Origin of the sequence: Archangium sp., assembly GCF_036277355.1 — a bacterium.
Taxonomy (GTDB): domain Bacteria; phylum Myxococcota; class Myxococcia; order Myxococcales; family Myxococcaceae; genus Archangium.
The window spans coordinates 1-92410 of sequence record NZ_DASUNC010000171.1 but is presented as its reverse complement, the minus strand read 5'-3'; the positions used below and the strand labels follow the sequence as shown (position 1 = coordinate 92410).

The following is a 92410-nucleotide window of genomic DNA, read 5'->3' as shown; positions in this document are numbered from 1 at the left end:
CGCTCCGTTTCGCTGCTTCGCCTCGCCGCTTCTTCCTGGCGAGGGGCGCGGAATCTACTTCGCTTCCGCATCTCGTGTCAACTCGCTTCGTCGACTCTTTCTTCCACCTCACTGCGGCTTTCGCCGCTTCGAGGAGAGGCGCCTTCTACCACCGCCGCGTTGGGAGTCAACTTCGCTCGCCGACTTCGTATTTCGACTTTCACTGCTTCCGGCCGGTGCTTCCGTCGCCAGTGCGACGTCGCCTTTCCGTCCGAGGGGCGCGGCTTCTACCACCGCCGCGTTGGGAGTCAACCCCGTACTTCCGACTCCCTATTCCTTCTTTCAACCCGAGTGACGTGGAACCTCCCGCCGCTCACCCCTTCTGCTCGGGAGCGTGCGGCGCCGTTGCGCCAGCCCGTCGTGCGAAGGGAACCGATACCTAACGCTTTGTTGCCTTCCCGTCAAACCTTCTTCGTGAGGATTGATCCCGAGGAGCAGCTCAGCGTCGGGGTTCATTGGGGATAACCCTCCAGAACAGGTCCCCTCTTCCCACGAAAAAGATTTTCGCGGCCTCAATCTTCGATGTCACTGGTGGGCCCAGCGGCCTCAGCCTTTCGGTGAACACGCTCGAACAACAGGTCCATCCGCGTGCGCCTTCAGCCGGTGAACAGCGGTACGCACCGCAACCCAGCCCCAGCGGTCCCCAGCAAGGCCCGCATCGGTTCAGCGACCCTCCTGATGCCCCAGAGGAACTCCGCCGCGGCGAGGGAGAAGAATCGGCCACATCCCGCCCACGCGGGTCTTCTCCCTCCCCGATCGCACCTTCACCGCCCTCGCCAACCTCAGCTCGGGCGCTCCCTCTCGCCATTGCCCGAACTACCGCTCCGCCTACCAGGACAGCAGGGGGGCGAGCTCGCAGCCGTTCCGGCCCTCTATTCCTTCTTGAGGACCACGTAGCCCGCCGCGGGGATGTTCACCTTCGTGTTCCCGCCCCTCAACGTCGCCCCGTAGTTGCCGAAGTTGCTTCCCCCGTACGCCGCAGCGTCGCTGTTCAGCACTTCCTTCCAGTTCCCCGGCGGCAACGGCATCGTGTAGCCCTCCAGGTTCTCCCGGTTCAGGCTGCCCACCACCAGGTACTCCTCCCCTCCCGCCTTCCTCGTGAAGGCCAGCACCGAGTCCTCGTTGTGCGTGTACACCCGGTTCACCTCCGCATCCGCGCGGAACGCCGGGCTCGAGTGTCTCAGCGCAATCGCATCCTGGTAGAACCGGAAGCTCTGCCGACGCGTGATGTCCAGCATCGCCTCCGTCCGCTGCTCCGCCGGCATCGCCGCCAGGCTCTCGAAGACCTTCCGGTCCTCCGCCGACAGCCCCCGGTACTCCCCATCCTTCGCCCGAGCCTCCGGCGGCAGAGCGAACAACCGCTCGTACGACGCCTTCCTCGCATCGTCGAACGTCACCTTGTCCCAGCTCCAGTCCTTCCCCAGTGACTCCCAGCTCCAGTCACTGTCCCACGTGGACGGGTTGCCCCACCGGAAGTCGTTCTGCGCTCCGAACTCGTCGCCCTGGAAGAACATCGGAATGCCCGGCCCCGCCAGCCCCAGCCCCGCCGCGAACCGCGCCGCGCTCCTCGACCACTGCTCCGGGAAACTCCGTCGGCTTGTCCCCCTCCGCCGTGTTCATCGTCCGCTGCGCGTTCCCCACCTCGTCATGGTTCGAGATGATCGTCAGCGCCTTCTTCCACCCGTCCAGCCCCCGCGGGCCCGTCAGCATGGACATGAACGCGTCCACGTCCGTCTTCAACCCCCGCGCCGCCGCCTGGATCAGCCCCGGCTTGCTGTTGTCGTTCACCAGCCGGTGCTGGAACTCCGTGTACCACTGCGCGTCGAAGCCCCCTCCCGTCCCGTCCTTCTGCGCCGGCTTCGTGATGCTCGGGTCGTAGTCGAACTGCTCCGCCACCGTCCACACGTCCGGGTTGAAGAAGTGCACCTGCCGGTTGATCTCCCGCAGCATCTCCCACCCGTCCTTGCCTCCCACTCCCTTGATGGGCTCCGTGAAGTCGAAGCGCAGCCCGTCGAAGTGCAGCTCCTCCACCTGCGCCACCGCGTGGTCCACGAAGAACTGCTTCACCTTCGGGTTCGAATACGCCGGCACCGCGCCCCACGGTGTGTCCCGCTGCTCGAACTTCCCCGGCTCCTTCGACCAGTTGAAGAACGGGTTGTCCGGCCCTCCCAACCCCCACATCCCGTTATGGTCCCCGTGCACGTGGTTGTAGACCACGTCCGAGATGACGTTCATCCCTCGCGCGTGCGCCTCGTCGATGAAGCGCTTCAGCGCCTCCGTCCCGCTCACCCACTTCCCGTCCGCGTCCTCGAAGCCGAACGAGCTCTCCACCGCCAGGCTGTTCACCCCCAGGTAGCCCCAGTTCCGGTTCCCCTCCACCTCGTTCACCGGCAACAGCTCCAGCGTGTTCACCCCCAGCTTCTTGAAGTAGTCCAGCCTCGCCGTCAGGTCCTCCAGCGTCGAGCGATCCGCGTTCTTCGCCTCGCCCAGGAAGCTCCCCACGTGCAGCTGGTACACCACCCACTTGCTCGGGTCCTTCTCCCGCGGCGCGGCGTCGTGCTTCCACGTGTAGCTCGCTGGATCCGTGATGACCGAGCCCCGGAACGTCACCCCGCTCGCCTCCGTGATGACGTTGCTCCAGGGGTCGTTGTTCGGTGACTTCAGGCGCTCACCCGCGCTCAGCTTCCCGTCCCCGTTCCCGTCATCCCTCAGCCGCAGGTTGCCCTTCGCGTCCTTCTCGTAGACCTGGAACTCGTACTGCAACCCCGCCAGCTCCTTCGGGTCGTTCACCAGCGCGGTCCACGCCCCATCCTGATTCGTCATCCGGATGCGCCCGTCCGCCTCCACGTTCTTCGACCACAGGTCGTTGAGCTTCCCGTCGTGCAGCTTGTCCACCAGCGTGGCGTCGATCGTCCCCAACCGCGCCAACAGCTCGTCCCGGCTCAGCTGCCGCCCACTCGCGTCCTTCAACACCAGGTACGCACTGTGCGCGTCCTCCTCGTCATCCACGTCGAAGCGCATCAGCTCGACGCTGTCCCCCGCGTAGCGGTTCACCTCCTTGCCCGTCTTCGCGTCCAGGTACATCCGCGACAGGCCCCGCTGCTCGCCCATCATCTCCCGCGCGTACGGGTCCGGCCGGTCGCTCGTCACCCCCTCCGAGTCCACCACCTCGTAGACGTACGACTTGCCCACCACGTCCTTCCAGCCCCCCTTCACCTTCGCCGACCAGTTGCCATCCTCACCGCGCTCCATCGGGAAGCGCCGCACCCGCCCCTCCGCGTCCGTCACCTTCAGCTGCACGCTCTTCGCGTTCCCCGCCCAGAACTTGAACGTCGCGTCCTCTCCCGACTTCCTCGAGCCCATCTCGTGGTACGTCGTCGGCGCGTACGTGGTCGTGGCCTTCTTCACGTCCAGCTTCAGGTTGCCTTCGCCCATCACCGCCCAGACGCCCTTGCCCGTCGGGCCATCCGCCTGCACGCCCCACTCCCAGTCGTGCGGCTGGCCATCGTCCAGCACCTCCACCGTCGCCGCCCACTTCCCATCCCCCAACGGCTTCATCGGAAGGGTCCGCTCGTTCCACTGCGCGCTGTAACGGCCCGTCGCGTCCCAGCTCCCCTTCACCTGCAGATTCGTGAGCTCGGCGTGCGGCCCCGCGTCGTACACCAGCGTCACCGAGCGCTTCACCGGCGCCCCCACCGCCAACGCGTTCGCCCCCACCACCCCCGCGGCCCTCGTGCCGAGCACGTTCAGCGCCGCCCCAGCACTCGTGGGCTCGAAGGTGGAGCCCGCTCCCCGTGCGGCCGCCGGGCGCCCCGCCGTCTCGAACGCCGAATCCTTGCCCCGCGCCACCCCCGCTCGGGATTTCGTCTCGAAGGCGTCCCGGGCCTCGGGCCCTCCCGCAGGGGGCTTCTGCCCCGCCTTCTCCGAGCCCACCGCCGCGGGCTCCTTGCGGACCTCCCGGCTGCTCGTGGACGAAGCCTCGCTCTTCGCGCCGGGGACCGGACTCTTCGGGGGCTGGTTGATTCTGGAAGTGCTCACGGTCGTCTCCTCTGGCGCGGACCCGGAAGTCGCGGTGCCCCCCATTGTCGGGGCACCCACGGTCCGAGTTTCCTCCGTCCAGACGTGACGCACTCCACGTCCTGCCCTCCACGCCACCCTCAGTGTGGGCTTTCGTTCATCCGGCCCTCCGCATCCATCCAGTCCTCAGCAGCGGGACCTCAGCCCCAGCCCGGTCCTTCCGAGCTCGCCGAGTGCCCCACCTCCACCCCGCGGAAGTCGCCCCGCTGCACCCTCAACGCGAACTTCTCCGCGTCGATCTCTTCCCGCGTGCGGATCTTCCATCGGCGCAACACCTCCACCGGCGGGCACCACCCCGAGACCGCGTGCTGCAGCAGGAAGCCCGCCACCACTCCCGGCAACCACAGCCACTTCCGCTCCCTCGTCACTCCCAACACCAGCCCCGCCAACGACAGCATGGCCGCATTCGCCTGCAACACCCGCTCGACATCCCACTCGCGCTCCAGCTCCTCCAGGCGCCGCTCCACCTCGTCCTGGGGACGGCTCGCGTACCAGTCGATGCGCTCACGCAGCTCCCGTAGGATTTCCTCGTTCGCCTTCCGCGGCCCGTGACGGCGCACCCGGTCGCTCCGGGGCACGAGGAACTGCTCCAACCTGGCATCCATGCCGAAACCTCCCTGAGGACGTGCGCGTCCCGCCGGAAGGTGATGCCCCCACTCCCGCCCGCCAAGGCGAACCCCGGTCTCACTGTCTTTCGTGCCCACAAAGACAGACGGGCCACGGGGTCTCTCCCCCGCGGCCCGCCTGTCTGCCCGCTCACTCCAGGCCTCGACGCTCCGTCTACCGCCGGCCCTTCACCTCGTCATCCGCGTCCTTGATGACCCGCTTCGCGTCCTCGATCTTCTCCTTCACCGCTCCCTTGAGCGTGTCCTTCTTCCCCTCCGCCTCCAGCTCGCGGTCGCCCGTGGCCGTCCCCACCGTCTCCTTCACACGCCCCTTCAGCTTGTCCGTCCACTCACCCATGGCTTCCCTCCTTGGTGTCCTCGAGTCCAATCACAGACACCCCTGAAGCTATGTACCGGAGGGAGCCACGCCCACTCCTCGAGCGCTCGCCCGCCTGAGTGCCCTGCGTCGGTCCATTCCGGCTCATGTCCGGGCATCCACGCCACGAGCGGCCGTTCGCGTCACCCGCCATGCGCTCCAAGCAGCCGGCCTACCGGCAACACGCTCGTCCGCGTCCGCTTCGACCCGCGGGGAAGCACGCGCGGCTTCGAGGACTTCAGCCGGCTCGTCGGCACCGCCGTGGCCAGTGAGGGTTCGCTGCGTTTCCCAAGCCGGAGGCCGAGCCTCAACGGCAACCAGCAAGTGGATCGGGCCTCGGCGCGCCGCACTCATGCGCTCCGGCCAGCGCGAGCGGCCCCCTGCTCAGATTCCACCGGGGCCCGGTCCACTTCCCAGCGACATCCATTCTCGGAGACATACGCCGTGCCCGACGGACGGGAAGCCCGACACCTCCCGTCCGCCAGGCCAAGCGCTCCTTCCCCAAGGAGACTTTTGAAACGGTCTCAGCCGCAGACCGTCTCGAGCATGATGCGGCACACCTCGTACGGGTCGCAGTTGGCCGCCGGACGGCGATCCTCGAAGTAACCGCGGCCGTCGTTCGCCGTGCCCAGCGGGATGCGGATGGACGAGCCACGGTCGCTCACGCCGTGCCGGAACACCGTGATGGGCGCCGTCTCGTGCAGACCCGTCAGGCGCTCCACGTTGTGCGCGCCGTACACCGCGATGTGCGCCTCGTGCTTCGCGCGCAGCTTCTCCATCGCCGCTTCAATCACCTTGATGCCACCGGGCTCGCGCGTCGACTTCGTGCTGAAGTTGGTGTGGCAACCCGTGCCGTTCCAGTCACCCTTCACCGGCTTGGGGTGCAGCGTGGCGCTGATGCCGTACTCCTCGCCCATCCGGTACAGCAGCCAGCGCGCCAGCCACAGCTCGTCCGCCATCTCCAGCGCCGGCAGCGGGCCAATCTGGAACTCCCACTGCGCCGGCATCACCTCGGCGTTCGTGCCGCACAGCTTGATGCCCGCGCGCAGACACGCCTCGGCGTGCGACTCCACCAGCTTGCGGCCAAACACCTCGTCACTGCCCACGCCACAGTAGTAGCCACCCTGCGGCGCCGGGAAGCCCTTGTCCGGCCAGCCCAGCGGACGGTTGCCCTCGAAGAGCGTGTACTCCTGCTCCATGCCGAACCACGCCTCCTCCGAGGCGTACTTCTCCGCCACCTGCCGCAGCGGCGCGCGCGTGTTGCTCCAGTGCGGGCTGCCGTCCGGATTCATCACCTCGCACAGCACCAGGATGTCCTTCGTCCCCGGCTTGAGCGGGTTGGCGATGAAGCGCACCGGCCGAAGCATCAGGTCGCTCTTCTTGCCCTCGGCCTGGTAGGTGCTGGAGCCGTCGAAGCTCCAGTCGGGCAAATCGGAGAGACTCCGGACCTCCGCCACCTCCACCACCTTCATCTTCGAGCGCAGCTTCGCCGTCGGCCGCTGCCCGTCGATCCAGATGTATTCCGCCATCACCTTGCTCATTCGCCACGTCCTCCCAGAGGCCCGCCCCAGCGGGCTGTTTTCTCGCGGCCCTCACCGGGCCTGACGCCAGAACCCTTTTGCAGATGCGGTGCCAACGCCTCCGCACCCTGGGGGCCTCGACGGAAACCCTCGAAATTGCGCGGGACGGGCCTCGCAGGCCGCTCATCCCCCCTCTGAAGGGCCTTCCCCGACTCCGACAATTTTGTAGGAGATGCGCTCGCTTCCTACAAATTTGTCGGAACCGGCCCGTTCTCCCTCGGGGACAGGCCCGCGCTCGAGCACCGGGGAACCCTCGCGAGACCCTCCGCTCCCCTGGGATTGACTGGAATCCAACGGAAGATGTGGCTCCAAACGTGGGCCCCTGGACGCCTCGCCGCCTGCCTGCTCTCGACCCTCGCCCCCGCCTCGCTTACAATTTTGTAGGTCTTCGGCCGGGAACCGACAAAAATGTCGGAACCGCCCGGGAGCCCCTCGGGACCCGGCTTCGTGGAGCACCCTCACATGGCGAAACGCACAGAAGAGCAGACGGGCAGGCACCCCGCCCTGGCCAGTCTCCTGGAGGTCAGCCAGGCCCTGGCCGGCGCCCAGGATCTCCGCGCCGCCCTCCACCGCGTGCTGGAGCGACTCGAGCGCTACCACGGTGTGGTCCGCGGCGCCGTCACCCTCACCGACTCCGACACCGGGGACCTCTATATCGAGGCCTCCATCGGCTTGAGCGCCGAGGGCCGCAAGGCCCGCTACAAGCTCGGCGAGGGCATCACCGGCCGCGTCGTCCAGAGCGGCAAGCCCATCGTCGTGCCCGAAATCAGCCGCGAGCCCCTCTTCCTCCACCGCGCCTACCTCGGCCGGCGCGGCGGCAACCAGGAGCTCTCCTTCATCTGCGTCCCCATCCTCCTGCACCGCAAACCCGTGGGCACCCTCGGCGTGGACCTCCTCTTCCACAAGGACCGCGACTACCAGGAGGAGAGCCGCCTCTTCGGCGTCGTCGCGTCGATGATCGGCCAGGCGCTCGCCGCCCACCGGCACCTGGAGGACGAGCGCAAGAAGCTCCTCGAGGAGAACACCACCCTGCGCCAGGAGCTGCGCGAGCGCTACGACTTCTCCAACATCATCGGCACCTCCGGCCCCATGCGCCAGGTGTACGAGCAGATCCACCAGGTGGCCCGCACCAACACCACCGTCCTCATCCGCGGCGAGTCCGGCACCGGCAAGGAGCTCATCGCCCACGCCCTCCACTACAACTCCACCCGCGCCAAGAAGCCCTTCATCAAGGTCAACTGCGCCGCCCTCCCCGAAACCCTCATCGAGTCCGAGCTCTTCGGCTACGAGAAGGGCGCCTTCACCGGCGCACAGAATCGCAAGCGCGGCCGCTTCGAGCTCGCCGAGGGCGGCACCCTCTTCCTGGATGAGATTGGCGAAATCAACCTCGCCACCCAGGTCAAGCTGCTCCGCGTCCTCCAGGAGCGCGAGTTCGAGCGCGTCGGTGGCACCGAGACCCTCAAGACCAACGTCCGCCTCATCGCCGCCACCAACAAGGACCTCGAGACCGCCATCTCCGAGAAGGCCTTCCGCGAGGACCTCTACTACCGCCTCAACGTCTTCACCCTCTTCATCCCTCCCCTTCGCGAGCGCAAGAGCGACCTCCTCCTGCTCGCCGACCACTTCGTCGCCAAGTACTCGCGCGAGCACGGCAAGAACATCCGCCGCATCTCCACCCCCGCCATCGACATGCTCGTCAGCTACCACTGGCCCGGCAACGTGCGCGAGCTGGAGAACATCATCGAGCGCTCCGTCCTCGTCTGCGACGGCAACGCCATCCACGGCCACCACCTCCCCCCCACCCTCCAGACCGCCGAGGCCTCCGAGACCGTCACGAGCAGCTCCCTCACCGACTCCGTCCAGCAGTTCGAGAAGGACCTCATCGCCGATGCCTTGAAGACCACCCGCGGCAATCGCGCCAAGGCCGCCCGCCTCCTCCAGACCACCGAGCGCATCATCAACTACAAGGTCTCCAAGTATGAGATCGACTGCTCACGCTTCCGTGGGTAGGAGGACGGCATGTCCGGCGAGACGAACCTGGAGGTGTTGCTGAGGTCGATGCGGAGGGCTCACGCTCATCCTCCCCCGTGAGAAGGCCGACGCCGCTGGGTTAACTTACGGCGCTGTCTTCCGGATGCTCACCCTCTCCGTGCACTCCAGCCTGGAGGCCGTGGGGTTCCTCGCCGCCGTTACCACCCGGCTCGCCGCTCGGGGCATCAGTGTGAACCCCGTGTCGGCGTACTTCCACGATCACCTCTTCGTCCCCTCCGCTCGCGCCACGGAGTCGCTCGCGCTGCTCGCCGGGCTCGCTCGCGGCGACCCGGCTCCGGCCTGACGCCGCTTCACCTTCATCCTCAAGCCCTCGACTCCCAGTGTGATGAGCGCCCTGGGTTTCACGTTCACGCCGGGCTCCAGCTCCAGCTCGTAGCGCTGCGCGATCGCCGCCACCAGCAACTGCGCCTCCATCAGCGCGAACCGGTTGCCGATGCACAGGTGCGCTCCCAATCCAAAGGGCAGGTACGCCGGTAGCTGTCTGTCATCCACCCCCAGGAAGCGCTCCGGCCAGAAGCGCTCGGGCTGCTCGAAGAAGCGTCCGTCCCGGTGTGTCACGTAGACGCTGATGACGATCGGCGCGTTCGCCGGAATCGTGTAGCCCCCCAGCTCCGTGTCCGTGAGCGGCGCTCGCTCCGCGTACCAGGCCGGCGGGTAGATGCGCAGCGTCTCCTTCACCACGCTCTCCGTGTACTTGAGCTTCGGCAGGTCTCCCACCGTCGGTGCCCGGCCCTCCAGCACCGTGTCCAACTCGTCCTGCAGCTTGCGGCGGATGTCCGGGTTGCGCGACAGCAACAGCCACGTCCAGCTCAGCAGGTTCGCCGTCGTCTCGTGCCCCGCGAAGAGCAACGAGAGCGTCTGCGCCCCCACCTGCTCGTCCGCCATCTTCGTGCCGTCCTCGTCCCTCGCCAGCAACAGCATCGAGAGCAGGTCCCCCCGGTCCGCCCCCGTCGCCCTCCGCTCATCGATGATGCTGCCCGTGATGCGATTCAGCGCCTCCACCGCACGGCGACTCGCGCCCCAGCGCTTCACCGGCACCCACTCGGGAAGCACCGAGTACAGCGGGTACTCCTTGTTGATCGCCTTCATGATCGCCGTGAAGGCCTCGCTCACCTGGCTCGCCTGCTCCCCCGTGTCCGCGTCGAAGAGCGTCTTCGACACGATCTCGAACGTGAGCCTCATCATGTCGTGCGAAGTGTCTCGCGTCTCCCCGTCCTTCCACCCCTCCAGCATCCGCGTCGCGAAACGCTCCATCACCGCGCCGTACCCCTCGATGCGCTTGTGATGGAAGGCCGGCTGCATCAGCCTCCTCTGCTGCAGATGGTTCTCCCCCTCCTGCGAGAACAGGCCCCTCCCCAGGAACGACTCCATCAGGTCCCTCGAGATCGCCGTCCGCACGAAGTTCTGGCTCGTGAGCACCTTCCGGATCAGCTCCGGGTGGTTCACGAAATAGAAGCGTCTGCGCCCCAGGTGGAAGCTGCTCACGTCTCCGTAGCTTCCCAGCTCCCTGAAGAAGTCCAGCTCTCCCTTCGCCGCCGCCAGGATGTTCCCCAGCAACGCGTTTCCCTTCGGCCCCGGTGGGTGTTTCGCTTTCATGGCCCAGAGATTAGTGCCCCGTGCCTCCGGACGTCACAGGGAGGTTCTCGAGAGCTGCTGACCCTCACCCCGTCCCTCTCCCGGCGGGCGAGGGGTTTTGTCCGTGGGTAGGGTCTGTTTGGAACAACACGCCCGCCCACACCAGCAGCGTCCCGTCCTTCCTCTCCCGGAACAGCAACAGCAACAGCCCCGCCACCGCGTACGTGCACGAGCCCCAGCAGGTACATCGCCATCAGCCGCCTCGTGTACACCGGCACCACCGACGTGCCCCGCTTCTCCGCCCTCGTCAGCTGCACGCAGAAGCCCAGCCCGAACAAGAACGAGAAGATGGGCATGAACCTCCCGTTCACGAAGAACTGGAACAGCTCGTTCGCCGCCTGGTCCACCCACGAGGACTCCAGCTCCTCCTTCACCACCGACCGCGGCATCAACACCCATCCACTCATCCAAACATAGACGTTCGAGACGAACACCCCTCCCAGCGCGAACCCGCGCAGCACGTCCAGCACTTCCAGCCGCTCGCCCGCCTCCACCGGACGCGCCTCGGCCACTGCCTCCACCCCAGGCCCCGTGCTCATCCTCAGTTGCTCCCCGTCCGATCCGCCAGCGCCCGCTCCACTTCCCTCTCCCGCTCCGCCTCCTTCCCCTGCCCCTCTCCCCTCGGCGCCTCCCACGGCACCTGCCCCGCCTCCCGCCGCTCCACCTCCCGCTGCTGCCTCATCTGCCCGCTCGTCTCCAACGCCAGCCGCGTCGTCCGCTCCGTCAGCTTCAGGATTCCCTGCGCATCCACCACGTTCGTCGGATCCAACTGGTCCAACGGCGTCTGCTCCAGCCGCCCCAGGGACATCCGCTCCAGCTTGAACCCCAACAGCTCCGTCCCCACCTCCATCATCACGTGGTCGATGAAGAGGCTCCGGTCCGCCAGCAGCTCATCGAAGTTGAACGTGCTCGCCGCGTTCGCCAGCGCGCACGCGAAGCGCTCCTCCAACAGCGCCTGCACCTCCTCCGGCCGGTTCGCCCTCGCGCACCCCACCTCCCTCGCCACCCGCAGCACCGCCGCCTCCTCCCGCTCCACCTTCACCAGGAACGTTCCCCTCACGTCCACCCGGATGCCGTCCCGGCACGACAGCCCCTGCTTCCCCCTCCGCTCCACCACCACCTTGCGCACCGACAGGTCCAACACCTCTCCCCTCTGCACCATCGGCAACACCAGCCCGCTCCCGAAGCGCACCCGCGTCGGCCCCCCTCCCTTCTCGAGGAGCAGCGCCTCTCCCGGGCCCACCCGGCGGTAGCTCTTCAGCAACACCACGCCGCACGCCACACAGGCGGCGGCCACTCCAGCAAGCGCCAGCAGAAGGGGCATCTCCATGAGGGAACGGCTCCAGGCAGGGGGCCGGGACTCCAACACGCCCCATGCCTCCCGCGCCAGGGCCCACTCCCCTCCTGGCCCCCTGGTGTAGCCTCTTCACCATGCGTCCGATCGACATCTGCACCGCCGTCCTGGTCACCACCGGCAACCGCGCCCTGCGCGAGCCCTCCAGGACCCGCTGGGATGCCGTCGAGGAACTCCTCGGCCTCCGCCTCCGCCCCCACAGCCCCTTCGACTCCCGCGTCACCTTCGTCGACGTCGGCGGCGAGCACGTCTCCTTCGAGGAGTGGCTCGAGAACCGCCCCGCCCCCTCCGCCCGCCTCTGGCTCGCCCCCTTCCCCCAGGACCCCTCCTCCGACCCGGGCCTCCAGGGGCTCCCCCCGGAGGTCCTCCAGGCCATCGACCGCGGCGGCCTCGGCTTCCTCGTCTACTCCGATGGCCAGCGCGTCGAGCGCTTCGTCCCCCGGGAACTCCAGCCTCGCACCTATGAGCTCTCCGGCCCCCAGCTCCATGCCTTCATCCTGGGCCGCGGAAATCCCTCCGCCCTCTTCGCGCTCCTCGCCTCCGAGCTCGGTGTGGCCCCCGAGGCCCTGGAAGGCCACCTCGCCCACCTCTCGCCCGATGACCTCCAGGACGTCATCCCCCGCTTCATGTCCGCGGGCGCCATCGTGGAGTTCTCCTCCCCCGGTGACGAGGGACCCGACTCCACCGACTCCATCACCTGGAACTCCTTCTTCTCCCCCTCCCCCGCCGCCTCCAGCCTCTCCTTCGAGTTCCTCTACGCCGGCCCCGGCTCGGAGTCCGACCTCGAGCGCGACCTCGACTCCGCTCGCGCCGAGCTCTCCGCTACCCTCGAGGCCCTCGTGGAGTTCGCCCACGCCCACTCGCTCCGCTCGTGGGAGAAGCACTTCCGCCGCGCCCTCCTCCGCCTCTCCCTCGAGCCCCAGCCCCTCGAGGACCTCGTCGAGCTGCTGCTCCTCAACGCCCTTCCCACCCCCGCCATCCAGCTCGCCCTCTGCGCCGCCGCCTCCGATGTCTTCGGCGGCATGGGCTCCTGGAATGACATGGCATTCGACGGCCACGACCGAGAGCGGTACATCTCCCTCTCCGACCGGCTCTTCGCCTCCACCCGCTCCGCCCTCCGCACCAGCCTCAACCGCTCCGCGCTGTGAGCACGGAACGGGAGTCCGGGGGGACAAGGCGCGGGATGTAGACCCTCACCCCGACCCTCTCCCAGAGGGAGAGGGAGGCGGCGGCGCTACTCCTTCTTCGCTTCCTTGCGCCGGCTCAGCACCTTCTGCAGCTTCTTCATCTTCTCCAGGATGAGGCTCCGCTTCAGGTTCGACAGCAGCTCCACGAAGACGTGACCATCCAGGTGGTCGATCTCGTGCTGCAGCACGTGCGCCAGCCTCCCCTCCGCCTCCAGCTCGTGCCACTCCCCCGCCCGGTCCTGGTACTTCACCTTCACCTTGTGGAACCGCGGCGTCTTCTCGTACTGGTCCGGCACCGACAGGCACCCCTCCTCCAGCGTCACCGGCCCCGATTTCTCCAGAATCCGCGGGTTGATGATCTCGAAGTACGTCCCGTCCTCCCTCCCCACCCACGAGCACCGCTGCGACACCCCAATCTGGTTCGCCGCAATCCCTATCCCCTCCGCCTCCTTCATCGACGCGTACATCTCGTCCAGCAGCTTCGTGAGGTGCTCGCCAAAGTCCGTCACCGGCTTCGTCGGCGTGTTGAGGACCTTGTTCGGCCAGATGACGATGTCGCGTGCCATTCGGTGTCTCTTCTCCCTGCTCGAGCGCGTGAACCGCCCTTCTACACCGGGCACGCCCGCTCGCCACCCCCGAGTGTCACCGTCCTGTCTCCACCTCGACTCCCCTCCCCCGAGCGCCCCGCGTGCGGGTCTGCTACACCCCCCGTATGCACCCCAACGCCCAGCTCCTCACCGACTTCTACGCCGCCTTCGCCCGCCGCGACGGCGACACCATGGCCTCCTACTACCACCCCGACGCCGAGTTCTCCGACCCCGCCTTCCCCGGCCTGCGCCACGCCCGCGTCACCTCCATGTGGCGCATGCTCTGCGAGCGCGGCACCGACCTCGAGCTCACCCTCGTCGACGTCCAGGCCGATGACCGCTCCGGCCGCGCCCGCTGGGAGGCCCGCTACACCTTCAGCATGTCCGGCAACAAGGTCCTCAACCGCATCTCCTCCTCCTTCGAGTTCAAGGACGGGAAGATCTTCCGCCAGACCGACTCCTTCCCCTTCTGGACCTGGGCCCGCCAGGCCATCGGCCCCGTAGGCCTCCTGCTCGGCTGGACTCCCTTCGTGCGCAACAAGGTCCAGGCCCAGGCCCGCCGCTCCCTCGACAAATACATGGAAGAGCGCGGAATCAAGGGAGCGTAAGTCTTTCCCCAATTCCTCTCATCCTCCTTCCAGAGCCAGACAAGCCCTCTTCCCTGGAAGAACAAGACTCCGGGCGCCCGCCCCGCGCAGCGGGCCCCCGAGGTACGGTCAAGCGCCACCCCCCCGAGTCGCCCACCACCCCTCCCGCGCGGCGTTTCCCCTCTGAAAACCCGCGTCTCCTCCTCCGTCCGCCATCGTCCCACAGACCGTCCAGATGCGCGCCCCGGGCGTGGAAAGATGTATCAACGCCACACTTCCCCGGCCTTCCGAGACGCATACACATGCAAGATTTCAGCAGCAACATTCGATTTGTATTTGCCGCTGAGAATTTGTATTGCTTTACCTGCGTGAGCTCACGCGGGCCGTGTGTGGATGACGAAGGGAAAGATTTCCGCTCTGGATGCAGGCATCCCGGATGCAAGGAAATGAGACCCACGAAGAGATCCACATCCGGTCGCGTCACATCAACGGTCTCGTGAAGGAGCACTCCACAGAGAGTGCGGGAGGGCATCATGAGGGCAGTGCTGAATCACATCGCCGAGCGTCAGTCCCGTTTCGCCGAGCACCACGTCTTCGACGGACTGCAGCAGGACGGGCCGCTGGAGCAGGTGCTGGCGTTCGCCCCCCGGCTGGCCTTCTGGGTGATGAGCTTCCAGGACGTGCTGCGGCTCAACGCCCAGCGGATGCAGGACCCGGAGCTGGCCATGCTGATGCTGCGCCACCGCCAGGAGGAGCGCGGGCACGACCACTGGTTCTTCGAGGACGCCGCCCAGCTGATGGGCCGCCCCTTCCACCTCACCGAGCCCTGGGGCCGCACCCATGAGGCCACGCGGGACGCCAGTTACGCCATCCTCGCCGAGGCCATGCGCCCGCTGGATGACCGGCTGCGCATCGTCCTGGTGCTGACGCTGGAGTCCACCAGCCACGCCTTCTTCAGCCGCACCGCCAACCTCCCGCAGACGCTCAGCCAGGGCCAGCGCCTCAAGTACTTCTCCAACCACCACATGGAGGCCGAGGAGCAGCACGAGGTGTTCGAGGAGCAGATGGAGGCGATGCTGCTGGGCATGGAGCTGTCCCCGGAGCTGCGCGCCGAGGCCATCGCGCTGGTGGACCGCGTCTACGCGGCCTTCCACTCCATGTTCGACGGCTTCCAGACCGAATCTCAGCGTCCCGCGGTCAAGCCCGAGTGGCGTCCGCAGCCCGCTGTCACTGCCCAGCCGGCCCTGATGGCCAGCCCCGCTCGCTAACGCGCTCGCGGTTCCCGCTGTACGTCGTCCGGGTGTGAGCCTTCCCCACCCCGCGTTGCTTCAACGGCCGCTGGCGGCACGTTCCGCCCGGCCTCCCGGGGGCCCTACGGGGCCTCGACGGTGTTGAAGAACGACTTGATGACCTCCTTGCCCTTCACCTCCCACAAGATGACCTGGCCCTGGCGGATGAAGTAGCTGTCCCCGGCCTTGTACTTGTGGGTGTTGCCCGCCTCGTCCGTCAGCGTCACCTCGCCCTCGAGGATGGTGGCGTGCTCCGTGAAGGGGAAGTGGATGCGAATCTTGCCCTTCGTCGCCTTGAAGAGGCCGGCCGCCACCGGGCCCCGGGCGTAGTCGATGCGGGCGAAAATCTGGGGGTTGCCCTCGAGCACCTCGCCCCCGAGGTTCTCCGGCGCGCCCAGGTTCACGAAGCCGTCATCACCCACCTTGCCCTTGGGCGAGTAGACGATCATCGCCTTGGGGCGAACCGTCGTCTCACCCTCGAGCGCCGCCGCCGAGCTCGCCAGCTCCGCCGAGCCACCCTGGGGAAGCTCGCCACCGCAGGCGGTCAGCAGACCCGCGAGAGCGACGACGCCAAGGCCCAGCATGCTGTTGAGGCGAACGCGACGGAACATGAGCACTCCCGGTTTCGTTGTTCGCGAAGATTTATGCCACCCCCTGAATCCAATGTCTATGCAAATTCAGCGTGGGACGCGAAAAACAAACCGGAAGTCTCCTTTTTCGCTCTCACCGTGAGCGGTGTTTGTCTACCATTGGCCCCGTCTGTCTACCATTGGCCCGTCCGACCTACCGCGTCAGGTTCACCATTTGAGGTGATAGGTGCAGGAGCGGCCTCCCTTGCCGCGGCAGCCGGCGGGGCCGTGGTCGATGCGCAGGCGGATGGAGCCCTTGGGCTGGAAGCGGTCGTAGAGGGCTTCCATGATTCCCTGGTCGAACTCGCAGGGGTACGGGTTGTCGGCCACCATGCGGGCGGCGCGCTCGCCCTCGGGGAAGTAGCGGTAGCTGCCGATGTCCCCCTTGCCGCGGTGGTTCATCCGGTAGGCCACGTCCAGCGAGTTGAGCGCCGAGCCGAACGAGTCGATTCCCGGAGGGAAGACGGCGCTCTTGGGCACCGCCCGGCCAATGGCCCGCGTGGTGTTGGGCCCCACCTGCTTCAGGATGTCATCGAAGCTGTCGAGGACACTGGGCATCGGGTACCACTTCTCCGGATCCAACGGCTCGATGCCGTGCGAGGCCAGCACCCGCTGCGCCTTGAGCTTGAGGAACTCCATGGCGTTGACCAGGGCCTGTACGCTCTTCCCATACACCTCGACATGACCTGCGGATGCGTTGCGCGTCATGACCACTCCTTAAGTTGGCTCTCGCGAGCATGACTCAAACACCAGGCAGGCCGATTCTCCCTCAAGCGCCCCCCTCGCCGCGAGACGCCTCGGCGCTTGATTTGAGAATTCCACCGCAATCAATTATCTACCGTCTGGCTGTGCAATGCCTGAATCCGTGGCACCGTGGCGCAGTGCGTCCATGAGCAATGTGTGTGCATTCAACTCCGAGCGCCGCACGTTGCCCGCCCGGGACAGCGCTTCCTTGTAGCCACCGGCCACGAAGGCCTGGAAGTCCAACGTGGCCAGGCGGTACGTCGCCTCCGGCCTCACCGGCTCGTCCCCCGCCTCCGGGAGGGCCGGGTCCTTCAGCACCCGCAGGCGCACCGGCCGCCCGTCCTCCACCTCGTAGCGGATGCCGCTGCGCTGGCTGTAGCTGTCCGTCCCCCGCTTCGACTCGCTCAGCGCCACCCAGTCCGCCAGCTGCGCCCCCGTCAGCTCCGCCGTCACCAGGAGGTTGCGGTACGGAATGGCCCCCAGGAAGTCCTCCACCGTCACCTCCCCCGCGGGCAGCCCGCCCCGGAAGCTCGCCGACAGCGCGAAGAAGGCGTGCGCCCCCGCCGCCCGGCGCCAGATCTCCGCCGCCCAGGTGCCCACCTCCGCCTGCCCCGTCGTGAGGCCCTCGTCCCGCAGCGGCCTGTCCAGATGGCCCAGCACCTCGAAGCGCTCCGGCCGCTTCGCCACCAGCGCCCGCTGAAGCCGCTCCACCTCCGCCGCCGTCCGGGGCTCCTCCCGCTTCGTGCCGTCCATCTTCACCAGCCCGCCCTCCACCCGCTCCAGCCTCCCGCCCCGGAAGCGCAACCGCACCTCCGAGAGGTAGGCGAGGTATTGGTACGGAGACAGGTACCAGGTGCTCGTCCCCGGCAGCACCCCCAGCTCCGTCTTCTGGTGCGAGTGCGAGCCCATGATGACGTCAATGCCTGACACCTCCCGCGCCAGCGCCTCGTCGTCCTCGCGCAACTGGTGCCCGAGCAGCACCACCGCGTCCACGTGCTCCCGCGTGCGCAGCGTCTCCACCACCGCCCTCGCCGCCTCCGTCGCGCTCGTCCACCGCGTCCCCGCCGGCAGGTTCTCCGGCTTCACCAGACGCTGCATGTCCGGCCCCGCCACCGCGAAGAAGCCCACCCGCACGCCCCCCACCTCGCGCACCACGTAGGGCTTCCCCTCCACCCGCAAGTACGGCGCTCCGTCCGGGCCCACCAGGTTGGCGCAGAGCACCGGGTAGCTCGCGCTCGCCCGGCACCGCTCGAAGGCCTCCGCCCCGTAGTCCAGGTCGTGGTTGCCCAGCGCCATCACGTCCAGCACGCCGTTGAACCACGGCCACTCCACGCACCCGTACTCGTCACTCCACGTGGGCACGCCCTTGTTCACCGTGTCCCCTCCCGACACCACCAGCGTGTCCGGCCTCGCCTTCGCCTCCCGGAGGTACGCCAGCGCCCGCGCCACGCCCCCCTGTCCCGGCTCGCCCTCCGAATAGAAGGGCACCGCGTGCGAGTGGTAGTCCGTCATCCCCACCAGCGTCACCGTACGCGTCGTCTGGCAGGCGGAGAGGAACAGCAGGCTCGTGAGAAGGGTGATGCGTTCGTTCATGGCGCAATGGCTCCTGCTCCCGCCCTTCACATCCCGCCACTCGTCCCGTCAAGCCGCGTGCCTGCCTGCCCTCCGGCCTGCCCTGGCGTATGGGTCCCTTCACTCCGGCACACCCACCGCACCATCGCCACCCTTCCGAGCGAGACAGTCCAACCAAGGAAGGCATGGGAATGGATGCCATCGCGCTCTTGAAGGCGGACCACAAGACCGTGGAGACGCTCTTCCGCAAGTTCGAACAGGCCGGCCGCAACGCCAGGAAGCTCAAGCGCAAGCTCGTGGATCAGCTCGTCCGCGAGCTCGCCGTCCACGCCATCATCGAGGAGCAGATCCTCTATCCCTCGATTCGCGCCAAGGCCACGGCCCTCGAGGACCAGGTGCTCGAGTCCCTCGAGGAACACCACGTCGCCAAGTGGCTCCTCAAGGAGCTGGAGAACCTCCCTCCCGAGGCCGAACGCTTCGACGCCAAGGTGAAGGTCCTCATCGAGAACGTCCGCACCCACGTCACCCAAGAGGAACGCACCCTCTTCCCCCAGGTGCGCAAGGCCTTCAGTCCCCAGGAGCTCCGCGACATGGCCGAGGCCTTGACGCTCGCCAAGCGCGCCGCTCCCACCCGGCCCCATCCCCGCGCCCCGGATACCCCGCCCGGCAACCTCGTCGCCGGTGCCGTCTCCGCCGTGCTCGACATGGGCAAGGACGCCCTGCGCGCCGCTCGCCGCAAGGCCGAGGGTCTCTCGCCCTCCCCCGCTCCTCGCGCCGGCAAGCGCGCTCGCAAGACGCGCGGCGCCTCCAGCGAGCTGCCTCGCGAGGGCGATGGCTCCGTCCAGGACATGGCCACCGAGTCGTCCTATTTGATGTGAGCCCGAACGGTCCGAGGGCCTGGTTCCTTCAGGCCCTCCCCCCGTTCATCGGCAGTCACACCCACTGACTCGCGCGTCCTTCTCCGCAGAGGCCCCTCGCCTCTCCACCCGCATTCAGGAGAAGACCCCGATGAGTCAATGGACGGATTCGTTCACGTACACCTGGTATGGGAAGAAGCCCGAGGAGATGGGCAAGAACCCCGGGCCCCAACAGAGCCCCAATACCTGCTGGGCGGCCAGCGCCGCCTACGTCCTGGGTATTCCAGAGGTCAAGGTCAAGCTCGTGACGGACCTGGAGAGCGCCATCCAAGGGCATCTCTTCAAGGACTACATCTCCTTCCTCCACACCGAATTCCCAAATCAATTCAAGGCCCAGGCCCGGCTCTACGGGAATGACTTGACCGGCGCCGACCTGGAGAAACGCTTCCCGATGATCGTCCAGGTTCCCGGGCACTTCATCGTGGCCCTCGCCATCGGGCGCGCACAGTCCAAGGAGGACCGCATCCTCTGGTGGGATCCCGCCGACGGGCTCGCCCACAACGCCCCCGTGAGCACGCTCGGCACGACCTATGGTGGGGGCTCGTTCCTGTTCGTCTCCAAGGTCTAAGCCCCCCCTGATTCACGGGAACGCTGGCAGCGGCGAGATGTCCGGGGACACCCACGCTCGCCGCGCGGCCTCCGCTTCCAGCGTCTCCTTGCGGTAGTGGCGCGACAGCAGCTTGCTGTCCCGGAGTCCCTCGTGCGCCTCCTGAAAGGCGCTGAAGGGATTCAGGTCCGGCGTCTCCTTCAGCGCCACGTATACGTGCGCGCTCCACGCCCGCGTCACCGTCTCGTGGTACTTGCCCGGTGCGCCCAGCGCCGTCGCGTACTTCTGGATCGTTCCGCGGATCCGCTCGTAGCCCTCCACCGGCCCGTGCCGGCGCAGGTAGAGCCAGGCGAGTCTCACGTGCTCCCGGTGGCCAAAGTGCTCTCCCGGCCACTCCGCCGACTCCACCGCCGCGAGGAATTCGTCGTCACTCGCTGTCTCCGGGTTCATGTCCGCGTTCCTCGTGGCCCTCTTCGGGGGGGAACCCGGGACCCGGGCACCCTCACCCCGTCCCTCTCCCGGAGGGCGAGGGGATGTTACTCCCACGCGAACGCGAACCCTCCATCCAATCCGTCCACCCACTCGCGCTTCACCCGGATCCGCCGGCCCCCCGTCGCGCACAGCAACGCCTCCAATACCCCCTCCTGACACGCCGCCGGCAGGAAGTCTCCCCTCCTCACCACCCTCCCACTGCTCAGCCCCGTCCACTCCACCGACAACTCCCCGAAGCTCATCGTCTGCCGATGGATGTCCGGCGCACTCTCCATCATCCGCCTCGGACTCCCATGCGTCAGCACCTTCACCACCCTCCCCAACGGCGAGGACAGGTAGTCCGCATTCGTCCTCCTCCCCAGCTCCCTCAGCGCCTCCTCCCCTCCCCCGTACCTCGGCGCCAACTGTCTCGCCGCGCACGCCAGCATCCTCAGCAACGAACGGATGGGATAGCGGAAGGCATCCACGAAGTGCTCCTCGCCGCTGGCCTCCACGCACCCGCGCATCGCCGACTCGTCCCCCAGCCCCCTCACCGCCTCCAGCGTTCCCTTGAACATCACCCCCCGCGCCGTGTCCTCCGCTGTCGCCTGCCCCATCCTCCACACCAGGTCCCTCTCCCAATCGCTCTCGCCCGGCGCGTCCAGCACCACCGCCCGCATGCTCATTGGCCGTACCCCGATGCTGTGAGGATGTCCCTGATGACCTCTCGGCGTCATGGGCGACCCAGGGGTGCACCGGCCATGCCGTGAACCCCTCCGCGCTCCCCTTCCGTCCGACTCTCCACACTCGCTCGTCCCGCGGTACAGGCCCCTCTCCCCCACCGTCCGAAGCCCGACACACCCCTCACCCCCCGGGGCGCAAACCCTGCGCGGTCCCCCTCGACCCCCGGGCGCAAATCCTGCGCGTCACGGCCCCGCGCTCACTCCCACGTGACGAGGTACTCGCTCTCGAGCACCTCCAGCCTCGTGCCACCCACCCGCACGCCCCGCGCCTTCATCGCCTCGAGCGCCGCCAGCAACACGCCCTCGTGCCACGCGCACGGCATGAAGTCGCGCCGCATCATCACCCGCCCCCGCGTGGGCCCCTCCATCGTCACCGTGCGCTCTCCGAAGTTCACCGCCGCCCGGTACGCCGACGGCATGTTCATCAGCAGCCGCCGCGTCTCCCCCTTCGACAGCAGCAGCAGCGCCTTCCCCGCCGCCGACTTCAACATGTCCGCCGTCGCCCTCCTCCCCAGCTGCCGCTGCGCCTCCGCCCAGCTTCCACACCGCGGCTCCAATACCCGCGCCGCCGTCTCGCTCACCTTCAGCCACGCCTCCACCGGGTAGTTGAAGAACTCCACGAAGCGCGGCTCTCCCCCCGCCTCCACGCACTGGCGCACCCCCTCCTCCCCCTCCAGCGCCCTCACCGCCTCCAGCGCTCCCAGGAAGAACGTGCCCCGCACCGTGTCCGACGGAGTCGCCAGCGCCAGCCGCTGCTCCAGGTCCTCGCGCAAATCCTGCGCTTCCACCACTTCGGCCTCGCACGCGCTCACGCTCATCGCACCGCCCCTCCGCTCTTGCACCCTGAACACCCCCTCTCGGAGCCCCCTCCCCCGCCCCCTCCCCCGTCCTCTGCCCGACTTCTCCCCTCTCCCCAATTGCCCGTTCCCTCACACTCCGGCCCCACCGCCCCCGGCTCGGCACCGCTACGCCTACAATGGCACTCACTGTGCGCGACGCCTCGAGCCCTCCCCTCCACCCCGCTCCTCCCCCTCCCAGCTTCGAAAAATAATCACCGTGCCACGCCGCCCCACGGCCCGGCAACCCCCTTCGCCTCCTCTCCCCCTCTGGACCCAAGAGCACTTTCTTGATTTCTCTGGAATTCCCACAGGGCTTCAGAATTGACGCGGAAGCACATCAAAGATGACGGTCACCCAGGACACCCCCACCCTCCCGCGCAGCGAACGTAAACCCCTGTACGTGCAGGTGGTCACCCAGCCCGCGCTCCAGGGGTGCTGGGCCGTCAACATCAGTGAGACGGGCATCGGGTTGATCGCCACCCCGAGCGGGCCGGCCGAGGGCCCTCGCGAGGGCCAGGAGCTGGACATGGCCTTCACGCTGCCCGAGTCGCGCGCGCGCATCCGCGTGCGCGGCGTGGTGCGCTGGAGGCACGACCCGGAGGATCAGGACGACGGCGCGGTGACGGCCCTGGGCGTGAGCTTCCACGGCTTCGAGGGCTCGGATGGGGTGACGCTCAAGCGCTACCTGCTCAACCACCAGCTCTACGTGGCCGCCGTGTACGCCGAGGAGACGGAGCTGCGCGGCCTGCGCGAGGCGCTCGAGAGCCACGTGCGGCTGCGCTTCGTCCCCACCCCCGAGGACCTGGATACGCTGCTGGGCCGCGGTGACATCAGCGCGCTGCTCGTGTGCGGACGCGACGAGGCCCGCGCCATCGCCCTCGTGGAGCGGCTGGCCTCCCGCCGCGCCGAGGCGGACCCCACCGGCGCCGGGCCCGCCAGCGATTTGTCCCCCCGCATCCTCTACTGCGCTCCCGCGGTGCCCTCGCGGCTGGTGGAGCTGTTCAACCAGGGGAAGATATTCAGGGCGCTCGTGCCCCCCTTCGAGCCCGTGGAGCTCCGGCAGGCCGTGCTCCAGGCCAGCCGGGAGCTGGGCCTGCGCACCGAGCAGCGGCGCGCGGCGCTCGAGCTGGAGCGCAACCTGCTGCGCGAGCGCGCCCGCGAGGCCCCCCGCCTCTCCCCCGGCGCCGACGTCACCGAGGAGCCCGGCTTCCGCAGCCCCGTCATGCGCCAGGTGATGGACATGGTGCGCGTGGCCGCTCCCCACCGCGTCGCCGTGCTCCTGCAGGGCGAGACGGGCACCGGCAAGGAGGTGCTCGCCCGCGTCATCCACCGGCTCAGCGGCCGCAGCAACCAGCCCCTCGTCGTGCAGGACTGCGGCGCCCTCACCGAGACGCTCCTGGAGAGCGAGCTCTTCGGCCACGTGAAGGGCGCCTTCACCGGCGCCGTCGCCGACCACCCCGGCCTCTTCGTGCTCGCCGACGGCGGCACCATCTTCCTGGACGAAATCGAGAACACCACCCCCAACCTCCAGTCCAAGCTGCTGCGCGTGCTGGAGAGCGGCGACGTGCGCCCCGTCGGTGGCACGCAAATCCGCCGGGTGGACGTGCGCATCATCGCCGCCAGCAACAGGGACCTCGCCGAGGAGGTGCGCGCCGGACGCTTCCGCAGCGATCTCTTCTACCGCCTCAACAGCTTCACCATCGACCTGCCCCCGCTGCGCGAGCGCCCCGAGGACATCCTCGACCTGGCGCGCTACTTCCTCGGCCACTTCAACCGCACCCTGCGGCGCTCGGCCAGCGGACTGTCCGGCGAGGCCGAGCAGCTCCTCCTCTCGGCGAAGTGGCCGGGCAACGTGCGCGAGCTGCGCAACTGCATCGAGCGCGCCGTGCTGCTCTCCGGCGACGAGGAGCTCATCACCCGGCGCCACCTGCCCCCCGCCCTCCTCCACCACGCGGAGAGCGCCTCCCGCCAGATGGTGCGCGTGAGCGGCGCGGGCTCGCTGCGCGACAGGTTGGAGCAGCTGGAGAAGGAGATCATCCGCGAGGCCCTCGAGCGCCACGGGGGCGTGGTCCGCCGCGCCGCCGCCGCGCTCGAGATGGACCCCGTGACGCTCGGCCGCCGCGTCCGGCGCCACGGGCTGCTCGACAAGGAGCAGTGAGGCAGGGCGCGGTGACGGCCAGGGGAAGGGGGCGAGCGGAAGGCGCCGCCGTCCCGGGTGGCCGGCTCCCGAGCGGCGCCGCACCTTGAGGGGACAAGGACACCTGGCTCTCGGGTTGTCCCCGAGAACGGCCAAGGAGCGGCCATGGTTCCCAGCCACGAGGCTTCAGGAGACAGGTCCGGAGACCAGTCCAGTTGGGGCTCGCCCTCCCAGCGACTCCTGACTCCTCCCGGCCCTCCGAGCGAGGACACGCCCTCCTCCACGGACTCCCTGGAATCGGACTTCGGGGACTCGTTCCTCGAGCAGGTGGCCGCCATCTCCACCCAGCAGGTGCGCAGCGCCCCCCTCTTCCTCGCGCCCGGGACCCGGCTGGGCGGCGAGGACGGCCAGCGCTTCGAAATCCTCACCGAGCTGGGCACCGGCGCCATGGGCCAGGTGTTCCGCGCGAAGGATCTCCTCCTGGAGCGCACCACCGCCATCAAGTTCCTGCTCCAGCACGAGCAGATTCCCCGCCAGCGGCTCGACGGCCTGTTCCTCACCGAGGCGCGCGCCACCGCCCGGTTGGACCACGAGAACATCGTCCGCATCTTCGACGTCGGCACCTGGAAGGGCATCCCCTACCTGGTCATCGAGTACCTGCGCGGCCGCTCCCTCCACGCGCTGATGAGGCAGGAGCGCCTCGAGCCCCTGCGCGCCGTCCAACTCCTGGAGCAGATCGCCGCGGGCCTCACCCACGCGCACCAGCAGGGCATCATCCACAGGGACCTCAAGCCCAGCAACGTCTTCGTCCTGGAGAACGGGCGGGTGAAGCTGCTGGACTTCGGGCTCGCGTACCTCATCGCGGGAGCCACCCCCGCGCATCTCCAGGCCGGCTCGCCCGCGTACATGGCGCCCGAGCAGTGGCGCGGAGAGCCGCAGGACGGGCGCACCGACCTCTGGGCCGCGGGCGTCATCCTCTTCGAGATGCTCACGGGCGAGCTGCCCTACCAGGCGAGCCAGCCGAAGGGCCTGCGCGCGCAGGTGACCTCGAAGGAGCCCGTCCCCCCCGCCCGCGCCCGCGCCCCCGAGCTGCGCGAGGAGCTGGACCAGGTGCTCCAACGCGCGCTGCAGAAGGACCCGGACCTGCGCTTCCAGAGCGCCGAGGAGCTCCGCCAGGCCCTGCGCGCCGTGGAGCCCCTCCTCGCCCAGCCTCCCCCTCCGCCCCCGCGCCGGCCCGGCGCCGCGGCCAGCACGGACGCCGCCATCCAGCGCCGGCAGGTGACGCTCCTGTCCGCGCGCCTGGGCAGCCTGGACGACCTCCCGCGCTCGCTCACCCCGGATGACCTGAGCGAGGTGCTGGAGGTGTTCCACCACTGCTGCATCCTCGAGACCGGACAGTGGGGCGGCACCCTCATCACCTCCATCAACGACCAGCTGCTCGTCTGCTTCGGCTGCCGCGCGGCGAGGGAGGACGACGCGGAACGCGCCGTGCGCGCGGCGGAGCACCTGCTGGACGCGATGAAGGAGCAGCTCCACCACCTCGGCCAGTCCGAGCGTCTGCTGCCCCAGCTCGGCCTCCACACCGGCCCCGTCACCCTCGACTACCTGGCCGTCCAGGCCCAGTCCGGAGGGCCCACCCTCCAGGGCGAGGCCCCCACCATCGCCAGCGCGCTCGCCTCGCGCGCCCGGCCCGGCACCGTCCTCCTCAGCGAGCAGACGCACCGCCTGGTCCGGGGCATCTTCGCCACCGAGTCCCTCGGCCCCCAGCCCCTCCAGGGCAGCCGGCGCGAGCTGGACGTCCACCGCGTCCTCAGCGATCGCGAGGTGACGAGCCGCTTCGAGCGGGCCTCCCACCAGGGACTCACCCCGCTCATCGGAAGGACGGAGGAGCTCGCGTTCCTGCTCGAGCTGTGGAACCGGGCCCGGAGCGGCCAGGGGCAGTTGCTGTTGCTCTCGGGCGAGGCGGGCATGGGCAAGTCCCGCGTGGTCCAGGCCCTCCGCGAGCGCCTCGCCGGCGAGTCCCATACCCACCTGACGTGCCAGTGCTGGCCCCAGTTCAAGGACAGCGCCTTCTACCCCGTCCTCGAGGTCATCCGCCGCGCCATGCGGCTGGAGCGCGAGCGCACTCCCGAGGCGAAGCTGGCGCGGCTGGAGCAGATGCTCACGGCCCTGGAGCTGGAGGTGCCCCACGCCCTGCCCCTGCTGGCCCCGCTGCTCTCCGTCCCCCTGCTCGAGCCGTACACGCCCCCCGCGCTGTCTCCCCGGCGGTTGAAGGAGGAGCTGCTGCAGGTGCTCGCCGAGCTGCTCCTGCGGCTCACCCGGCATGACCCCGTCCTGCTCGTGGTGGAAGACATCCATTGGGTGGACCCCTCCACCCTCCAGCTGCTCGCCCTGCTCCAGGAGCGCATCCCCTCCACCCGCACCCTGCTGGTGCTCACCGCCCGCCCTGAGTTCCGCTCTCCCCTCGCGCCCCGCCCCTGGTCCCATCACCTCACGCTGGAGCGGCTGTCCCCCGAGCACACCGGAGAGCTGGTGCGGAAGGTGGCGAGCCAGGAGCCGCTCTCCCGCGAGACGATCGACCAGCTCGTGGCCCGGACGGACGGCGTCCCGCTCTTCGTGGAGGAGCTGACGCGGATGATGCTCGAGGTGTGCCCCACCCGGCAGGGCGTCCCCGAGCGGGGCCTCGAGCAGTGGCTCGTCCCCATCACCCTGCAGGCGCTGCTCGCCGCGCGGCTCGACCGGCTCCCCCCGGAACCGAGACAACTGGCGCAGGTGGCCGCCGTGCTCGGCCGCAGCTTCACCCCCGCCGTGCTCGCGGCCGTCAGTGGTTGGGAGCCTCCCGCCCTGCAACAGGCCCTGGCCACGCTGCTCGCCTCGGGCCTGTTGCACAAGCAGGGCCCCGGCCCCGAGCTGCAGTACCAGTTCCGCCACGCCCTCATCCGCGACGCGGCCTACCAGTCGCTCCCGCGCAGCCAGCTGCGGCAGTACCACCGGCGCGTGGCCGAGGTCCTCGCGAAGCTCTTCCCGGAGACGGCGCAGGGCAACCCCGAGCTGCTCGCCTACCACCAGGCGGCGGCCGGACAGTACGAGCAGGCCATCCACTCCTGGGCCCGGGCCGGGACACTCGCCAGCCAGCGCTCCAGCAACCAGGAGGCGGTGGGCCACTTCCAGGCCGCGCTGCGGCTGGTGAAGTACCTGAGGGATCCGGCGCAGCAGCGGCGCGAGGAGCTGCACCTGCAGATCGGCCTGGGCAACAACCTGGTGGCCACGCGGGGCTATGGGACGCCCGAGGTGGAGCGCGCGTACAGCCGGGCCCACGCGCTGTGCACCACGATGGGAGACACGCCCCAGCTCTCTCCGGCCCTGCACGGCCTGTGGCTGTATTACTTCGCCCGCGCCCGCTTCCCGAAGTCCCACCAGCTCGCGGAGCAGCTGCTGGGCCTGGGGCGGAAGAACCCGGAGGCGGTGGACGTGCTCATCCTCGGCCACCGGATGATGGGCACCACGCTGTTCGCCATCGGCGAGCCCGCGGCCGCGCTGGAGCACTTCGAGCAGACGCTCGCGCGGTATGACCCCGTCCGGCATCGCTCGCTGGCGCTCGTGCACGGCGTGGACCCGGCCGTGGCCGCGATGTCGTACGTGTCGTGGATCCACTGGTACCTCGGCTTCGCGGACCAGGCGTGGCGCGACCACCAGGCGGCCCTGCGGATGGCGAAGGAGGTGGCCCACCCGCACACCTCGGCCGTCACCTACTGCTACGCCAGCAGCTTCCACCAGTTCCGGCGAGAGAGCGCCGACGCGCTGAGGTGCGCGGAGAAGGCACTGGCGTTCGCCCGGGAGCACCACTTCCCGCTCTGGGAGACGTGGGCCACCCTCATCAAGGGCTGGGCCCTGGTGGCCCAGGGCGTCGCGGAGAAGGGGCTGCCCCTGCTGCGCGCGGGCATCGAGGGCTGGCGCGCCTCGGGCTCCGAGGCGGGCATGGCCACCCACCTCACCCTGCTGGCCGAGGCGACCATGCTGGCCGGACAGTACGAGGACGCCCAGCGCGTGCTGGAGGAGGCCTTCACCCTGCAGGAGCGCTACGGCGAGCGCTGCGGCGAGGTGACGCTCCACCGCGTGCGGGCGGAGCTGCTGCTGGCACGAGGCGCCGCTCCGGAGCAGGCGCTCGCCAGCTTCCACCAGTCCATCGCCGTGGCCCGGCAGCAGGGCGCCCGCGCGCTGGAACTCCAGACGACGCTCGGCCTGTGCCGGTTGCTGCTGCGGCTGGGGGAGCGCAAGCAGGCGCGCGGCACGCTGGACGCGGTGCTGAGCGGCTTCACCGAGGGCTGGGAGACCCCGGACCAGCGGGAGGCCCGGGAGTTGTCCGCCCGGTTGGGATGAACCCGGGCGCGAGTGGGCACGCCGTGAGGGCACGCACACATTGCGGGCATGACCCGACCCCGGTGGGATGCGCCAGGAGAGACGCCAGCCGTGCCCCGGCCCACGGCCGCCTGGCCCCGCGCCCGGCTCGTCCCGCGCGTCCTCTCCGGGTTGCTCCTCGCCTATGTGCTGATGAAGGCGCTCAGCGCCGCGGGGGCGTGGCTGCTCTGGGAGGCACTCGCCATCACCCCCACGCCGCTCCCCGCGAAGCACACCGCCCTCTTCCTGACGAGCTTCCTGCTCGTCTTCACCCCGCTGCTGTACCTCTCCGCCTGCGCGCTGGCGCGGCGCCTGCTCCACCCCCGCGTGGACACGCTCGTCCTCTACATGGGCACCACCTGCTTCTGCGCGACACTCGGCGAGGTGGGCACGGACACCCTCTGCGTGACGCTGCTGAAGCGGCCCCTCTGGCTCTACCACGTCTGGCCGGTGAACCACGGCTACGCCTCGGCCGCCGGGCTCTTCACCTGGCCCCTCTATGGGGGCTTCGTCTACCTGCTGCACCAGGCCCTGCGCACCAACCCCCGGCTGCGCTGCTTCGACCGGGACGGCACCAAGGTGCTGCTGCTCGCCGTGAACGCCATGCTGCTGGAGATCTTCGTCAACGTCTTCTCGCTCGGCCTCTTCGAGTCCTTCTTCTTCTTCTATTTCCGAGAGGACCTGGGGCACTTCTCCACGGGGGAGATCTTCCTCCCCTACGTGGTGCTCGGCTCCGCGGGCCTGAAGCTGCTGGCCTTCCTGGAGCGCAGGCGGCATCGCCTGGCCATCGGGCTGGCGCTTCAGGCCCTCGGCATCCTATGCGTGCTGCTCATGCCGTAGCCAACGTGTCCCCGGACCGCGGTGCCCGCTCCCAGCCCTGGACGCCCCAGGTCTGCCGCAGATGATCCGGCAGGCGGAAGGGCACGCGGTTCTTCCCGCGGCCCGCCCAGGCGATGCCCTCCATCAGCTTGCGCCCGAGCAGCACGCACAGCTCCTCGGTGAAGAGGCTGTGCTCGTCCATCTCGTCCATGACCCACCCCAGGCCCACCAACGGCCCCATGAGCAGGGTGCTCTTCAGGTCGTGCTTGCGTGGCACTCCGGCGGCGCTCGCCGTGGAGGCACCCAGCAGGTGATAGATGAGCACCTCCCCCAGGTCATCGAAGAGGTTGCCGGGCGTGACATGGTCCAGCAACGACAGCAGGGCCTGCGTCATCTCCGCGCCCTCCCTGCTCCACTGGAACTGGCGCCGGGCGATTTCATCGAAGAGGCGCTCGCCCTCCTCGTAGCGCTCGGGCAGCAGCTCGCCCTGGATGCCCATGATGTGACCCACCACGCGCCAGGCGTGGTAGTAGGCCTGCGTCTCGAGCGGCGACGGGGTGTACCCCAGCTTGGGAAGCGCGCGCAGGGTGACGACGGAGAAGGCCAGCATGGTGGCCGCCATGTCCTCCTGGTTGATGGGCTGGCCCAACGCCGGGTCCCACTTCCCCTCCTGGGCGATGAGATGGCGCACGGCGGCATGCATGAGGCGCACCTTCTGCGCGGTGCGGATGCCACGCCCGCCCGGCGCGAGTCCCGCCGGATTGCCGGGCCCCAGGTCCGGAGCCATGACATCCACCACCATCTGCGCCGTCTCCAGGATGCGGCGCGTGAGGTTCGTGGGAAGGCCCGTGCCCCGCCGCACGTCGCGGGAGAGCCACGCGCGCAGTCTCATGGACAGCCGCTGGGAGAGCGGAAGCTTCATGAGCAGGTTCGAGGCCAGCACGTCCCGGACGCGCGTGTCGCGCCCACGCCCCATCTTCCCGGTGAGATGGAGGACCTTCACCCCCTTGCGGGCCGCATAGCAGGACGGCAGCGAGGCGCAGAAGAGCGCGATGAGCATCTGGGGAGCGCAGCGGTTGAAGAAGCGCTGGCCCTCGGCGAGGAGGGACGGCTGCGTCCAGTCGGGCAAGGCCCGCGTGTCGTCGAGGAAGTGGCGAAGTGACGGGTGTAGCTGCTCGGGCGCCGGCTGCTCATTGAGGATGAGCTGCGTCATCAACTCGTTGGCCAGCGTCACCTCGCGCTCGCTCAGGCTCCGGACCGCCTCGTCGGCCTCCGGGTCGCACTCGGTGCGCTTGGTGTCCAGGAATGCATCCGTCCACCGCTCTTCCATCATCCGCATCTGAACCGCCCCTGACATTCTTCTCAGGAGGGCACCCCCATGGTGTCCTCATAGGGTCCGACGGAAATCGGCCATTTGTGACACCGGGCCGTCACGGGCCGAGACCCTGGATGAGGGGGGAGCGGTAGCCCGCTCCGGGCGCTACTCCAGCACGCAGCCGTCCCGCTCGCTGACGAAGCGAGCCTTCTCGCCCCACAGCAGCGCGGCGGCCGTCTGCACGCTGCGCTCCTCGTAGTCCACCGTCACCGTGGCCACCGCCGGGCTCGCCGCCGTCCAGCGCCGGCAGTAGTCCTCGCTCATCCGCATCACGAAGACGCAGGAGCAGAAGTCCTTCGCCGTGTACGAGGTGACGAGCTGCAAGTCATTGTTGTCATAGGGACGCTGCACCGTGTCGCCCCTCCCGCAGGAGAGGGCCACGGCACACGCGAGCACCATCAGCGCACGGCTCCCGCTCATGGCAGCTCCTCCACCACCGCGAGGGCCAGCTTCAGGAAGGTGTCCAACGAGAACGAGCCGTCCCGGTCATCCGCCGTCCGCACCACGATGAGCTCCTGGGAAGGAATGATGGAGATGGACTGGCCCCAGTGCCCTCGCGCGGCGTAGGCGCCCTCGGGCACGCTGGGGAAGGGCAGCTCCGTCTGCACGTTGGGGATGGGCCGGTTGAGCCACCACTGCCAGCCCTGCACGTCGTCCCGGCCCCGCTCGTAGGACTTGCGCTGGATGGGCTCGGACACCGCCGTCGACCTCGCCACCCAGTCCTCGGGGAGGATCTGCTCTCCCGCCCAGCACCCGTTGCGCAGGTAGAAGTAGCCGAACTTCGCCAGGTCCCTCGGCGTGGCGTGCAGGTACGAGGAGCCCACCACCACGCCCTTGCCATCCCGCTCCCACGTGGCGCTCTTCATCCCCAGCTTGTCGAGCAGCAACACCCACGGCCAGTCCCTGCCCAGCTCGGGCTTCAACGCCGCGTCCAGCACCCCGGCCAGCAGCGTCGCGTCGCCCGAGGAGTAGCGCCACGAGGTGCCCGGCGGGTCACTGCGCTCGTGCGCGGTGATGAAGGACACCATGTCCCGGCGGCCCTCTCCGTACAGCATCGCCAGCACCGAGGACGTCTGGTACGTGCCACCGTTCTCGTAGTCCTCCCGCCAGTCCAGCCCCGAGGCGAACTCCATCAGGTTGCGCACCGTGATGGCGCAGTTGTCCTGCCTCGACGCCTTCACGTGCTCGCAGATGGAGTCGTCCAGGCTCAGCGCGCCCCGCTTCACCGCGATGCCCACCAGCGCGCTGGTGACGCTCTTCGACATGGACCAGGCCAGGTGCCGCTTGCTCGCGTCGAAGCCGCGGCCGTAGCGCTCGTACACCACCCGGCCCTTGTGGATGACGACGACGCCATCCGTGCGCACGCCCTTGCGCTCCTTGTCCTCCCCCTGGAGCGTGAAGGCGTAGTCCTCCAACGCCTGGATTTGGGCCGCCCTCGCCGCCGCGACTTCCGCGCGGGCATCGGGCCATTCCTCCGTGGGCCAGGGGGTGGGGGGAGTGGGGCAGTCGGCGGCACGGGCCGGCGAAACGAGCGCCAGGGCCGAAGCCAGAAACAGGGGGGACATTCCGCGAAGTCGACGCATGGGAGGACCGTTCAGAAGGTGTAGCGCAGCAGGGGAACCACCAGGGCCCGCGAGGCGGTCGCCTCCACCACGGAGCGCGGACGCTCGGGGACTCGCGACAGCGTGGGCGGCGGCACCGGCGCCGTCGCGCGCATCGTCAGCGTCACCGCCGTGGGCAACACCAGCGCCTCCACCAACGTGAAGAGCGCCGCGTCCCCCAGGTCATCCACCGTCGCCCCGAGCAGCACCGCCCCCGTCACCGCCAGTGCGTGCACCCCGAGCGCCACCCACACCGCCGGTTGGAAACGCACGCTGCCCGGCTGCAACGCATTGCCCACCAGCCACTGCGCCCCCGTCACCGCCAGCGGCGGCACCACCAGCAGCAACACCATCGCCGGAGCCGCCGCCCCCACCAGGTTCGACGACAGCGAGCCCACCCACGCGCTCAGCGCCAACGTCGCCGGCACCGCCACCACCGCCGCCCCCGCCCCCGTGCCCAGCTCCAGCGCCATCCACTTCGCCGGGTGCTCCGTCATCATCCCCGCCGGCAACAGCCGCGCCGACTCCGGCGCCGCCCGTGACGTCATCGGCACCATCCACAGCACCAGGGCCAGCACCAGCGCCAGGCCAGGACTCACGCCGCGCCGGGCCCACCGCTCATCCGCTCGCAAGGGAGACATGGGCTCCTGTCATATCATCGACACGCGCCCGCCGTGCCCCCCACCCGGGGGGCTTTCCGCCGCCCTCGCCTTCGTGCCACCGTGCACGCCACGGCGAGCACGCGTGCCCGACTCCAAGCACATCCTCCAACGCTGGCATCCCCTCGGACGGCTGGGACTGTTCTCCCTGGTGTATTCCGCCAGCACCGCCCTGGGCATGCGGCTCAACGCCTCGGACGAGCACTTCTCCACCCTCTGGCCCCCCAGTGGCGTGCTGCTCGCCGCGCTGCTGCTCTCCCGCTTCCGCGACTGGCCCGCCCTCCTGCTCGCCGCCGTCCTCCTCAAGCCCCTCACCTCCTTCCCCGGGCACCTGCCCCACCTGGGCGGCTTCCTCCTGTCCACCGGCAGTGCCCTCGAGTCGCTCGCCGGCGCCTTCCTGCTGCGCCGCTACGCCGGCTTCCGCCCCTCCCTCGAGCGCGTGCGCGACGTCCTCTTGCTGGTGGGGCTCGGCGCCCTGCTGAGCACCCTGCTCGGCGCCACCTCCGGCGTCACCCTCATGGCCCTCCGGGGCCAAATCCCCTGGCGGGAGTGGGGCGGCCAGTGGCGCATCTTCTGGGTGGGAGATGCCATGGGCGTGCTGCTGGTGGCCCCCGCGCTGCTCTCCTGGTCCACCCGCGGCCTCGAGGGCTGGGGCCGCGCCCGCCCGCTGGAGCTCGCCGCGCTGCTCGGGGTGCTCGTGCTGGCCGTGGACCTCGTCTTCCACCTGGGCCCCGACAACACCAGCGTCTACCACCCCGTCAGCTACCTCGCCTTCCCCTTCATCCTCTGGGCCGCGCTGCGCTTCGAGGTCCGCGGCACCTCGGCGGCCATGGTGGCCCTCACCGCCGTGGCCCTCCAGCACACGCTCGAGGGCAATGGCCCCTTCGCCGCCGGGCCCCCGGGCAGCACCAGCACCGCGCGCCTCGTCTTCCTCCAGTCCTTCCTCGCCGCCGTGGGCGTGTCCGGGCTGCTGCTGGCCGCCGCGCTCGGCGAGCGCCGCCTCGCCCAGGAGAAGGCCACCCTCCTCAACCGCGAGCTGCGCCAGTCCCTGCACGCGCTCGCCACCGCCCAGCAGGAGCTCGTCCGCCGCGAGCGCATGGCCGCCCTCGGCGAGCTGTCCGCCAGCGTCGCCCACGAGGTGCGCAACCCCCTGGGGGTCATCGCCAACTCGGTGGCCGCCCTCTCGCGCCTGGTGGGGCCCGAGCAGGGCACCTCCCGGGAGCTGCTCGGCGTCATGGGCGAGGAGGTGGCCCGGTTGGACCACCTCATCAACGGGCTGCTGGACTTCGCCCGCCCCCAGGTGCCCCGCCTGCGGCCACAGCCCATCGGCCCCGTGGTGGACGGCGCCCTGGAGGCCGCCTCGCGCGCCCAGCCACAGGCCGGGCACGTCCGGGTGACGCGCGAGGAGGAGCCCGCCCTGCCCGACGCCCCGCTGGACGCGCAGCTGCTCCACCTGGCGCTCAGCAACCTCTTCACCAACGCCCTGCAGGCCATGCCCCAGGGCGGCACCCTGCACGTCCGGCTCGGCTCCGTCCCGGCGCGCGGCGGCGTGCCCCTGGCCCGCGTCTCCATCACCGACTCGGGCCCGGGCATCCCTCCCGAGGTCATGGCCCGGCTCTTCGAGCCCTTCTACACCACCAAGGCCTCGGGCACCGGCCTCGGGCTCGCCATCGTGCGGCGCATCGTCGAGGCCCACCAGGGCTCCGTCGAGGTGCACTCCACCCCGGGCCAGGGGACGACCTTCATCGTCCTCCTGCCCCTGGCGCAGGCCTCCCGCTCGGCCGCCTGAGCTCCCGCGTCAGAACGGGATGCCGCCGTCGTCGTCCCCGCCACCGCCGCTGTAGTCATCATCCCCGTGCGGAGGCGGCTCGTCTCCTCCACCGCCCTCGCCACCCCGCTGCCGGGCGATCTCCGCCTCGATGGACGCCAGCAGCTGCCGCTCCCGGTCGTGCCAGCGCGACTTGCTCGGGTCGTTCAGCGAGCGCCTCGCGCCATTGGCGTAGTACTCGAGGTCTCCCATGCTCGCGCCCCGGATGGGCGCGCCCTTGCTGCGGCCGTAGTTGGGGAACACCTCGCCCGCGCCGCCTCCCCCGCCGCCGCCGCCACCACCGCCGCCGCCCGAGGACGCACGCCTCGGCGCCGCCGCCGCGTCCGGCGTCGCGCCAATGCTCATCTCTCCCAGCTTCAGCGAGAAACCGTCCCCATTGCGGAACGCCGTCCCCACCCGCACCTGCTCCACGCGCCCGTCCGGGCGCTTCACTGCCACCGTCACCGGATAACCCTGATCGCTCATCCCCGCCGGAAATCACTCCCGCCCCACGGTGTCAACGACTCCGCGAGGCAGCAATGCTCCGGCCAACCCGCCCGCGGAGCGGGCAGGCACCAGGGGACTGGGGGAGCGTTCACGGGTGGAACCTGGGGTCCCGGGCCGCGGCTCAGCGCAGCTCGACGCGCTCCTTGCCGCCCTTCTTGCGCACCCAGGCCTTCGGCTTCGGCGGTGCCGCCGGCTCCGGCCTCTGGGGCGCCGCCTCCGCCAGCGCCTTCGACGCCGCACGGCCCCTCGGCAACACCACGTCCGGCACCGACTGCGGCGCGGCGTCGTCCACCCACTTGTCCGGCCGCCGGTTCGACTTCACCAGCAACCGCAGCTTCTGGTAGTGCGCCGAGCAGTACCCCTTCGAGCGCGACGGCCTCTTGCACCCGATGACCGCGCAGCGCTTGCCCTCCTCCGTCCGCGCCGCCGGAGGACGGCCCCGGCGCGCCGGCACGGCCTCGGCCTGCTGCGCTCCCCGCGCCGCCGGCACCACCGCGCCCCGGCCCCTCGGGCCACCCGGCGCCGACATGCCCGGCAACGCCAGCTGCAACGACTGCATCCGCTTCGTCAATGGCGCCAGACGCTGGACGATGTCCACCAGCTCATCCACCACCGCCAGCCGCTCATCCATTCGCGTGATGGCCTTGTGCATGGGAGCCAGCCGCCCCCTCAGCTCCGCCTGGACCATCTCCCGCAACGGTTTTTCGATCGACATGCGCGCACCATATGCCACTCAGTGGCCCCTACCGCCAGTCCCTCGGACCCCCGCTCTGTCGACCCGGCCACGTCCCACCCCCTCCGTCCACCTCCGCGCATCCCATGCCGAATGCTGCGGCGCTCCCGCCCCGCTTGGGGCATGGTGCACCGTCCGCGGGCACGAGGACTCCCAGACATGACCCACGATTCGACTGATTGGCTTTGCATCAATACCCTCCGCACCCTCGCCATGGATGCGGTGGAACAGGCCCACTCGGGCCACCCGGGCGCGCCCATGGCGCTGGCGCCCGTGGCCTACCAGCTGTGGCAGCAGGAGCTGCGCTACGACCCGACCCAGCCCATCTGGCCCAACCGCGACCGGTTCGTGCTCTCCAACGGGCACGCCTCCATGCTCCTCTACGCCCTGCTCCACCTGACGGGCGTGCGCCGCGTCACCTCGGACTACACCGTCGAGGACCAGGTGGCCATCTCGTTGGAGGACATCAAGAAGTTCCGCCAGCTGGACAGCTCCACCCCCGGCCACCCCGAGTACCGCTGGACGAGCGGCGTGGAGACCACCACCGGCCCCCTGGGCCAGGGCGTGGCCAACAGCGTGGGCATGGCCATCGCCAGCCGCTGGCTCGCCGGGTACTTCAACCGCCCCGGCTTCGAGCTCTTCGACTACGACGTCTATGCCCTGTGCGGTGACGGAGACCTGATGGAGGGCGTGGCCAGCGAGGCGGCCTCGCTCGCCGGGCACCTGAAGCTGCCCAACCTGTGCTGGGTGTACGACAGCAACCGCATCAGCATCGACGGCAGCACGGACCTGGCCTTCACCGAGGACGTGGGCAAGCGCTTCGAGGCCTATGGCTGGCGCGTGCTCCACGTGGCCGACGCCAACGACCTGGACGCGCTCTCGCAGGCCTTCCGCACCTTCAAGCAGGACCGCGGCCTGCCCACCCTCATCATCGTCACCACGCAGATTGGATATGGCGCGCCCAGGAAGCAGGGCAGCGCGTCCGCCCACGGCGAGCCCCTGGGCGCGGAGGAGATCAAGGGCGCCAAGCGCAAGTACGGGTGGCCCGAGGACGCGCAGTTCCTCGTGCCCGAGGGCGTGCGCGAGCGCTTCGCCGAGCGGATGGGGAAGCGCAGCCGCGAGCTGCGCACGGAGTGGGAGGCGAGGTTCGCCGAGTACCAGAAGAAGCACCCGGAGCTGGCGGAGCACCTCACGCGGATGCAGAAGCGCGAGCTGCCCGAGGGCTGGGACAAGGAGCTGCCGGTGTTCCCGGCGGACGCCAAGGGCGTGGCCACGCGCGAGTCGAGCGGCAAGGTGCTCGGCGCGCTGGCGAAGAACTACCCGTGGATGGTGGGCGGCTCGGCGGACCTGAATCCGTCCACGAAGACGTACCTGTCGTTCTCGGGCGCGATGAAGCCGGGGGACCAGACGGGGCGCAACATCCACTTCGGCGTGCGCGAGCATGCCATGGGCTCCATCATCAACGGCCTGGCGCTGAGCAAGGTGCGCCCGTACAGCGCCACCTTCCTCATCTTCAGCGAGTACGAGCGGCCGCCCATCCGGCTGTCGGCCATCATGGAGCTGCCGGCCATCCACATCTTCACGCATGACTCGATTGGCCTGGGCGAGGACGGCCCGACGCACCAGCCGGTGGAGCAGCTGCCCAGCCTGCGCTCGATTCCGGGGCTCATCGTGCTGCGCCCGGCGGACGCCAACGAGGTGACGGAGGCGTGGCGGGTGATTGCGCCGCTGAAGCACCAGCCGGTGGTGCTGGTGCTCACGCGCCAGGCGGTGCCCACGCTGGACCGGACGAAGTACGCGCCGGCCTCGGGCGTGGCCAAGGGGGCCTACGTGCTGTCGGACAGCAAGGGCACGCCGGACGTCATCCTGATTGGCACGGGCAGCGAGGTGTCGCTGTGCCTGCAGGCGCAGGAGCAGCTGGAGGGCCAGGGCGTGAAGGCGCGGGTGGTGAGCATGCCCTCGTGGGAGCTGTTCGAGCAGCAGGACGAGGCGTACCGGGAGCAGGTGCTGCCCTCGTCGGTGCACGCGCGCGTGGCGGTGGAGAAGGCGTCCACGTTCGGCTGGGAGCGCTTCGTGGGCCTGCGCGGCGCGGTGGTGGGCATGCGCAGCTTCGGGGCCTCGGCGCCGCTCAAGGCCCTGCAGCAGAAGTTCGGCTTCACCGTGGACAACGTGGTGAAGGTGGCCCGCGAGGTGATGGAGCAGGCGAAGAAGTAGCCACCGTGCAGAGCCCCCTCTCCCCCTGGGAGAGGGTGGGGGTGAGGGTCTTCCCCGGTCCGCCCGAGCAGGTGGACGGGGAGGGCCCGGCCCGAGCAGAAGGAGAGCCATGGGATTCACGCTGGAGGTCGAGAACTACCGCGCACTCCGGAAGGTGCGCTGGAGCCCCTCGGGGGTCTGCGCCATCACGGGACCCAACGGCTCGGGCAAGACGACCTTGCTGTCGGTCATCGAGTTCCTGCGGCATTTCCTCCAGCGAGGTAATCAAGCCGCTGTCGAGTTCTCGGGCGGAACCGCGAGCATCAGGAACCAGCATGCCGGAATCACCGACGCGATCCGGTTCACGCTGCTCCAGCAGAATTGCTTTTGGATGGTTCAGGCATACCTCACACCTCCTTCTCTCGAAATCTCAGAGGGTGTTTGGCTTGACCAGCAGCAGCTCGCCAATCGTGACATCTTTTCGAGCACGGCGTCTGTCCTGGAACGCAAGTTGATCATCTCGGGAGATTCCGTCTTCTCACATGCAATGAGCCTGCTTCCCACCGAGCAGAGGGAAGCACTCAAGGGGCTGCACGAGCTCGCATCGAACTTCCGGCTGTACCAGAACCTCCAATCCGGCACGCTGCGTACCGTAGGCTCCCCCTCCACGGCGGACCTATACCTCCACACAGACGGACGCAATGCGTTCTCGGTGCTGCGCAACTGGAAGGCCGGCCGTAAGGAGCACGAAGAGCGCTGGCGCTTCGTCCGCGATGGGCTGGAGGAGTGCTTCCCAGAGCTCTTCGAGGACATCGAGTTCCTCTCGGCCGGACAGACCGTCACCGTCCGGTTCTTCTTCAAGGGGTTACAAGAGCCCATTGATGCCTACTCGGCACCCCATGGCCTGCTCATCACGCTGCTCCACCTGTGTGCCATTGCCTCCACGCCGGACGGTGGCGCCGCGGCTATAGACGAGCCGGAGAACGGCCTGCACCCGTACGCCATCCGGACGTTGATGGACCTGGCGAGGGCCCGCGCCTCGGCGAAGGATCTGACCCTCCTCCTCGCGACGCACTCGCCGGTGGTTCTCAACACCTTCAACACCGAGCCGGAGCGCGTCTACATCATGGAGCCCGGCCACGACGTGCTCCCCATCGCGCTGAGCGAGCACAGCAATCCGGAGTGGCTCGCGCACTTCTCGCTGGGGGACCTCTACAGCGACCAGACCTTCGGCGCCCAGAGGCGGCCCCCCAAGTGACGGTCCGGGTTCAGCTCATCGTCACGGGAGAGCTCGAACGCCTGGGTCTGCACCTCTCCCTCCGGAAGCTCTTCGCCCCGACCGGCGCGGACGTCGAGTTCCTCGAGCCACAGAAGACCCAGGACTTCACCTCCAATCGAGTCGGGGCACTGCTGCCCCCGGAACTGGCCGCCAAATCACTCGCGGCGAAGCTCGCGGGCGCGCTGGTGCTCGGGGTGTATCCGGGCCGGGGCGGCACGATGCAGGCGGACCACGTCATCGCGGTGGACGACCTGGAGCTGGTCAACGCGGACCAGCCCGGGCACGTCCTGGAGTACTTCCGCCACGCGGTGAGGGCGCACGTCGACCGGACGTTCCCATCCGCCACCACCCGCGAACGGGTGTACCAGTCACTGGCCGAGCGCGGCTCGTTCCACCTGCTCACCCCGATGGTGGAGACCTACTTCTTCGGCGAGACCGCCGCGCTCCAGCGGGCCAAGGCCCACCAGGCACCCAATCGCTTCGACACGGCTCGCGCTCTCGAGGACTTCGAGGTGGATGATGCGGCTTATCTGGCCGCCACGGTGCCAGGGAAGTCCGAGCCCCGGCACCGGCACCCGAAGAACTATGTCCGGTACCTCTGCGACCCCACGGGACAGCGGCGCGCCTACCGCGAGACGCACGAGGGACTCGATGCCCTCCAGGTCCTCGACTGGACGGCGGTCCTCCAGCAGGAGGCACACGCGGCGTTCGCACGAGCGCTCATCGACGACATCGCCGATGCGCTGAATGTCCCATCGCCGTGTCCGGGCGCATGCGCTTCTCTGACTGTGCGAAAGGGAGACGGCCTGCTGCGCAACATCTGAGGGCATGCCGCCATGAGGCTGGCCGTCACGGACTCAGTCGCAGGGAGCGCCTCGCCTCCCACTCCGAGCGCAACAGGCCCCACACCTGCTGGTCCTTGCGCTGGCCGTCGATGAAGAAGTGCTCGCGCATCACGCCCTCCAGCGTGAAGCCGAGCTTCCTCGCCAGGGCCTGGGACGCGAGGTTGTCCGCCGCGGTGGTGAGCCACACCCGGTGCAGGAAGGGCCACGCGAAGAGCCGCTCCAGCACCATCCCCACCGCCCGCGTGCCAATGCCCCGGCCGTGGTACGCGCTGGAGAGCATGTAGCCAATCTCGATGCGCCCCTGGAAGCGCGACAGCTCCCGCGCGGCCACCGTGCCGATGATGCGCCCCTCGAGTTCCACCATCCACCGGAAGCCCGTGGCCTTCGGGTCCGACAAGTCAGAGGTGGATTCCTGGAGGCGCTTGAGCAGCGACTCGCGCGTGGCGGGCTCCATCGGCACGAGCTTGCGTGACACGGGCTCGTCCCGCAGGGCCATCCAGAGGTCCACGTGCTCGGGCAGGGCGGGAACCAGGCGCAGGTCCGGAGTCGTCATGGCGCGCCACTGTAACGCCTGCCCTCCAGGAAGCCGTGTCCCCTGCACGCCCCACCCGGACCCACGCGCGTAACCCCCTGGGAAAAGGGCTTCTCTTTTTCCCAGGGCACCGCCCGAGCCCAGCGGCCCGCCGGGCAAGCCCTCGCTGCACGAACCGCGGACGCGCCTCAGCTTCCCGACCGCAATCGAAACACCCAAAGGGAGGGAAGACACATGACGAAGACGAAGCTTCTGCTGGCGGGGCTCCTGGCTGGTGCGGTGGCGGTGGGGACCGGGTGCAAGACGGACAAGGGCAGCACCAATACGGGGACCGGCACGGATACGAGCACCCTGTCGACGGATGCCGGCACGGGTGGCGCGGGCGTGGACACCATGGACCGCGGCCGCGAGCAGATGGAGCCGCTGCCCCAGGAGGGCACGCGCGAGATGGAGCCCGGCGTGCACGATGACATCCCCGCCGAGCCGGGCACGGGTGGCACGGGCCTCGAGCCGGAGCCCATGGACCGCACGAATGACACCCTCGGCGGCGAGACGAGCGACGAGCCGCTCGGTCCGGGCGCTCCGGCCAATCAGCCCGTGCCCGATGAGGACATGAACGACACCGAGCGCACCACCGATCCCATGAAGTGACAGCTCGGGCGCGGTCTGAGCGGCAGAGGGAGTAGCGACGTCGTGTCGCTACTCCCCCGCCGTCATCTTCCAATTGCTGGCGCGGCGAGTAAGGCCTGTGCGCGGCGGAAGAAGGCTTCGAGCAGTGCCCGCTGGAAGGGGCTCAGGACCTCAGTCATGCACGAGCCCTTGCTGACGCCAACGTGACAGGAGGAACTCCCAGAAGGCGAGCCGGCGCCCGAGGTGTCGCCGGAGTTGGGGCCAGCACCGGAGCACTTCTTCGAGAGAGACCCATGCCCACACGTCCGTGTCCCGCGCCTCGCGGAGGATGATGCCCATCAAGCGCACGCGCTCCGGCTCGGACACCGTGCGCAACCGCTCGCGCAGCTCGCGCACGGTCATCGGATCGTCCCAGAGGAAATAGGGAACGGCGTTCTCATCCTGGAAGTCGGTGTCGAGGCGGGTCATGGTCGTCTGCCCTGACCAGAAGTGTAGGCACCGACGGCGCAAGTCACCAGCGCCGACCTCGGCCATGAACGCGAGGCGCGCCTCACGGCCCCGCGGGCGCGGCGGTACGGGAGCTAGTACTTGACCCGGACCACCTTGCTCAGCTTGCACAGACCCGTGGAGTTGTCGACGCCCGAGAGGACGACACCCGAGGTCGGGTTGAGGGCCTGGACCATCTCGGGCTTGTTGTTGTCGAGGTTGATGCCCATGTAGACGCCCACGTGCGTGATGTTGCTCTCGCTGCAGTTGGGGCTGAAGAAGATCAGATCGCCCGCGCGCTTCTCCCACTCGCCCACGAGGCTGCCCCAGACGCCGCCGCTCTGGTCACGCGCATGGTTGAAGATGCCCTGCGCGCTCGTGCGAAACACGTTGAACCCCGCGTTCCTGTAGACGTAGTAGGCGAGGCCGGAGCAATCGAAGGTGTCCGGGCCCTGGGTGCCGAGCACATAACCGTCGCAGATCTGATCCCGGGCGAGCGTGGTCGCCGTCTTCACCTGCGTATAGACGGGCTGCTGCCAGGGATAGTTCGTCGGGCGGAAGCAGGCCGCCTGGGAGTACTCGGACAGCTCCTCACCGCCGGGGGCGCCGACCATCTCCTCGGGGCCACAGCCCGTGGAGGCGACGGCGAACAGCATGGACGTGGCGCAGAAGACAGGCTTGATGCGTGCGAACATGTTCTGGATTCCTCTTGTGAGTGTGGGTGCGTCTGGACGCGCAACGGGTGTGCCCGTCAGCGGGAGTTCCCGATTGAACCCGCTTTCCGTTGCTCGTTTCCCCATGGACGAAATCCACTGGCCGCCGTCCCACGAGTTCACGAAATCGTGACACATCACCTGGACGGAGCCGGCACGGCCCCCTGGAGCGGGGCATGCCGCCGCCAGATTTCCCGCGCCTCCTCGACGCTCACGGCGCGGAACCGCACGGCCGCTCCCGGACGGCGCGCGGCCAGAGCACCCCAATCGGCGCGGATGACCACGGCGAGCACCGGGTACCCACCCGTCGTGGGATGGTCCGGCCCGAGCACGATGATCTCCCCCGAGGCGGGCACCTGGAGCGCCCCACGCACCATGGGCCCCGAGAGCCCCGAGCCCTCATCGGCCTGGGACAGCGCCGGGCCCCGCAGCCGCATGCCCACGCGGTCGCTCGTGGGGGACACGGTGAAGGAGCCCTCCAGCAACACCTCCATCGCGTCCGCGCCGAAGCGCCCCAGGTCCGGCCCGAGCACCACGCGCACCTCGGACTCCAGCGACAGCTCCAGGCCCGGCGCCTCGCGCGTGCCGCCTCCCGCCCCGAGCGGCAGCACATCCCCGCGCTTCAACACCCGGCCCTCGAGTCCCCCCAACCGGGCCACCGGCAGCGTGCCCCGGCCCCCGAGCACCTCGGGCACATCCATCCCGCCCTCGACGGCGGCGTAGCGCACCACACCCGCCTCGGGGGCCGGCACGGTGAACTGTCCCCCCGCTTCCACCCGGAACGCCCGGCCATCCACCGACACCCACGCAGCACGCCCGTGCAGCCGCAGCTCCACGCGCCCGTAACACTCCAGCGCCGCCGCGCTCCACACGTTGCCCACCGAGCGGTTCGCCACCGCCAGCCACTCGGGCACCAGCGCGCCTCCCGGTGGCACGCCCTGGTGCATGAGGCCCACGCGGCCCCCGTCCTGCACCATCACCAGCCCACCGGTGCCGAGCACCTCCAGCCACGCGTCCATTCAGTCCACCCGCTCGAAGAGGACCCGGTCCCCCAGGTGCAACAGCGCACCGGAGCCGGGCTGGAAGGCCGTGAAGTCCACGGCGGTGCCGAGCAGGTTCCACCCGCCCGGCGAGGCGAACGGGTAGATGCCCGTGCGGCGCCCGGCGAGCCCCACCGAGAACGCCGGCACACGGGGCCTCGGCGTGACCAGGCGGGGAACGGCGATGCGCCCATCCACCTCGCCCAGGTAGGCGAAGCCGGGGAGGAAGCCCATGGTGCGCACCGTGTACTCGCGCGAGGCGTGCAGCAGCGCCACGTCGTCCACCGAGAGGCCCACGCGCTCGGCCACCGCATCCAGGTCCGGTCCGTCGTAGCGCACGCGCACGGTGACGAGCGGTGGCTCCTCCAACACCGCCGGCGTCACCACCAGCCGGCCCAGCACGCGCCGGGGATCCTCGGGAGGCGCCGCCGGGTCGAAATACACGCACGCATGCTCCTCGCCCACCACGACGTCCACCACCCCGGGCTCGGCCTTCAAGGACTCCAGCACCGCGCGCCGCTCCAGCCGCGTGGGGAGCACGAGCCGCAGCGCGCCCTCACCGAGCGATTCGGTGCGCAGGGACAGCACGTCCAGCACGGCGCGCACCTCGCGGGCCATGTCCACCGCGCCCGGCGAGTCCCCGTGCACGCACAGCGTGTCCACCGTCCCCCCGAGCGCCAGCCGCAGCGCGTTCTCCCGGGCCACCGCGGGGTCGCTCAGCACCGCGCCCGGCTGCCCTCGGGGAATGAGGGAACCATCGGGCCGGGTGCCGCGGTCCGCGAAGCCTTCGCGCGCGTAGGAGAGCCCCGCGGCCCGGGCGGCCTCGCGCAGCGCGCCGGAGCCCGGTCCGAAGAAGGTGATGCCGGGACCGAGCGCCTCGACGACCCCCTCCACGACGGCGCGGGCGAGCGCGGGGTCGCGGTTGGCGGCGTGGTACAGGGCGCCATGGGGCTTGGCGTAGCGCACGGGCACGCCGACTTCCGAGGCCAGGGCGAACAACCGGGCGCACTGGGCGGTCACCTGGGCGCGCAGCACCTCGGGGGCCACCTGGAGCTCCTGCCGGCCGAAGTTCGCACGGTCCTCGAAGGACGGGTGCGCCCCGGCGCGAGTCCCATGGCGAGCACAGGCCTCCAGGGCCCGGCGCATGGACTGCGCGTCACCCGCGTGCCCGCCACAGGCGATGTTGGCCACCTGCGCGGACGCGTAGAGCCGCTCGTCTTCTTCGGGCAGTTCGCCCAGATCGATGTTGAGGAGACACTCCGCCATGGCTGCCGCCCCCCGCCTGATTCAAAGCCAGCCTTTTATATCCGGGTACTTCTCCAAGATGGCCAGGCATCTGGAGTCCAGATATCCGCGCTGGATGTAGTGTGCCGCATGGGGTCCCGTCGCGATCCGGATGAACCACACGAATACGCTGGCGAAACCGTTCTGGCAGACGTCTTCCTGGACCTGGAGTGCCCGCCTCCAATCACCTTGCGTGCAGAACTCATCGTAGTCCCGAAGCATCCGTCCGATGGCTCTCCATGCCGCCTGCCGCCCCCGCACCAGGTAATCGCGCTTGTTCAACCCGAACACCTCGATGCTCTCGGCCCCTCTGGGTGTCAGGTCGGCGATACGCCCGGTGACGGGCGACAACTCGAGGTGCTCCGTCGGCTCGTCCACGGTGGGATCGATCAACAAAGGCGCTCCGGAATCGTCCAGCGGAAACCGGGTTCGCTTGTGATTGCTGTTACAGTCGCCACACGCCAGCAGATAGTTGAGCCAGTCAAAGGTGCGCAGAGGATAGCGCGCCTTGGGCCAGAAGTGCTCGATGTCCTTGGCCGCGCTGTCCTCGCAATACATGCAGCGCTCCCGGCCCGGGGCCATGGCGCGGAGCGTGTCGCGAATCTCCCTGAACGCGGCCTTGTCCTTCCGCTCCCAGAGACGCCGTGCCTCGGCCGCTGGCTCCACCGCGGCGGCAATCTCTCCCGTCCGCTCCGCCAGCAGTACCAGGGTGCCTGGACTGAGGCCAGGTCTCTCCAGCTTCCTCATTCGTGATGCTCGTACTTGCGGAGGGTCCGCTCCACGAACTCGCTGTTCGTGTCCGGGAGCCTGGCCACGAGCACATCCAGCTCCTCCCGCTCCTGAGGGCTGAGGCTGTCTCGCAGCAGCCGCGCCTCGAGCCGCGCGACCCGGTCGCGGATCCGCTCCGACTCCTTCGAGTAGGGGTGGTCCAGCCCGAACAGCTCGGTGAGCACGGCCTCGTCCACGGTGCCATTCACGACCGTGCGGTAGACCTGCTCGGAGACGTGAGCGGCACCACCTGCCTCCTCATCCGCCGAGAGACGAATGAGCCCGTTGGGGTCCGCGGCCTGGCAGACGAACGGGCTGTGCGTGGTGACGATGAACTGGATGCGGGGGAAATGCTCCTTGAGCCAGAAGCCAATATCCTTCTGCCAGGAGGGGTGGAGGTGCTGTTCGAGCTCATCCACGAGCACGACTCCCGGATATGGGACCCTCCAAAGCCCCCGGTCCAGCTCCAACTTGAAATCCGGATAGGCCTCGCTCAGCAATCGGAGCAGATCCGTCACCAGGGCAGTCACGGTCCGGTAACCGTCGCTCATCTCCCACAGCGACAGTTCCAGGCCCCTCTGCCTCACCCAGAGCCCCTCGGGATTCACATCCACGATCTCGACCGAGCCTGGGAGGAGCCCATCATTGAGCAGCTTCTTGACCTCCTCGAGCAGTTGCCCCGCCTGGGGTTTCCCGTTGAGCGACAGGTAGTGGAGAGACTGGAGCCACTCGACGCTCTCCGCGAGATCCAGCTCGCCCCGGAAGAGCCCTGCGATCCGGGTCAGTCTGGGTGAGCCGATGACCTGCTGTGCCGTGGCGAGGCGTTGCGTCAATCGCCGGTGGGGACCGTAACCCGCCATGAACCAGCCCCGCCCCACCAGCCAGACCCATGCGTCCTTGGGCCTGGCCTTTCCGCTCATGTCCCAGGTGGTCTGAGTGACCGCGGAGGAGCCCATCAAGGACTCCCTGCTGTGGAGCTTGAGCTCGGCAACGAATTCCTTCTGGAGAGCGCCCAGTTCTTGAGAATCCCAGGAGTCCACCTGCTCATCCACGATCAGGGTCGCGGCGGCATGAGCACTCCTGGAGCCCCGTCTCATCCAGCTCGAGGGAGTCTGCTGGAACGTCAAGGTCGCATCCATCCCCGCGGCGGCCATGGCCATGGCCCTGAGGAACGTGGACTTCCCCGAGCCGTTGCGTCCGGCCACCACCGTCCATCCCGCGTAGCTGCCATCCGGTCGCGCCAGGTCCAACTCCACGCGGCGCTCGCCCTCGCCGAAGCCGCGGATGTTCTCCAGCATGATCTTCCGGATATACATACCTCACCCTCGCTCCCATGCTCCGGGTACAGCCCCACGTGCATCCTCGCTCTGCTTATACGGCATTGCACCCCCATGCACCTGATGAGCGAAGGACTTCACCCGGAGTCCCAGAACCCGGGCGTTCATCGGGGTTCGAATAAATCCCGCGTCCCCCCGTCTGATTCGGTGTTGACGGAAACGACCCCAACCCCAGGATGAACACCATGAACCGCATTTCTTCCGCGCTCGTCGCCTCCCTCCTTCTCGCCGGCAGCGCGCAGGCCCAGCAGTGGGGCGACCGGCGCGAGCGTGCCCAGGACCGTCACGAGGTCCGCACGGACAAGCGTGAGCTCCGGGATGACCGCCGTGACGTGGCCGAGCTCCAGGACGTGCTGGGACGCTTTGACCAGGCCTGGTCGCGGCAGGACGAGCGCGAGATGACGGCGGTGGAGGCGAGGCTGCGCGAGCTGCTGCGCAAGGAGCTGGCCGAGAGCCGCGCGGAGCTGGAGAAGGACAAGCGCGAGGTGCGCCGGAGCGACCGCGAGGTGCGCCGGGACCGCAACTGGGGCCGTGGGGCGGCGGATGACCGGCGCGACCGCCGGGACGACGTCCGGGACGCGCGCGTCGAGGCGGCCTCGCTGCAGACGCGAATGGCGATCGCCCGGGAGCTCCACTGGGTGATGGGCAACCGCAACTACGCGGACCTGCAGCGCGAGCGCAACCTCATCGTGCAGCTCATCCAGATCGCCCAGCAGGAGGTGCAGCAGACGAAGCAGGAGCTGCGCGAGGACCGCCGCGAGCGCCGCGAGGACCGTCGCGAGTCGCGTCAGCGCTGGTAGTGCGCCCCCCTCCCTCTCCCCTCGGGAGAGGGCCGGCCCTGCCCACTACATGGGAGGCAGGGACTTGCGGACGCTCTCGCGCGACTCCATGCGAGCGACCCAGGCCTTCACGTTCGGGAAGGCCTCGAGGTCCACGCCCATGGGGGTGCGCAGGAACAGGCCGGACACCAGGGAGAAGTCCGCGAGCGTCAGCTTGCCGCAGAGGAACTCCCTGCCCGCGAGCGCCTTCTCCAGCACGGCCAGGTCGCGGCGGACCTTCTCCATGCCGGCGGCGTACTTCGCCTCGTCCTTACCGCGGCCGAAGAACTTCGCGTAGACGGTCTCGCCCATCACCTCGTTGGTGGAGACGGAGAAGGTGGTGGCCTGCCACTGGAGCCACTGCTGCACCTGGGCCATGCCGCGCGCGTCGCCAGGCAGCAGCCCGCTCTCGGGCTTCCTGGCGGCCAGGTAGCAGAGGATGGCGTTGGACTCCCAGACACAGAAGCCGTCGTCCTCGACGAGCGTGGGCACCTTGCCGTTGGGGTTCTTCGCGAGGAACTCGGGCGACTTGTGCTCGCCCTTCATCATGTCGACGGTGACGAGCTCGACGGGCAGGCCCAGCTCGTGGATGACGGCGCGGACCTTGAAAGCGGCGCTGGAGAACGGGTGCTGGAAGAGCTTCATGGTGCTTCTCCTTGGGGAAGGGAGGGCGCCCCTATACGCCACCTCCCCGTCGGACGCGAGCCATGAGCGGGGCCCCCGTCCCTCCGGCTCCCGGGCGGGCGGGCAGGGGCGCCGAGCGCCCCGCGGATGACAGACACGGGCTCGGACAGCAGCCGGGCGGACACTGTATCGGCCGCACCCCCGACACAAAGGATGGAATCCGCCCGGGGACCGGTATTCTGTGCCCCTGCCCATGTCCAAGCCCTCCATCTTCCAGGTCCTTCGCAGCCCGCGCGCCTGGCTCCTCGTGGCGCTCGGCTTCGCCTCCGGTCTGCCCCTCCTCCTCGTGGGTGGCACCCTGTCCGCGTGGATGACCAACGAGGGCGTCAATCTCAAGACGATTGGCATCTTCACCCTCGTCTCCTCGCCCTACACCTTCAAGTTCATCTGGGCGCCGCTGATGGACCGCTTCGCCCTGCCCTTCCTGGGCCGGCGCCGCGGGTGGATGCTGCTCACGCAGGTGGGCCTCATGGGCGCCATCGCCGCCATGGGCCTCGTCAACCCCAAGGACGACCCCTTCACCATGGCGAGCCTCGCCCTGCTGGTGTCCTTCCTCTCCGCCAGCCAGGACGTCGTCTCCGACGCGTGGCGCACCGACACCCTCTCCGAGGCCGAGCGCGGCTTCGGCGTCGCCACCTTCGTCATGGGCTACCGCTTCGGGATGATCGCCTCCGGCGCCGTGGCCCTCAGCCTCTCGCAGTTCATCGGCTGGTCCCAGACGTATTGGATCATGGCCTCGCTCATGCTGGTGGGCGTGGTGGCCACGGTGCTCGCCCGCGAGCCCCAGGGCCAGCGTCCGCCGCGCACCCTCACCGAGGCCGCCGTCGTCCCCTTCGTCGACTACTTCCGCCGTGACGGCGCGCTGCTCGCCCTGCTCTTCCTGCTCCTCTACAAGCTGGGGGATGCCGTGGCCGGTGGCATGACCACGCCCTTCTTCCTCAAGCTGGGCTTCTCCAACCTGGAGGTCGGCACCATCAGCAAGGGCGTGGGCATGGCCGCCACCATCGCCGGCGCGCTCTTCGGCGGCGCGCTGCTCGCGAAGCTGGGCACCCGCCGCAGCCTCTTCATCTTCGGCGCGCTCCAGGCCCTCACCAACCTGACCTTCCTGGCGCTCGCGCTGGTGGGCAAGAACCACCTCATGCTGGCGGTGGCCATCTGCACGGACAACGTGTGCGGCGGCATGGCCACCACGGCCTTCGGCGCCTTCACCATGTCGCTGTGCAACAAGCGCTTCAGCGCCACCCAGTTCGCGCTGTTGTCCGCGCTGGCCAACTTCGGCGGCCGCATGCTCACCGCCACCTCCGGCTTCCTCGCCGAGGGCATGGGCTGGGCCGGCTTCTTCGGCCTCACCGTGGTGCTCGCCATCCCCGCGCTCGTGCTCCTCAAGTTCCTCCCCGAGGGCATCGCCACCCCCGTGGCCGAGCCGGAGCCCGCCCCCGCCGAGTTGAACTCCGCTCCCGCCGTGGCTCGCTGAGCCTGCGGGGGCGCTCCCGCCTCGCCGCCCGTCCGCCCTCCTGCCTGACCCGGCCGCTTCCTTGCGGCCAGGCGGGCACGTCATGACCGTTGGTGTTCGGAGGCATTGCATCATGGCGAACCAGGACAGACGGCCCCCCGCACAGCCCGCCGAGGACATGTTCGGACGCCCCACGGACGTGCGGCACGGCCAGGCGGAGCAGGAGCCCACCCGCGAGCAGCAGGGCGCCCACCAGATACCCCGGCACGAACCCCCCGACGCCTTCCACAAGCGCTGCGAGCAGGAGGCCCAGGACGAGGCCGATTGTGGCGGCGTGGGAGAGATTCCGGACGGCGACGGCGTGCGCAGTGACCTCGGGACCAATCCGCTTCCCGAGAGCTACTGGTCGGCCTACCCTGGCAAGAAGCCAGACGGGCGCTGACCGGCGGCTCGGCGCCCCCGCACTGTTCTGGCGGGAGAACAATCGTGGGCGCCTCCCTCGATGCCCTCGTGGCCATGACGGTGTTCGCCCGTGTCGTGGGGGCCCACTCCTTCTCGGGAGCGGCGGCCCGGCTCGGCCTGTCCAGGCCGGCGGTGAGCACCCGCGTGGCCGCGCTCGAGCGCCGGCTCGGCACGGAGAAGCGGCTCATCTGCGGGGCCCCGGCCTACTTCGCCCGGCGCGCGCCCCCGGCCACGCCGCACGAGCTGGCCGCGCACAACTGCCTGCGCCTGAAGGACAGCAAGTGGGACTTCCGGCTGGAGGGCCGCACCCCCGTCGTCCCCGTGTCGGGCACGCTCGTGGTGGATGACATCGCCGTGCTGCGCGAGGCCGCGCTCGAGGGCCTCGGGCTGGCGCGGCTGCCGCGCTCGCTCGTCGACGCGGACCTGCGCGAGGGCCGGCTGCGCTCGGTGCTCGAGGCGTACGCGCCCGAGCCGCTCGTCATCTCCCTCGTCTACCCGCAGCGCAAGCACATGCCCCAGCGGGTGCGCGTGTTCATCGACTTCATGACCGAGCACTTCCGCAAGGTGTTCCGCTCCCCGGATGACTGATTGCAAAATGCAACCAGTCGGAATATGACCCGGCCGCCCTTGCACAAGGCAAGTGGCCCGAACCCCCGGGGTCCCCCATGTCGCTCGTGGTCTACGGTCATCCGTTCTCCTCGTACACGCAGAAGGTGCTCATCGCGCTGTACGAGAACGGCACGCCTTTCGAGTTCCGCACCCTCGGGCCGGAGACACCGCAGCACTCCGCCGAGTGGCTGCGGCGCTGGCCGCTGCGCAAGTTCCCCCTGCTGGTGGACGGCGAGCGCGACGTCGCCGAGACCAGCATCATCATCGAGTACCTGCAGCTCGTGCACCCCGGGCCCGTGCGCCTGCTGCCCGCGGAGCCGATGGCCGCGTTGGACGTGCGCTTCCTCGACCGCTTCTTCGACCTGCATGTGATGAGCCCGGTGCAGCATGCGGTAGGCGGTGCGCTGACGGGAGATCCGGTGAAGCGCCGGGAAGGCGTGGCGTTCGCCGTGGAGAAGCTGGAACGCGCCTATGCGTGGCTCGAGGGGCAGCTCGCCGGCAGGACCTGGGCCGCGGGTGCGGACTTCACGCTGGCGGACTGCGCGGCCGCGCCCTCGCTGTTCTACGCGGACTGGACGCACCGGATCTCCGAGGCGTATCCCGTGCTGCGCGCCTACCGCGCGCGGTTGCTGACCCGCCCGTCCTTCGCGCGGGCGGTGGAGGAGGCGCGGCCGTTCCGTCCACTCTTCCCCCTGGGGGCGCCGGACCGGGATTGAGCTCAGGCCGCGGAAGCGGCGGGGGCTTCCTGGCCCTCGTCCTGCTTCCTCGCGGGCACGCCCAGGGCCATCATGCACGCGCCACTGGCGCACACGGCCATGACGGCGGCCATGGACTGGATGGCATTGCCGCACAGGTTCTCCACGAGCCGGCGCAGGGCCCGCGCATCCCAGCGGCCCTCCATCCGCTTCTCGCTCCGGAGGTGGAAGCGCTCTCCGTGGACGCGCGAGAGCTCCTCCGCAGACACCTCGAGGGGCAGCCCCTGGCCCGCGCGGATGCGGTTGGCGTCCAGCAGGTCGGTGATCATCTGGTCCGCGCGGTCGATGTTCTGCCGCACCCGGGCCGCCAGCGAGTAGACCTTGTCCGGCAGGTGGGGCTGGCGGGGGATGAGCTGGGCACTCATCTTCGCCGCCGTCAGCGGCGTGCGCAGGTCATGGCTGAGCGAGGACACGAACTGCTCGCGGTCCTCCCGCGACAGGCCGAGCAGCCGGGCGTAGTACGCGTTCACGTCGTCCCCGCTCGTCCACCAGTTCCATGGCCGTCCAGATTGGTCACCTGCATGACGAATCCAACAACTCCGGCCGGTACTCGAAGTGCATCGTGTCGTAGTGATACCAGCGCCCCCCCCAGATGAAGCCCTCGGCCTCGAAGGCATCCACGATGAGCTGGGGAATCTGGTTGGCCCAGCGCACGGGCGCCTTCGGCTTCGCCCACTCCCAGTAGTGCGAGCGCTTCACGTTCACGTCGATGGACACGCCGTACGAGTGGGCGCTCTGGCGGTTCGTGTGGGCGATCTTCCGCCACATGAAGGTGCCGCCCAGGTTCTTCAGGTAGGGCCGCAGGGAGGGCGTCTTCTTCACCTCCGCGTCGAGCCGTTTCGCCACGCGCTCGAAGGCCGGCGCCACCTTGCGGTTCACCTTCAGCCTCTGCCCGAGGAAGTCGATGTCCACCACGTCCACCCGGGCCTCGGTGGCGCCGTAGGCCGCGTGGAAGAGCGGGTCGAAGCGGATGCGCCCCGGGTCCTCGTTCTCGCGCGTGACGGGCCGGATGGGGCCGGGGACGTAGGGAATGGAGAAGGTGTCCTCCAGGTCCGGGGACTCGAGCTTCTCCTCGAAGGACTTCGTCCTGCCGTCGTCCCAGGGGTACGTGGTGCCCGCCAGTTTGACGTACCACGCGCCGTCCACCTGCACCGGCTCCACCGGGTACCACTTCGCCAGGCACGCCAGCGCGCGCGGAGGGGTGTCCGGCGCGGGTGCGGCGCCCAGAGCCAGCAGGAGCAGGCCGAGCACCGGGCTACTTCTTCTTGGCGGGAGTGCCGAACCGCTCGAGGGCCGCGGCGAAGCTCTTGCGCTCGGGGTTGAGCGGCGCGTTCAGCTGACGCTGCTCGCGCACGGAGGAGACGGGAGACTCCGGAGCGCCCTCCAGCGCCTCCTTGTCGAAACGGTCCTGGCCGCCGCCCACGCGGCGCAGGGGCTGCGTACCGTAGATGCGGCGATTGGGGTCTCTGCCAGCCATGGCGCTCCTCCGGGGGTCGGTGGTGTCCAAGCATAGGCCGGAGCGGACCGGACTTGCACGGGGGGCTCCGGCGTGTGTCTGGTAGCGTCGAGCGCATGCTCTCGGTCCTTCTGCTGATCGTCGCGACGCAGTTACCCTGCGTAGCGGGTGACTCCACCGCCATTTGTGATTGCAAGCAGGGCAGGCCCACGGGCTGCGCGGCCCTGGACACCCGGACGGCCACGGAGATCGCCCAGGCCCTCCGGGCCCTGAAGGTCGCGGAGGAAGAACAGCAGGCCAAGGCCGCCGGGGTTTCGGCCGAGGCAGCTTCCGAGGCGCCCGAGCCACCCGCCTGTACGGGCCAGCTGCACCACATCATCTCCAAGCCCATCTTCAAGGCGCTGGATAACCATCCCACGCTCATGGGCGTCTACGAGCCACGGGATCCCCGCTTCGTCACCCGGGCCGTGGACGAGAAGGCACATTGCGGCTATCAGGAATGGCACCGGAAGGTAGACAAAGAAGTCGTCAAATGGCTCAAGCAGTACAGGTCCGTGACGGCCAGCGAGTTCGAGGCCTACCTGCGCTCCATCTACAACCGTCCCGACATGCTCAAGAGGTTCCCCCTTGGCTTCTGACGCCCCTCCTCGTTTCTTCGTCCTCGATAACGCCATGGACTCCAGTCACGACACGGATTTCGAGAGGAGTGGAAGGACCATTGGCGAGGCCCCACGGTGCCATCTCTGCGGCTCCTTCATTGGGATGCGAGCGTGGCTGCCACCACGGCGCGGTGAACTGACGCTGTATGGCACGGCGTTCGGGGACTACGTCAATGGGCCCGGGAGTGGCCACCTCCTCTCCGCCCGCTTCGTGGAGGCCTTCCGCGCCGAGGGACTGACCGGGCTGTCTGACTTCGACCCGGTGGAAATCGTTCGCGTGCGCATCCGGCGGCGCAGCGCCCAGTCCAAGCTCCCCCCTCCCTACTTCCACACGGTCCCCATCTTCGGCGGCGCGGCGGTGGATGAGGCCAGGAGCCGCGTCCGGCGCCACAAGCCCATCGATTGCGACTGGTGCCGGGAGACCAACGTGCCCTCCATCCATGGCTTCACCCTGGAGCAGTGGCGTGGCGAGGATGTCTTCTTCGCCCGCGGCATGCCCGGCAGTCCCATCGTCTCCGAGCGCTTCGTCCACTTCGTGCAACGGCACCAGCTCACCAACATGAAGCTCATCCCCACCGAGGAGTACACCTGGGATCCCATGGGACTCGGCCCTCCCCGGCCCGAGCTGTAACGCGCTCGGGGTTGAGCGGCGCGTTCAGCTGGCGCTGCTCACGCACGGTGGACACGGGGGACTCCGGAGCGCCCTCCAGCGCCTCCTTGTCGAAGCGGTCCTGGCCGCCGCCCACGCGGCGCAGGGGCTGCGTGCCGTAGATGCGGCGATTGGGGTCTCTGCCAGCCATGGCGCTCCTCCGGGGGGTCGGTGGTGTCCCGTGCATAGGCCGGAGCGGGCCGGACTGCACGGGGGGCTCCAGCGTGTGTCTGGTAGCGTCGGGCGCATGCTCTCCGTCCTTCTGCTGATCGTCGCGACGCAGTTACCCTGTGTAGCGGGTGACTCCACCGCCATTTGTGATTGCAAGCAGGGCAGGCCCACGGGCTGCGCGGCCCTGGACACCCGGACGGCCACGGAGCTCGCCCAGGCCCTCCGGGCCCTGAAGGTCGCGGAGGAAGAACAGCAGGCCAAGGCCGCCGGAGCCTCGGCCGAGGCAGCCTCCGAGGCGCCCGAGCCACCCGCCTGCACGGGCCAGCTGCACCACATCATCTCCAAGCCCATCTTCAGGGAACTGGATAAGCATCCCACGCTCATGGGCGTCTACGGGCCACGGGATTCCCGCTTCGTCACCCGGGCCGTGGACGAGAAGGCACATTGCGGCTATCAGGAATGGCACCGGAAAGTAGACGAAGAAGTCGTCGAATGGCTCAAGCAGTTCAAGTACGCGACCGCAGAGCAGTTCGAGGCCTACTTGCGCTCCATCTACAACCGCCCCGACATGCTCAAGAGGTTCCCCCTTGGCTTCTGATGCTCGTCCTCGCTTCTTCGTCCTCAAGAGAGCCATGGACTCCAGTCACGACACGGACTTCGAGAGGACAGGAGGCCCCATTGGCGAAGCCCCACGGTGCCATCTCTGCGGCTCCTTCATCGGCATGCGCGTCTGGTTGCCGCCACGTCGCGGCGCATTGATGCTCTATCGCGAGGGTTTTGGAGACTTCGTGGATGCAGGTGGCGACGACTACCTTGTCTCCGCCCGCTTCGTGGAGGCCTTCCGCGCCGAGGGACTGACCGGGCTGTCTGACTTCGACCCGGTGGAAATCGTTCGCGTGCGCACCCGGCGGCGCAGCGCCCCCAAGCTCCCCCCTCCCTACTTCCACACGGTCCCCATCTTCGGCGGCGCGGCGGTGGATGAGGCCAGGAGCCGCGTCCGGCGCCACAAGCCCATCGATTGCGACTGGTGCCGGGAGACCAACGTGCCCTCCATTCATGGCTTCACCCTGGAGCAGTGGCGTGGCGAGGATGTCTTCTTCGCCCGCGGCATGCCCGGCAACCCCATCGTCTCCGAGCGCTTCGTCCGTTTCGTGGAGCGGCACCAGCTGACGAACATGAAGCTGCTCCCCACCGAGGAGTACACCTGGGACCCCATGGGACTCGGCCCTCCGCGGCCCGAGCTTTGACCGCCCGCCCCCAGGACAGGCAGGCGTCTCCTTGCGCTCGGGACATTTCCGGGCGATCACCCCGCCCTCGCGCTACCCTGTCTCCCCCGCGCCATGTCCTCCTCGTCGACCGCACCGCTCGCTCCCGAGTCGGCCCTGCTCCGCGTCGCGCCTCCCCCCGAGGAGTCGCCCCTGCGCCGCGCCGAGCTCCGCCTCCAGGAGCTCCTCGCCGAGATCGACTCCCTCGACGCCGAGCTCGACTCGCTCGGCCTCGAGCTGCAGCGCTTCTCCCGCGCCTACGAGGACTCCCTCTCCGCCTCCTTCGAGGAGGTCAGCCGCTCCGAGCGTCTCCTGCGCCGGCTCCGCAACCTCCAGGACGCCGCCTCCGCCCTCACCCGCCTCCTCGAGCAGCCCGCCCTCCCCTCGTCTGATCCCCACAAGCCCCCCGAGCGCTCCGCTCCGCCCCGCACCTCCGCGCGCCAGGCCTCCGAGGAGCCCTCGAAACGCGCCTCCTTCGACGACGAGGAGGACGAGGACTCGTTCGAGGACGAGGAGCCCGCGGAGGACGACTCGCCCACCGGGGAGGAGCTCCAGGCCGAGCGCGAGGACGAGGCCGTGGCCCTCAAGCGGCTCCACCGCCGGCTGGCCCGGCTGCTCCACCCGGACCTCGCCCAGTCCGAGGAGGAGCGCACGCGGCTCGACTCCCTCATGGCCCGCGTCAACGTGGCCTACGAGGCCGGGGACCGCACCACCCTCGAGCTCATCGCCGCCAAGGTGGGCGCCGGGGACACCGCGCCCGGCAACCTCACCGATGACGAGCGCCTGGCCCACCTCGAGCGCCGCATCCGCATCCTCTCCACCGCCGTCCACTCCCTGCGCCAGCAGCGCGAGAGCCTCCGCGCCACCGCCACCGCCCGCCTCCACGAGGAGGCCAGGCGCCGCGAGGCCGAGGGCCGCGACTACCTCGCCGAGACGCGCGCGGAGATGGACGAGGAGCTGCAGGGGCTCGCCCAGGATGCCCGCGCCCGCATGCGCCAGCTCGAGCGCGCCGCGCGCACACTGACTTCCCTGAGGAACAAGCGCATGTCCACGCTCGCCGAGAACGTGAAGGGGCGGAAGCTCCGCGCCTTTGATCCCGTCCAGGAGAGCCCCCTGGTGCGCCAGGGCGTGCTCCGCCTCGAGCGCCAGCGTGCCACCCCCGCCGCACGCGAGCTCGCCCGCCGCCTCGAGGACGCCGTCACCCAGGAGCCCTGGCAGGTGGCCCTCACCCTCATGGCCTTCTTCGCCGAGGCCGCCGGCCGTCCACCTCCGGGGCTCGACTCCACCGAGGCCTGGGCCGAGCGCTACGAGCTGCTGCGCGAGCTGGACATGCCGGAGGCGCCCACCTACGACCAGGCCCTCACCCGGCTGCCGCGCCACCTGGAGCTCGGCATGCGCGTGATGAAGAAGGAGGTGCGCTTCGGCCTCCAGCTGCGCGACGCGGAGCTGCTCGCCGCCGTGCCCCTGGCCCTCCAGCGCGAGGACGTGGCCGAGCGCGGCCGCTCCGTGCTCGCCGTCCTCGGCCCCCAGGAGCAGTGCAAGCGCTGCGGCGAGGAGGTGCTCCTCCAGCACCTCCTGCGCACCCGCGGGCTCGACGAGCTCAACGGCATGCTGTGCCCGCTGTGCGCCCACGTGCAGAAGAGCTACTGGCTCTACAGCCGCTCCGAGGGCCAGGAAGCCCTGCTGCCCCATGCGCTGCGGCTCGGCACCATCGTCGAGCAGGGAGTGCGGCTGGCCGGCACCACCATCGGCTTCCAGCTGCTGCCCGAGGAGCGCGAGGCCCTCACCCCCGCGCAGCTCCTCCAGCGCTTCGTGGACCTGTACCTCCAGCCCTACGGCGTGGAGCTGGCGCCCGCGCACCTGCGGCTCGAGCAGCGCGGCAAGGTGCTCGAGCCCGAGGCGCTCGTCACCCGGGGCGCCATCACCCTGAAGCTGTCCCCCGAGGCCGGTACCTCCGAGAAGGAAGTCCTCGAGCTGCTGCGCTCGCGCATCGAGCGGCGCTTCCGTCCCGACGCCTCGCGGTGAAGCCCGGCTGAAGGCTTCGCGTCTGGCTTCAAACGGGCCTGGGTGAATGCCCACCCGGTGGGTCTCCCCGATTGCGCGGGGGCGCACGCCTCCCGGACCATGCGAGCCCCTCTCACCCCGGGAGCCGTCCGCATGACCTGGAATCGCCTCACCTGGAGCGCGCTGCTCACCTGCGGTCTCACCCTCCTCGGCTGCACCCGCCCGGCGGGGCCCACGGACTCGCCGGACGCCGCCACTCCCGACGCCGGCACGGGCTACGAGTGGGATGGCGGCTACGTCCCGCTCGAGGAGATGGGCAACACGTGGCCGGATACGGGCGCCTTCGCGCCCTGCACCGTCACCGCCGCCCTGGGGACGGACTGCATCGACTTCAGCCTCTTCGATCTCTCGGCGTGTGACCGCGAGTCGCTCGCGAACGCGGGCACCGACGGCCCGTACCTGCTGACCACCCGCACGGACGACGTCCCGCTCTTCGACGCCACCAGCCTCCACCTGCGCGGTGACGGCGGCACCCAGTACTTCGGAGGCCGCCCCATCACCGGGCAGGCGAGCGACGGAAACGCCCGCTTCTACTCCAGCACCCGAACCTCCTCGAGCGGCACCAGGTGGACCACGATGCTCGCCACCTGCGAGGCGCCCCAGGCCCCCGGGTTCACCGGCTGCACGGCCGTCTGCCGCAACGGAAAGCTCGCCTACACGGAGACCTTCAAGGCCCAGCGGATGGCCTGGCGCGCCGGGGAGACGGAGGCCTCCGGCCTGGAGCTCGTCTCCGAGAACCCCGTGGACATCGGCTACCCGGCGGACGTCTACGTCACCCGGGGCCACGCCTACGTGGTGTCCATCGTCGAGCTGGGCAAGCCCGGCGGCCTCACCGTCTTCGACGTGAGCAACAAGGCCGCGCCCGTGAAGGTGAAGACGATTCAACTCACGGGGGATGCCTATTGGAATGGCGTGTGGGCCCAGGGGGACGCGCTCTACGTGGCCAGCTCCACCAAGGGCGTGAACGTCTTCGACATCAGCAACCCGGCGGACCCGAAGCTCGTGCGCAACCTGCCCGGCAACATCAACGTCCACACCGTCTTCGTCGACGGCAACCGGCTCTACGCCGCGTCCACCTCGGGCGTCCTCATCTTCGACATCACCAATCCCCTCGAGCCCGTCGAGCTCAACCGCTACACGCCCTACCGCGGGCTGCCGCACGACATGTTCGCCACGGGGGACCGGCTGTACGTCAACTACGCCGGCCACGGCTACGTGGTGGCGGACGTGAGCAACCCGAGCGACATCCGTACGCTCGGCGTGTTCAAGCACCCCGACCACCCGTACAGCCACGCCAACGCGGTGGGCACCTTCGGGGGCCGCACCATCGCCTTCGAGGGCGGCGAGGGCCCGGGCGCGCACCTGCGCGTGCTCGATGTCACGGACCCCGCGAACATCGTGAAGCTCGGCTCGTTCCAGCTCCGCCGGGAGATCTCCATCCACAACCTGGTGCTGGTGGGCAAGAAGCTCTACGTGGCCTGGTACCAGGAGGGCGTGCGCGTGCTGGACGTCTCCAACCCCACGCAGCCCACCCAGGTGGCGCACTACAACACCTGGCGCGAGCGGGACGAGGACCCGGGGCTCTACTTCAGCGGAGCCTTTGGCATCCGTGTCCCCGGTGATGGCTACCTCTACGTGGCGGACTCCTGGCGCGGGCTGCTCATCCTGCGAGAGCCGTGAGCCCTCCGCCGGCCGACGTCACGGGTCCTCAAGCGGCACATGGGGGGCGGAGTAGACTCCGAGTCCATGCGATATCCGATGCGCCTCGGCCGGCTCCTCCGCCTCGTGCTCCTGCTGGGCCCCACTCTCACCGGGTGCCTCAGCGAGCGCGAGAAGACCGTCCGGCGCCTGCTGGAGACGCGCGAGTGCGAGGGGTGCGATCTCACGTCGAGGGCGCTCGCCTCAAGGGGGCGAGACTATCGGGCGCGAAGCTGTCTCGCGCGAACCTGCGCAACGCCGACCTCACAGCCGCCGGGCTGGAGGGGGCGGAGGCGCGGCAGGCGGACCTGCGCGGGGCCCGGCTCGATGACACCCGCCTGACGAGTACACAGTTCCAGGGGGCCAACCTGGAAGGGGTGGATCTGCGCAACGCCGTCCGCCGAGAGTCCGCCAATTTCGAGGCTGCCAACCTGCGCGGCATCAACCTCGAGGAGTCTGGCCTGTATGGCTCTAACGGGCCCTACCGCCGCTCCGAAAAGAGGTATCTCTACGACGTCCCCGCCGGAGGCGCGCTCCTCATGCGCGCGGACCTTTCGGGAGCCAACCTGCGAGCCGCCACCCTGGCCAATTGCAACTTCGAGGGCGCCATTCTTCGAGGTGCCGATCTGCGCGACGCCCACCTGGAACTGTCCAACCTGGAAGGGGCGGACCTGACGGATGCAAAGCTGTCGGGCGCCACCTGGACTGACTACAGCACGTGTGCCAAGGGCTCCGTGGGACAGTGCCGTCCCACCCGCCCCCGCTGAGCGGCACGCACCCGCTCACATCTTGAAAGCCCAGTGAGCGAGCGAAGGAGCATGCGCCACCCGGCCGGAAGTCACGGGTCCTCAAGCGGCACACGGAGGGACCGGGTAGAGTCCGGGCCATGCGACACCCGATGCGCCTGGGCCGATTCCTCCCCCTCGTCCTCCTGTTGGGCCCCACCCTCACCGGGTGCCTCAGCGAGCGCGAGAAGACCGTCCGGCGGCTGCTGGAGACGCGCGAGTGCGAGGGATGTGACCTGACGGACGCCTCCCTGGAGGGAGCGAACCTTGAGGGCGCCCGCCTCAAAGGGGCACGGCTGTTGGGCGCGAAGCTGTCTCGCACGAACCTGCGCAACGCCGACCTCACAGCCGCCGGCCTGGAGGGAGCGGATGCGCGGCAAGCGGACCTGCGCGGGGCTCGGCTCGACGATACCCGGTTGTGGAACACACAGTTCCAGGGCGCCAACCTCGAAGGGGTGGATTTGCGCAACACCGTCACCCGCGAGTCCGCCAACTTCGAGGGCGCCAACCTGCGCGGCATCAACTTGGAGGATAGCGGACTGCACGGACCGGACGGGCACTACCGCCGCTCGAAGAAGACGAATTTCTATCACGTCCCCGCCGGAGGCGCGCTCCTCATGCGCGCGGACCTTTCGGGAGCCAACCTGCGCGCCGCCACGCTGGCCAATTGCAACTTCGAGGGCGCCATTCTTCGAGGCGCCGATCTTCGCGACGCCAACCTGGAACTGTCCAACCTGGACGGGGCGGACCTGACAGATGCACGGCTGTCGGGCGCAACCTGGACCGATTACAGCAAGTGCGCAAAGGGCTCCGTGGGGCAGTGCATTCCCATCCGTCCCCGCTGAGCGGCACGAGGCCGCTCAGCGCCCCGCTCGCGGAAGGGTATCGAACTGGCCCTCCAGGGCCATCTTCACCTTCGGATACAACTGCACGCGACTGGTGGAGTGCGCGGTGATCGCGAAATAGGGGAGGCTGCCCAGCGTGGGTTTACCCTCCTCATTCAACCTGGGATCATCCACCTGCATCGGCCCGCAGTCCCGGTCCTTGAAGATGAGCGCATAGCTCTCCAGCATCTGCACGAACCGCAGCACCAGCTTGTCCGCATCGGTCTGGGTTCCCAGCTTCGACTTCACCCAGGCCTCACTGCGCAACATGCCCTCGTACCAGTCCACTGCGGTCGCCCATTTCGACACCGCGGTCCGCAGCGGCTCCATCTGGGCAATGAGCGTGAAGAGCAGATCCATCACCGCGTGTTGGGAGAGGGACTCCGTCAAGCGGTCCTCGATGCCCTCCAGCCGCGAGATGAACTTGTCGAAGGCGGCATCCCGCCCTGTGACAAAGAACTTGTCCTTTTCCGTGATGGGCAGGTCCACGATGCGAGCCGCGAACGGTGTCCCCCGGAGCTGGGCCACGGGACTGGTCTCCGTGTTGTCGAACTCGTGAACCTGATCCTTGAGCAGCTCGTACACGAGGTCCCACAACGGCCCCCTCAGGCTGGTGCGATCCACCGAGAGGAACCGGACCAGCGGCTGGAGAAACGCGGTGATGTGCAGGTCATCGAAGAAGCCCTGGTGCGGAAACTTGCCGCTCTTGCGACGGGCCTGGAAGGCCTTCTCCGTCTTGTCCAGCCCCCGCTCGATCTCGTCCAGCCGGAGACGGAACTTCGAGGCGAGCGTATCGCTCATCACCTGACGATGCTTCGTCAGCTTCGCATCCAGTTCCTTGGGTACCGGGTAGTCGATCCCCTGGTTGAACCTGTCAACGATCTCCCGCGCCTTGTCGAACACGGCGTGGACCTGCTTCAAGGTGGCGAGCACCCCGTCGTAGAGCTTCTTGGCCTCCTCCGCGTCCATCAGCAGCTTGGGATCGGGCACGTACCACTTGCGTCCCTTCAGCTGCACATCCACGGACAGCATGGCGCGCTGGAGCAGTCCCGTGTCGAACTTCACCCCGGCGATCTGCTCCACGAGCTCGGAGGCGCACACCTGCTTGAGTACGTCATTGAGAGGGTGGAGCGAGAAGTCGGCGATGACACGCTGGGTCAGGTCGTACTTGCAGTACACATTGTGGATGCGGCAGTCCTTGTGGAAGGCGCCGGTGTCCACCGGATGCAACCGCTTGAAGAAGGGCGTGGACAGATAGGTGATGCTGCGAATCTTCCACTGCTTGGGCCACTGCTTGGAGGTGGCCGCCCGGTGGGTGAACTCGTTGATGACGTTGCCGCCGTGGGAGTGGCCGATGAGGTGGATGGACACCTCGCTGTGCAGGAAGCCCTTGTAGTAGGCCTTCTCGCCATTGCCTCCGCACAACCGGTCCGCGAGGTAGGACCCGGCGATGCGCCGGTTGGTGGGCGAGTTGTCGCCGGTCCACCCATGGGCGACGAAGAGGTGCAGGTTGCGGTACTTCTTCTGGAGTTTTTCCAGTTCGTCGCGGAGCAACTTGTTGTCCCCCCAGTACCAGTCCGAATCGTTGTTCACGTTCGGATCCGGCGGCGGAGCAACCTTGGGATTGCGGTAGCTGGCGGAGCGGGCCTTGGGATCGCTGTTGATCGGATCCACGGTGCCGCCCACCATGACCACGATGTTGATGACATCCCGGGCGGTCTGCTTCGTGGGCACGGGTGCGACGCGCCCAGCCGTCTGGGGCGAGGGATTCGGGGCCATGGAGGGTCTCCTGGACAACGTCTCCACGATCCCCCACCCGGGCACTCGACGACAAGGGACGCACCGGCGCACCTTCCCCGACAAGACCACGGGCAAGGCGCTCCCGGAGTGAAGGGAGCGCCCACCTGCCGGGGGCACGCGCGGCTTGACCCGCTCCGTCCTCCGCGCGCTCATGGCGCCCATGTCCACCCTGACCCTGCTCTGCCTCACCCTGCTGACCGTCACGCCCAGGACGGCAACGCCCGCCACGCCCACGGCCGCCGTGAACGCCGTGCTCGACGACTGGCACAAGGCCGCCGCCCAGGCGGACGAGGCCCGCTACTTCGGCCACCTCACGCCCGACGCCGTCTTCCTCGGCACGGATGCCACCGAGCGCTGGACGCGCGATGAGTTCCGCGGGTGGGCGAAGCCCTATTTCTCCAAGGGCAAGGCCTGGAGCTTCACCTCCGTGTCCCGCCACGTGAGCTTCTCGAAGGACGGCGCGGTGGCCTGGTTCGACGAGGCGCTCTCCACGCCCAACATGGGCCCGGCGCGCGGCTCGGGCGTGCTCGTGAAGGACGGAGGCACCTGGAAGATCGCCCAGTACAACCTCTCGATTCCCATCCCCAATGAGCTGATGGAGGACTTCAAGCAGCGCATCGAGGCCCACGAGAAGACGCGCACGGAGAAGAAGAGCCCGTAGCTTCGCGAGACTGGAAGAGGCTCGGCGGGAGAGCTGGACAAGCAGTCCCGCCAACGCATCCTGAAGTGCACGAACATGGCCACGCTCGAGCGCTGGCTCGAGCGGGCCCTCTCCGCCAACAGCCTCTCGGAGGTGCTGGAGGCGTGACCTAGAAGTCGTCCACCGGATCCGGGTAGACCTCCTCCTCGTCCTCCTCCTCCGCGGAAGGACGCGCGGCCCGGCCCCGGCCCTTCGGCTCGGGCACCGGCTCCAGCGGCGCCGCGTCCGGCGCCACCACGTACCACTGCCGGCCCTGCTGCACCCGCTTGAGCACTCCCTCGTGCTCCAGCGCCGACAGCAGCTTGGTGAACGACGAGAAGCCGTGGTCCCGCTCGTCGAAGTCCGGCTCCTTGCGCACCAGCGCTTCCTTGATGAGGGACGGATTGAGCGTCCCCGTCGTCCGCGCCAGCAGCCGCTGCACCACCTCCACCACGCTCTCCGGCACCTCGGTCTTCGAGCCCTCGGCCTTGCCCTTGGAGCCCTGCGCCTGCTCCTTCCCCTGCTTCTCCCCGTGCCCCTTGCCGTGCTTGCCGCCGCGGCCCTTCGCGGCCTCCTCGTGCTCGTGGGCGCGCTTCTCCTTCTCCTTGTCCTTCTCGGCCCGGGTGCGCGGCCTCAGGTAGATGAACTCGTCACACGCCTTCACGAAGAGGGGGCTCGTCGCCTCCTTCACCGCGAGCCCGATGAGCTGCTTGCCATTCTCGCGCAGCTTGTACGCCAGCGGGCAGAAGTCGCTGTCTCCCGAGGCGATGGCGAACGTGTCGATGTGCTCGCGCGCGTAGCACAGCTCCAGCGCGTCGATGACCAGGCGCATGTCCGCCCCGTTCTTCCCCGAGCGCGTCGAGGGCGGCACGTCGATGAGCTCCACGCCGAACTCGTGCAGGTTGCCCTTGGCCTCCTTGAAGCGAGACCAGTCGCAGTAGGCCCGGCGGAACACCACCTTGCCCCGCTCCAGCAGACGGTCCATCGCCGGCTGCAGGTCGAAGTTGCCGGCGGTGAACCCGGTGTTCGTCACCAGGTTCTCGAAGTCGAGGAACAGCGCGATGCGGTGCTGATTGTTTTCCAAGAAGCCCTCCCGGGTGCGTGCCATCCTCCCCTACTCCCAACCCGGGACGGCCTCGCGAGCATCCATGACCTGCTCCCCCAGGTCCATCACTCAAATGACTTCCCAGGTCCCCCGGGGAGCAACCGGCGCACCTCCAGGAGCAGCCGGTCGATGGTGAAGGGCTTGCGCAGGAAGGCGGTGGGCTTGCAGTCCACGGGCAGGCTGGCGCGGGGCACGGCGCTCATCATGAGCACGGGGATGTCCCGCGTCCCGGCCTCGCCCTGGAGCGCCAGGAGCACCTCGCGCCCATCCATCACCGGCATCATGTAGTCGAGCAGGACGAGGTCCGGCCGTCTCTCCGCCATGCGCTCCAGGGCCACCCGGCCGTTGGGGGCGACGAGCACGTGGAAGCCTTCCTCGCTCAACAAGTCGTTGAGCGCTTCGGTGATGCCGGCCTCATCGTCCACCACGAGGAGCGTCTTCACGGCTAGCGGCTCCGCTTCTTGAGCAGGCCCTTCTTGCGCCTGGGCGGGGAGACCGCCCTCGCATCACCCGTGAGGACGGACTCGGCGCCCTGGAAGGTGTCGGCGAGCTCGATGCCCCGGGAGGTGATGCGGTACTCCAGGAAGGAGGAGTCGTAGTCGCTGTCGCGCACCTTCACCACGGACAGCATCCGGTGCAGCTTCGAGCGCAGCTCCACGAAGCGCAGGAAGAAGATGTTCTCCACGAGGCTGGAGATGCCGCTGATGGGCAGCTTCACCTCCTGGCTGTACATCTCCTGCAGCTCGCTGGTGTAGAGGGTGGTGACCCCGAGCACCCGCAGCTCGTTGGTGAGCGCGGCGAGGAAGTGGCTGATGCGGCCGGGATGGGTCGCCGACTGCAGGAAGCCATCCACCCCGTCGATGAAGAGCCGCTTCACGCCCCGCTCGCGCACCGCCCCGAGCAGCTTGTGGCCGAGCCCATCCAGGAGGCGCTCGGTGGGCGGGTGCCAGAGGATGTCGACCACGCCCTGCTTCTGCTTCTTGTCCAGGTCCAGCCCCAACGCGCGGGCCTTGAGGAGCAGGCGGGGCGGCGTCTCGTAGAAGCCGAAGTGGAGGCCGGGCTCCGCCTTGCTCGACTCATCGAGGAAGTGCAGCCCGAACGTCGTCTTGCCCGCTCCGGTGGGGCCGAAGAGCACGCTGGTGGAGGCACAGGGAAGGCCTCCGTGCAGCATCTTGTCCAGCTGGGTGATTCCCGTGGAGACCCGCTCCGTCTTGCAGGGATCGCTTCGGGAGGGCTCCTGGAGGAGCGCCTCGATGCGCGGGAGCACCGAGATGCCCTCGCGGGTGATTTGAAAGGCGTGACCGCCGCGCAGGTAGCTGCTGCCGCGGAACTTCTTCACCTCCAGCTCGCGCTCGGCCTGCCGGCCCACGCGGTTGTCGGAGAGCTCGATCACCCCGTCCACCATGGTGTGCTCGGGCCCCACCGGCTCCGCGCTCGAGCTGGTGAGCAGCAGGATGGTGCAGCCGACGAGGTTGGCGTGGATTTGAAGCTCGTGGATGAACTTCTTGAAGTCGCGCTTGGACTGGGCGCTCTCCTCCACCGTCACCAGGCCGTCCACCACGAGCAGGGTGGCCTGGCGTCCCCGCGCCTCGCGCCGGAGCACCTCGACGAGCCCCTTGAGGCCGCCCTGCTCGAGCGTGGCGAAGGCGCTCAGGTAGGAGATCTGCTCGGGGATGCGGGAGGTGTCGAAGAAGGAGAGCGGCTCGAGGTTGAAGAGCAGGCGCTCGTGGGTCTCCGCCAGCAGGGTGGCGTAGAGGACGCGGCCACCCTGGGCGGCATGGTGGAAGCACATCTGGTTGGTGAGGATCGTCTTCCCCGCGCCCGGGCGGCCCTGGAGCATGTACACGCCCCGGCGCAGCAGGCCGCCGTGCAGCACGGTGTCCAGCCCGGGCACCCCCGTGGGAATCCGGTCCTGAGGCCGCTCCGTCGTCGACTCGCTCATCTCGCCCTCGTTCCTTCCCGGACAGCTACCGTCCATACCACGGGCGTCCTGGCACAGGACCCCGGCTTCACGCTCCAGGGCTCCAGGTACCACAAGGCCGCGGCCATCTGTCGGGCGACGTACAGAGTGCGGCGGTGCTCAGCGCCCCGTCTGGTTCCACGAGGCGTCGCAGAAGCGCTCCAGCCGCGCGAGCGCCTCGGGCATGTTCGTCCGGCCCAGTCCGAGCCGGAAGTGGTTGCCCGGAAAGTCATACACGTCACCGGGCAGCAGCAGCACGCCCTCGGTCTCCACCAGGCGCTGGCAGAAACCGGCCACCGGCATCTGCTTCAACAACCTGGGGAAGGCCACGCTTCCCGAGGCCGGGCGGACCCAGCGGAACGTGTCCGCGCGCCGGACGAAGAAGTCATCCAGCACCGCGAGGTTGCGCGAGAGGAGCTCGCGGCTGCGGGCCAGCACGCGGTCCTTCGCCCGGAGCGCGATGAGGGAGAGCACCTCGCTCGGGGCGGCGTTGCAGATGGTGGTGTAGTCCTTGTAGGCCGCGCAGCGCTCCAGCAGGGCGGTGTCCCGGCTCGCGAGCCAGCCCACGCGCAGCCCCGCCAGCCCGAAGGCCTTGGACATGACGCCCAGGCTCACGCCGCGCGCCGACAGCTCCGCTCCCGCGGGCAGGGTGTCCTTCGGGTCGTGCTCCAACAGCCGGTACACCTCGTCCGCCAGCACGTGGAGGCCGCGCTCGTCGGCGAGGGCGAAGAGGTCCTTCCATGTCGCCGCGCCGGGCAGGGCGCCAGTCGGGTTGTGCGGGAAGTTGACCACCAGCAGCTTCGTGTGGGGCCGCAGCTCGCGCTTCAGCGCGTCCAGGTCCAGCCTCCAGCCGTCCTCCTCGCGCAGCCGCAGCAGCGACACCTCGGCGCCCGTGGCCCGCGCCACCTCGTACAGCGACTGGTAGCCCGGCCACGTCACCACCGCGTGGTCTCCCGGGCCCAGCAGCACGTTCATCAGGACGAAGAGGGCCTCCTGCGCCCCGCCGAACGTCAGCACGTGCCGCGGCTCCAGCCCGGGGTACAGCCGGGCAATCTCCTCGCGCAGCGCCGGCAGGCCGGTGGACTCGGTGTAGCCCAGCGACAACCGCTCCCAGCGCTCGCGCCCGTCCGCGTCCGCCAGCGCGAGCAGCTCGCTCATCCGCCAGCCCTCGATGTCCGAGGAGCACAGCAGATACGGCGCGTTGAACTCCCACTTCGCGAAGTACCGCTCGAGCTTGAAATCCGGAATCCGCATGCGGCTTCGCTACCGCGAGCCGGGCGGGTTTGCCAAGGAGCCCGCGTCCGGGGTGTCCTGGGTGCCGCCGTCCTCCTGGGTGCCGCCGTCCAGCAGCGCACCCCAGTCCATCTCCGGCCATTCGCCCTTCCGCGTGCCCCCGTCCGGAGAGGGAGGACGCACGGCCCGGATGCGCTCGCGGACCACGACTCTGCCGTCGAATGAGTGGAGACGGAGGGTGGCCTCGACGCACTCCGGCCCGAGACCGGTGAAGTGAGCGTCGAATGGCTTGAACTCCACCGTGGTGCCGTACCAGTAGCCAGGCTCGAGAACCATCAGGTTCTCCGCCCGCTCCAACGGTGGGAAGAACCTATCCATCTGGATGGACGGCACGGACCCACGCTCACAATCCGCGAAGAGCCCCATGCTCACATCGACGCTCGGAATGAGCCGCCTGTCCAGGTGCAAGGAGCCCCCTTCGGGACTCACCAGGATTCGCGCCGAAATCGTCAACCCATCGTATTGGATGTCTTGCACCTCCAGCATGACGCGAGAAGGAAGCGCAACACCCGCGTCACGGATGGCCCCACGTCTTGGTTCGGGTGGGGCTCGCTTCCCGAAAAAGGGGAACCCCGAACAGGCCACCAGCAGGCACAGGGAGACGAGTCCAAGTCCGACAGGGTTCATTCGCATGCGGTCCTCGCACCGTTCTCGTCGGCACATGCGCACTCAGGGATGGGCTCGCGCTCAGGATTGTTCCCGGGAACGTTATGGCCTTGTCCATGGTTCCAGCCGCACGAATGCGCCAGTTCGTGGATGACCACCTTCCTGGTGCACTCAGGCGATGTCGGATCCTCGCACCAGTGGCTCTCCTTGACCGGGTAGAACCGATAGAGCATTCCCGGCCAGGGAACCACGGTGAACGCAAGCACGGCCGTGCTGGAACGCTGACTCTCTTCCCTACATTTCTGCTGGCTCCACTCACCGCAGGTCACCGTGAGGGTGCTGCACTGCCGGCGCACGCAGCTCATGAGGAGCTCATCGTCGATTTTCACCGCCTCCTCGAGACACTCTTCGACCGAGGGCAGCTCGATGGAGTCGGGACAACTCGTCTTCATCGGTGTCCCGGCTGGGCGCACCGCCGGAGTCGCGGTCGCGCACCCGCCGCAGACAAACAACCCGAGGGTCAACGTGAAGCCAAGAACCCCTGAGGGCCCCGCCGAGGAGACCCAGCCTGACCGGATGCAACGTCTCGAGAACACCTGAGCCTCCTGGAGTGCCCGCCGCAACCTACCGCCGCGCCCCCTCCCACGCCACCAGGCCGAGCAGCTTCTCGAAGAACGCCCCCTTCTCCTCCCGGTACGCGTCCATCGGCCTGCCCTCCCACCTCGCCTTCAGCGCGTCGTACTCCGCCAACAGCTTCGCGTCCGCCCGCAGCACATCCCTCACCCGCGAGAAGAAGTCGTGGCTCCCTCCCATCGCCGTGAGCTGGATTCCCAACGGCACCTCCAACGTGTCGTCCTTGAAGCTCGAGAACCCGGGCGTGCGCTCACTCCCCTCGTTCCTCGCGTACCGCTCCGCCAACACCGCCTCCGCTTCCGCGAAGCGCTCGGGCGGCACCCGCACCTGGATGTCCAGGTCCCCCTTCGTCCGCGCTCCCGGTATCGCCGTGCTCCCCACGTGCTGGATGTCCGCGTACGGCAGCAGTGAAAACAACCGCGCGTGGTGCTCGCGAAACGCTTCTTCCGTCCGCTCGCGAACCAGTTCGTAGGAGTAAAACCGTACGTTTCCCATCAGTCCCCCTTTGTCTCACCGCGAAACCACCCGCTCAAGTAGGCTGACCCTCGTCCGAAGACGCAGGGGGGCTTCACGATGTCGGACTTCAATGAAAGGACACGCGTCGCCGTGCTCGGCGGCCTGACGTCGCGTCCGTCTCCACTCGATGCACATGATGCGTTCATCTCCGCCTATGACCGGCTGAGGGGACTGGCCCACCTCGCCCGGCAACCGGCCGTGCTCGCCGTGGCGGTGGACGCCCACGCTCGCGTCGTCGAGGCCGTCCTCGTCGAGTCCGGTCACTCGCTCGTCATCGGCCGGCACACCGGGTGCGGACTGCGGCTCATGTCTGGCGACGTGTCCCTGCGCCACCTGGTGTTGCATGCGCAATCCGACGCGCCCGGCACCGCCCCCGTCATCCGGCTGTGGGACCTCAACACCTCGCACCCCTTCCTCACCGAGGACGGGCAGCCCAACGCGGCGGTGCGCGCCCAGGGGCTGCTCTACGTCTCCGTGGGCGAGTACGCGCTCCTCTTCCTCCCCACCCGCGGCCCCTCCGAGCCGTCCTGGCCCGAGCGCGCCGAGCAGGCCTGGCGTGCGCTCCCCTCGCGCCAGTTCATCGACCGGCGAAGCCCCGTGGCCCCCCGCCGCCTCGCCCGGAGCCAGGATGCCGAGGCGCGGGGCGACCACACCAACATCGTCCGCCTGGGCCCGTTGCGGCTGCTGATCGGCGAACACGAGGGCCCCGAGGCCGCCTGGGGCGAACTGCGGCTCGAGAGCGAGAACAAGAGGGAACGGCACCGCGTCTCCCTCGAGCGCCTGGAGCAGGGCGTGCTGCTGGGCCGCTACGAGCGCTGTGGCATCCTGCTCGCGGGGCTCGGGCAGATCTCCCGCGTGCACCTGCTCCTGGTCCAGGTGGGCGCGAGCCTCCTGGCCATCGACACCGCCAGCACCAATGGCACCTGGCGCGGCTCCACGCAGATAGACACGACGCTCCTGGAGGACTCCGGCTCGCTCGAGCTGGGCGATGAGCTCCTGCTCCAATGGAGCCGGTTGCACGCGTAGCCGCGCGCTCCCGGCCGCGTGTCATTCCGGGCGCCAGTGCTCGAGGATCCGCCCCACGTGCTGGTTCTCCGTCCAGGAGAGGGAGGGGACCCACAGGGCCGTGCCGCCCCGGCTCACCTCCATCGACGCCGAGTTGCCGAAGCGCCACGTCATCTCCCGCGGCTCCCAGAGGAAGCTCTCGGGATTGGCTTCGAGGGCCTTGCGAAGGAGTGCGTCGATCCGCTCCTCGGGCAGGAACTGGAGTTGCTCGAGGACCAGGAAGTCGGAGACATCCACCTTCTCGCGCGAGCGCCGCTCCGGCCCGCGGGAAGAGGCCGAGGGCTCGGTGATGGCCTCGATGATCCTCGAGTACAGGTGGCCAGAGAAGAAGGCGGCGAACCCAGGCCGGAGCACCCCCCATCCACTCCGGGCACTGTCCATATTGGGGGTCTCGCCCGGGGTGGTGATGTACATGCGCACGAAAGCAATCAGGGGCCGTGGATCCCTCCGGACCGCGCCGCGGAACTCGCGGCGGCGATAGATGCAGAGGAGCGCGGCGAGCCTCCACGCGTCCGGCACGTAGCGCAGGGTCATGCGGTTGCGCCCACGCACCCGGACGATGCTCGTGGCCCCCACGGAGACCTGCCCCTCCTCCAACGAGGACAGTTGCAGCTGGACGGGCGCTCCCAGGCGCGGCTTCCAGAGCAGCCGCTCCGAGGTGAGCCAGTAGCGCCCGGAGCGCACGTAGAACCAGCCATAGAAGAGCAGGGCCACGAGCACGACCACCCAAGGCTCTTCCAGAGGGCTGACGAACGCCCACACCACCAGGAAGATCATCCAGTGCCAGACAGGGGGCCAGCGCGCGTTGCCTTCGAGCAGCACCGTCTCTCCCTCGCTGGGAGGAAGGGGCAGCGGCGCGAGCGCCACGGCCTCGAGCCGTCCGAGCCGCTCCGTCAGCGAGCCGTCCTTCCGGAGGGAGAGCCGCCGGGCGATGCGCCGCGACAGCTCCGTGCGCTCCTCTTCGAACTCCCGCAGCCATCGGCTCGCGGGCCCCTTGCCCTCGGGCTCCTGGCCGGCCCGGCGCTGGAGACGGGTGAGGACCTCGGGCAGGGAGGACTCCGCCTGAAGAGCGCTGTGCAGCAGGCTGGGGGCCTGTCGCAGCCGCTCCTTCCAACGCCTGGCCTGGAGGGCCTCGGACAGCTCGCGATAGCGCGCGGAGCACGCCTCGAGCACCTCCAATCCCCCCTCGAGCTGCCGGCGCAGGCTCGCCAGCTCCGAACGCTCGGCCTCGACGCCGCTCCGTGCTCCTGCCGTGTCTCTCATCCGCGAGAGCCTTCCGTGGAGCGGCCCCCGGGTCAACTCACGGGCACCCGGGGAGGGCTTCTTCTGGCGGTTCCACTGGCAGTGGACCCTACGCGAGCACCTGCTGGAACGCGCTCGCCAGCTTGGCCTTCGGCACGGCGCCGACAATCTGGCCCACCACCTTGCCCTGCTTGAAGAAGAGCAGGGTGGGCATCGAGCGGATGCCGTACTCCTGCGCCGTCACCAGGCTCTCGTCCACGTCGATGCGCGTCACCTTCACCCGGCCCTTGTACTCGGAGGCGAGCGACTCCAGCGCCGGCTTGATGGCGCGGCACGGTCCGCACCACTGCGCCGTGAAGTCCACCAGCACCGGCTCCTCCGCCTCCAACACCTCGCGGCGGAAGTCCGGGTCCCTCAGATCGATGATGTCCGTGCTCATGGCGTGTCCCTCCCGGGGCGGGTGCGTCCCGGCCTCCATGGCCATCGCCCCACCTCGCACGGAAGGACTTAATGGCGGCGGCCCGCACGGACGAGAGCCCGCCACGCAATGGATTGTTCCGCGAAGAGCCCCATCACCTCAGCGCTCCCACGGAAGCGCGGCGCGCCGCTCGGCGAGCATGTCGAGGAAGGCGCGCACCTTGGGCGGCAACTGCCGGCTGCTCGGGTAGACGGCGAAGAGGGGCTGGCCCGGCGGCGTCACCGCCTCCAGCACCGGGACGAGCACGCCCGCGCGCACGTCGTCCCCCACGAGCACCGTGGGCAGGCGCACCAGCCCCAGTCCCGCTCGCGCCGCCGCATGCCCGGCTCGCACGCTCGGCACCTGCAAGCGGCCACTCACCGGCACCGTGCGCGCGCCTCGCGGGCCCGTGAAGAACCACACCTCGTCCGTGCCCGGCTCGGCGATCAGCACGCACTCGTGGCCCTCGAGCGCCTCCGGTGACCGCGGCGTACCGCGCCGGCTGAGGTACGCCGGGCTCGCGTAGTAGCCGGTGCGCAGGTGCCCGAGCTGCTTCGCCACCATGGACGAGTCCATCAGCGGCCCCGTGCGCAGCGCCAGGTCATACTCCTCGGCGATGAGGTCCACGTGCGCCTGGGCGAGCGACAGCTGCACGCGCACCTGCGGGTGGCGCAGGAGGAACTCGGAGAGCACCGGGGTGAGCAGCTCGCCCAGCAGCGAGAACGTGGCCACCCGCAGCGTGCCCCGGGGTGTGCCGCGCGACTCGCTCACCGCCTGGTTCACCGCCCGCGCCTCCGCGACGAGCCGCGCGCAGTGGGCGTGGTACTCGCGCCCCGGCTCGGTGAGCCGCAGCCGCCGCGTGTTGCGCTCGAGCAGCCGCGTCCCCAGCCGCTCCTCCAGCGCCGCCAGCCTCCGGCTCACCGTCGACTTGCGCAGCCCCAGCCGCGCCGCCGCCGCGGTGATGCCTCCCGCGCTCACCACCTCGGCGAACACGAGCATGTCATCCAGCAACGGAGGAGTCGGGGACACGGGGCGCCAGCCTACGCCGGCCGTGCCGAGCGGGGGGGAGCAACCTTCCGCTCCATCCTCCGATGATTCCCGAGCGGCGAGAATTTCCCCCCCGCGACTGTGCGAGAAGCACCAGGACGACCCCGCCTACACCAGCCGGTCCATCGAGCGCATGGAGGAGGAGGGCACCCTGGACGTCTTCGTCGAGTCCATCGCCCACTTCGGGCTCGACATGGACGACGAGGGCGCCAGGGCGGCCATCGACGCGGCCCTCCAGGGGCGTCAGTTCACCCGGGTGGAGACGATGGGGTGCTGTGCCGCCGTCTCCCACGGTACCTCCGGCCACCAGCGCTCGCGCGTGGGCGGAGCCTCGGGCTCGATGCTCTGGCCGGGCCGGGGGACAACAACCGTGTCCCCCGCCTGAGAGGCGGCCGTGAGCACGCGCTCGATGGGCTCGGTCCAGCCGTGGAGCGCGAGCGTGAAGAGTCCCCAGTGCACCGGCAGCAGGACGCGGCCCTGGACCATCCGGTGCGCGAGCACCGCCTGCTCGGGGCCGATGTGCCAGTCCGGCCACGCGCTGTGGTACTGGCCCACTTCGATCATCGTCACGTCGAAGGGCCCCAGGCGCGCGCCAATGTCCTTCATCGCCGGGAAGAGCCCCGTGTCGCCCGAGTAGTACGCGCGGTGCTTCGGGCCCAGCAGCGCGAAGCCCGCCCACAGCGTGGCGTCCTTGTCGAGCACCGTGCGCCCCGACGCATGACGCGCGGGCGTGGCCACCACCTCCAGCTCGCGCACCCGCGTGCGCTCCCACCAGTCGAGCTCGACGATGCGCGACTCGGGCACGCCCCACGACGCCAGGTGAGCCCCCACCCCGAGCGGCACCACGAAGGTGGTGTTCCAGTCCTTCATCGCCACCAGGGTCGGGTAGTCGAGGTGGTCATAGTGGTCATGGGAGATGACCACGGCGTCGACGGGCGGCAGCTCCGTGAGCGCGATGGGAGGCTCGTACCAGCGCTTCGGACCCACCCAGCCCAGGGGCGAGGCGCGCTCGCTCCAGATGGGGTCCGTGAGGATGCGGTACCCGTCCAGCTCGATGAGCGTCGAGGAATGACCGAGCCAGGTGACACGCAGGCCCGTGGCCGGGGGCGTCTCGAAGCGGTGGCGATCGCCGGGCACCGTGGGCAGGGGCTCCGAGGGCCCCACGTACGGGCTCGCGGCGAACATGGCCTTCATCGAGCCCCACCAGTCGTTGTAGAGCGGCTGCGGGTTCTCGAAGTGGCCGTCCTGCCACTGCGCCGAGCGCTCCATCCGCGCGCGCCGCTCGCCCTGGGCCTTCTTCCCCAGCGCGGGCCATGCGTCCACGGCGATGGCGGCCAGCGCGACCACCCCCAGCCCCCCCGTCCACCGCGCCACACGTGCCAGGGTCCCGCGCTTCTCGCCGCTCTTCATCGGTGCTCTCCGGGCCCGGCCTCACCGGGCTCCGCCCACACTAACGCGCCGCCGTCTTCTCAACACCTCCCAGGGGCCCGCGCCCAACGCTTGCTCCCCGTCCCTCCCGGCCAGCCCCTCAGCGCGAGAACATCAGCGCCAGCAGCACCAGGGCGAGCAGCACGCCGCCCACCACCAGCAGCACCTTGGCCCAGGACAGCGGCGCGTCGCCCAGCACCACGTTCGCGTCCTGCCCGTGCACCACCACCCGGTACACCTTGCCCTTGTACTGGTAGGCCAGCACGTACGCCGGCAGCGCGTAGCGCTTCGTCTCCAGGCTGGAGAGCACCACCGCCACGTGCAGGTTGCGCACCCGGCTGCCCGGCACGTGCTCGCGCTCCATCTCCTCGCGCGCCAGCGACTCCACCGCCGCCAATATCTGCTTGCGCGCCCCCGAGCGCGTCACGTCGAAGCGCTCCACCTGCGCGTCCTCCGGCCCCCTCGGCGCCCGCTCCTCGCTGCCCAGCCGGTAGTGCGCCGCGAGCTTGTCGCACTCGCGCTCCGACAACCCCTTCGACGCGGACACGAGGATGTTCTGGAAGCTCATCGTCTCCTGGCCCGAGTGCGGCGCCCACGCCGAGCGCCGGCTCCCCGCGTCCGAGTCCGCCGCCCAGCTCACCCGCGCCCCCGCGGTGAAGCCCCACGCCGGCCACCACATGGGCCGCAGCGACTGCAGCGCCGCCGCCGCCGCCAGGTCCCCCGGCCGGAAGAAGCGCTTCTCCGCCAGGAAGCGTCCCAGCGCCTCGCGCGCCGCCGCGTCGTCCACCGTGAAGGGCAGGAAGGACTCCGCCTGCTCCAGTGGATCCGCCGTCGTCTCCACCTTCATCACCGAGGCGCAGAAGGCACACCGCGGCGCCTTCAGCTCCGCCGAGTACTCCAGCGAGGCCCCGCAGTTCACGCACCGCACCACCTTCGCCTGCACCTTCTGCAGCTGCATGCCCCCGGCGCTCTGCTCGTCCACCGACAGCGCGCAGATGGGGCACCGCAAATCTCCCTGCTCCAGCGCGCTCCCGCACCGCGCGCACCCCGCCACCACCGTCGCGCTCATGGCTGGCCTCCCTGGTTCATCAGGTACACGACGAGCACCAGCACCAGCACCGCCACCACCGTCAGCACCACCTTCACCCAGGAGATGGGCACCTCGCCGTGCACCTCGCCCGACTGCCCGTTCACCACCACCCGCAGCGGCGGCTTCTCCGGGTCATACCGCGCCGCCAGCACCCATACGGGCACCAGGCACACCTCCAACGACTCCTCGCTCAGCCGCGTGTCCACGCTCTGCATCCGGTGCGAGTCCCCCGGCATGAACGCGTCCAGCCGCCGCTTCATCTTCTCCTCCGCCTCCTGCCGCGCCATGGCCAGACACTCCTCGCGCGACAGCGACGGCTCCTCCGCCATCCACCCCGCCACCAGCGCCGGCTCGTAGCGCGCCAGCATGCGCAAATCGAAGGGCTCGATGCGCTCCAGCTCCACGTTGGACAGCCCGCGAGAGGCCGTCACCAGCACGTCCGGCACGTACTCGGCATGCCGCCCGCTCAGCGAGCGCCACTCCGTCTTCGTCACCGTGCGCGTCTTGGTGACCGTCTTGCCGTTCTCCGTCGTCGTGTACGTCTCCGTCTCGGTGTAGTTCTCCCCGATGGAGGCGCTGTACTCCGACTGCGCCAGCGCGCTGTAGAGGTACGCCGGCACGTAGATGCCACGCACGTCCTGCAGCGGCGCCTTCTTCAGCCCCGAGTGGCTCCACGGATGGCGCGTGCGCAGCCAGTGCTTCACGCGATCCGCCGCCAACGGCTGCGTCATCGCGAAGCCCAGCGTGAAGGTGGGCGCGGGCCTGTCCACGCTCGGCGGCCGCTCCACCACCGACGGCGCCGCGCAGTAGGGACATACCGTCGTGCGCAACTCTTCCGCTACCACGAGATCAGCCCCACATGATTGGCACCGTAAGTTCATCTCAGACTCCTCTCCGCGTGCGCGCGCGGTATCCACGAGCCTCCATTACCATCGCATTCCACTCAACTTTCCTCCCGAATTGCGGTACATCCGCCCACCCTTGCTCCGATTTCACTCCAACACCCGTCAGGACGGAATGGCTCTGTCCTTCCCAGTCTCCTTCGCGCTCCCCGGTGATGTGGTGTCACCCATCACGGTGGATGGGCGGCTGTGGCCGCTATTGGTGGTGAAGCTGGGACCGAGCGCAACGATGAGGGACCTGGAGGCGTACCTGGCCGAGCGGACGGCGTACCTGGCGCGGTGCGAGCCGCACGTGTGCATCGTGGATGCGCGCGAGGTGCACATGCCGGCGGCGTGCCTGCGTCAGCGCTACTCGGAGTGGTTGCGCGAGCACGAGGCGGAGCTGCGCCGCTGGACGCTGGGCACGGCGTACATCTGCCAGACGCCCGCGGTGCAGATGATGGTGAGTGTCATGCGGCACGTGGCGCGGATGACCATGCCTTTCGTCGTCACCGGGACGATGCCGCCCGCGGCCGCCTGGGCCGCCGAGCGCTTCCAGGAAGTGGGCCTCGCGCAGGCCGCCACGCGCATCCGCGCGCAGTACGCCGTCCCCGCGAGCTGATCCGCTCGCCCGCTCCTCACCGGGTGAGCGGGCGCGCGGCCGCTCTTCGCTGTTGCCTCCACGGACGGCGGCGGGAAGAGTGGGGGCCTGTCCCTGCCGTCCCCCGGAGCCCCCCATGGCGCACCCGTCCCCTCCCGTCATCGGCATCATCGGAGGCAGCGGCCTCTATCAAATCGATGGTCTCCAGGACGTCACCTGGCGCAAGGTGGCCTCGCCCTTCGGAGAGCCCTCGGACGAGCTGTGCTTCGGCAGGCTCGAGGGCACGCAGGTGGTGTTCCTGCCGCGGCATGGACGGGGGCACCGGCTGGCGCCCTCGGACATCAACTTCCGCGCCAACCTCGACGCGCTCAAGCGGGCGGGGGTGACGGACGTGCTGTCGGTGTCGGCGGTGGGCAGCCTGCGCGAGGACCTGCCCCCCGGCACCTTCGTGGTGGTGGACCAGTTCATCGACCGGACCTTCGCGCGGACGAAGAGCTTCTTCGGCACGGGGTGCGTGGCGCACGTGTCCATGGCGAAGCCGGTGTGCACGCGGCTGGGGGACGCGGTGATGGGGGCGCTGCAGGGGCTCGGGATTCCGGCCAGGCGCGGCGGCACGTACCTGGCCATGGAGGGGCCGCAGTTCTCCACGCTCGCCGAGAGCGAGCTGTACCGGAGCTGGGGCTGCAGCGTGATTGGCATGACGAACATGCCCGAGGCCAAGCTCGCCCGGGAGGCGGAGCTCTGCTACGCGACGGTGGCCATGGTGACGGACTTCGACTGCTGGCACCCGGGCCACGAGGCCGTCACGGTGGAGCAGGTCGTCCAGGTGCTGGTGGCCAACGCGGGCAAGGCGCGCGCGCTGGTGAAGGACGTGGTGCCGAGGCTCGCCCCGCACGCGGGCCCGTGCCGCCATGGGTGCCAGACGGCGCTGGAGAACGCCCTCATCACCGCGCCCGAGGCCATGGACCCCGCGGTGCTCCAGCGGCTCGACGCCGTGGCCGGCCGGGTGCTGAAGCGCTAGGGGCCCGTCGCCCGAGTCCCTCCTCCCCCGCCAACTGGAACAGGGCCCGTGCCCCTCCTCCCTCTCCCCCCGGGAGAGGGTCGGGGTGAGGGTATAGGATCTACTGTATTGCCCCCCCCTGGGCATCCCCTCGCGAGGAGACACCGCCGCATGAAGGTCCACGGAAAGCCGATGCGTACCGTCTGGGTCGAGGCCGACGGCTGGTCGGTGGGAATCATCGATCAGACGCACCTGCCGCACGCCCTGGTGACGCTGCGGCTCACGACGCTCGACGAGACGGCGCACGCCATCCGCTCCATGCAGGTGCGAGGGGCGCCGCTGATCGGCGCGGTGGCGGCGTACGGGGTGTGCCTGGGACTGCGCGGGGACGCCTCGGACGAGGCGCTCGAGCGGACGTGCGCGCTGCTGCGGGAGACGCGGCCCACGGCGGTGAACCTGCGCTGGGCGCTGGACGAGATGCGCCGGACGCTGCGGCCGGTGCCTCCGGGACAGCGGGTGGCGGTGGCGTACCGGCGAGCGGCGGCCATCGCGGACGAGGACGTGGCCATCAACCGGGCCATCGGCGAGCACGGGCTGGGGCTCATCGAATCGGCGTGGGAGCGCAAGGGCCGGCGGGGACGGGTGAACGTGCTGACGCACTGCAACGCGGGCTGGCTGGCGACGGTGGACTGGGGCACGGCGCTCTCACCCATCTACCAGGCGTACGACAAAGGCATTCCGGTGCACGTCTGGGTGGACGAGACGCGGCCGCGCAACCAGGGCGCGAGCCTGACGGCGTGGGAGCTGGGGCAGCACGGCGTTCCGCACACCGTCATCGTGGACAACATGGGCGGACACCTGATGCAGCACGGGCAGGTGGACCTGTGCATCGTGGGCACGGACCGCACGACGGCGCGGGGCGACGTGGCGAACAAGATTGGCACGTACCTGAAGGCGCTGGCGGCGAAGGACAACGGGGTGCCGTTCTACGTGGCGCTGCCCTCGCCGACCATCGACTGGACGCTGGAGGACGGGGTGAGGGACATCCCCATCGAGCAGCGGGATGGGCGCGAGGTGACGGACGTGAGCGGGCGGCTGCCCTCGGGCGAGGTGGTGACGGTGCGGGTGACGCCAGAGGGGAGCCCGGTGGCCAACTACGGCTTCGACGTGACGCCGGCGCGGCTGGTGACGGCACTGGTGACGGAGCGGGGCGTGTGCGCGGCCAGCACCGAGGGCCTGCTGTCGCTCTTCCCCGAGCGCCGGACGGTGAAGGAGACGGGAACGTGAGCACGGTGGGACACCTGGCGCTGCGCGAGCAGATGATCGCCACGGCGCGGCGGATGAACACGTCGGGGCTGAACCAGGGGACGAGCGGCAACCTGAGCCAGCGGGTGGAGGACGGCTTCCTGCTGACGCCCACGGGGATGGACTACGACGCGCTGGTGCCGGAAGAGCTCGTGCTGATGCGCTTCGACGGGAGCCACGAGGGGCGGCGCGCGCCGTCATCCGAGTGGCGCTTCCACCGGGACATCCTGGCGAAGCGGCCCGAGGTCGGGGCGGTGCTGCACGCGCACTCGATGTTCTGCACGACGCTGGCGTGCCTGAGGCGGGGGATACCGTCCTTCCACTACATGGTGACGGCGGCGGGAGGCGCGGACATCCGGTGCGCGCCGTACGCCACGTTCGGCACGGAGGAACTGTCACACCACGCGGTGGAGGCACTGGAGGGGCGCAAGGCATGCCTGCTGGCGAACCACGGGATGCTGGCGCTGGGGAAGGACCTGGCGGGAGCGTTCAAGCTGGCGGTGGAGGTGGAGACGCTGGCGGCCATGTACTGGCGAGCCCTGCAGGTGGGCGAGCCCGTGCTGCTCGACGCGGAGGAGATGGCGCGGGTGCAGGAGAAGTTCAAGACGTACGGGCAACAACCGGCCCTCAAGGGCTGACGAGCGGACGGCCGCGGTTCGACGAAACCGCGGCGGCGCTCAATCCGGCTTGGACTTCTGGCATGGATGACCCGCGCGAACTCCTCCGGAAGGCCTTCCCGAGCTACGGGCCGGACTGGGATGCGGCCATTGACGCAGGAGTGGACGTGTCCCTGCTCGAGGAGAATCTCCGCCTCACTCCCACCGAGCGGCTGGAGCAACTGCAGCGCATGACCGAGCTGTACGAGGCCCTGCGTCCCAAGGAAGCCGACGACGATGCAGCAGACCCTTGAGCGACCTCAGTCGTGAACGAGGATGTTCACCAACTTCCCGAATGGATCTCGCACGAAGAACCGGCGCACGCCCCAGGGCTCGTCGCACGGGCCATACTCCACGGGGACTTTCGCCTTCTTCACCCGGCGCAGCACCGCGTCCAGGTCGTCCACCTCGATCGACAGGTCCGGCACCGGAGTTCCCGAGCCCCCCTTCCGACATGAAGCTGATTTGTACCTGCATCTCCTCCTCGGAGCCGTAGGTCGCGATCCATCCCATGTCCATCAGGATGTCGAGCCCGAGGATGTCCTTGGAGAAGCGCGCGGCTTCAGCCGGTTTCGGGGTCACCACGTTGGCCACGATTCTTTTGACTCGCATGGGCGCCCGGTCGTAGCAGAGCCGCGCCGTGCCGCCCAATTCGTGCGCCGTGCCTCACGGTGCCAACCCGGGTGACGGGCACCCTCACCCAACCCATGTCCACGCGCCTCCCCGAGGGCAAGAGACGCCCTTCCTCCCTCGCACTCCCGCTCCCCGGACATGTCAGACCCATCCGTTAATGTCTTCACATCTCGACTTCTCAGGGAGGCACTTCATGAACGGACTTCCGGAGTCACCTCACGTCTCGGTGAACAAGCTGGGCCGCTACCTCACGGCGACGCCCGCGCTCCGCAAGCGGCTCATCGAGTCCCAGAAGCACCCGCCGGATCCGCAGTACCTGCGTTACCCCGAGGCCGCGTACGCCATCACCGACTTCCTGTGCCGCGGCCAGGACGAGGCCATCCTCCGTCAGCACCAGCACCGGCTGGCCACCAGCGTCTACGCGGATGACTTCGACACGCAGCGCGCCCGCCTGTGCATCGAGGCGCTCGAGCACTACCGCCGGCTGCACCCGCGGCTGGGCCTTCAGGGCGTGGTGGCCACCGAGGTGGGCGAGGAGCCGCCCGCGCTGCAGATGGCCGGCGTCACCATCCGCGTCGGGCCCCAGGTGGTGCTGCAGACGTTGGACCGCAATGGCCACAGCAAGGTGGGGGTGATGAAGCTGTATTTCTCCAAGCACCACCCGCTGGACGAGCGCTCCGGGCAGTACATCGCCACGCTGCTGCAGGCCTTCGCCGAGCAGCACCTCGGGCCGCTGGGCCCCATCGAGCCGAGGCTGGTGCGCGTGGTGGACGTGTTCGCCGGCAAGGAATACCTGCCGCCCAGGGCGCGGGTGCGCCGGCTGTGCGACGTGCAGCGCGCGTGCGAGGAGATCGCCGCCCGCTGGCCCATGCAGTGACGGGCAGCGGACGCTCGAGCCTGCCCGCCGGGCAACTTCCCCCCGGCGGCTTCCCTTGTCGTCGCGGGAAACGGTCGTTATGACTGGCTTCCTGCACGACACCGTGGAAGCCATCCTGGCAGCCACCCGGGGAGGGGCGACGGCCTTGCTCGACGCACTGTGGGAACGGAGGGCGCTGCTCGTCTCGGGCAAGGGGGGAGTGGGCAAGACGACACTCACGGCGGCCCTGGCGCGCGCGGCGGTGGCCGCGGGCCGCCGTGTGCTGCTCGCCGAGGTGGAGGTGGGCGCCGACGAGCAGGACAGCCCCTCGGCCCTGGGTGCCCTCGTCGGGGCGCCCCGCGTCTCCGGCCCCCAGGTGCACGAGGTGTCTCCGGGCCTGTCCTTCGTCCGCCTGTCCGCCGTGGAGGGCCAGCGCCTCTTCCTGCAGGACGTCTTGCCGCTGCGTGTCATGGCCGAGGCCGCCATGCGCACCCGCGCCCTGCGCCGCTTCCTCGAGGCCGCCCCCGCGCTCCGGGAGATGGGCGTCCTCTTCCAGATGCTCCACCTCATCCGCCGCATGCGCCCGGATGGCGGCCCCCAGCACCCGCTGTGCCTCCTGGACCTGCCGGCCACCGGCCATGCGCTGGCCATCGCCGCGCTGCCGGACACGCTGCTGTCCCTCATTCCCGGCGGGCCCATCGGCCGCTCGGTGCGCGAGGGGCTCAACCTGCTGAGGGACCCCCAGCTCACCGGGGCCCTGCTCGTCACCCTGCCCGAGCCCCTGCCCGTCAGTGAGACGCTGGAATTGGCCACCGCCATCCAGCGCCACCGCATTCCCATCGCCGCGGGCGTGCTCAACCGCATGCCGGACAACCCCTTCTCGCCGGACGGGCGCGCCGCGGTGGAGCGGCTGCTGGGCGAGCACGGGCCCCACCTGGGACAGCGCGCGCTGGGGCGGTTGGATCGGGCCCGCGAGGCCCAGGCCCGGCTGGCCGGCAACCTCCCGGCGCCCCTGCTCACCGTGCCCGAGCTGCCCGGCACCGGCCCGGAGCTGGTGCAGCGGCTCGCCACGCACCTGGCCCGTCCCACCGTCCACCCCGCGTCCGCGCCCCGGAGCGAGCGCGCCGGAGCCCCCTCATGAGCCTCCAGTCCCTGCTGCGGGAGAAGCGTGTCGTCGTGCTGTGTGGCGCGGGCGGCGTGGGGAAGACGACGACGGCGGCGGCGCTCGGCGTGGCGGCGGCGCGCGCGGGCCGCAAGGTGCTGGTGCTGACCATCGACCCGGCGCGGCGGCTCGCCGAGGCCATGGGCCTGGCCGAGGGCGGCGCGGAGCCCACCCCCATTGCCCCCGAGCGTCTCTTCGCGGGCCAGACGCCCGGCCCGGGCCGGCTGGACGTGTGGATGTTGGACCCGCGCGTCGTCTTCGAGCGCTTCGTGCGGCGGCTGTCGCCCTCGCCCGAGGCGGCGCGCACCATTTTGGAGAACCGCCTCTACCGCTTCCTGTCGGACCTGGTGGCGGGCATGCAGGAGTACGCGGCGGCCGAGGCGCTGGACCATTTCCTGGACGAGGGCCACTACGAGCTCATCGTCCTGGACACGCCGCCGAGCCGCCACGCCCTGGACTTCCTGGAGGCCCCGGGCCGGCTGGCGCGCTTCCTGGATGACAGAATCGTCTCCCTCTTCCTGCCGGAGGAGAAGGGACGGGGCGGGAGGCTGTGGCGCAAGACGTCGCAGCTGGTGGGCAACGTGCTGGGGAGCATCTTCGGCGAGAGCTTCACGCAGGAGATGAAGAACTTCATGGGGGCCTTCAGCGGGCTGTTCGCGGGCATCCGGCTGAGGGCGGACCGGCTGCGCTCGCGGCTGGCGTCGCCGGACGCGGCCTTCCTGCTGGTGACGTCACCGGAGGGGGCCTCGCTGCAGGAGGCGGCCTTCTTCCGGGACATGCTGAAGGAGAAGGGGCTGCCCTTCGCGGGCTTCGTGCTCAACCGGAGCTGGGCACGCGAGGACGGGCTGACGTCCCCCGAGGAGCTGCTGCGGCACGTGGAGGACGCGGGCGCGGCGCGAGACGGGGTGGAGGCGCTCATCCGCCTGGCGGACCTGGAGCGGGCGCGTGCCGAGGCCCACCGGGGCGTGCTCGCGCGGCTCGCGGAGAAGCTGCCCGCGGGCGCCGTGGCGGTGGCCGCTCCCGAGGCCGGGGGCGAGCTGGAGGACTTCGGCGGCCTGGTGCGCCTGGGCGAGGCGCTCGCCACCCCCTGAGGCAAGCCCGTCCCCGGGGACAGCGCGGGTGTCCGGAGCCGGGCACTCGGTGGGGGCGCGCATGCCCGGGGGCCGACAGCCGGGCGCGCCGTGCCCCCCGGGCCCCTTGGAGGAAGCCGGGTGCGTGCCGAGCCTCCGGCGGCACACACATCCAGGAGGTCGCAGCCCCATGGCCCAGAGGCACACCGATGATGGCCGGGACACCCCGGTCCGCAGCACGCCGCCCAACGGTACACACGCCGAGCGCGAGCGCCGCGCCGCGGAGGCTCCGCCGGGCTCGCGCGAGCGCTCCGAGTCCGATGTCACCGGCTGGAGCACCGAGCGGGACGAGCCCCCCGAGGTGAGGGAAGGCCGCTTCCACCGCGCCGCCCAGCTGCGCATGGCCCAGCCGCGCACCGAGCAGGGCGCTCCACCGCCCGAGGACGACACGCGCTTCGAGCGGCCTCCCCAGCGCCGCGGCCTCTTCCACCGGGGCCGGGGCCGTCCCGCCGAGCGTCCCGCGGGCTTCACCGCCAGCGTCCCCCACGGCCCCTACGGCCGGGATGATCGCAACGCGGAGGACGCCGTGGGCATGGGCTCGGGGCCGCTGCTGGGCGAGCAGGAGCGCTTCCACTCGCTGGACGACGAGCATCCGCCGCGCGAGTACCGGCCGTGGGACCGCTCGGGCACCGGCTACGAGCGGAGCGAGCGGGCCCCGTACGAGGAGCGGGACGAGCGCATGATGCGGACGGGGGCGCAGCACGTGCCTCGCGAGCTGCGCGGCCCGGAGTCGCGGTGGCACGCGGAGCGCGTGCGCGAGGACCGGCCGGGCGCGGAGCAGCGCGCGGGCACGGGTGAGGTGTACTCGGACCTGATGGGCATGAGCCAGACGGGGGTGCCGCGCACCGAGCCGCAGCGCCGGGGCCGGTGGAAGCGCGAGCCGTTGAACGCGCGGGAGATCATGACGCGCACCGTGAAGAGCGCGCAGCTGGACAGCAGCCTGCGCGAGGTGGCGCGCATCATGAAGGACGAGGACTGCGGGGTGGTGCCGGTGGTGGATGGGCAGGGCCGGCTGCGAGGACTCATCACGGACCGGGACCTGGTCATCCGCACGCTGGCCGAGGGACGGCCGCCGGACAACATGCACGCCCGGGACATCATGACGGATGACGTGGAGGTGGTGACGCCGGACGAGGACATCCACGGCATCATCGCGTTGATGGGGCGGCGGCAGGTGCGGCGCGTGCCGGTGGTGGAGCGGGACGATCGGCTGGTGGGGATCATCTCGATGGCGGACATCGCCACGCGGGCCGACTACGACCAGGAGCTGCAGGACGCGCTGGACCACATCTCGGCGCGGCGCTCGTTCTGGAGCCGGCTCTACTAGGGTTGGATCCTCCCCTCTCCCCCCGGGAGAGGGAAAGGGTGAGGGTGTCCGTCCCCGTGTTCCCCACGGTGGGCCGGGGCGAGGGGCAACCTGGTTGTTCCAGATACCCTCACCCCGTCCCTCTCCCGAAGGGAGAGGGGAAAGTGGCTACACGATGGCCACGGTGACGCCCGTGGAGTCGCTCGTCACGGTGAACTTCTTGAGATTGCCCGTCGCGAGCGCGGGACCCGCCGTCACCTCGCCCGTCTTGGTGAAGCGCGACTGGTGGCAATCGCAGAAGAGATCGTCTTCCGCCTCCCGGAACTCCACGGGGCACTGCCGGTGGGTGCAGATGGAGTCCACCGCCGCGTACGTCCCACCCGCGAGCGCGAAGACGAAGATGAGCGTGCCGTAGCCGCCCGGCGTGCCCTGCACCCGGCCTCCCGCCGTCTGGAGCTGGGGGAACTGCGCGAAGGGGAAGAAGATCTTCCCATCCACCACGGAGGGGAAGCCCTCCTCGCCGGCCGCGAAGTCGATGGTCAGCTCGTCCGTGTCCGAGTCGTAGCTCGAGGAGAACTGCCTCAGCGGCGAGCGGGCGGGCGGATGCGTCACCGTGCCGTCCAGCGCGAAGCGCGACAGGTGGCACGGGCAGATGGCCTCGTTCTTCTCGAAGCCCAGCGGGCACCCCGAGTGCGTGCAGAGGCTGGAGAGCACCACGTACTGGGTGCCCTGCGGGTGCGTGACGAGCACCTGCGGCTCACCGTTCACGCGCAGCGTGATGGCGCCGCCCGGACGCGACAGGTCCGGGTAGCGGCTCACGGTCAACACCACGCGCCTGTTCGCGTCCTTCTCCGCGTTCACCAAGGGCGCGGGATCGATATCCGGCGCGCACCCGGCCAGCCCCGTGGCCGCCGCGCCCGCGCCCGCGCCCACCAGTCCCTTCAGGAATCCCCGGCGATCGGTGCTCACTTCCCCTCCTGAAGCTGGAACTTCGTCTCCAGGTCGAGCGCATCGTCCACCTTCACCATCAGCAGCGAGGGGCGCTCCACCTTGAAGTCCTCCAGGCTGATCTGGAAGTTGCCCGTGGCCGTCACGTCCTTGGCCGAGGTGAACACCACCTTGAGCGGAACCTCCACGGGCTGCTTCACGCCGTGGAAGGTGAGCTGGCCCTTGAGCGCCACCGTCTGCTCCGCGGGGAACGTGGTGGGCACCTTCACGCCACTGGCCGTGCCCTTGAACTCGATGGTGGGGAACTTGGGCTCCTCGGTGGCCTCCTTCATGTGGGCATCCCGGTTGGAGTTGCCCGAGTCGAAGTCGGCCACGTTGGCGCGCACGGCCACCTGCAGGGTGCCGTCCGGCATCAACCGCGCCTTGCCCTCGGTGGGGCGCGCCGTGCCCTCCACCACGTGCAGCTTGTGCTTGAGACGGTACGTCAGCGAGCTGTCCGCGGACTTCACCGAGTACATGCGCGGCGCCGCGGCGGGAGCCGCCTCCTGCGCGAGCGCGGACGTGGACAGGAACAGCGTGGCCAGCACGGCCAGGGACGAGCGTTTCATGATGAGAGAGCCTCCGGGAGTCTCGACGCGTACGCCTGTTTGTGTATTCAGAAGACGATCATCAGGGCGCCCGCGCCAACGGCACCCAGCGTCGCATACCCCACCACCTGGTGCGCCGTGGCCAGGTCCACCTGGGACAGCTTCCCTTCCTGGCTCCCCGTCACCAGGCCGAGCACCACCTGCGTGAGCATGCCGGCGGTGGCCAGCGACACGAAGACCTTGTGCAGGGTGATGGTGTCCAGGCGCAGCTCCTTCTTGAAGGGCGTGGGCGCGAACAGGCCGAGCAGGCCCGTGCCGGCAAACAGGCTGCTGCTGCCGATCACCAGGCCCGTGTGCCAGGCGTCGAAGCGGCCCGTGTCGCCGCCGCCACGGTAGCGATCATTGAAGTGCAGCTGCCCCACCACGATGGTGGCCGCCAGCGTCGTCAGCGTGGCGAGCCCCAACCCCTGGTGGACCGTCAGCATGGTGCGGCGCGTGGCGATGGCCTTCTCCAGCGCGGGGTCCACCAGGCGCGGCGACTCGGCGGCCGGCGAGGGCTCGAGCAGATCGAAGTCCATGTCCGGCTCCTCGCTCTGCTGCACCGGAGCATCGGCCGGCCGCGTCTCGGCGGGCTTCGTCTCGGTGGGCGCGGGCGCGGCGGGCTGCTGCTCCGCGGGCTTGGACTCGGTGGACTTCCGGGACGTCTGCGTCGGCGCGGCCTTCTTCTTCCCAGCGGCGAAGGCACTCGAGGGAGGGGCGGCGACGAGCAGGACCAACAAGGCGACGGCGGTGCGGGACATCTCTTCCCCTTGGTCAGGAAAGCAACAGTCCCAGTATGCGCCAGGCCGCGCCGCGTTACATGACGAGATATTTCCCGACGGGCCCACGCCCCGCGCTTCCACCGCCGTGAAAAAAGAGCGTGGGACTCCGTCTCACCCGGGCCCGGCTCAGGCCGGAGCGGTGGCCGGCACCTCCGAGCGCTCCGCGGTCCCCTGCGACAGCTCCTGCCCCAGCACGCGCGGATCGAAGTAGGCGTAGAAACGCGAGATGCGCTCGCCATCCCACTCGATGATGGAGACGCCCTCGTAGTCCACCGCCGCCCCGTTGTGCGCGGTGCCGCTGGACTCCCACTCGAGCGCCACGCGGTCCCCGGCTTCGATCATGTTGCGGAAGGTGGACTTCACCTGGCGCAGCATGCCCTTGTACTCGCGCCAGAAGTCGCGAGCGCCATCCCGGCCATGGAAGGTGCGCCGCGAGGCCACGTTGCTCACCTGCGCGTCGTCACTGAAGAGCTCCAGCAGGGGCTCCACGTCTCCGTTCTCCTCCAGCTTCGCCAGTGCATCCACGAAACGCTGCGCTCGCTCCATCGCCATGGGGGTCCTCACGAAGGGTCCTGATGCCTCGCACGGTGCGCATGGGTGCCCGGCGGTGCCTTCCCCACCGGTTGCCCGCCCGGCCTGCGTCCGGAGGAACCGGGCATCGGCGGCGTGCCTCCCGGCCCGGGTTCGCATCAGGCTCGGCGGTGTCCATGCAACGCCTCCGGGAAGCCCCACCCGCCGCCTCCGAGCGGGAAGCCGAGCCCCTCGCGTCCCCGCCCGCGCTCGAGCCGGTGCCGGTGCGCGAGCGGCTGGAGTTGCTGCGCCTGTCCGGCGTGCCGGCCGGCGAGGTGGAGCGCTTGCTGCTGGCGCTCTCGGGCGTGCTGGCGTGGGTCACCGCCTTCTGCCTGCATCCGCGCGAGGAACCACCGGAGGCCTGAAGCAGCACCCCTGAAAAGACAATGACCGCGGCCGAGGGGGGTTGGCCGCGGTCATCGGGCCCCCTTCGGGGGAAGGGGAGCCGTGCCGAATTCTGGAATCAGTCCATCAGGTGAGCACGTCGAGCGCGCGCTGGTAGTACTTCTGGCGATCGGCGAGCCCGTTGTAGCCGCCGTTGATGCGGCGGGTGAGCTCCTTGAAGTCGCCCGAGTCCGCGTACTTGTTCAGGTTGCGGCTGTTCCAGTACCAGGCGGCGGTGCGGAAGCCCACATCCGGGTCGGAGGCGCGCTTGGGGTTGTTCTCCAGGTCGATGCCCAGGGCCTTGCCCGCGGCGCGGTAGTTGGCGCGGCCGGTGATCTGGATGGGGCCCCGGCCCTTGAAGCGCACGCCGTCGCCGGGCTGCGTGTTGCCCAGGTCCTTGCGGCCCTCGTAGGCGGCGCCGGAGGCGATCTCCTCCATGTAGCGGAACTCACCGCTCTCGTGGGCGAGCTGCGCGAGGAAGGCGGCCTGACGCTTGGGGGTGTTGATGCCGGCCTCGGCCATGGCCTTGTTGAGGTGGGGCAGGTACTGCTCGGCCTTGGCCTGCGACAGGTTGGGCATGATCTTCCGCAGCTGCGCGAGGCTCACGCCGCCCTTGGCGCCGGGCTCGTTGCCCGGGCCGGTGACGGGGCCGGGGCCGGAGGAGCCGCCGGTGCCCCCCACGTCGGCGCCGAGCTTGTCGAAGGCGGCGCGCGTCTTGGGGCCGTAGTAGCCGGTGTTGGGCACGCCGTGGGCGGCCTGGAACTCCTTGAGGGCCGCCTCGGTTTTCGGGCCGAAGATGCCCGGGCCGGTGTTCATCTCGGCCTGGGTCATGTGGCCGAGCTTCACCAGCGCCGTCTGGAGCTGCTTCACGGCCTCGCCCTTGGCGCCCTTCTCGAGGTCACCGCCGGGCAGGTCCAGGCCCTTGATGGAGGCGTTGCCGCCCGAGGGCTTGGTGGGCGCCGCGGGGGCGCTGCCACCGCCGGCCGGAGCGGTGCCCGGACGGGGGTTGCCGCCCGAGAAGGTCACCAGCTCACCGGTGCTCTTGTAGTTGCTGGGGCCGCCGACGAGCTTGCCGCCCTGGAGCTTGAGGGAGATCTCCTTGCCGGTGGCGGGGTCGTTGGCGAAGTAGGTGTTGCCCTCGCGGCGGGTGACGGCGACCCAGTGGTCGGTGCCGTTGGAGCCGCCGTTGGAGCCGGCCTTGTAGTCCACGCCGATGACGACGGGGCGGCCCGCGTCGATCTGCTTGTTGATGGTGTCCATGCTCCAGCCGGGCTTGCTGGCGCCCAGGCCGCCCATCTTGGCGGCCTGGCCCCAGATGAGGCCGTTGCCGGCGTAGCCGCCGTTCTTGTCGAGGTACGCGTCGAGCTCGCCGGGGTTGATGACCTTGCCGGTGATCTTGCTCATGGCCATGGCGGTGGAGGTCATGGCGCAGCCGGCGGCGGAGATGGAGGAGCCGGTGCCGAGGGAGCGGCCGCCCCACTGGGCATCGCCCTGCTTGAAGATGGGGGTGCCATCGGCCGAGGTGGGGAACTGACGGCCGTCGTCATCGCGAGCGGGACCGGCGCGGCCGCTGGAGGAGGCGGCGGGAGCCTGGTTGAAGGTGTCACCACCCCCCTGGGAGGGGCGGCTGGTGGAGGGCCGCTCGAAGCTGTCGGGGAGCTTGAGCTTCTGGCCCACCGAGATGGTGTTCACGTCCTTGATGTTGTTGGCCTTGGCCAGCTTGTCGACGGTGGTGTTGTACTGCTTGGCGAGGGCCGACAGGGTGTCGCCGCGGCGAACGGTGTGGACGGACACGGGGGACTCCGGAAGAGGGGAAGAAGGACAGCGATGACCTATTCTCGCGCGAAGCGAAAAAAGGTTGCTGGGGGGTCGGAAAAAAGCGGTGAACCCATACCCGGAGTGCGCAAGGGCCCGGGAAACAGGGGCGGAAACGCACGGGGGGAGCGAGTTGACGGGCTACGGGCGCGTCACGCACCGCATCCGGACCGAGCCGGGTTTCGCCGGGCGGGTGCGCAGATCGCAGACCTGGGGCTCGGGGCAGGGCGACTGCTGGCAGTTCACCCCATGGACCACGGCGCAGACCGAGACGCCCTGGTCGAAGCGGATGCACGCCTGACCGGGAGGGCAGCCCCGCGCCTCACAGGTCGGAAGACAGGAGGGGCCTTCGGGTCCGCCCACGGACGGGCAGAAGAACCCCTCGGGGCAACTCTCCGGATCGTCCGGCCGGCAGGAGCGGCCACACCACTCGTTGCAGAGCAGGCCTGGAGCGCAGGCGCTCGCGTAACGCTTCGACTGCGGCGCACAGCCCTCTCCCTCGCGCCTGTTTCCCTCCAGCGCGCACTGCTTCAGCAGCTCTCCGCCCCAGGTCTCCAGGGTCCGGCAGACGAAACCCTCCCGGCATTGGGAGTCCGTCGTGCACTCGCTGTCCGTGCAGTAGAGGCTCACGCGGTTCGTGTCGAAGAGGCAGGCGAGGGGTGGGTCACAGTCGGTGCTTCGATTGCAGGGCTTGCTCCAGGTGGGACGCTCGCGGCGCTGCTCCCAGGAGAGCATGGGCACCACGGCCTTCGCCAGTTGGGGGACGGGCTGGGGCCGTGACACGCGCCAGTGGCTGGTGACGACGGCCACGAGCGGCACTGGCAGCAGCAGGACCCCCAGGAGCGCGGCCATGGCCCGCCACTTCACCATTCCAATCGAACCTCCCCTGCCGGACGCATGTGAACAAGCCGTGCTGGCTAGGAGTACCTATATAGCAAGTCAGATGGGCATGGGTCACTTCTCACGTCATGCAGTGTCTCCTGAGAGGTGTCTGACACCTCGACTGGGACACGAGAGGGATGCCACTGCCCTTGGCCCGCCGAATGCTTCAGCGCGGCTGGTATGTCTGGACCGCACGACCTCTTCGCCCGCTACACCTTCGGCCATCCCGAGCGGGCCGCCGCTGAACTGCGCGCCGTCTTGCCCGCACACGTCGTCTCCGAAGTGGACTGGTCATCCCTGCGGCGGGAGCCCGTCAGCGTGGTGGACCCGGAGCTGCGCCAGACCGAGAGCGACCTGCTCTTCTCGGCGCGCCTGCGCTCGGGACAACCCCTGCTGCTCTACGTCCTGCTCGAACACCAGTCCTCGGTGGACGTCGCGAAGACGCAAACCAGAAAAACCTCATCCGCTTCTCGCTCCACCGCCGGGTCTTCAAGCGCGCCAGGCGCCCATCTTCTTCGTGCGTAGCCAATCGGCCAGGCAGCCTCTGCTCTCAGCGACAGGGGTCCC

94 protein-coding genes are annotated in these 92410 nt (G+C 69.4%); 41 read left to right on the top strand and 53 right to left on the bottom strand.

The window, feature by feature from the left end; genetic code table 11:
- Positions 1–911 precede the first annotated feature (911 nt).
- The 5 genes from VFZ09_RS42580 to glnII all read right to left on the bottom strand — a co-directional run bounded on the left by VFZ09_RS42580 (position 912) and on the right by glnII (position 6638).
- On the bottom strand, positions 912–1553 hold the full coding sequence (locus VFZ09_RS42580; protein ID WP_329733543.1) for an alpha amylase C-terminal domain-containing protein: 642 nt from the start codon (positions 1551–1553) through the stop codon (positions 912–914).
- A complete protein-coding gene (locus tag VFZ09_RS42575) occupies positions 1480–4077 on the bottom strand; it encodes an alpha-amylase family glycosyl hydrolase (RefSeq protein WP_329733542.1) in 2598 nt (865 codons plus the stop codon). Before VFZ09_RS42575 ends, VFZ09_RS42580 begins: the two co-directional genes overlap by 74 nt.
- A 179-nt stretch (positions 4078–4256) precedes the next feature.
- A complete protein-coding gene (locus VFZ09_RS42570) occupies positions 4257–4721 on the bottom strand; it encodes a DUF2892 domain-containing protein (RefSeq protein WP_329733541.1) in 465 nt (154 codons plus the stop codon).
- Positions 4722–4896: 175 nt separating this feature from the next.
- Positions 4897–5079, bottom strand: a complete 183-nt coding sequence (locus VFZ09_RS42565; RefSeq protein ID WP_047853824.1) for a CsbD family protein — start codon at positions 5077–5079, stop codon at positions 4897–4899.
- Between the two features lie 542 nt (positions 5080–5621).
- The gene (gene glnII / locus VFZ09_RS42560) at positions 5622–6638 is read right to left on the bottom strand and encodes a glutamine synthetase GlnII (protein WP_329733540.1); all 1017 of its coding nucleotides are present in this window, start codon (positions 6636–6638) and stop codon (positions 5622–5624) included.
- 501 nt (positions 6639–7139) lie between these two features.
- On the opposite strand from glnII, the gene VFZ09_RS42555 reads away from it, so the two are divergent.
- Positions 7140–8687 (top strand): sigma 54-interacting transcriptional regulator, encoded by a 1548-nt coding sequence (locus tag VFZ09_RS42555; protein WP_329733539.1) that lies wholly within the window; start codon positions 7140–7142, stop codon positions 8685–8687.
- A gap of 124 nt (positions 8688–8811) precedes the next feature.
- Positions 8812–9012, top strand: a complete 201-nt coding sequence (locus VFZ09_RS51820) for an ACT domain-containing protein (RefSeq protein WP_414640799.1) — start codon at positions 8812–8814, stop codon at positions 9010–9012.
- On the opposite strand, the gene VFZ09_RS42550 is transcribed toward VFZ09_RS51820, so the two are convergent.
- The 3 genes from VFZ09_RS42550 to VFZ09_RS42540 are packed head-to-tail and all read right to left on the bottom strand — an operon-like array spanning position 8928 to position 11694.
- Entirely contained in the window at positions 8928–10325 is a 1398-nt protein-coding gene (locus VFZ09_RS42550) for a cytochrome P450 (protein ID WP_329733538.1), read from the bottom strand. The two genes, VFZ09_RS51820 and VFZ09_RS42550, sit on opposite strands and share 85 nt — an antisense overlap.
- Positions 10322–10903: a hypothetical protein gene (locus tag VFZ09_RS42545; protein ID WP_329733537.1), complete on the bottom strand. Its 582-nt coding sequence runs from the start codon at positions 10901–10903 to the stop codon at positions 10322–10324. Before VFZ09_RS42545 ends, VFZ09_RS42550 begins: the two co-directional genes overlap by 4 nt.
- A 2-nt stretch (positions 10904–10905) precedes the next feature.
- Complete coding sequence (locus VFZ09_RS42540) at positions 10906–11694, bottom strand: SPFH domain-containing protein (RefSeq protein ID WP_329733536.1); 789 nt, start codon at positions 11692–11694, stop codon at positions 10906–10908.
- A gap of 101 nt (positions 11695–11795) precedes the next feature.
- Between VFZ09_RS42540 and VFZ09_RS42535 the strand changes: the two genes are divergently transcribed.
- Positions 11796–12866 carry a hypothetical protein gene (locus VFZ09_RS42535; protein ID WP_329733535.1) on the top strand — a complete coding sequence of 357 codons (1071 nt, stop codon included), beginning with the start codon at positions 11796–11798 and terminating at the stop codon, positions 12864–12866.
- 86 nt (positions 12867–12952) lie between these two features.
- Here VFZ09_RS42535 and def read toward each other — a convergent pair whose 3' ends face one another.
- On the bottom strand, positions 12953–13471 hold the full coding sequence (gene def, locus VFZ09_RS42530) for a peptide deformylase (RefSeq protein ID WP_329733534.1): 519 nt from the start codon (positions 13469–13471) through the stop codon (positions 12953–12955).
- 146 nt (positions 13472–13617) lie between these two features.
- On the opposite strand from def, the gene VFZ09_RS42525 reads away from it, so the two are divergent.
- Entirely contained in the window at positions 13618–14100 is a 483-nt protein-coding gene (locus VFZ09_RS42525) for a nuclear transport factor 2 family protein (RefSeq protein ID WP_329733533.1), read from the top strand.
- Between the two features lie 512 nt (positions 14101–14612).
- Positions 14613–15347 (top strand): hypothetical protein, encoded by a 735-nt coding sequence (locus tag VFZ09_RS42520; protein ID WP_329733532.1) that lies wholly within the window; start codon positions 14613–14615, stop codon positions 15345–15347.
- Between the two features lie 104 nt (positions 15348–15451).
- Here the strand turns inward: VFZ09_RS42520 and VFZ09_RS42515 are convergent, their stop codons facing one another.
- The 3 genes from VFZ09_RS42515 to VFZ09_RS42505 all read right to left on the bottom strand — a co-directional run bounded on the left by VFZ09_RS42515 (position 15452) and on the right by VFZ09_RS42505 (position 18334).
- Positions 15452–15979 carry a cupin domain-containing protein gene (locus VFZ09_RS42515; protein WP_329733531.1) on the bottom strand — a complete coding sequence of 176 codons (528 nt, stop codon included), beginning with the start codon at positions 15977–15979 and terminating at the stop codon, positions 15452–15454.
- A 186-nt stretch (positions 15980–16165) separates the two neighbouring features.
- Positions 16166–16705 (bottom strand): hypothetical protein, encoded by a 540-nt coding sequence (locus VFZ09_RS42510; RefSeq protein ID WP_329733530.1) that lies wholly within the window; start codon positions 16703–16705, stop codon positions 16166–16168.
- A gap of 123 nt (positions 16706–16828) precedes the next feature.
- Positions 16829–18334 (bottom strand): bifunctional metallophosphatase/5'-nucleotidase, encoded by a 1506-nt coding sequence (locus VFZ09_RS42505; protein WP_329733529.1) that lies wholly within the window; start codon positions 18332–18334, stop codon positions 16829–16831.
- Between the two features lie 170 nt (positions 18335–18504).
- Here VFZ09_RS42505 and VFZ09_RS42500 point away from each other — a divergent pair, with 170 nt between their 5' ends.
- The gene (locus VFZ09_RS42500) at positions 18505–19191 is read left to right on the top strand and encodes a hemerythrin domain-containing protein (RefSeq protein WP_329733528.1); all 687 of its coding nucleotides are present in this window, start codon (positions 18505–18507) and stop codon (positions 19189–19191) included.
- 130 nt (positions 19192–19321) lie between these two features.
- On the top strand, positions 19322–19798 hold the full coding sequence (locus VFZ09_RS42495; protein ID WP_329733527.1) for a hypothetical protein: 477 nt from the start codon (positions 19322–19324) through the stop codon (positions 19796–19798).
- A gap of 12 nt (positions 19799–19810) precedes the next feature.
- Here VFZ09_RS42495 and VFZ09_RS42490 read toward each other — a convergent pair whose 3' ends face one another.
- The 3 genes from VFZ09_RS42490 to VFZ09_RS42480 form a co-directional block, all read right to left on the bottom strand.
- The gene (locus VFZ09_RS42490) at positions 19811–20227 is read right to left on the bottom strand and encodes a hypothetical protein (RefSeq protein ID WP_329733526.1); all 417 of its coding nucleotides are present in this window, start codon (positions 20225–20227) and stop codon (positions 19811–19813) included.
- Between the two features lie 86 nt (positions 20228–20313).
- Positions 20314–20934, bottom strand: coding sequence for a TIGR02265 family protein (locus VFZ09_RS42485; RefSeq protein WP_329733525.1), 621 nt, complete (start codon positions 20932–20934; stop codon positions 20314–20316).
- Between the two features lie 254 nt (positions 20935–21188).
- On the bottom strand, positions 21189–21809 hold the full coding sequence (locus VFZ09_RS42480; protein ID WP_329733524.1) for a DUF2378 family protein: 621 nt from the start codon (positions 21807–21809) through the stop codon (positions 21189–21191).
- 364 nt (positions 21810–22173) lie between these two features.
- Between VFZ09_RS42480 and VFZ09_RS42475 the strand changes: the two genes are divergently transcribed.
- From VFZ09_RS42475 to VFZ09_RS42465, 3 genes are all read left to right on the top strand, one after another.
- On the top strand, positions 22174–23988 hold the full coding sequence (locus VFZ09_RS42475) for a sigma 54-interacting transcriptional regulator (RefSeq protein WP_329733523.1): 1815 nt from the start codon (positions 22174–22176) through the stop codon (positions 23986–23988).
- A gap of 144 nt (positions 23989–24132) precedes the next feature.
- Positions 24133–28347: a TOMM system kinase/cyclase fusion protein gene (locus VFZ09_RS42470; RefSeq protein ID WP_329733522.1), complete on the top strand. Its 4215-nt coding sequence runs from the start codon at positions 24133–24135 to the stop codon at positions 28345–28347.
- Positions 28348–28437: 90 nt separating this feature from the next.
- Positions 28438–29205, top strand: a complete 768-nt coding sequence (locus VFZ09_RS42465) for a hypothetical protein (protein WP_329733521.1) — start codon at positions 28438–28440, stop codon at positions 29203–29205.
- On the opposite strand, the gene VFZ09_RS42460 is transcribed toward VFZ09_RS42465, so the two are convergent.
- From VFZ09_RS42460 to VFZ09_RS42445, 4 genes are all read right to left on the bottom strand, one after another.
- The gene (locus VFZ09_RS42460; protein ID WP_329733520.1) at positions 29195–30523 is read right to left on the bottom strand and encodes an oxygenase MpaB family protein; all 1329 of its coding nucleotides are present in this window, start codon (positions 30521–30523) and stop codon (positions 29195–29197) included. The genes VFZ09_RS42465 and VFZ09_RS42460 overlap by 11 nt on opposite strands.
- A gap of 141 nt (positions 30524–30664) precedes the next feature.
- Positions 30665–30979 carry a hypothetical protein gene (locus VFZ09_RS42455; RefSeq protein ID WP_329733519.1) on the bottom strand — a complete coding sequence of 105 codons (315 nt, stop codon included), beginning with the start codon at positions 30977–30979 and terminating at the stop codon, positions 30665–30667.
- Positions 30976–32124, bottom strand: a complete 1149-nt coding sequence (locus VFZ09_RS42450; protein ID WP_329733518.1) for a serine hydrolase — start codon at positions 32122–32124, stop codon at positions 30976–30978. The genes VFZ09_RS42455 and VFZ09_RS42450 overlap by 4 nt, the downstream gene beginning before the upstream one ends.
- A gap of 29 nt (positions 32125–32153) precedes the next feature.
- Positions 32154–32801, bottom strand: coding sequence for a hypothetical protein (locus tag VFZ09_RS42445; protein ID WP_329733517.1), 648 nt, complete (start codon positions 32799–32801; stop codon positions 32154–32156).
- 103 nt (positions 32802–32904) lie between these two features.
- On the opposite strand from VFZ09_RS42445, the gene VFZ09_RS42440 reads away from it, so the two are divergent.
- On the top strand, positions 32905–34608 hold the full coding sequence (locus VFZ09_RS42440; protein WP_329733516.1) for an MASE1 domain-containing protein: 1704 nt from the start codon (positions 32905–32907) through the stop codon (positions 34606–34608).
- Positions 34609–34617: 9 nt separating this feature from the next.
- On the opposite strand, the gene VFZ09_RS42435 is transcribed toward VFZ09_RS42440, so the two are convergent.
- Positions 34618–35112, bottom strand: a complete 495-nt coding sequence (locus VFZ09_RS42435) for a hypothetical protein (RefSeq protein ID WP_329733515.1) — start codon at positions 35110–35112, stop codon at positions 34618–34620.
- A gap of 142 nt (positions 35113–35254) precedes the next feature.
- Entirely contained in the window at positions 35255–35848 is a 594-nt protein-coding gene (locus VFZ09_RS42430; protein WP_329733514.1) for a hypothetical protein, read from the bottom strand.
- Positions 35849–36025: 177 nt separating this feature from the next.
- On the opposite strand from VFZ09_RS42430, the gene tkt reads away from it, so the two are divergent.
- From tkt to VFZ09_RS42415, 3 genes are all read left to right on the top strand, one after another.
- Positions 36026–38080 (top strand): transketolase, encoded by a 2055-nt coding sequence (gene tkt / locus VFZ09_RS42425; protein ID WP_329733513.1) that lies wholly within the window; start codon positions 36026–36028, stop codon positions 38078–38080.
- Positions 38081–38189: 109 nt separating this feature from the next.
- Complete coding sequence (locus VFZ09_RS42420) at positions 38190–39317, top strand: AAA family ATPase (RefSeq protein ID WP_329733512.1); 1128 nt, start codon at positions 38190–38192, stop codon at positions 39315–39317.
- Positions 39314–40162, top strand: a complete 849-nt coding sequence (locus tag VFZ09_RS42415) for a hypothetical protein (protein ID WP_329733511.1) — start codon at positions 39314–39316, stop codon at positions 40160–40162. The genes VFZ09_RS42420 and VFZ09_RS42415 overlap by 4 nt, the downstream gene beginning before the upstream one ends.
- A gap of 25 nt (positions 40163–40187) precedes the next feature.
- Here VFZ09_RS42415 and VFZ09_RS42410 read toward each other — a convergent pair whose 3' ends face one another.
- The gene (locus VFZ09_RS42410; protein WP_329733510.1) at positions 40188–40736 is read right to left on the bottom strand and encodes a GNAT family protein; all 549 of its coding nucleotides are present in this window, start codon (positions 40734–40736) and stop codon (positions 40188–40190) included.
- Between the two features lie 213 nt (positions 40737–40949).
- On the opposite strand from VFZ09_RS42410, the gene VFZ09_RS42405 reads away from it, so the two are divergent.
- Entirely contained in the window at positions 40950–41366 is a 417-nt protein-coding gene (locus VFZ09_RS42405; RefSeq protein WP_329733509.1) for a hypothetical protein, read from the top strand.
- A gap of 150 nt (positions 41367–41516) precedes the next feature.
- Here the strand turns inward: VFZ09_RS42405 and VFZ09_RS42400 are convergent, their stop codons facing one another.
- The 6 genes from VFZ09_RS42400 to VFZ09_RS42375 all read right to left on the bottom strand — a co-directional run bounded on the left by VFZ09_RS42400 (position 41517) and on the right by VFZ09_RS42375 (position 46952).
- Positions 41517–41813: a hypothetical protein gene (locus VFZ09_RS42400; protein ID WP_329733508.1), complete on the bottom strand. Its 297-nt coding sequence runs from the start codon at positions 41811–41813 to the stop codon at positions 41517–41519.
- A gap of 113 nt (positions 41814–41926) precedes the next feature.
- On the bottom strand, positions 41927–42526 hold the full coding sequence (locus tag VFZ09_RS42395; RefSeq protein ID WP_329733507.1) for a C40 family peptidase: 600 nt from the start codon (positions 42524–42526) through the stop codon (positions 41927–41929).
- Between the two features lie 155 nt (positions 42527–42681).
- The gene (locus VFZ09_RS42390) at positions 42682–43563 is read right to left on the bottom strand and encodes an allophanate hydrolase subunit 2 family protein (protein WP_329733506.1); all 882 of its coding nucleotides are present in this window, start codon (positions 43561–43563) and stop codon (positions 42682–42684) included.
- Positions 43564–44850: a LamB/YcsF family protein gene (locus VFZ09_RS42385; protein ID WP_329733505.1), complete on the bottom strand. Its 1287-nt coding sequence runs from the start codon at positions 44848–44850 to the stop codon at positions 43564–43566.
- Positions 44851–44871: 21 nt separating this feature from the next.
- Positions 44872–45615 carry a hypothetical protein gene (locus VFZ09_RS42380; RefSeq protein ID WP_329733504.1) on the bottom strand — a complete coding sequence of 248 codons (744 nt, stop codon included), beginning with the start codon at positions 45613–45615 and terminating at the stop codon, positions 44872–44874.
- Positions 45612–46952, bottom strand: coding sequence for an AAA family ATPase (locus tag VFZ09_RS42375; protein ID WP_329733503.1), 1341 nt, complete (start codon positions 46950–46952; stop codon positions 45612–45614). The genes VFZ09_RS42380 and VFZ09_RS42375 overlap by 4 nt, the downstream gene beginning before the upstream one ends.
- Before the next feature lie 206 nt (positions 46953–47158).
- On the opposite strand from VFZ09_RS42375, the gene VFZ09_RS42370 reads away from it, so the two are divergent.
- Complete coding sequence (locus VFZ09_RS42370; protein ID WP_329733502.1) at positions 47159–47773, top strand: hypothetical protein; 615 nt, start codon at positions 47159–47161, stop codon at positions 47771–47773.
- A gap of 45 nt (positions 47774–47818) precedes the next feature.
- Here the strand turns inward: VFZ09_RS42370 and VFZ09_RS42365 are convergent, their stop codons facing one another.
- Positions 47819–48436: a glutathione S-transferase family protein gene (locus VFZ09_RS42365; RefSeq protein ID WP_329733501.1), complete on the bottom strand. Its 618-nt coding sequence runs from the start codon at positions 48434–48436 to the stop codon at positions 47819–47821.
- Between the two features lie 232 nt (positions 48437–48668).
- Here VFZ09_RS42365 and VFZ09_RS42360 point away from each other — a divergent pair, with 232 nt between their 5' ends.
- The 4 genes from VFZ09_RS42360 to VFZ09_RS42345 all read left to right on the top strand — a co-directional run bounded on the left by VFZ09_RS42360 (position 48669) and on the right by VFZ09_RS42345 (position 51715).
- A complete protein-coding gene (locus VFZ09_RS42360; protein ID WP_329733500.1) occupies positions 48669–49949 on the top strand; it encodes an AmpG family muropeptide MFS transporter in 1281 nt (426 codons plus the stop codon).
- Positions 49950–50061: 112 nt separating this feature from the next.
- Positions 50062–50370 carry a hypothetical protein gene (locus VFZ09_RS42355; protein ID WP_329733499.1) on the top strand — a complete coding sequence of 103 codons (309 nt, stop codon included), beginning with the start codon at positions 50062–50064 and terminating at the stop codon, positions 50368–50370.
- A gap of 44 nt (positions 50371–50414) precedes the next feature.
- Positions 50415–50978, top strand: coding sequence for a LysR family transcriptional regulator (locus tag VFZ09_RS42350; RefSeq protein ID WP_329733498.1), 564 nt, complete (start codon positions 50415–50417; stop codon positions 50976–50978).
- A gap of 77 nt (positions 50979–51055) precedes the next feature.
- Entirely contained in the window at positions 51056–51715 is a 660-nt protein-coding gene (locus tag VFZ09_RS42345) for a glutathione S-transferase family protein (protein WP_329733497.1), read from the top strand.
- Between the two features lie 2 nt (positions 51716–51717).
- Here the strand turns inward: VFZ09_RS42345 and VFZ09_RS42340 are convergent, their stop codons facing one another.
- Genes VFZ09_RS42340 through VFZ09_RS42330 form a run of 3 tightly spaced genes read right to left on the bottom strand, consistent with a single transcriptional unit; the run spans position 51718 to position 53231 of the window.
- Positions 51718–52224 (bottom strand): HAMP domain-containing sensor histidine kinase, encoded by a 507-nt coding sequence (locus tag VFZ09_RS42340; RefSeq protein ID WP_329733496.1) that lies wholly within the window; start codon positions 52222–52224, stop codon positions 51718–51720.
- Between the two features lie 43 nt (positions 52225–52267).
- Complete coding sequence (locus VFZ09_RS42335; protein ID WP_329733495.1) at positions 52268–53005, bottom strand: M15 family metallopeptidase; 738 nt, start codon at positions 53003–53005, stop codon at positions 52268–52270.
- A gap of 4 nt (positions 53006–53009) precedes the next feature.
- Positions 53010–53231 carry a hypothetical protein gene (locus VFZ09_RS42330; protein ID WP_329733494.1) on the bottom strand — a complete coding sequence of 74 codons (222 nt, stop codon included), beginning with the start codon at positions 53229–53231 and terminating at the stop codon, positions 53010–53012.
- Positions 53232–53326: 95 nt separating this feature from the next.
- Here VFZ09_RS42330 and VFZ09_RS42325 point away from each other — a divergent pair, with 95 nt between their 5' ends.
- From VFZ09_RS42325 to VFZ09_RS42290, 8 genes are all read left to right on the top strand, one after another.
- On the top strand, positions 53327–53848 hold the full coding sequence (locus VFZ09_RS42325; protein WP_329733493.1) for a Wall-associated protein precursor: 522 nt from the start codon (positions 53327–53329) through the stop codon (positions 53846–53848).
- Positions 53838–54500, top strand: coding sequence for a hypothetical protein (locus VFZ09_RS42320; RefSeq protein ID WP_329733492.1), 663 nt, complete (start codon positions 53838–53840; stop codon positions 54498–54500). The genes VFZ09_RS42325 and VFZ09_RS42320 overlap by 11 nt, the downstream gene beginning before the upstream one ends.
- A gap of 265 nt (positions 54501–54765) precedes the next feature.
- Positions 54766–55287, top strand: a complete 522-nt coding sequence (locus VFZ09_RS42315) for a Wall-associated protein precursor (protein WP_329733491.1) — start codon at positions 54766–54768, stop codon at positions 55285–55287.
- Positions 55288–55321: 34 nt separating this feature from the next.
- Positions 55322–55936 (top strand): hypothetical protein, encoded by a 615-nt coding sequence (locus VFZ09_RS42310; protein ID WP_329733490.1) that lies wholly within the window; start codon positions 55322–55324, stop codon positions 55934–55936.
- 93 nt (positions 55937–56029) lie between these two features.
- Entirely contained in the window at positions 56030–57979 is a 1950-nt protein-coding gene (locus VFZ09_RS42305; protein ID WP_329733489.1) for a molecular chaperone DnaJ, read from the top strand.
- A 132-nt stretch (positions 57980–58111) separates the two neighbouring features.
- Positions 58112–59698 carry a hypothetical protein gene (locus tag VFZ09_RS42300; RefSeq protein ID WP_329733488.1) on the top strand — a complete coding sequence of 529 codons (1587 nt, stop codon included), beginning with the start codon at positions 58112–58114 and terminating at the stop codon, positions 59696–59698.
- Positions 59699–59892: 194 nt separating this feature from the next.
- On the top strand, positions 59893–60483 hold the full coding sequence (locus tag VFZ09_RS42295; protein ID WP_329733487.1) for a pentapeptide repeat-containing protein: 591 nt from the start codon (positions 59893–59895) through the stop codon (positions 60481–60483).
- A 119-nt stretch (positions 60484–60602) separates the two neighbouring features.
- Positions 60603–61346: a pentapeptide repeat-containing protein gene (locus tag VFZ09_RS42290; protein WP_329733486.1), complete on the top strand. Its 744-nt coding sequence runs from the start codon at positions 60603–60605 to the stop codon at positions 61344–61346.
- A 15-nt stretch (positions 61347–61361) separates the two neighbouring features.
- Here the strand turns inward: VFZ09_RS42290 and VFZ09_RS42285 are convergent, their stop codons facing one another.
- Positions 61362–63164: a hypothetical protein gene (locus VFZ09_RS42285; protein WP_329733485.1), complete on the bottom strand. Its 1803-nt coding sequence runs from the start codon at positions 63162–63164 to the stop codon at positions 61362–61364.
- A gap of 181 nt (positions 63165–63345) precedes the next feature.
- Here VFZ09_RS42285 and VFZ09_RS42280 point away from each other — a divergent pair, with 181 nt between their 5' ends.
- Positions 63346–63846, top strand: a complete 501-nt coding sequence (locus tag VFZ09_RS42280) for a nuclear transport factor 2 family protein (protein ID WP_329733484.1) — start codon at positions 63346–63348, stop codon at positions 63844–63846.
- Positions 63847–63994: 148 nt separating this feature from the next.
- Here the strand turns inward: VFZ09_RS42280 and VFZ09_RS42275 are convergent, their stop codons facing one another.
- The 7 genes from VFZ09_RS42275 to VFZ09_RS42245 form a co-directional block, all read right to left on the bottom strand.
- The gene (locus VFZ09_RS42275; RefSeq protein WP_329733483.1) at positions 63995–64972 is read right to left on the bottom strand and encodes an NYN domain-containing protein; all 978 of its coding nucleotides are present in this window, start codon (positions 64970–64972) and stop codon (positions 63995–63997) included.
- Between the two features lie 62 nt (positions 64973–65034).
- The gene (locus tag VFZ09_RS42270; protein WP_329733482.1) at positions 65035–65412 is read right to left on the bottom strand and encodes a response regulator; all 378 of its coding nucleotides are present in this window, start codon (positions 65410–65412) and stop codon (positions 65035–65037) included.
- Positions 65413–65414: 2 nt separating this feature from the next.
- Positions 65415–66911 (bottom strand): ATPase domain-containing protein, encoded by a 1497-nt coding sequence (locus tag VFZ09_RS42265; RefSeq protein ID WP_329733481.1) that lies wholly within the window; start codon positions 66909–66911, stop codon positions 65415–65417.
- 138 nt (positions 66912–67049) lie between these two features.
- A complete protein-coding gene (locus VFZ09_RS42260; RefSeq protein WP_329733480.1) occupies positions 67050–68183 on the bottom strand; it encodes an aminotransferase class I/II-fold pyridoxal phosphate-dependent enzyme in 1134 nt (377 codons plus the stop codon).
- Positions 68184–68192: 9 nt separating this feature from the next.
- Complete coding sequence (locus VFZ09_RS42255) at positions 68193–68498, bottom strand: hypothetical protein (RefSeq protein WP_329733479.1); 306 nt, start codon at positions 68496–68498, stop codon at positions 68193–68195.
- A 347-nt stretch (positions 68499–68845) separates the two neighbouring features.
- Positions 68846–69280 (bottom strand): hypothetical protein, encoded by a 435-nt coding sequence (locus VFZ09_RS42250; RefSeq protein WP_329733478.1) that lies wholly within the window; start codon positions 69278–69280, stop codon positions 68846–68848.
- Positions 69281–69452: 172 nt separating this feature from the next.
- A complete protein-coding gene (locus VFZ09_RS42245; protein WP_329733477.1) occupies positions 69453–69956 on the bottom strand; it encodes a GrpB family protein in 504 nt (167 codons plus the stop codon).
- Positions 69957–70034: 78 nt separating this feature from the next.
- On the opposite strand from VFZ09_RS42245, the gene VFZ09_RS42240 reads away from it, so the two are divergent.
- Positions 70035–71003 carry an FHA domain-containing protein gene (locus VFZ09_RS42240; protein WP_329733476.1) on the top strand — a complete coding sequence of 323 codons (969 nt, stop codon included), beginning with the start codon at positions 70035–70037 and terminating at the stop codon, positions 71001–71003.
- A gap of 21 nt (positions 71004–71024) precedes the next feature.
- Here VFZ09_RS42240 and VFZ09_RS42235 read toward each other — a convergent pair whose 3' ends face one another.
- The 6 genes from VFZ09_RS42235 to VFZ09_RS42210 form a co-directional block, all read right to left on the bottom strand.
- Positions 71025–72305 carry a hypothetical protein gene (locus VFZ09_RS42235; protein ID WP_329733475.1) on the bottom strand — a complete coding sequence of 427 codons (1281 nt, stop codon included), beginning with the start codon at positions 72303–72305 and terminating at the stop codon, positions 71025–71027.
- 88 nt (positions 72306–72393) lie between these two features.
- Positions 72394–72723: a thioredoxin gene (gene trxA, locus VFZ09_RS42230; RefSeq protein ID WP_329733474.1), complete on the bottom strand. Its 330-nt coding sequence runs from the start codon at positions 72721–72723 to the stop codon at positions 72394–72396.
- A gap of 138 nt (positions 72724–72861) precedes the next feature.
- Complete coding sequence (locus tag VFZ09_RS42225; protein ID WP_329733473.1) at positions 72862–73770, bottom strand: LysR family transcriptional regulator; 909 nt, start codon at positions 73768–73770, stop codon at positions 72862–72864.
- 261 nt (positions 73771–74031) lie between these two features.
- The gene (locus VFZ09_RS42220; protein ID WP_329733472.1) at positions 74032–75198 is read right to left on the bottom strand and encodes an MBL fold metallo-hydrolase; all 1167 of its coding nucleotides are present in this window, start codon (positions 75196–75198) and stop codon (positions 74032–74034) included.
- A 118-nt stretch (positions 75199–75316) separates the two neighbouring features.
- Positions 75317–76285, bottom strand: a complete 969-nt coding sequence (locus tag VFZ09_RS42215; protein ID WP_329733471.1) for a zinc ribbon domain-containing protein — start codon at positions 76283–76285, stop codon at positions 75317–75319.
- A complete protein-coding gene (locus VFZ09_RS42210) occupies positions 76282–77136 on the bottom strand; it encodes a hypothetical protein (protein WP_329733470.1) in 855 nt (284 codons plus the stop codon). The genes VFZ09_RS42215 and VFZ09_RS42210 overlap by 4 nt, the downstream gene beginning before the upstream one ends.
- Before the next feature lie 187 nt (positions 77137–77323).
- Between VFZ09_RS42210 and VFZ09_RS42205 the strand changes: the two genes are divergently transcribed.
- The 5 genes from VFZ09_RS42205 (at position 77324) to VFZ09_RS42185 (ending at position 81003) form a co-directional block, all read left to right on the top strand.
- Entirely contained in the window at positions 77324–77809 is a 486-nt protein-coding gene (locus VFZ09_RS42205; RefSeq protein ID WP_329733469.1) for a hypothetical protein, read from the top strand.
- Positions 77810–77924: 115 nt separating this feature from the next.
- Complete coding sequence (locus tag VFZ09_RS42200) at positions 77925–78809, top strand: S-methyl-5'-thioadenosine phosphorylase (RefSeq protein ID WP_329733468.1); 885 nt, start codon at positions 77925–77927, stop codon at positions 78807–78809.
- Between the two features lie 150 nt (positions 78810–78959).
- Positions 78960–80075 carry an S-methyl-5-thioribose-1-phosphate isomerase gene (gene mtnA / locus VFZ09_RS42195; RefSeq protein WP_329733467.1) on the top strand — a complete coding sequence of 372 codons (1116 nt, stop codon included), beginning with the start codon at positions 78960–78962 and terminating at the stop codon, positions 80073–80075.
- Positions 80076–80107: 32 nt separating this feature from the next.
- Positions 80108–80731, top strand: coding sequence for a class II aldolase/adducin family protein (locus tag VFZ09_RS42190; RefSeq protein ID WP_329733545.1), 624 nt, complete (start codon positions 80108–80110; stop codon positions 80729–80731).
- 62 nt (positions 80732–80793) lie between these two features.
- On the top strand, positions 80794–81003 hold the full coding sequence (locus tag VFZ09_RS42185; RefSeq protein ID WP_329733466.1) for a hypothetical protein: 210 nt from the start codon (positions 80794–80796) through the stop codon (positions 81001–81003).
- A gap of 6 nt (positions 81004–81009) precedes the next feature.
- Here VFZ09_RS42185 and VFZ09_RS42180 read toward each other — a convergent pair whose 3' ends face one another.
- Positions 81010–81177 (bottom strand): VOC family protein, encoded by a 168-nt coding sequence (locus VFZ09_RS42180; protein ID WP_329733465.1) that lies wholly within the window; start codon positions 81175–81177, stop codon positions 81010–81012.
- A 398-nt stretch (positions 81178–81575) separates the two neighbouring features.
- Between VFZ09_RS42180 and VFZ09_RS42175 the strand changes: the two genes are divergently transcribed.
- From VFZ09_RS42175 to VFZ09_RS42160, 4 genes are all read left to right on the top strand, one after another.
- Positions 81576–82259: a hypothetical protein gene (locus tag VFZ09_RS42175; RefSeq protein ID WP_329733464.1), complete on the top strand. Its 684-nt coding sequence runs from the start codon at positions 81576–81578 to the stop codon at positions 82257–82259.
- A gap of 145 nt (positions 82260–82404) precedes the next feature.
- The gene (locus tag VFZ09_RS42170; RefSeq protein WP_329733463.1) at positions 82405–83379 is read left to right on the top strand and encodes an ArsA-related P-loop ATPase; all 975 of its coding nucleotides are present in this window, start codon (positions 82405–82407) and stop codon (positions 83377–83379) included.
- Positions 83376–84491 carry an ArsA family ATPase gene (locus VFZ09_RS42165; RefSeq protein WP_329733462.1) on the top strand — a complete coding sequence of 372 codons (1116 nt, stop codon included), beginning with the start codon at positions 83376–83378 and terminating at the stop codon, positions 84489–84491. Before VFZ09_RS42170 ends, VFZ09_RS42165 begins: the two co-directional genes overlap by 4 nt.
- A 169-nt stretch (positions 84492–84660) precedes the next feature.
- On the top strand, positions 84661–85857 hold the full coding sequence (locus tag VFZ09_RS42160) for a CBS domain-containing protein (protein ID WP_329733461.1): 1197 nt from the start codon (positions 84661–84663) through the stop codon (positions 85855–85857).
- A 147-nt stretch (positions 85858–86004) separates the two neighbouring features.
- On the opposite strand, the gene VFZ09_RS42155 is transcribed toward VFZ09_RS42160, so the two are convergent.
- The 4 genes from VFZ09_RS42155 to VFZ09_RS42140 form a co-directional block, all read right to left on the bottom strand.
- On the bottom strand, positions 86005–86805 hold the full coding sequence (locus VFZ09_RS42155) for a Rieske (2Fe-2S) protein (RefSeq protein ID WP_329733460.1): 801 nt from the start codon (positions 86803–86805) through the stop codon (positions 86005–86007).
- Positions 86802–87392, bottom strand: a complete 591-nt coding sequence (locus VFZ09_RS42150; RefSeq protein WP_329733459.1) for a YceI family protein — start codon at positions 87390–87392, stop codon at positions 86802–86804. The genes VFZ09_RS42155 and VFZ09_RS42150 overlap by 4 nt, the downstream gene beginning before the upstream one ends.
- Before the next feature lie 47 nt (positions 87393–87439).
- Positions 87440–88171, bottom strand: a complete 732-nt coding sequence (locus VFZ09_RS42145) for a hypothetical protein (RefSeq protein WP_329733458.1) — start codon at positions 88169–88171, stop codon at positions 87440–87442.
- Positions 88172–88318: 147 nt separating this feature from the next.
- The gene (locus VFZ09_RS42140; protein WP_329733457.1) at positions 88319–88744 is read right to left on the bottom strand and encodes a nuclear transport factor 2 family protein; all 426 of its coding nucleotides are present in this window, start codon (positions 88742–88744) and stop codon (positions 88319–88321) included.
- Between the two features lie 155 nt (positions 88745–88899).
- Between VFZ09_RS42140 and VFZ09_RS42135 the strand changes: the two genes are divergently transcribed.
- Positions 88900–89127: a hypothetical protein gene (locus VFZ09_RS42135; RefSeq protein ID WP_329733456.1), complete on the top strand. Its 228-nt coding sequence runs from the start codon at positions 88900–88902 to the stop codon at positions 89125–89127.
- Positions 89128–89233: 106 nt separating this feature from the next.
- Here the strand turns inward: VFZ09_RS42135 and VFZ09_RS51815 are convergent, their stop codons facing one another.
- Together VFZ09_RS51815 and VFZ09_RS42120 are read right to left on the bottom strand one after the other, a co-directional pair.
- Positions 89234–90940: a LysM peptidoglycan-binding domain-containing protein gene (locus VFZ09_RS51815; RefSeq protein WP_414640798.1), complete on the bottom strand. Its 1707-nt coding sequence runs from the start codon at positions 90938–90940 to the stop codon at positions 89234–89236.
- A gap of 162 nt (positions 90941–91102) precedes the next feature.
- Positions 91103–91831 carry a hypothetical protein gene (locus VFZ09_RS42120; protein WP_329733455.1) on the bottom strand — a complete coding sequence of 243 codons (729 nt, stop codon included), beginning with the start codon at positions 91829–91831 and terminating at the stop codon, positions 91103–91105.
- A 192-nt stretch (positions 91832–92023) separates the two neighbouring features.
- Here VFZ09_RS42120 and VFZ09_RS42115 point away from each other — a divergent pair, with 192 nt between their 5' ends.
- Positions 92024–92368 carry an Rpn family recombination-promoting nuclease/putative transposase gene (locus VFZ09_RS42115; RefSeq protein ID WP_329733454.1) on the top strand — a complete coding sequence of 115 codons (345 nt, stop codon included), beginning with the start codon at positions 92024–92026 and terminating at the stop codon, positions 92366–92368.
- Positions 92369–92410: the final 42 nt, after the last annotated feature.

Coding starts and splice junctions, on each gene's coding strand:
- VFZ09_RS42580 (WP_329733543.1), bottom strand. CDS start 1,553: ATGTTCTTCCAGGGCGACGAGTTCGGAGCGCAGAACGACTTCCGGTGG.
- VFZ09_RS42570 (WP_329733541.1), bottom strand. CDS start 4,721: ATGGATGCCAGGTTGGAGCAGTTCCTCGTGCCCCGGAGCGACCGGGTG.
- VFZ09_RS42565 (WP_047853824.1), bottom strand. CDS start 5,079: ATGGGTGAGTGGACGGACAAGCTGAAGGGGCGTGTGAAGGAGACGGTG.
- glnII (WP_329733540.1), bottom strand. CDS start 6,638: ATGAGCAAGGTGATGGCGGAATACATCTGGATCGACGGGCAGCGGCCG.
- VFZ09_RS42555 (WP_329733539.1), top strand. CDS start 7,140: ATGGCGAAACGCACAGAAGAGCAGACGGGCAGGCACCCCGCCCTGGCC.
- VFZ09_RS51820 (WP_414640799.1), top strand. CDS start 8,812: ATGCTCACCCTCTCCGTGCACTCCAGCCTGGAGGCCGTGGGGTTCCTC.
- VFZ09_RS42550 (WP_329733538.1), bottom strand. CDS start 10,325: ATGAAAGCGAAACACCCACCGGGGCCGAAGGGAAACGCGTTGCTGGGG.
- VFZ09_RS42545 (WP_329733537.1), bottom strand. CDS start 10,903: ATGAGCACGGGGCCTGGGGTGGAGGCAGTGGCCGAGGCGCGTCCGGTG.
- VFZ09_RS42540 (WP_329733536.1), bottom strand. CDS start 11,694: ATGGAGATGCCCCTTCTGCTGGCGCTTGCTGGAGTGGCCGCCGCCTGT.
- VFZ09_RS42535 (WP_329733535.1), top strand. CDS start 11,796: ATGCGTCCGATCGACATCTGCACCGCCGTCCTGGTCACCACCGGCAAC.
- def (WP_329733534.1), bottom strand. CDS start 13,471: ATGGCACGCGACATCGTCATCTGGCCGAACAAGGTCCTCAACACGCCG.
- VFZ09_RS42525 (WP_329733533.1), top strand. CDS start 13,618: ATGCACCCCAACGCCCAGCTCCTCACCGACTTCTACGCCGCCTTCGCC.
- VFZ09_RS42520 (WP_329733532.1), top strand. CDS start 14,613: ATGAGGGCAGTGCTGAATCACATCGCCGAGCGTCAGTCCCGTTTCGCC.
- VFZ09_RS42515 (WP_329733531.1), bottom strand. CDS start 15,979: ATGTTCCGTCGCGTTCGCCTCAACAGCATGCTGGGCCTTGGCGTCGTC.
- VFZ09_RS42510 (WP_329733530.1), bottom strand. CDS start 16,705: ATGACGCGCAACGCATCCGCAGGTCATGTCGAGGTGTATGGGAAGAGC.
- VFZ09_RS42505 (WP_329733529.1), bottom strand. CDS start 18,334: ATGAACGAACGCATCACCCTTCTCACGAGCCTGCTGTTCCTCTCCGCC.
- VFZ09_RS42500 (WP_329733528.1), top strand. CDS start 18,505: ATGGATGCCATCGCGCTCTTGAAGGCGGACCACAAGACCGTGGAGACG.
- VFZ09_RS42495 (WP_329733527.1), top strand. CDS start 19,322: ATGAGTCAATGGACGGATTCGTTCACGTACACCTGGTATGGGAAGAAG.
- VFZ09_RS42490 (WP_329733526.1), bottom strand. CDS start 20,227: ATGAACCCGGAGACAGCGAGTGACGACGAATTCCTCGCGGCGGTGGAG.
- VFZ09_RS42485 (WP_329733525.1), bottom strand. CDS start 20,934: ATGAGCATGCGGGCGGTGGTGCTGGACGCGCCGGGCGAGAGCGATTGG.
- VFZ09_RS42480 (WP_329733524.1), bottom strand. CDS start 21,809: ATGAGCGTGAGCGCGTGCGAGGCCGAAGTGGTGGAAGCGCAGGATTTG.
- VFZ09_RS42475 (WP_329733523.1), top strand. CDS start 22,174: ATGACGGTCACCCAGGACACCCCCACCCTCCCGCGCAGCGAACGTAAA.
- VFZ09_RS42470 (WP_329733522.1), top strand. CDS start 24,133: ATGGTTCCCAGCCACGAGGCTTCAGGAGACAGGTCCGGAGACCAGTCC.
- VFZ09_RS42460 (WP_329733520.1), bottom strand. CDS start 30,523: ATGCGGATGATGGAAGAGCGGTGGACGGATGCATTCCTGGACACCAAG.
- VFZ09_RS42455 (WP_329733519.1), bottom strand. CDS start 30,979: ATGAGCGGGAGCCGTGCGCTGATGGTGCTCGCGTGTGCCGTGGCCCTC.
- VFZ09_RS42450 (WP_329733518.1), bottom strand. CDS start 32,124: ATGTCCCCCCTGTTTCTGGCTTCGGCCCTGGCGCTCGTTTCGCCGGCC.
- VFZ09_RS42445 (WP_329733517.1), bottom strand. CDS start 32,801: ATGTCTCCCTTGCGAGCGGATGAGCGGTGGGCCCGGCGCGGCGTGAGT.
- VFZ09_RS42435 (WP_329733515.1), bottom strand. CDS start 35,112: ATGAGCGATCAGGGTTATCCGGTGACGGTGGCAGTGAAGCGCCCGGAC.
- VFZ09_RS42430 (WP_329733514.1), bottom strand. CDS start 35,848: ATGTCGATCGAAAAACCGTTGCGGGAGATGGTCCAGGCGGAGCTGAGG.
- tkt (WP_329733513.1), top strand. CDS start 36,026: ATGACCCACGATTCGACTGATTGGCTTTGCATCAATACCCTCCGCACC.
- VFZ09_RS42420 (WP_329733512.1), top strand. CDS start 38,190: ATGGGATTCACGCTGGAGGTCGAGAACTACCGCGCACTCCGGAAGGTG.
- VFZ09_RS42410 (WP_329733510.1), bottom strand. CDS start 40,736: ATGACGACTCCGGACCTGCGCCTGGTTCCCGCCCTGCCCGAGCACGTG.
- VFZ09_RS42405 (WP_329733509.1), top strand. CDS start 40,950: ATGACGAAGACGAAGCTTCTGCTGGCGGGGCTCCTGGCTGGTGCGGTG.
- VFZ09_RS42400 (WP_329733508.1), bottom strand. CDS start 41,813: ATGACCCGCCTCGACACCGACTTCCAGGATGAGAACGCCGTTCCCTAT.
- VFZ09_RS42395 (WP_329733507.1), bottom strand. CDS start 42,526: ATGTTCGCACGCATCAAGCCTGTCTTCTGCGCCACGTCCATGCTGTTC.
- VFZ09_RS42390 (WP_329733506.1), bottom strand. CDS start 43,563: ATGGACGCGTGGCTGGAGGTGCTCGGCACCGGTGGGCTGGTGATGGTG.
- VFZ09_RS42385 (WP_329733505.1), bottom strand. CDS start 44,850: ATGGCGGAGTGTCTCCTCAACATCGATCTGGGCGAACTGCCCGAAGAA.
- VFZ09_RS42380 (WP_329733504.1), bottom strand. CDS start 45,615: ATGAGGAAGCTGGAGAGACCTGGCCTCAGTCCAGGCACCCTGGTACTG.
- VFZ09_RS42375 (WP_329733503.1), bottom strand. CDS start 46,952: ATGTATATCCGGAAGATCATGCTGGAGAACATCCGCGGCTTCGGCGAG.
- VFZ09_RS42370 (WP_329733502.1), top strand. CDS start 47,159: ATGAACCGCATTTCTTCCGCGCTCGTCGCCTCCCTCCTTCTCGCCGGC.
- VFZ09_RS42365 (WP_329733501.1), bottom strand. CDS start 48,436: ATGAAGCTCTTCCAGCACCCGTTCTCCAGCGCCGCTTTCAAGGTCCGC.
- VFZ09_RS42360 (WP_329733500.1), top strand. CDS start 48,669: ATGTCCAAGCCCTCCATCTTCCAGGTCCTTCGCAGCCCGCGCGCCTGG.
- VFZ09_RS42355 (WP_329733499.1), top strand. CDS start 50,062: ATGGCGAACCAGGACAGACGGCCCCCCGCACAGCCCGCCGAGGACATG.
- VFZ09_RS42345 (WP_329733497.1), top strand. CDS start 51,056: ATGTCGCTCGTGGTCTACGGTCATCCGTTCTCCTCGTACACGCAGAAG.
- VFZ09_RS42330 (WP_329733494.1), bottom strand. CDS start 53,231: ATGGCTGGCAGAGACCCCAATCGCCGCATCTACGGTACGCAGCCCCTG.
- VFZ09_RS42325 (WP_329733493.1), top strand. CDS start 53,327: ATGCTCTCGGTCCTTCTGCTGATCGTCGCGACGCAGTTACCCTGCGTA.
- VFZ09_RS42315 (WP_329733491.1), top strand. CDS start 54,766: ATGCTCTCCGTCCTTCTGCTGATCGTCGCGACGCAGTTACCCTGTGTA.
- VFZ09_RS42310 (WP_329733490.1), top strand. CDS start 55,322: ATGGACTCCAGTCACGACACGGACTTCGAGAGGACAGGAGGCCCCATT.
- VFZ09_RS42305 (WP_329733489.1), top strand. CDS start 56,030: ATGTCCTCCTCGTCGACCGCACCGCTCGCTCCCGAGTCGGCCCTGCTC.
- VFZ09_RS42300 (WP_329733488.1), top strand. CDS start 58,112: ATGACCTGGAATCGCCTCACCTGGAGCGCGCTGCTCACCTGCGGTCTC.
- VFZ09_RS42290 (WP_329733486.1), top strand. CDS start 60,603: ATGCGACACCCGATGCGCCTGGGCCGATTCCTCCCCCTCGTCCTCCTG.
- VFZ09_RS42285 (WP_329733485.1), bottom strand. CDS start 63,164: ATGGCCCCGAATCCCTCGCCCCAGACGGCTGGGCGCGTCGCACCCGTG.
- VFZ09_RS42280 (WP_329733484.1), top strand. CDS start 63,346: ATGTCCACCCTGACCCTGCTCTGCCTCACCCTGCTGACCGTCACGCCC.
- VFZ09_RS42275 (WP_329733483.1), bottom strand. CDS start 64,972: ATGGCACGCACCCGGGAGGGCTTCTTGGAAAACAATCAGCACCGCATC.
- VFZ09_RS42265 (WP_329733481.1), bottom strand. CDS start 66,911: ATGAGCGAGTCGACGACGGAGCGGCCTCAGGACCGGATTCCCACGGGG.
- VFZ09_RS42260 (WP_329733480.1), bottom strand. CDS start 68,183: ATGCGGATTCCGGATTTCAAGCTCGAGCGGTACTTCGCGAAGTGGGAG.
- VFZ09_RS42255 (WP_329733479.1), bottom strand. CDS start 68,498: ATGGTTCTCGAGCCTGGCTACTGGTACGGCACCACGGTGGAGTTCAAG.
- VFZ09_RS42250 (WP_329733478.1), bottom strand. CDS start 69,280: ATGAAGACGAGTTGTCCCGACTCCATCGAGCTGCCCTCGGTCGAAGAG.
- VFZ09_RS42245 (WP_329733477.1), bottom strand. CDS start 69,956: ATGGGAAACGTACGGTTTTACTCCTACGAACTGGTTCGCGAGCGGACG.
- VFZ09_RS42240 (WP_329733476.1), top strand. CDS start 70,035: ATGTCGGACTTCAATGAAAGGACACGCGTCGCCGTGCTCGGCGGCCTG.
- VFZ09_RS42235 (WP_329733475.1), bottom strand. CDS start 72,305: ATGAGAGACACGGCAGGAGCACGGAGCGGCGTCGAGGCCGAGCGTTCG.
- trxA (WP_329733474.1), bottom strand. CDS start 72,723: ATGAGCACGGACATCATCGATCTGAGGGACCCGGACTTCCGCCGCGAG.
- VFZ09_RS42220 (WP_329733472.1), bottom strand. CDS start 75,198: ATGAAGAGCGGCGAGAAGCGCGGGACCCTGGCACGTGTGGCGCGGTGG.
- VFZ09_RS42215 (WP_329733471.1), bottom strand. CDS start 76,285: ATGAGCGCGACGGTGGTGGCGGGGTGCGCGCGGTGCGGGAGCGCGCTG.
- VFZ09_RS42205 (WP_329733469.1), top strand. CDS start 77,324: ATGGCTCTGTCCTTCCCAGTCTCCTTCGCGCTCCCCGGTGATGTGGTG.
- VFZ09_RS42200 (WP_329733468.1), top strand. CDS start 77,925: ATGGCGCACCCGTCCCCTCCCGTCATCGGCATCATCGGAGGCAGCGGC.
- mtnA (WP_329733467.1), top strand. CDS start 78,960: ATGAAGGTCCACGGAAAGCCGATGCGTACCGTCTGGGTCGAGGCCGAC.
- VFZ09_RS42190 (WP_329733545.1), top strand. CDS start 80,108: ATGATCGCCACGGCGCGGCGGATGAACACGTCGGGGCTGAACCAGGGG.
- VFZ09_RS42185 (WP_329733466.1), top strand. CDS start 80,794: ATGGATGACCCGCGCGAACTCCTCCGGAAGGCCTTCCCGAGCTACGGG.
- VFZ09_RS42175 (WP_329733464.1), top strand. CDS start 81,576: ATGAACGGACTTCCGGAGTCACCTCACGTCTCGGTGAACAAGCTGGGC.
- VFZ09_RS42165 (WP_329733462.1), top strand. CDS start 83,376: ATGAGCCTCCAGTCCCTGCTGCGGGAGAAGCGTGTCGTCGTGCTGTGT.
- VFZ09_RS42160 (WP_329733461.1), top strand. CDS start 84,661: ATGGCCCAGAGGCACACCGATGATGGCCGGGACACCCCGGTCCGCAGC.
- VFZ09_RS42150 (WP_329733459.1), bottom strand. CDS start 87,392: ATGAAACGCTCGTCCCTGGCCGTGCTGGCCACGCTGTTCCTGTCCACG.
- VFZ09_RS42145 (WP_329733458.1), bottom strand. CDS start 88,171: ATGTCCCGCACCGCCGTCGCCTTGTTGGTCCTGCTCGTCGCCGCCCCT.
- VFZ09_RS42140 (WP_329733457.1), bottom strand. CDS start 88,744: ATGGCGATGGAGCGAGCGCAGCGTTTCGTGGATGCACTGGCGAAGCTG.
- VFZ09_RS42135 (WP_329733456.1), top strand. CDS start 88,900: ATGCAACGCCTCCGGGAAGCCCCACCCGCCGCCTCCGAGCGGGAAGCC.
- VFZ09_RS42120 (WP_329733455.1), bottom strand. CDS start 91,831: ATGGTGAAGTGGCGGGCCATGGCCGCGCTCCTGGGGGTCCTGCTGCTG.
- VFZ09_RS42115 (WP_329733454.1), top strand. CDS start 92,024: ATGTCTGGACCGCACGACCTCTTCGCCCGCTACACCTTCGGCCATCCC.